The sequence below is a fragment of the Coleofasciculus sp. H7-2 genome (assembly GCF_042747725.1).
Lineage (GTDB): Bacteria > Cyanobacteriota > Cyanobacteriia > Cyanobacteriales > FACHB-T130 > FACHB-T130.
Map to the genome: position 1 here is coordinate 1 of NZ_JBHZGO010000082.1, position 115,343 is coordinate 115,343.

Sequence of the window (115,343 nt, forward strand, 5' to 3'; positions counted from 1 at the left end):
GTCGTGCGTCAGGCAAACTGGAAAAGGCTTCCACAATGGCAAGCGTTCTCATAGCTCGATAAGAAAAATTCGTTGAGCTTTAGCTTACTGGATTTCACCCTCTCTGTCTAGAATGAAATAGCCCTGAAATGTTGAGGATGTCCATCCATCCGCTCTAAAATGGTCTTACGAGGCTGTAAAGTTAGCCAATGCTGGCTAAGCAGGTGTTTTAGTAGTTCGCTGCTGGTTGTTTTTCCTTTGCCAGAATTTATACTAAATATATATGTGTCTCTTGATCCAAATTTACGCTCAGCATAAAACTTCCTGCACTTTTAACTACTACGAGAATAACGTAGCAATGTCTTATAAGTCTTGACAATACAATTGCAATCGCCCAAACATCGCTTTTAACTCAACATCTGCCAAGGCGATCGCGCTCTTCCTTTATCTCTTTTCCAATTATTGTGAGATAGGATGCCAGAAAGAGGAATAAAAAAGAAAAATGTCACAGCAGCAACTTCAATGGCAAATCCAGTCAACGGTTGAACCACCGGCGGCATTTATTGACGAAGTCAGACGCCACGCCCCAGGATTACCCGGACATTATGCCGCACAGCTGTTGTGGCAACGGGGGATTCGCGATATTCAGCAATTATCGGGGTTTTTAAATTCTCAGTTGTATCACCCGGCAAGTCCCTTTGAATTTGGGCAGGAAATGCAATGGGCTGTGGAACGATTAATAAAAGCCCGTAACGCGGGGGAAAAAGTTTCCATTTGGGGAGATTTTGATGCTGATGGGATTACCGCAACATCGGTTCTCTGGGATGGACTAGGACAGTTTTTTACCCAGCAGCAGCTCGTTTATTACATTCCCAATCGTTTAACCGAGTCTCATGGACTCAATGAACGGGGAATTGATGCCCTTGCTAAGGATGGAACGAAGCTAATTGTAACTTGCGACACTGGCAGCACAAATCTGAAGGAAATTGAATATGCCCATCAGCTAGGGATTGATGTAATTGTCACGGATCACCACACCCTGCCAGAGGAACGTCCAGCGTTGACAGCTATCATCAACCCCCGCTATTTATCCAACGATCATCCGATGTTTCACCTTTCGGGTGTGGCAGTTGCCTATAAGTTAGTAGAAGCACTTTATGAAACTTTGCCAGATGTTCCCCAACAGCCATTAGAAGATTTATTGGATTTAGTGGCAATTGGTTTAATTGCCGATTTGGTGCAGTTAAGCGGTGATTGTCGCTACTTGGCACAGCGAGGAATTTCAGTGCTGCAACAGCAAACCAAAAAACGGAATCGTCCTGGGGTAGCTCGTCTATTGGAATTGTGTCAGAAAAGTGGCGATCGCCCAACGGACATTTCTTTCGGTCTTGGCCCTAGAATTAACGCGGTTAGCCGCATTCAAGGCGATGCTTCCTTCTGCGTGGAGTTACTCACCAGCCGCGATGAGAAGCGCTGTCAGCAGTTGGCATTAGAAACAGAATTAGCCAATGCCCGTCGTAAATCATTGCAAAAAGATGTCGCCGCTGAAGTTAATAAAAAACTAAGCCAGTTGGACTTATCAACTACTAGCGTCATTGTTCTTTGCGATACTCAATGGCCTGTCGGTGTTTTGGGTTTAGTGGCGGGGCAAGTGGCGCAGGAAACAGGGCGTCCTACCATTTTGTTGAGTACAGAAGGCGACTTGAGTGAAAACGCTTTAGCACGCGGTTCCGCCCGTTCTGTGAATCAAGTCGATCTTTACCAGTTGGTGAAAGCGCAAGAACACCTATTACATCGATTTGGCGGTCATCCCTTCGCCGCTGGGTTGAGTCTCCAAGTTGATAAGATTCCCCTGTTTACAGAAGCTGTTAACCAGCAGTTGCGAGCTTCTGTCGGCACCCCAGATGGGACACCTTTAGCTCCTATTGTGCAGGCAGATTTGGTGTGTACGGTAAGCGAATTAGGAAGAGATTTGTTTTGGGAATTGAAACTATTAGAACCATGCGGTATGGGCAATCCAGCGCCAAAACTGCTGATTCAAAATTGCTGGTTTGAAAATAGTTGGAATAGCAATACTCAGGACTTAAAAGGCGCAAAAGTTCAATATATCAAAACTACTTTTAAAATTCGGGATGACTCTTGCGAAACCGGGTTTTCAGGAATCTGGTGGGGACATTATAAGGAAGACTTACCCCAAGGTAGATGCGATGCAATTGTCGAGCTTGATTTTAATAGCTACGAAAATCCCAATAAAGGGATCAGACCTCACTATGAAGTGCGGATAATTGCCGTGCGTTCTTTAGCACAGCCGCATCAGTTAGGCACTCCTAACCAGATAGACTGGATTTTAGACTGTCGTGTGGAGTCCTCAGTCCTGAGTCCTCAGTCCGCACTTCTTGCCCCGCTATCAGTCCTGCCAGTTCGAGAGTGCCCCAGTAGTTGGGATGAGCTGCAAGTGTGGTTCAGACGGGCGATTCAGGCAAATCAAAAACTAGCGATCGCTTATCCTCCCCCAGAACCAGTTCCCCCCAGCCAAATCTGGCTGCAACTGTTAGGAATTGCCAAATATCTTAGTCGCACGGGTCAAGAGGCGACTTATACTCAACTGCACCAGAAGCTGGGAATTAGCGATCGCACTCTACAACTCGGACTAGAAGCAATCTCTCATCTCGGCTTCCATGTTAAACAACTCGACTGGATGGTTCAAATCACTTGGCATCCCCAGGAAGATGCCGCTAATTCTGATTTAGGGAATGGACAATTGCCTACATCAGAGGAAGCCATCGCACAATTTATCGCAGCAGTTCAAGAAGAAAAATTTCGCCAGAGGTACTTCTATGAAATTCCCTTATCTACCATTCGAGCGATGGCTTCTCAAACTACCATTTATTAAAAAATGAGTCGGCGATCGCATCTGTTACGACTTGGTAAGAGATGCGATCGCTACTACTGAATATTCCCCTGGTGTTCGCACTTAAAACCCCGCTGACGCCAATCTTTTATATCTACATCCTTCAGGGGAATTAATTTTGAGCATTTAGGCTGATAAACCTGACTCACCAGCGCCCACAACAAGCTACGAGATAAGTCCAATCCTGTCTTGAAAGAAGATTCTCGATTGCCAGGAATGCCTTGTTCCGGAACAATCTCTGGCTCTACCCAAATGCCATGAGCGCCCATGAGAATCTGTGCCAGCCACATTGCTCGCGGTAGATGGGTGCCGGAAGTGATTAGTTTGACTTTTTTTACTCCCCACTGGCGTAGAATCGGCACACCATAGTAGAAGTTGCCAAAGGTGGAGTCTGCACACTTTTCTAACCAAACTCGTTCTATGGGAGCATTTTCCCTTTGAAAAATTAGCAAAATGCACGGTTCGGGAGAACCTTGAGAAATTAATATACGGCTTTGCGGGTATTGTTTTGCTAGCTGAGCTACGTATATTTCCCTACGAATACTGCCTCCTAAAACAAAATAGGCATCCACCGAACCAGACGCTGCCGAGCGCAAAGTTAGCATAATAGTGAATAGCCATGTCCCCAAGATGACGCCAAAGATAGCGATTCCTGGTAGTAGAAGTCGTCGCCATCGTCTGAAACTACCCCGACTAGCTGAGTTGATGCGATCGCGCACAGTTGAGCTACCTCTGCGTTTTCCGGGCATTTTGAGACTTTGAGTAGGGTATTTAACCGATGCTTAAGACTACTTTAGCTAGCCAACCGATTTTGTTGTTCTTTTACTATGGTGGCGATTACACTTAGGTATACAAAAATTTGCAGGAGAGTCTAGTTAAATTAGACTGTTATCCTTGTTACTAAAGACGAAGGAGGACACTGGGCGAACTGGCACAAAATTGATGCAGCCTGGTTAATTAACCTGAGTATCTTAGAAATAGTTCGTTTCAGGCGTCACGCGGTATCTACACATTAAACCCCACCCGTTCGAGCCATCGTTCATGAATCCATCCCCAAAAAACTTTTCTTTGCTCCATGTTGCTCTCTTTGGTGGAGCGATCGCCACGACAGCAGCTTTGTCTTTCTTTGGCTCCTCCGTTCGCGCTGCTCTACAGGAAAGTCCAAAATCAGTTGTCGATGAGGCATGGCAAATTGTCAACCGCGAATATGTTGATGGCACCTTTAATCAGGTGGATTGGCAAGCAAAGCGGCAACAGCTGTTGAACAAAAACTATAATTCCCGTGAAGATGCCTACAAAGCGATCCGGGAAGCATTGGAAACCTTGGGCGATGCCTACACCCGCTTTTTAGACCCCAAACAGTTCCAAGCACTCACAAATCAAACTTCCGGCGAACTCTCTGGTGTCGGTTTGCGCTTGGAACTGAACGAAAAGACTCAGGCTCTTACCGTCGTAGAACCCATTGAGAATTCCCCAGCAGTGAAAGCGGGACTCCAGACTGGGGACAAGATTGTGACAATTGATGGCAAAGCCACAAAAGGGATGAGTGTGGAAGCTGCCGCTAACCTAATCCGGGGTGAGGTGGGGACGAAAGTTACCCTTAAGCTCTCACGAGACGGAAAAGGCGAGTTTGATGTGACATTGACCAGAGCGCAGATTGCAATAGCAGCCGTTCGTCAGTCGGTCAAGCAGGAAGGCAAGTTGCGCGTTGGCTATATCCGGCTGAATGAGTTTAGCGCTCACTCAGCGGAACAGATGCGCCGCGCCATCCAATCTCTGAATAACGACAAAGTAGATGCTTTTGTGTTGGATTTGCGGGGAAATCCGGGTGGGTTATTGCACGCGAGTGTGGAAATTGCCCGGATGTGGATGGACAAAGGTGCTATCGTCCGTACCGTAGATCGCAAGGGAGACAACGAGGAATTTACGACCAATCGCACGGCGCTGACGCAGTTGCCCTTGGCTGTGCTGGTAGATGGCAACTCGGCAAGCGCGAGCGAGATTCTCTCAGGTGCGCTGAAGGATAATGGTCGAGCCACGATTATTGGCTCTCAAACCTTTGGAAAAGCGTTAGTGCAGTCGGTGCATTCTCTCTCGGATGGTTCGGGTTTAGCGGTCACGATTGCCCACTACTACACGCCCAAGGGAACGGATATCAGCCACAAGGGAGTTACTCCTGATATCAAGGTTGACCTGAACGACGATCAGCGAAAGCGTTTGGGGACGAATCCATCGCTGGTGGGAACTCAGCAAGATCCCCAATATGCTCGCGCGATCGCGGCTTTGGAAAACACCCGCCTTGCCCAACCCAAACCTCAACGGAACCGACCGGTTAGTGTCCGGTAAGTGCTAAGGACTGAGGGAAGAGGGCTGAGGGCTGAGGGCTGAGGGCTGAGGGAAGAGGGCTGAGGGAAGAGGGCTGAGGGCTGAGGGCTGAGGAGTGAGGGCTGAGTGAAGAGGACTGAGGGCTGAGGAGTGAGGGCTGAATAAAAGAGAACAAAATAGGGAAGAAATAAGAATAAGAAACCGGAGAAAAATTGCTCGTTCTTAAATATCTCTTTTCTTCTAGCTCAGTCCTCAGTCCTCATTCCTCAGTCCTTTTTTTGTTGGTATTTTTGTTTCTCAACGGCGGCGCGAAGACCGCCGGTAATTCGAGCAACTTCTTGTGCCTGTGTTAAGAGCTGGTTGAATTCAGTCTGCTTGAGATAGCCAATATCAAAGGCGACATAGAGTTGAGAACGAAGTTCGGCACAAGAAGATTTGGCGATAGAAAGAAACTGATGAAACTCTGCCCGACCACTTCGCTCGAAGCCTTCTGCGATATTAGACATTATGGAGACTGCTGCTCGTTGAATTTGCCTAGAAAGCCCAAAGTCTTTTGCAAAGTCACCCTGTCGAGTGACTTGATAAATTGCTTTTGTAAGGATTCTAGCTTTTTGCCAAGCAATCAAATCTTCAAATCGCTCTACTCTATCTTTCACTTACCTAGTCCTCTCTATTTCTCACTGACTCGCCTGTAAGATGCCTTCACTCCTAACTCCTAACTCCTGACTCCTGACTCCTGACTCTTCACTCCTAACTCCTAACTCCTGACTCCTGACTCTTCACTCCTCAGCCCTCAGCCCTCAGCCCTCAGCCCTGACTCCTGACTCTTCACTCCTCAGTCCTCAGCCCTGACTCCTCAGCCCTCAGCCCTCAGTCCTCAGCCCTCAGCCCTCAGCCCTGACTCCTCAGTCCTCACTCCTCACTCCTCACTCTTCTGTAGCTGGCTAACTAAGTGAACGAGTTCTGGCAAAATTAGCTGTTGGATGGCAAGTTTAACGGCATTGGTAGAACCGGGGATGGAAAATACCAGCTTGGTTTGATAGACACCGGCAACGGCGCGAGATGCGATCGCCCGCGAGCCAATTTCTTGATAACTGAGAAACCGGAACAATTCGCCAAATCCAGGCAAGATTTTTGAGAGCAAGCTCTCTAAGGCATCGTAGGTAGTATCTCTCGGCGCGATGCCAGTGCCTCCATTGAAGATCAAAGCATCCAGATCCGGGCGTTGAGCGAGTGCTTGTAGCTGCGCCCGAATCTGCGCCGGTTCATCTTTGAGAATGGCGTACTCTGAGACCGCGTGACCGGCATCGAGGAGTAACTGTTTAATCAGTTGACCGCTTTTGTCGGTTTCGGGCGATCGCGTATCGCTAACGGTAATGACAGCACAACTCACTGTCATCCTCTGCGTGTCAGGGTGAGGCAGATTGGTCATCGGTAAGTTATTCCCTTGAGGGTTTTAAGTTTTTAAAAACGGGCTTTTCTGCGATATCTTACTGCCACACGGATGTCCGATTAACCCGCTCCTAAGAATCTTGGCTCCTGACTTCACTCAGCACTCCGTAGGGGCACTGGCATTCAATACTGTTCGGTTCAGGGCATATTTAGTGGGAATTGCAGGCGTCAGGACTTACGCAAAGCTTATACATATAGCATTTTTTCGGGTTCAATCCCCTGTGGTTGCCCCTATATGTGGTGATGTTGCGTAAGTCCTGAGGTGTGTAGAGACGCATTAGCGAAATGGTGCATTCGCGCAGCGGCACGTTAGCGCGGTGCGGTGCAGTACAGCACCATTTCGCGTCTCTACCGGAGGTTTTTGGTAGGCAAATTAGCTTATCCGAACCGGATTGCATGGGCAAAGCCTTGTGCCCTTAGCACTTAGCGCTTTATTTAAGACTGGCTAAGTTCCAAACCATGCTCTTTGGCATACCGTTGCATGAAGCGCATGAAGCGATCCCACTCTTCAGGAGATTTCATCAGGTAAGTCGCTTGGAGGTCTTTCGCCTGACCGTTGACAAATACGCCCTTTACTTCTCTCGTCAAAATTTCTCCTTCCTCATCAACCATGTACATCCCAGTGATTTCTCCTGAGGTTTCGGTGTTAAAGGCGTTGGGACTTTGAAAAAAAAACGTGGCGGTGCCATGAGCGCCACTCTTAGAGCGGGTTAGCTTTACATCCGGTATGACTTCTTCGTTGATACCTCTGGCAAATTGAATTTGAGCCATAATTCTGCAACCAAGTTTTTATGATAGATAACTTAATATTTTCTCATTATTTAGAGCGGACTGGTTCAGCTTTTACGGGTGCTTTTTGACACGTTAGAACCTCGGATGCCACCAAGGCTCCTGAGTTAGGCGATCGCGCTCAAGTTACAATTAAACATATTTTTCTGAAAATTGGCAAAGATAAGCTTTTTTAGGGCAATTAGAAAGGCTTGATTTTTTAAGCTCGAAAATGCTACCTTAAGCGCTGTTAAAAGGGAAAATTCGCTCAAAATCACGGATGCGATCGCTTTTTTGATGTGAGATGAATCTTGAATCTTTACTCAGACTCAATCGCCTAATTCGCGTCATCGGCTTCGATAATGCGCCGTTCGCGCACCGGACGGGTGGTAGTGCTTCCATCGCTGGGATCGTTTGTGCAGGCACTCATTATGAGCTAGGGCTGCTGCCCTAACTCATAACTCAAAACTTTTTCCCGAATTGCCAAAAAACAACCATTAGGCGGGATGAAAGTAAAAAGCTGCTCCCAAGACGATGTAGGTTGCTAAGAGCAGTACGCCTTCTAACCAATTAGAGCGTCCATCTAGACTGATAAGATTGGCAACAGTGACGGCGATCGCTACCGCAATAACTTCAAAAGGATTGAAGTTGAGATCCATTGGTTGACCAGTCACAACTCCTACCAGAACTAAAATTGGAGCTACCAGCAGGGCAACTAACAAACTAGACCCCATTGCCACAGAAACAGATAAATCCATATTGTTTTTGAGAGCAACGTTAACCGCAGTTACATATTCGGCTGCACCGCCAACGAGAGGCAACAGAACAACACCTGTAAATAAGGGAGTCAAACCCAAACCCTTTGTTGCTTCCTCCACGACTCCCACAAAAATCTCTGACTCAAAGGCAACTGCAACAGTAGATACTACTAACACACCAATCCAGAGCCAAAGATTCGGTTTGTGGGCAGTTGATTCAGCTCCAGAACCTGTTGAATTTTCTGACTCTAAATCGACTAATCCCACTTCGTAAAGATAGCTATGAGTTTTTAAAGAAAACAGTAACGTCAGAGCATAAACTACGATTAAAACAGTGGCGACTGTGAGAGAGAGATTGCGAATTGCATCGGGTGCAACACCATTTGAGGTATTGATGACCGTCGTGGGCAAAATCAGGGCGATCGCTGCCAGCGTCATTGAGGAACCATTCACCCGCGCCACAATCGGTTTGAATTCCTGTTCTTTATAGCGCAGTCCTCCTAAAAGCATGGAAAGTCCCATGACCAGCAATAAGTTACTGATAATTGTTCCAGTAATACTTGCTTTAACAATGTCAACCAAGCCAGCATTTAGAGCCGCTAAGGCAATAATTAGCTCGGTCGCATTTCCAAAAACTGCATTTAACAAGGCACCAATCGAAGGTCCCGTAACGACGGCAACTTCTTCAGTCGCAGTGCTTAACCAAATTGCTAGGGGAACGATAGCGATCGCTGAGGTGATAAAAACTGCAAGCGAACCCCACCCTAAATATTCAGCGGCAATTGAAATGGGTACAAAAATTAGCAGGGCGTAAGAAATAATTTTCTTGATTGACATAGCAAATTGTGGCTAAAATTGCAGAGCATGGTGAATTTTTCCCACCCAATGAGACGTAGGCAAGCAGCAACGAGTTCTCCACTGGATGGTTGAGACGCTGATGCTTTCACTGCTTGATGCCATCGAGAATTGAGCAGCTCTCACCTTTGTAAGAATATCTGGAAACTTGTCAATGTCGCACTCACTGGAGTTGGGAACCTTTGCTCAGATCGCCTCAATGTATAGACACAAAGGTTTATCGCCTCTGGAGAGCATATTGCTGCCACCGTCCCATCAGGTGAGTCATCCGGATGAAGTTTGCACCCTGCCGTTCCTCGTATGCTGATGTAGAAGCAGGAGGACTCCATGCCAAACCACAAACTAGAGGAAGAAAGAACCGCGCCGCACCCTAATCGGGTGGGAGTTGCTCTGATAGCCGTCTCCGCGACGGGTTTTGCGACGCTGGCGATATTGGCTAAGCTTGCCTATGCGGAAGGGTTAGATTTGCCCAGCACGCTGGCTTGGCGGTTTACAGGCGCGGCGGCGGTACTCTGGACTTGGCTGGTGTGGCGAGGCGAGTGGCGCTTAAAACCGCAAGACGCGATCGCTTCCACCCTTTTGGGAGGCGTGGGGTATGCTATCCAAGCAACTCTGTTCTTTGGCGCTCTCGCGTATACCAGTGCTGGCGTTGCTGCTTTGTTGCTTTACACCTATCCTGCCTTTGTCACTGTCTTGACGTGGGTAATAGAAGGCGATCGCCCTGGGTTCTACCGGAAGATTGCCCTCGGTTTAGCCCTCACCGGCTGTTTCCTGACTGCGGATTTGGGTGGAACTACCGTGCAGCCTTTAGGGTTAGGGCTGGGGATCGCATCGGGAGCCTGGTGTGCACTTTACCTGACGTTTGGGGCTAGATTAGTGCGATCGCTCTCTCCGGTGACAACCAGCGCCTATCTGTCCCTGGGAGCCGCCCTATCTTTTATGGGAGCCGCTTGCTTGGGGCGGGGGCTGATTTTCCCCCAAACGAGCATCGCTCTAGCGACAATCGCCGGTTTGGTAGCGATCGCCACGGTGCTGCCCATCGTTACCCTGTTCGCGGGTATCCAGCGGCTGGGAATCTCCAGAGCCGCCATTCTCTCCACCATCGAACCCGTGGTGACGGTGCTGCTGGGAATCGTTTTTTTGGGAGAGCAACTCGTAGGCAGACAAATACTGGGAGGTTTACTGGTAGTCAGTTCTGTGGTGTTAATTCAGGCGTTTCCTCAAGATTAGTAGCTTCAGGAAACGCTCCTAGGGGTCTTGACGCAGTTTGATCCCTCTGCTAAGTTCAGTGATGAATGGACTTATTGCGTAAAAGTTAAATAAAAGAGTGATAAGTTCGATAGCGACCTAGAAAAAACTGGCTTTTGCCAGAATTCTCAGGTACGCAGTAAATTCTCAGAATTAGACCAAATTAGACGCTTCCCCCTATGTTCAGTAGCATATTCAGCAGCAGTTTTTACTTTTATTGGTTTAGGACGGTTCACCGGCAGTGAATCCAGTGCCCGCATTGGAACCGCCCGGTGAACCGCAGAGTAAAATCTGCGGTTTTTTGTTTTAAGGAGCAACTTTTCATCGTGATGACCTATTTCAGTAGCTGGTTTTATGGCTTTTATTTTTGGCCCACAAGTTCCGGGTAAATAGCGTCATGCCAATGAATCGTCTATAGCCCGGAACTACAAAAGGTTCCGGGCTTTTTTGTTGTCAACCTCTAACCTCCCCCTCCTGCAAGCAAGGGGAAAAAGGAAAATCTTTTAACTTCAAGGAGACTCGAACCATGATTAACGCCAAACTTGCTTCTCAATCTCACGCCAATCACCAAACCATTGTCAAACTTTCCGAACAAGTTTCCTTAGGTGGGACGGAACTTGTGATTATCGGTGGTCCTTGTACAGTGGAAAGCTTAGAACAGATGGAGATTGTCGCTAGTCAACTCGCCGCCGCACCCGTTCAGGCGCTGCGGGGCGGTGTCTACAAACCCCGTACCTCTCCCTATGCGTTCCAGGGAATGGGAGTGGAAGGACTCCAGATTTTGGCTTCAGTGCGATCGCGTTACTCGATTCCCGTCGTCACAGAAGTGATGTCAATTGGACAAATAGAAGCTGTTGCGACTCATGCTGATATGCTGCAAATTGGTAGCCGCAATATGCAAAACTTCGACTTGCTGAAAGCTTTGGGACAAGCTGGCAAGCCAATACTACTCAAGCGTGGATTAGCTTCTACTATTGAAGAATTTGTCATGGCGGCAGAATATATTTTAAGCCACGGTAATCCCAATGTGGTGCTGTGCGAACGGGGTATCCGCAGCTTCGATAACTATACGCGCAATGTGCTGGATTTAGGAGCAGTAGCGGCTTTGAAGCAGATAACCCACTTGCCAGTCATTGTCGATCCGTCTCATGCCGTCGGTAAGCGGGAATTGGTGGCACCTTTGGCGAAGGCAGCGATCGCGTGTGGCGCAGATGGCTTAATTATTGAGTGTCATCCAGAACCCGAAAAATCCGTTTCCGATGCTCGTCAGGCGCTTTCCTTAGAAGATATGGTGAATCTCGTTCATAGCTTAAGACCTATAGCCGCAGCGGTTGGACGAAATATATCGGAAGTAGGGGCGGGTTTCACTTTAAAACCTGCCCCTATTCATTTCTCTGCCAAGAAACCATGTGGACTTACGGCTTAATCCCATTGATTAATTCTGTCGCTATTTGCGTTCCTTCTTAGCCCCCTTTTTCAGGGGGTTGGGGGGATCTACTGCAATTTATTCATGTAGAAATATGCAAGTCCACCGCACATTTTCTGGTGCCTTTAATTGACGTAGAGACGCGATAACTCTTGTCTCTACAAGGCGGACGAGAAATAAGCAGTATTACATCACCTCTCGATTTTTTGTTCTCACCCGCTCATACAACTCCTCCATCACTTCAATAAAAGAACTATCTTTCTTCCAAAAAGGCGGAAAGTCTCCCTGTTTCTTAATCAAAATCGCTGGTAAACTTGCCTGCGATGCTACTTCCATTTGAGGCAGTCGCTTAGTCCCCAGCCAAAATTCTCTAGGATTTATCTTCTCAGTAACGGGTACTTTTTCCAGTGGGGTATAGTAAGACGCGGAAGATTCTAAAGGGATTTCTTTTGCTGTAAGTTCAGTCGATAAAACCTCCCCTAAAGGAGATTTTGCCAGTTCCGCTTGCAGTGCCTCTTTAGATAAACCTCTGAGTTCAAACAAGAGAAACGGATTGTGGTCTAGTTGGGACGCTACCAAGTAGTAGACACCCGCGATATGTTTGCAGGGATTGGCGTAATCTGGACAGGAACAACTGGTTTTAAAATCTTTGCGATTGTGGGGTAGAAGATGCAATCCCAATTCAGAAAAAGCATCTTCAATATTATCGGGAACTTCATTCATCAGCAGCTTGGAGACAAAGCTAGCTTTTGATGACAGGTGTTTAATCGCCTTCGACCAATTAGATTTATCAATCGGTGTAATTTCAATATTTATAATATATGTTGGTTCTTTGTAAACTCCAAAATAGGGATTAACTGAACCTTTGACACTAGCACTAATTGCATTCTGGTCAACTTTGTAGTGGAGAACTTTTCCCCCATTCGCATAAGAACGTCCCCGTCCTAATCTCGCAGGATCGGTAAAGGCTTCTAAGGCTTGAATGAAGCGTTTTCCCCACCAGGTACGGCTAAATTGAGCCATGATTACTCCAAGATTGCAGCTTTATTGAGCGAAATCAGTTGTTTAAAGGCTTCGTTATCGAGTTCTGTAAGCCAAGCTTCATCGGTACCGATAACAGCAGAAGACAGCTTTTTCTTATCTTCAATCATTTTGTCGATCCGTTCTTCCAAAGTCCCAATCGCAAGAAATTTGTGAACAAATACATTTTTATTCTGACCAATCCGAAAAGCTCTATCTGTCGCCTGATCTTCAACTGCGGGGTTCCACCAGCGGTCAAAGTGAAAGACATGATTTGCTTTAGTTAGAGTAATGCCAACGCCGCCAGCTTTTAAGGAGAGAATAAACACCGATGGTTCAGTTTCGGGATTTTGAAATTCGGTAATCATTTGTTCTCGCTTGTTGCGGTTGGTGCCTCCATGAATGTAATAAGTGTTGTAGTGGTAAGTATGTTTGAGGTATTTTTCTAGGGAGTCGCAGATTTCCTTAAATTGGCTAAAAATCAATAAGCTTTCGCCTTCAGAAATTGCTTCCTCAACCATTTCTGCAAGACGGCTGAGTTTATGCGATCGCTCGCTTGAAAATTCGCTTCCATCCTGTAAAAATTGTGCTGGATGATTGCAAATTTGTTTCAGCCTCAGCAAGGTTGATAAAATTAAACCTTTGCGCTGAATTCCTTCAGAATCATTAATTTTTTCGCTCACATCTTTAACGACAGCTTCATAAAGAGAAGCTTGTTCTTTCGTCAAATTGCAATATAATTTTTGTTCAACTTTATCCGGCAAATCATTAATAATTGATTGGTCAGTCTTTACTCGACGTAAAATAAAAGGTTCCACCAATTTCTTCAAAGTCGTAGATTTCATCCGATTATTGTCTTTCTGAATCGGAATCTCAAAACCCTTCCGGAATTGAGCCTCTTTACCCAAATAGCCAGGATTCAGAAAGTTAAAAATCGACCATAAATCCAGTAACCTATTTTCTACTGGTGTTCCCGTTAGTGCCAGTCGATGGTTAGCGGTCAACTTTAAAATTGCCTTGGTTTGAGAAGCTTTAGGATTTTTGATATTTTGCGCTTCATCCACCACCACTCGATGCCATTTCAGACTATGCAAAAGTTTTTCATCTTTTCGAGCTAAAGTAAACGACGTAATCACAACATCATGCTTAAGACAGGCTTCTTTAAAATCAGCGACTTGTTGAATGCGGCTACTGCCATGATGCACCATTGCCTGTAGATGAGGAGCAAATTTTTCGATTTCTTTTTGCCAATTTCCGACAACTGATGTTGGTGCAATTAACAAAGTTGGTAAGATTGAATTTGTCGATTCTTTTTCATTCACCAACCGAGCAATTACTTGAACCGACTTACCCAATCCCATATCATCGGCAAGACAACCATTTAGACCGAGGGTTTCCAAATATTGCAACCAGGACACGCCGCGTTTTTGATATTCGCGTAAATTTCCTTGCAACTTCGGCGGATTTTGAACCGGCTCCAGTCTACTTTTATCCTCTAACTTTGCCATCATTTCTGACAATGTCTGGTCATGCTCGACTTCAATATCATCCTCCGCTGCTGCGGCTAATTTCATGAAGTCTAACAGAGTCATTTCTGGGTTTTCTTTAGCATGAGATTGCCAGAATTCCAACATCTGCTGCATCTTTTCTTGGTCTAGTTCTATCCACTGACCGCGAAATTGCACCAGTGGCGTTTTAGCTTTGACGAGTTGCTGCCATTCTTTTTGAGTAACCAGCTGACCGCCAATTGATAGCTCGTATTGATATTCAACAATAGCGTCTAAACTAAAGTATCCTTTGCCAGCAGCTCTGGATTTACCGAGACTTCGAGAAGACGTTTTCAGCCGAACTTTCGCTTTACGACGACCTTCAGGCGTCCACCAGGCGGGAACGATGACTTTGTAACCGGAATCTTCTAATACCCAGGCACTTTCTTTGAGAAATTCAAAGGCTTCTTGCAGATTAATTTGCAACCCAATTGGCTGGTCAGTTTCCAACCCCTGCCACAGTTTAGGATACATCCGCGCTGCATATCCCAAATTTAAAAGCAGATTATTTTCAAAATCTTTGCCAAAATATTTTTGAATATCTTTTTTACTTTTCTGATTCAGTCGCCAATAATCCCCTAAGGAAAGTTTTAAAGATGGATCTTGTTTAGAGTTAGCAAAAAAAACAATTTGCCAGTTATCTGTTTCCGAGTTAGCTTCTTGTAACTGAAAGCAAAGGTCAAAATTTCCTGTGTTTTGGCTGCGGGTTAGTTTGGCTTTCCAAGCATACCATTGTTTGTATTCTTCTAAAGTTTTTTCGGTAGTTTGCGGGTTCTTGCTGTCCGGATAGAAACAAGTATAAAGGATGGTATCTGTAATCTGCTGATCGAATTTAGCAGTCGAGGGAGTATGGGTGACAATTTCATGCAGCAGACATTCCGAAAAGTGACTGAGTAAGCTTTCTTTAGAAAAGAATTCTACTGTTGCACGTGGTACGGCAGAACCGGCAACGCAGACTAGAGGCATATAGTCTACGTATCTTTGAATTAATGTTTCGTATTTTTCAGAAACAATCTCCCATCCTGCATGAATTTCAAAGAGATTGGCTTTTGGCTTGCGTTTTCCTTTGGTTACAGCAGGAAGTTCTCGATATTTGAGACTGGGAATATATTGGTCTTTGAATATAATTTGTTTGAATGCTTGGGTATAGTGATACCAAAATAGGAGGTCTGAACCAATGATAATTTCACCAAAGTTATGTAAAGCCAAAAAGTGAATATCGTTCAGCAGCTTAATAACATTGCTAACCTTGGCATAGCTATAACTGCCGGTTTTCACCCTAGTGTTCACTTCATAAGTATCAATTTCCCAGTCCGTAAATCCTTCATAGTCTTCGTTAACTTCTTCTTCCAGATATTTGATTAATTCAGGAGAAGGGAGAGGCTGGTTGTTAGTTGTGGGAAGGGCAATGTATTGAGTGGAAATATTCTCGCTAATCTTATGATAGGGTGCTGTTGCGATTCCCAATTCATTGGTTAGAAAAGCTTCCAAGTCGTCTTTGGCAAGATGGCTGGGATGGATGTTTTTTTGGGAGTTGCGGCGTTTTTTGAAAATCGGGGTTTCTACCCACAGGTAAAATGCACCTGTTTGCAGGAAATTAGCTTCTGCCTGAGGAATCCAAGTACCGTGGAGGATTTTCATAGGTAGATGCCTCAAAGAGTTTTCTGAAATTGTAGCGGGTTAAGGGTGCGAACCTCTGGAAGAGGTCGTCCCTTTGGGACATCGTTTCTGGTATGTTGCAATTATTTATCTGCTTGCGTCCCTTTTGTCAAGTTTTCTGACTGGTGTCTAGATTAAAAAATGTAACGGTAAAAGACAAAGTCCGAGCCAAAGGGAGGTTCCCACAAAAAACAAAGATTGGTCTTAGAAAGGCAGCCAAAATGCATGACTGTACTTTCAATTGTGGCTGCGACTTTTGGAGGGATTCACCATCTTGTTAATAGGCTTGAGCAGATAGCCGCTGTGGTTGCTGTATACACAGTTACTGGATGTAACTTTCCTACCGGGGATAGATGTTAGGAAAGCTGGGAGTTGCAACCACAGACTGACATCGGTTCTACCGCTAGCACGACAACATTTAAATTGGCGATTGTTATTCTGATTAAGGAAAACAAAACACCGGATGGGCGTTATGCCGCAGTGGCCCAGAATCGGTCATCAAAGAAGAGCGACGCCAGATGACCGAACGGTTTGAATAACAAAAGGCATGGACGGTGTGGAGTTTTTGTCGCTTCCTCCACTTTGTTACTACCGAGGGGAGGCTCAACCCTCCATCAGAGCGGTCTTAGGTAGTGAACGCTTGCGCCATAACAACTCATTATCAATGCAAAAAAGCCTTGGCTTCTTATGGAGTCAAGGTTTTTTTCTGTCTGATTATCGTTATAGCAATCCTAAATGATTCGTGAAGGCGAGATCCTAGGGCAACTCAGGACTTACGCAACATCACCACATATAGGGGCAATCACAGAGGGATTGCCCTTGCCCCTACAAAATGCTATATGTATAAGCTTTGCGTAAGTCCTGAGATGAAGGGGCTGGGGTTATGTCTGGGAGGGCTTTGAGCAAAATAGGTCACTTGTGTGTACAACACGGTAGGCTTTAAAACGGGGCTAAGAAAAAGTTGCACAGGGTGTTACTTATCTGGGAACAGGTTCATAGTTTGTTCCTTGCAACAACAATGAAACCAGTGGTGATGCCATTAGCGTAGTGATAATTGCCATAACTACCATGATGGTAAATAAGGTTGGCGTAATTACACCTTCCTCTAAACCAATGTTGAGGATAATTAACTCCATCAATCCTCGTGCGTTCATTAGTGCCCCAATGGTTGCGGACTCGCGCCAACTTTCACCTGCGAGTTTTGCTGCCAGCATACAAGCTAGCCCTTTACCCGCGATCGCTATCATGATAATCAATAATGCGATCGCCCATAATTGCGGCGTGTTAACTAACCCGATTTGCGTGTTCAGTCCGGAGAAGACGAAGAAAATCGGTAGCAAAAACGAAGTGGTCAAAAACTCAGTGTGGTGGCGCACTTGATCGGCAAATTCGCCCCGTGGCATCACCGTGCCCAGAATAAACGCCCCAAACACCGCATAAATGCCTACCAAATCGGTAAACCACGCGCATAACATCAAAACTATCAATACTAATGTCAGGGTTTGCATCGTCACGCCCTTCTCTTGCTGAGTCCGACGTGAGAAGAAGGTAAATGCCGGTCGCCCCACGAAAATCATCAACAACACGTAGCCAAAACCCCCGCCAATCGCAAAAGCGGCAATACTGGCGCTGCCTTTAATGCTGGCGAGTACAATCGCCAACAAACACCATGCCGTCGCATCATCGATCGAACCTGCTGCCAGTGCCAGCGTCCCGAAGCGGGTTTTGGCGATGCCGCGTTCGTATAGCATCCGGGCTAGCATGGGAAATGCTGTAATCGACATGGATGCGCCCAGATATAACGCTGCTGCCGGACGAGTAATTCCAGGTTTGAAGAGTTCGCCATTGCCGTACAACAACAAAGCAGCGATCGCGCCTAAGATGAAGGGAGCCAAAATTCCTGCCCCGGATACCAAACCTGCACTCTTGACTCGGCGCTTGATCAGATCGGTATTAAACTCTAAGCCGATCAAGAACATATAAATGACCAACCCAATCTGACTGATGGCAAAGAGAATCGACATTGATGGGTTGGGTATTTTCGTTGCCGCATCAATGACAATCGCGGCTTTGGGAAACAGCCATTGCTGCACATCAGGAAGAAGCAGACCAAACAGAGATGGCCCTAACATTACCCCCGCGATCATCTCGCAGACAACATCGGTTTGACCAAAATAGCGCCGCCCAATCATCGACACAATGCGACAAGTAGCGAGAATAACGGTCAGTTGCAGCAATAATTTCAGAACGAGATCAAAATTCGACATCCTATTCCTCTGGGTCGGGAGTGGTGCTATGTATCTATGAGTAAAGTGTTGTAGATTTATATAGAATCAGCGGTTAAATCCCGATTTCCGTACCCAAACTTTCAGGACTTACGCAAAGCTTATACATATAGCGTTTTTTCGGGTTCAATCCCCCTGTGGTTGCCCTCAGATGTGGTGCTATTTGCGTAAGTCCTGACTTTTTTAAGTAAGTTTTTGCAACATAACCCAGAAAGTTGCTCTAGAAATCCAAGGGAATTGTTAATGTTAAAAAATTCCACACACACCCCCTTAAAATCAATCCAGAATCAGTAAGCTCATGTAAAACTTTAACCTGCGGAGCGTGCGACTTTCTATCCAGAAAATACACCTTTTGGCAATAGGATCGGGTTCTGATTTCTTCTTCTTCTGCCGTTAGATGCCTTTTCTAACACGGCTAAATTAAGGAAACTCCTCATGTCAATACCCAAAGATCCCCATCAGCAAATCAGGACTTACGCAACTTGCGCGACATAGTAAGGGCAACCACAGGGGGATTGAACCGACAAGAACACTATATGTATAAGCTTTGCGTAAGTCCTGTAAGCTAAACTGAACCGCATACCTAAAATTGTGCTTTGAAGATGGCTCCCCTTCCCTCTTTAGGGAAGGGGTTGGGGGTTAGGTTACGAGTGTGTATTCCAACAAAGGGAGGGTGCAAGTCTAAACTGAGGCATTCCCCGGCGACGCTGGAAGCCCACACGATAGCGCTATTCTTTGTGTAGGTAGTTCATCTAGCCCATCGCTACTAAATCATGTTAGAGCGGCGCACTGCAATTTCTCTATCTAATATACTGCTAATTGTCGCCACCAGTTTGCTGGGGGTGTTGCTATGGCAGCTGCGGAGTCTGCTAGTCATCCTCATGGTTGCCGTAGTCATTGCAGCAACGATTGCCCCCCTCATCGACAAGGCGGAACGCTTGCAGCTTCCCCGGTGGTTGGCGGTAATTGTTGTTTATGTAACGCTAATTTCTGGCATCGTTGGGGCGGGATTGATCATCGGCCCTACCGTAGCCGAGCAGATTCAACTGCTTGCCGTCAATTTGCCAGTATACATCGAAAATCTTCGGGCACTCGTTCAGAAAATCGTGGTCAGTTACAATGACGAGCGACCCGATTTAGTCAGCCAACTCCTTGATACCCAAGCGCTGACCAGTTGGGTGTTTCGTTCCAGTCAACAAGTCCTGTTGCGCTCTTACGACATCACCAGAGGAATTATAGGCGGCGTTTTTAGCCTAATTTTGGCTTTATTGATTTCCGGTTATATGGTGGCTGGTAGTCAAAACCTGGTTAAAGGTTTGGTGCAGCTGTTCCCGTCGCCTTGGGATGAACGTCTGGAGGCTCAAGTGGCACCGATGAGCCAGCGGATGGGGAATTATATCCAAGGTCGAGTTGCGGTTTCAGGGATTTTAGGGGTAGCGATTACCCTTGGCTTAGGTTTTTTAGGGCTATCGGAGTTTGCACTAGGACTTGGCGTTATCGCTGGTTTCACCAATTTGATCCCCTTTGTGGGACCAGTTTTGGGAGCAGTTCCCGCTCTCATCGTGGCAGTTTCTCAAGGTGGGTGGACGTTCCTGTGGGTGCTGCTGTTGTTCGTGATTATCCAGAATGTGGAAACTTATGTACTCGATCCGCTGCTAGTAGGTTCTTCCGTGAAAGTCCATCCTTTGTATCAACTGCTGGCGGTGCTGGGAGGAACGCAGGTTTTAGGCATTCTTGGCGCGTTGATTGTTCCTCCTTGGGTGGCGGGTGCAGCTGTCTTGTTGGAAAATCTTTACTTAAAACCTAAATTGGTGGCAGAAAATAAAGCGGCTGTTGTCGTCGAAGCCTCACCTGATTCCACCGCTGTACCCATAAAATCTTCAACGGTGAAGTAGTCATTTCTGAGTGGTTATTTTTTCAACACAAAGAATTTATTAGCTGGATCTTGCATCCCTCTTTGGTTCTGTCTTAGCAAACATAAAGTTTTAAGACAGGTAGTTGATTTGATTGGCAAAAATTCTGTAGCATTTGTTACAGAAATGTTTTGAAAATAGCTGCTCGGTGGAGGCTCTTAACTGCGATGGAGAGCAGTCAGCCGATGGGTGCTATGTTGCGATTGAAGGGGAAACAGATATGACATTGAATTATTGCGTGCTTCCGTTGTTGTCTCGGACTGTAAACTGGGCACCTCAACCCAATCGAACCCCGTCTCAGATGGAGTATCAGGATTCGACTTGGGTACAGTTGCTAGAACTTCCCAACCCCTATAGCCATGATGAAGCGTTGCTACTTTGCCAGCAGTCTGAGGACGAATGGGTAGCATGGATTCCGGATCATGGTGAAGCGGTGCTGCATACGAGTCAGTTTTATCGAGTTCGTTAGAGCGATGGGAGTAGAGCGATCGCTAGTCTTCATGCAACCTAACTCGAATATAGCGGTTCTAAAAGGAACTTCACCCCCAACCCCTCTCCGTGGACGGAGAGGGGGGAATATTGAACCTTTTGTTATGGCACGAACCGCCCTAAAATACCTTTAGCAATCTTTCTGTGCCTCGGATTGGCAGAAAGCAAGCGCAACAACAATTGACGAAAAACCCAACGTCTCAGCAACGGCAAAAATAACAGCAGCAGACGCTTAAAGCCTACTTGCAAGAACCACGCCATCGCTACCGATGCTAACAGCGTCCATAAATTCAGGCGCTGTAAGTTAGAGATAACTGTCGCCGCCGTAGTTAGCAAAGAGAGCATCCAAGATAGCCCATTTAACCATAAGGCAATCTTGAGCTGTAGCTGATTGAGCAGTTGATCGATCAGCCAGTGGTGGGCAGTGGCGATCGCTAAACACCAAGTAGAATCTTTAAGACAATCGTGGCGAATTTGGTGAATGATATCTCCATCGAGAGCGATCGCACTCTGCATGACAAAGTTTTCCGATACCGATCTACTCTCAGTTTGATCGTAGTGAGTACAGAAAACCAGCCCAGACTGTAAGCAGCTTCCCGCATCTACTAGCGCATAAGAACGCAACTCTGCTAACAAACGCCGGGAGATGGATAAGTTTTGTCCATTGGTTCTGGCTTGCAAAATCCGATCGAGGAGGTTTTCATCTAAGTTGAATCTGATGAAGTGAGACACTAACTGTCCCTTCGCATCTTTGACTTCCTCGATTTGAATGTACGAATCTAAATGAAGAGGTTGCCTAAAGGAACCTGATAGATAATTTCCCACTCCTTCTCAGCTCATCTTTCCTGTTTTATTGGGTCAGTTTTATGGTGATTAATTTCGGTTGTTGAATAAATTTTTAATAGATAAACCGCCTTGATTGACCAGCGATTCTACTAAATTTACCATAAATTCTAATAACCCATGCCACTGTTTTTCACCCGCAGTAACACCCTGTCTGTGTATCTCTAAAATGATATCTTTATGCTCGTGTTCAAAAAGTCTCTGATGATAGCGGTTGATAATATCTCCATCTAACTGAATAATCGATTGGGCATAAATCATGTCGGTTGTTACTTCTCCAACTGGGTCTTCTGCTTGAGATGCTTCGCTTTTTTGCAAAGATTTATTCCGATTATCAAGGGCAGCTTTCAGTTCATCAACCTTCCGCAAGCTACGTAAAAATCTGCCGTCGTCGAGTAGGTTTTGAATCTTGTTAATCTCAACAGCCGGATTTGCAGAAGGACTGAGCGGGTTAGGCAGTTTTGTTCTTTGAATATCCAGTTCTGTTGTGGGATCGCTGAGAATTCGGACATACTCTCTTAGCTGCGAAGCATCCTGTTCTAAAAGTTGCTCCTCAAGGTAGTACAGGCAATACTCCGTCTCGATTTGTTTACGCAGACTCAGATACCGAGACCATAGAGATGGATGGATTCCCGCCCTTTCTAGATAGGTTGTGGAAATGGGGTAAATATCTCGATACGCTTCCCAGGGAATAAACTTACTCCCGCTAATGTGATCCACGACCATTGTATTTACTTCGAGAGCCGTGATGTCGATTAGCACATCGCTCAGGGACTGCAAAAAGTTGTTAAATTTTTTCCGCAGGTTGGGATTAATCTCGTTGCTGTTGGTATCTGGTGTATTAACCATTGTTGTAAGAGTCGAGTTTTGTTTTAATGATTATTTGGATGGTGGCGGAGGCGATGGATTGCCAAATTCATCTTCATCTTCTTCAGATTCATCAGACGGCTTTGGCGGTGTTTCTGAAAACAAAGCCTCTTCAATGTTGACGGGCGATCGCGTATTCTCTGACATCGGTGGAGAAGACTGGGGCGGTTCCACTGGGGTGTCTCCAAACAAAACTGCTATTGGATCTGAAATGCGATCGCTATTACTGCTGATATCAGGCATCGTTGGCGGTTCCTCATCTTCTTCCCAGCCGTCGTCATTCTCATTCCAGTCCTCATCTTCTTCAACAGGCGCAAACCCCCCTGAGAAGCGGTGTAGCGGTTCCTCCTCCACTTCCACTTCTTCCCACTCCTCCTCAGTTCCCCAGTTCACCGCCGAGCCGAATTCGGGCGTCCACCCTGGCTCAAACGGCGGTTCCTGCATGACGGCTTCTTCCCACTCCTGGGCACTCACGACTGGCTCTACAGGGGTTTCTGGTGTCGCTGGGGGCAAGAAATCGGGTGTGACGGGTGGTGGAATGGGTGCAGTGTCAGAAACCGTGTCAATCTCCACACGGGGGTCAAACGCGATCGCATCTGTTGCTGACTCCTCAACATCTGCACTCACGGCTGGCTCTACAGGGGTTTCTGGTGTCGCTGGGGGCAAGAAATCGGGTGTGATGGGTGGTGGAATGGGTGCAGTGTCAGAAACCGTGTCAATCTCCACACGGGGGTCAAACGCGATCGCATCTGTTGCTGACTCCTCAACAAGCGACACTTCCGGCTCAATCGTCACGCTGGAAGCTGCGGTTTCGTCTGGCGGTAGGCGAGGACTATCAACGCCAGACAATTCTGGAGGAATCGGGGCAGCATTGGGATTCTGGTACCCCACTCTTACCAACATCCCAAATAACTTTTGCAAACTCTTGAGGTTGTCGTTGATAATCTCGCGGCTTTGCTGAACTTGCTCCAGATGAAATTGTCGCAGTTCGCTATAGGGACCATTGTTGAGAAAGCGATCGCCAATCTCGTTGGTGATGTCGCCCTCGACAATATTAATGCGAGTCTGCATCCGCGAACCAGGTTTAGGTTGTTCTTCGCTTGTCCTGTCGTCTACGTCGGCAGAACTAACCCAAGTGGTGATTTCTAACTCAATCGCCTCACTGAGTGCCGTAGAAAGTGCCTCAACAATCTTGCCAGCTTTGAGTTGTTGTTTGAATTTGTCGCTTGCCGCCATAACCTGATTTCCAAGGACTGAGGATTTAGGATTTAGGACTGAGGATTTAGGACTGAGGATTTAGGACTGAGGACTGAGGACTGAGGATTTAGGACTGAGGACTGAGGACTGAGGACTGAGGACTGAGGATTTAGGACTGAGGATTTAGGACTGAGGACTGAGGACTGAGGACTGAGGACTGAGGATTTAGGACTGAGGAATGAGGACTGAGGACTGAGGATTTAGGACTGAGGACTGAGGATTTAGGACTGAGGACTGAGGAATGAGGACTGAGGACTGAGGATTTAGGACTGAGGACTAAGGAATGAGGATTTAGGACTGAGTAAGTAGGGTACAAGCCTTTTCAAACCGGAAATTAGAGACGCAATTTGTTTCAAGTAGATGTAGCCCGAAGGAACTCTCGCGTCCTGATGTCAAGCCCCGATTTTTAAGTCTGGGGTATACTCAGCACTCAGCACTCAGTACTCAGTCCTAAAGTGAAGCGTTGACTTTTGACTTGCATTTATTCTGACTCTCAAGGGTTTTCTGAATTGATGGGAGGTAACACTTGTTGCGGATTTGAACGCAAGCGCGACCCAGGCATCTCAGATAGCGTGTTCGTTAGAACTGTAAACAACTGTTGCAAGTTTGCCAGGTTTTCCTGAATGATTTCCCGACCTTCCTGAACTTGCTGGAGGTGAAATTCTCGCAGTTCGTTGTAGGGGCCACTATTGAGAAATTCGCTGCCTACTTCATTTTCAATATCACCATCCACAATGTTAATGCGGGTTCGCATACAGTGACCGGATAAAGGTTGATCTGTCCTTACTCCAGCCGAGGTGTCTGAGTCAGCGGATGAAACCCAGGTGGTGATTTCTAACTCGATGGCTTCGCTGAGTGCCAAGGTGAGTGCCTCAACAATTTTGCCAGCCTTGAGTTGTGCTTTAAACTCGTTACTTACTCCCATGAAGAAAAGCCCTCCAAAAGCTTTGCCTTAGCCAATATTAGACACGCAGATCCTTTGCCTCGCTCAAAAATCTAGGAACCTTAACAAATTCCGGAGCAATTTAAGAAAAAGGCACAAATCAATTGTCAGTCATTCGTTGTCAGTAGCAACGGATGTCCCGCCGGAAACTGGTAGCCTGGAAAACGGACCTTTTTCATCCTTCATCCTTGCCAAAAATCGGTGACATCGTATCCCAGTTCACCGAACATCTGGCGAAGTAGTGGCAAGCTGAGACCAATGACATTCGTATGGCAACCTTCCAGTTTGTCTACAAATAGTCCGCCTTTCCCTTCGAGGGCAAAGCAGCCAGCACAGTTGAGGGGTTCGCCAGTGGCGACGTAGGCTTCAATCTGGCGATCGCTCGCATCGGCAAAGTAAACTTTTGTGATGCCGCAGCGTACCACCGTTTTGTCTTGCTGCAGGTCAATTAAAGCATGACCCGTATAGAGTTCGCCGATTTGGGAGCGCATTTTTTGCCAACGGGCGATCGCTTGTGCTGCATCTGCTGGTTTCCCATGAATCTCGCCGTTAACTAGCAAAACCGAATCGCATCCCAATATCAAAGCATCTGGAAATTGATTCGCAACCGTTTCAGCTTTACGCAGCGCCAGAGTTTGCACCAATTCGGATGCAACGCTAGCTGGGACTAGAGACTCATCAAAATCACTAGGGCAAACCACCGGCTCGATCCCGGCACTTTGTAACAGGCGGCGGCGGGCAAAAGAAGCGGAGGCTAAGACTAAAGTGGGAAGGTTCATCGTTATGTTATCAGTGGCGAATTGCTAATTGTCAAAAAGTTTTAAGTAGAGACGCGATTAATCGCGTCTGAGTTTTGCTCTTCGTAGCGGCGCGTAGCGCGTTTTGAATTAAATAATTCTCTTTTCGCCTCAATCCTCATAACTCTCATCACTTTTATTAGCCATTAGCCATCAGTCAATAACTATCAATAGACGGAAAATGAACTAACGACTTGCTGCAACAACGGCTGCAACTTTCCCCAGCGTTTTTCTGGGGTAGAAGCGTTAAAGGTGACGAGTTTGCCGCGACTGACAGCGATAGAGGCAAGATTATGGCGTTGCTGATTGGGGAGTTTGACGGTGTATTCCAGTATGTAATAAGTCTTAGAGTTAGATTCCAGCTTTTCAGCGTTCACTAATTCTGCCTCGCGTCCCGATCCTGGGGGTGCGATCGCGCTTTTTGATAATTTGTATCCCACTTCCGTCGGTGTCCCCAACTCAGCGAGGGTTTTCCCTGCCGCAACTGGGTTAATGACGACTGACACATTTTCAGAAGGCTCAATGATATCGTGGAACACGACATCGGCTCCACCTTTCACCTCGACTGGAACCCAGCCGTTGGGATATAGGAACTGATAACCGTCGGTGCTATCTACATAGCTTTTTAAGCCACTGGTGGCACTGGCGACAGTGCAACTTTGCAAGCTTACGCTTAATACCACGAGTAGTAGTGCGGCAATCCGTTTTAGCATTTCCCTCTTTCCTTGCAATTTTGTCACTAAGCGCCATTTGTCTCATTTTCCCACTTCCGGGGAACTTCAGAGGAAACAGCGCTACAGAGCAAATAACCCGGTTTGCCGTCTGAAATAGCACCCGTCACCGAAGGCGCTCGCCTGTTTGGTCTGGTGCAGTATAACTAAAGCATAGACGGTGTTAGACCGCTCTAATTCGATATAAATTGCCACTTTTGAAAAGTTATACTTATTCACTGGGAGTAGGCTTCTTCTACCCATAGTAAATATGAACAGCACTCAAAAATTCGTTTTAGCTGGGAGTGATGTACGCGCTGAGGTTGTTACGGAGGTTTTGTCATGACTTCAAACCAAACTACATCTAAGGTGAGTAGTCAAGAAAATTCTTCCATACATCAGCGCGATCGCCGCCCTCTGATTGCGGCTGGTATTGTGTTAGGAATGGGTCAGGCTGGATTTTTTGATGGGATTGTAATTCATCAATTATTACAATGGCACCATATGTTTTCCAGTGTTAAAACTGATGCTACCGTTGCCGGTTTGGAACTAAACACTCTCGGTGATGGTTTGTTTCATCTGTTTGATTGGTTACTGACCTTAATTGGGATTTTTCTGCTTTGGCGAGCCGCAAAACAAAGTAATTCTTTGTCAGCATCAACCTTCATTGGCTCCCTATTACTAGGGTTTGGATCGTTCAATCTTATTGAAGGAGTCATCGATCATCATCTTTTAGGCATTCATCATGTCAGAACGGGTTCGCATACATTCGTTTACGATGTTGGGTTCTTAGTGATTAGTGCGTTGATTGCTAGCGCTGGTTGGATAATATTGCAATCGGGAAAATCGGATGGAAATGAAGCTGAAACCTAGAAGATGATGCTTGAACCAATCCATTAACGTTTAACTGAGTAACTGCAATCCTTTATGCTGTAAATTCTGCTCGATGTGCTGCATATCTTCGGTCGTCTCTCCAGCAACAATACCGTAAATTTCGGTGTAAATCTTTCCGTATTTAACCTTCTCTAAAGCCGACAAGATCGTAAAGTCCTTGCGCTCCAGTTCTGGTTTCAAGGTGACAAGAATAGAGTCCAATGTCCCATCCATCCGATAATCACTGGAATATTTAGCTACCTCTTTTCCCAGTCCCAGTAAAGTATGACGCTGCAAGCAGAGTGGAGTCGAGCCATTCACTCGAAAATTGGCATCGATTGCATAAAGTTGTCCGTCTTTATCTTCCAATACATCAAAGCCAATCACGCCGAAATAACCCTGTTGATGAGCATACTTACCAACAGCAGCAATCATCTCAAAGAACTTGCTCATGTCGGTTTCGCGGTAGTGAATGAGTCCCCCTAAATAGTTGCCTTCTGGAGTTACAATTTGGGTTGTAGTGCCAATGAGCGTAATCTCTCCCGCCTTGCTAACATAGAACTGCACGCAGGAGTTCTGCACTTCATTCTTGACGAACTCCGAGACAATAATCGTATCCACGAACTTAATATCAAGGTATTTCCTTAATTCCTGCAAGCAGTAGTTCAGTTCGCTGGGGCTTTTGATAATATAAGTGCCTTCTCCTGACAGTCCGTGGGAGGTTTTGATCAAGTATGGGAATTGTGGTAATTGAATGTCTTTCAGGCTAAAGGCGTGCAGATTGTATGTTTCATATTTTGGACATTGTATCCCCAGATCGGCTAGCGTTACTTTGCTAAGCAAGCGGTAGTGGGTGTCCGGATTGACGGCGTGTTTTTCAGGTTTGAGATGATCGAAGGGAAATAGAGTGATAAGTTTATCAAAGCGATCGCTCAGCGACTCTTCCGGAGTATCCCTCTGGCTGAGTTCATCCAGATAAGTTGAGCGGTCTATCCTCTCTATATTGGTGTAGCTGAAGCCAAAATGCTCCCGCCAATAGTCAATCAGCGCGTCTGGTGGCGAACTGACGATCACCCCAGGAATGACATCGCCTAACACCGCCAGATTTTTCCAAGGTTCCTTCTGGCAAATTTTGTCGAAGGAAGTTTTGGTGGCTTCACTACTACCGTCTTGAATAAAGTATTTTTTCTTGTTAGGGTAAGCAGCCCAACTCGCTGTCGCCGGGTAATTTAGGATAAATGCATACCGTGCATCTACGATGTCTTGAGCAAACAGATCGGAAAGAGAACTCCCCTGAAAGTATTGAAAATCGTATGTTGAGTTCATATAAAATTACCCCAAAGAAGCAAAAGCAAAAGTAGGCTGCACAACAAACCATCAGTATTCTCTCAACAAACCAAACGGCTTTGTCAATCAGTTGCACTCATCCCTGCGTTAGCGTAGATAAGCCTAAGGGAAACTCTTGCTCAACGAAAGTCGGGTTTGCCTATCTACTCGATAGCGATCGCTGTGCCTAGCGGTTGCAACAGTTCTCAACAAGTAAATTTTACCTGTTGCTTGTTCCCTGTTTTACATTAATCCTTATAGGATGTCTTACCTGCACTTAAGGAAGAATTCTGTATGAACTAAATTTGTAACTTTGAATACAAAAGCTTTTAAAATAGCTGTTTTTTTCATCAATGTTGCTCGCCGTTCCTCAGTTTATAGCAATCCTATTTTATTTGTAATATATTTTTTTGACGAACCGCCAAGAACGCCAAGAACGCCAAGAAAGAAAAAGAAGAGAATTTTAGAAATCACTTAGGATTGCTATATCGCTGGGAATGAAATAGCGCTGGTTTGCATGGGGTGCTAAATCTTTCAGCTTTCAGGGTGAAAACTTTATCATTGGAAACACTCTTCCGCATTAATCCTTCCCTGGAACGCCACGCTTCAAAGATTTCGCTTCTGCCATCATCAAGAGTTTTTGAGTCAATTTTATAAACTTTTATTGGATTTTTATACCCATCATCTTTTCTTTTAAATGACCTTAGTTTTAATCCTAGTAAATTCAAAACTTTGCTAAGCACTTTTATGCAACTTAGACGCTCTTTCTCTGTTTCCATCGGAATGCTTATTCCGATAGCTCGTTTAATGTGCTTGCTGCACCTGAGTGCAGTAGCTTTGAGTTCAATTAAGTCTAAATCAGTTTCTTGAAATTCACGATCTGGATGGATAAATTGTACTACTCCTAACGCTCTCAACGCCTCAATCTTTAAAGTGTAAGTATTCAAATCTGGCAGAAAAACTTTACCCTCGCCTCTTTCTAACTGCTGATGCCATTCTTGTTGATCTTGTAGTTGTAAATACTCGCTTTCGTGAGTCAAATAGTAGTGAACCAACAACTGTGAATAATATCCCCGATCGTCCCGCAGCTTTAATTGGGGAGTCACTTCTACCCCATAACGCTGTTTCAAGATGTATTTTTGCACTTGATTTCGCTCTTCATCCGTTAAAGAACGTTTGGTTAACAGACGCTCATATTCTCTGCGATCGATATCTGGAGAATTAGCAACTGCACTGGCTGCTTGTAATTCAATTTGATTCCTAATTTTGACAATTTGATGCTTGATAGATTTAGCTTTTTGGCGACGATCTTCAAATTCTTGTTGAATTTTAACAATTTCTCGAACCAGCTTTTTAGACGTTTCCCAATCACAAGGAGCTGCTGCTAAAAGTGCCATCCGTAGCTCTCTGAGGCGCTCATGGGGGGGAGCATCACTCATGACATTCACCTGATGTCCTTCAGCGATTAATCCTTCTAACATAGATTGACGATACAGGGTAATCGAAGCATTTACTCTAGCTGCAAATTTCGCCCAAGTTCTTAGGTGAATGAGGTCATAAACTAAGGGCAAATCCACATCAACTGGATGAAGCGGACTCATCAAAGCTAGGTTTTCTTTCTGATTTTCCTGGTACCAATGAGACAGTACCCGATAGTTCTTACTACCACTGCCAATCATGCCAATGCCTCGTTTAGCACACCAAACAATTCGCGGTACGCTCTGACGGACTCTGGCTAATGCTTGTCGGGCTTCTGAGTCTGGAATTACCCCTTGAAAAATACCATAAACACGGTCGAAATGTTCCACATCAATGCTGACTCCTGTACCCAGGCTAGGAGTCACAAAAACTGCGTCATAGTCTAAGGCTTTTTGATTGATGGTTTCAACAAAATTGACCGCCTCATGACCGGGAGTGTTGGTTGTTTGAGAACTGACTACTAACGTCTTGGGGTATTGTCGAAGGAACTGTTCTAGACGTTGTTTGATATAGCGCTCGATGGTTTCTGAACTGTAACGCCCAGAACGACTATCGGTTGTAACATAACACTTTCGTCCGGCGATCAGATCGAGTTCCAACTGTTGAATTAGCAGGGTTGGATTTGGGGTGTTGTGGAAGGTGACATCCCAGCCAGTTTCAGGCTTCCACTCATTCAATACAACCCACGGCTCAATTTTAATTCCTGCTAGTCCTTTCAGGTAGTCTAGGGAAAGGTCTGATAAGTCAGCATCTTGGGCAATAACCAAACCGCCAGTTTGCAGCACAGTGGAGATTAGCTGCTGGAAGACTCTTAATATCTTGATTCGCTTGTCTTTACAAGTGTCGCTGTTGAGGAGATGCCATAAGGATTGCTCAACTTCATCCAGAATCACGATCGCGCCTTGCCAATGTTCTGGGTTCAGCTTCCAAATGGAATCAATACAAAGTCCTAAAGATGGGGCAATGGGTAATAAGTTATGGGAGTTTTTCTCCCGCTTTTCGAGTGTGCGGTGATTAATCCAATTCACTCCTATTTTTTCGCACAAGAACTGCCCTAGTTGGATTCTATGGGTGAGGAGCAGAACGCGATCGCCTCTATTTTTCGCTTCTTGGATCAGCGATACAAGTGCGGTGGTTTTTCCGGTTCCTTTAGCAGACTTGATTCCGACTAATCCAGAGGTGGGAAAAGGCAATTTTTCCAGGTAGCGACGGTTGAGGGTGAGTGCTGGGGAATAGGTTAACTCGGTGTGGGGTTTGCTTTTGGCAAGGTCAGTTTCTAAGTTGACACTGGCTTCATAGACTGTCTGGAAGGCGGCAGCGCCTTGGGCGACAATAAAATCATCAACGCCTTTTTCTAATCCGGGAAGCCGGATAATTTTGACAGGGCAATTTTGTTCCTCTAACAGTTCGCCCAGTTGAGTTTGCGCGTGATTGACTGCCTTGATAGTCTTGGGTTGAGTTTCGTAGTCAAAGCAGATGAAAAAGGTGCGCTTGAGTCGAGTGAAGGCGAGAAGGTCTGGAATTAATTGTCGGCGTTGGACATTGCCTTGAAAGTCTTTGGTGACGCGGTAGCCGCTAGTAATGCCCGGTAAAGCGATCGCAGCATATCCTTGCGTTAATAAAGCAGCAGCTTTTTTGGCTCCCTCGCAAAGGATCGCCGGAATTTTCATCTCTAGCACCCACTGCCAAAATCCCAGCGCTTCTCCAGTTTGAGCGATCGCAATCTTCTCTGGCATGGGGACGCCGTAGCGCGATGCAGTCTGCTGCCAGATATGAAGGGGCACTCTCAGACAAAAAATCCGTGTCGGCGTGCAGGGAGGATGCTCGTACTTGATGAGTTTACCCTTTTTGTCCGGCTTGGGATGGTTCGGCTTATAACACCCCCACTCCATCAAACGCCAATGGTTGAGCGGGTCTAGTCCCGAACACCACCAGCCTCCTTTCGCCCCATGAGCATAGCGATGCAGCCACCAACTGCTCACCATTCCAGTATTCGTCCGGGGAATGCGATCGGAGATCAACAAATACTCATAAAAGGCGTCTCCTTCCAATGAGATGAAGTTGAGCAAAGCCAGATCGCGGTCAATGCCGCTGTCCAAGGCTAATTCCTGAAAGTGTTTGGGGTTTAGATTGGGTGGATGCATTTGGAGGAGTATAAAACTCTTGAGACATCAACGGATCTAAAACCGTACCACGAACCAGCCGATTAAACAGATGAAGCGTGAAGGCATAATTCACTGACAAAACTCCTGAAACCATTGAAAAAGCGTAACTCCTCAGTCCTCACTCCTCAATCCTCAGTCCTCAGTCCTCAGTCCTTCTTCCTCCCTCCTCCCTCCTCAGTCCTCCTTCCTCCCTCCTCAGTCCTCCTTCCTCCCTCCTCAGTCCTCCCTCCTCAGTCCTCAGTCCTCAGTCCTCAGTCCTCCCTCCTCCCTCCTCCCTCCTGTTTCGGTCAGTGAATTAGGCGTGGATGCCGACTATTCCTTTAGGCAATACACAATAATCGGGTGGGGTTGCCCCTTCACTTGCTGGGGAGGCAATTCTTGGGTCGAAATTGTCGAGGGTGAGGGTAATTGCTTGTGAGTCGCCGCACTCAGCAGCAACGGTTTTCCGAGTTCCTTGGTCAAAGATTCGATCCGCGAGGCGACGTTCACCGGATCTCCGATCGCAGTGTACTCCAAGCGCTGGGGCGAGCCGATACTGCCCAACACCACAGACCCCGTATGAATGCCAATTCCCATTGCTAAAGGAGCTTGCCCCTGTTTTTCTAGGTCGCTATTAATAGATTGCAGGCTGACGAGCATTTGTTGAGCCGCTGCAACAGCCTTGGCAGCATGATTGTGTGGGTCATCTCCCACCCCAAACAGCGCCATAAATCCATCCCCTAAGAATTTGTTTACCATCCCCCCATGCTGCTGCTCAACAATTTTTACCATTTCAGTCAGGAACAAGTTCAGCATAGTCACGACTTGCTGGGGAGAGGAAACAGCGCATCGGGCTGTAAAGTTGCGGATGTCAGCAAATAGAATCGTTAATTCCTGCTCGACTCCGCCTAAGCTGGGATCGCGCTGGAGAATCTGTTGAGCGGCTGTTTGACCGACATGACGACCAAAGGTTTCTTGCAAGCGTTGCTTCTCTCGCAACTCCTCAATCATGTCGTTAAAGTCATCAATTAAGGGACCAAATTCGTCGGCTCGCAGCAAGGTAAGGCGAATGTTGAGGTTCCCCGCTGCCACAGTGCGAGCCGCCTGCTGTAGCATCTCTACTGGTTCAACGACTAATTGACCGACCATCCAAGCACTGGTAAACCCGAAGACCATACCCAGCCCCCCGACGGATAAGGTGAACCAGGGATCTGGCGTTGCGGATGCACTATAGGTCAAGCTTAAAAGTAACAGCGAAGCGATGGGGCATACTCCAGCCGATACTGCCCACATGAGTCCTCGTTGCCGAAGCGAGAGGGGAAAAGCCCCCGGTGTTTCAGCCGGGTGAGCTTCTTGAAACAGCAAGGGGTACAACAGTCGCTGGCTTAACAGCTCAACGGTAAAAAAACCTTGAGGGATGGCAATCAGCGCTGCAACGATCACCGAAATCGGCAGGTGCAAGAATACGCGCGGGTCGAGCGTTCCCGGAGCATAATTCAGGGCGAGTAGAAATACGGGAATGCACAACAGCCAACCGATTCCAGCCACAAGCATTCCCCACCACGGCAGATTAATCGCTCGTTGTCTCGCTTTAATCAGATGTTCGGCTCTCAAGGTTTGGCGGTGCAGTATCTTCTGTAAAGGGCGCTGTAGCGACAGCACGATCTGCACCCATAGGAACAGAGCGATTGGGTAGACTACGACGTTATAAACCAAGAGAGTATTGACAAATACTCTATTCTGAGCAGGAGTCAGCAGCGATTGAATCTGGGTCAGGTTGTACCAGATATTAAATGCACTGCCAATCAACTCGGCAGCGAGTGGCGCACAGGCAATCATCCCTAGACGATAAAGAATGAGCCAGTCCAATTGACTCCTATCAACCAATTCATAACGGGATGCCATGCAATCCTCCTGCTTGATGGGGAAAGCCAATCGTTGTTGGCATGGTTTCACACAGAAGCGATCGCTTCTGTGCTTCTGGTTTTACCGATTCCTAACGGCAATGTGCCTTACTCATCATTGTGCGAAAAAGGTAGGGATTTCGGTGATTTCTTACCACTATGCTTCACGAATTGGGCTGTCTCCGGGGCATTTTGCGATGAACTCACAAAATGAGTCAATTTTTCTAGTCTGGGAGGAATTATTGAACAGCTACTATTTCATACCCATTCACTGTTTTAAGGTTACGCTTAATCTTGTTCTGAACTTCCCTTTTTCTAGCGCAGTGGTGCGTAAGCGCCAGGGTTGGGGGGAGCTGATGTGTAGACTCACAAAAGTGAAATGGTATCCAATAAAGTATTTATCTTGTTGGCGACAGCTTGTTTACGGAATGCTTCGCCTCTATGAGATGCCAAGATGAATCCAGATGCTTTGCCATAGGGACACGGCATTGCCGTGTCCCTACACCCGATGCCAATCGCATTTCACAAAAAAGCCTTCTTTATAGAAGGCATAATCTCACTGATGAGTAAGCAGTTCTTGAGTGGTAGATAGATTTATATATAGCGATTGTTCAAGGCTGGTTTCCAGTCGCTTTTTTGAGTGAAGCTTATTTGAGGTAGCTCAAATGAGTGACACTCAAGCGATCGCTCACTAATAAAAATGCCCTCTCATCTCTTCTGCTGAAAGGGCATCGTCTAACTGATGGGTGTGAGAAGGGTTTTCACCATGCTTCTTAAAAACAAGCATAAGTCGTGAATGTGACAGGGGTATGACAAGTGAATAACAATGCTGCGATCGCTTTTGCTTGTTTTGCCTTCGTTCCCCTAAAACACCCTTCCCGTGCCATTTGGGAACTTAACGATGCACAACCAGAACCGAGCAGGAGGCATGATGGAGGACGTAATTGCTGACACTACCGAGAACTAACTCACCAATCCCAGAACGACCCCGACGCCCCATTACGATGAGATCGGCACCCCAAGTTTGAGCTAAGTCACAGATGTTTTCACCTCGACTGCCAAGGCTTTGGGTGAATTCGGCACTGATTCCTGCCTTCGTTGCTTCATCTACACGCGATCGCAGTAGCGCTAAGTATTGACTTTCAAATGCATCCCACTGCTGTCGATAGTCGCTTGGGACATCATCGCGTCGCCAAGGATAGTAGTCCAGACCGGGCATTCCTGGAATCCCTGGACTGCCCTCTTCATTCGCAGATAGGACGTGCAATAGCATCAGACTGGCATGAAACGCTTTCGCTAAGGATACGGCTTCATCAAAGACTTGCTTGCCGATTTCAGAGCTATCCATTGCCACGAGAATTTTGTAAAACATACACACCAGTCCCTACCTGTTTTTGTTGCCAGAATGCAGCACTTCTTGACCAGTGAAGCCTGGATGTCTAGCTCTCCTTGCGGTTCGGACTATGACTACCAGTTCCTCCATTATCAGGGGTGCAGATGATACTCTTTGATCAAATTAGTCGAGGCTAGCAACTGGTCTAGCGCTTTGGTCGCCTTGTAGCCGAGGACTGGCTTTCCCAATGAAATCAGCGTCCCGCAACGATCGCCTGCATTTCCTTGAGTTCCTCCCGGTTCCACTGGTAGGGTTAAAACATACTTTACTATAATTAGCAACACTAGCAGTAGTGGAGTGAAGGGGCTACACTCAAACTAGCATTGCTCGTGGCAGCACTCTTCGCGCCGAGGTCTGAAAATGGTGAACAATAGCGCGATCGCTTTCAAACCCTACACCTCACCCAAACTGGTTGAGCAGTTTCCGGTTGGGTGTCGAGTCAGGCGCTTGGACTTTTGTACGGAAGGGGTAGTGGTGAAGTACGAGGCAGGCGATCGCATAGGCTATACAACGGATGATGGCTGGTATGACTTTCCTCATCATTCCCAGCTCAAACGGATTGATGAGGATGAGGTGGATTGGTAAACAGCGTGACTCTTTGTGCGCTTTCCTATCGCCTCTACCCAAAAGAGTCGCTATAGGGTTTTTGTCGCCACTTTAATGGCTTAGAAATTGTTGGATGTAGCTAGCCAAACTTTGTTGTAATTCCCAGTCAGTGCTAGGAATCGGAGTTAAATAAAATCGCTGTCCTGATAAAAGCGTCAGACTAAGCCGGTAAAAGCGAATTCCTCCCAAGTTGGATTCTTCTACTTGAACGCCCGTAATCTTGTCAATTGAATAACCCGTTACTTGAGTTCCCAACCAGCCTTTTTGTTTGAGAATTACTCGATTGAGATGTTTGTCAAATCGGCAACTCTTCACCGGACTTCCAAACATCATCAAGTTAGCACAAACAATACAGAACAATCCAAAAAAATCAATAGGCCAATTGGAAGAGATAAAAACAAGAAGCCCTAAAACAGCGGTAAAACTGCTCAGCATCCAAATGCCAACTGGGCGTTCTCGCAGTGTGAGTAATGTAAAAGTTTGCTGAATTACCTTCATCGGTTTAGTCGTGGATGCGATCGCACCTCAAGAGCAGATTTGTTGCTATTGTCCTAGGTGACGTTTGGGTCACGCACTGAAGCTGCTGTGAGATCCTTTCAAATGCGTAGCTAGTAGGTTGGGTTGAGATGAGCGTTACCCAACAAATGCTGATGTTCTGTTGGTTTCGCTGTTGCTCAACCCACCCTACGCTCTTAGGACTTACGCAAAGTTTATGCATATAGCATTTTGTAGGGGCAACCACAGGGGGATTGCCCCCATATGTGGTGATGTTGCGTAAGTCCTGGCTCTTTGAATGCAACTCGCATGACATGGTAACGCCACAAGTTTAATTCCCACCAAGCCTTCCCGCTGGCAAATGTGACGTGCCTCACACCATCAGTGCGAAGCGCATCACGAACGATTTCATTGTTCTGTCACCTGAATCGCTTTAAACAATCACTTTTGCTTGCGGGTTGAATCACGACCCGCCACAGTATTTTCACTGATAGTAAGGGCATCGAGTTCCCGTGCCCTAATGATGCTCCCATCCAGTCAACCCCAATTCTCAGTACCATCCAACGCCGCTGATACTGACATTAAAGAAGTTCCCAGCCAATATAAAGGCTGGTCAATCAGTACAAAAGTGATTGATGGAAAGCTATGGTTGCGTTGGCAACATCCGCAAGAATTCTTCCCCCAGTTCGGGTGTCCCGTAAACGAAGCTGGTCTTGCCTCAACCATCAGCCATGTGCGATTCTTGATCGATCTAGCCATCAAGTTGGAGTCAGAAGTGCCAGCGAGAACGCCTTTGACATCAAATGACTCAAATTTCTCCGACCGGATAGAGCGATCGCTTTTTCGGGTTGACTATATGGATGGAGATTCACCACTTTCATTTATGGGCTGAATTTCACTAACGATTTCATAAAAAGCAGTGGTCGGCGGTTTCTCAAACAAAGGATTCATCTGATTTAATATGGCTTGATAAGCCTCGCTTTGATTAGCTTGCATATCTTCCACACTCTCCCAAAGAATAATCGCGATTCCTCGGTCAGTCCCCGGTTCTTGCAGTAAGTACGACCCCTTAAAGCCTTGCGTATAGGTTGAGACAGCTTTTTCATAGAGTTGCTCAGCCTCATCAAACTTGCCAGGTTTGAATTCTCCAATCGCAACATAGGCAAATTGGTGCTTTAGAAAATCTTGAAACTCTGTCATGGCTTCCTCCTTGAAGCTGGGGTTATCGCGGTTTTCAGATGCGCTACGTGCAGGCGGAACTAATGGGTTGAACGGAGAACCGCTTGCTTATGCGATCGCGCCCTCCATCCTCGATCGTTAATTGGGAATTTGCTTGACGTAGGCTTCGGTATAAAGGGTTAAACTACCCTCTTCCACATACAGCTCCTTAATGCGGATTGCCATTCCTTGCAGGTCAAAATAGGGTAAGTTCGCCAATTCTCCTAACTTCTCCATCAAGGCGATCGTGAGTTCCAGTGAAATCCCTTCTCCAGGATTGCAGCTAAACCCCTCCAACAAGATTGGCGTTGAAGAAGTGCGCGGACGCACTACGGCGGCGAAACCGACTTGCCGAGCCTTATCCACGTCATGCAGTAGCATCTTTCCACTGAATTCCATCTTGCCGTCACCCGGCAGATGCATCTCCAGTTGTTGCGGTTCCAAGGTCACGATTTGACCATCCGCATTCAACTCCATGCTTTGAAATTTGCTGCGGATGTAGTCTGAGCTTAAAGCGCGGTTAATATCTTGTTCGGTGAGTACAACACGGGCAGTTGCATCTAGCGGATGGTTTAGCTTAATCTGACCGAAAATCGCGTCAAAGAGATTGATCGCAACATTATCGGCGTGCAATTCCATTTCCTGCACGCGGATATCTTTCTGAATCGCCAGACCCCGACCTTCAACCGAAACTGAATCTGCCTGTCCTTGCGCCATCTTCAGCAAATCGGTTCGGACATCTACATCTATGTTCTCTGCGTCATCCAGCAGGCTAGATAGCCCCATTTCCACTGCCTGCGAGAGCGCCTGTTCCTCTAGCCGTGGCTCGTCTGTCATCGGTGCTTAATCTCAAAAAGTGTTCTGCTACTGGTTACTCTAGACGCTCATCACTCAGCAGCGTATCTACATCCCGGAATAAACAAAATGTAACAAATCATCTAGTCCAATACTTTTCGGATCGGACACTCCCTTACCCCCAACCCCTTCCCTGGTAGGGAAAGGGAGCCGGAGCCATCTTCAAAGCCCCTCTCCAGCCAAAAAAATTTATTCCTTTTCCCTCCCCTTGTAGGGAAGGGTTAGGGAGAGGTCTGCGACTTGTGTGTACACGGTAGTCTTGTAGGGAAGGGTTACGGAGAGGTCAAAAGCCCCATCAATTCGCCATCATCAGGATTGCCACCTGCTTATCAGTCCAAATGTGTCGTTTCTGGAGGCAAGATAAGCCCTGAATCTGAAGCTGTAGTTCGTTGTTGAGGGATTTTGGCGGACATGAAAAAGCGCTTGGGAGTCTTGCCGTGTTTCGACCCCAAACGCTTTTTCTTTTAAACTCGCTCCTCACACAAATAAAGAATATCGCTTGTTCAATCGAATCAATCCTCTAGTACGTGACACTTTATTAACTGACACGCGCCAGACAAAAATCTTTACATTACGGTTGATAGCTGACTAGATGAGGCAAAATCGATCGGCGACTCAGATATTAAAGCTTGTCTCTAGGCGATCGCTTTCTTGTAACGTGACACACTCAATACATCCCAGCTTACCTAAGCGTCGGTCATCTTTCCAGATTTAGGAATTTCAGGTGTATTCAATTTGAAGGAAAACCGCCAGAACTCCGAGAATTGCCACCCCAACAATGGTTTCCCGTTGCTCATCCCAAAGACGGCGCAAGCTATAAAAAACATAGGCGAATGTTGCACGGCGTTCTCGTCCTAGTTGCGCCATCAGCAATTGAACTTTAGCATCTACCTGTTCAATCGAGACTTCGCCCTTTTGATAGGCAGCTTCTAGCTCATCTAATTTGCGCCAATATTCTTTTGTCGCTTCCCAGAGATTAGGCATCATAACTTAAAGGTGTATTCTTTTATCGTTAACTTATGTAAATTAAGGTAACGCGCCTGCCTGGGTAGTTGTGTCTATAAAGGGGTAGAACCCGATGGTCTATAAATAGGTAGAACCCTGGTTGCGTGAGTCTTCAGGTACCTAAACGCGATCGCGCCACCTGAAGACTCTCGCTTCCCTGACCGGCTGACCAGACGCAGTTTCTGGCGATCTGAGATCGCGGTAAACTCAGATGTTGCACCCGATTCCTTTTTCCTAACCTCCGGAGATAATCACCTTGGGCATAGAACTACGCAGTTACGTATTTCTAGACAGCTTGCAGCCTCAGCACGCAGCTTACATGGGGACGGTAGCGCTAGGGTTCTTGCCATTGCCAGGAGATACGTCGCTGTGGATTGAAATCTCACCGGGCATTGAAATCAACCGGATTACTGATGTCGCCCTCAAAGCTGCCTCTGTACGTCCAGGGGTGCAGGTAGTCGAACGACTGTATGGGCTACTAGAAGTGCATTCCAGCCGCCAAGGAGAGACGCGGGCGGCAGGCATTGCCATTCTGGAGGCGCTGGGAGTTGATCGAGACGAATGTCTCAAGCCGCACGTCGTTTCTAGCCAGATTATCCGCAACATTGATGCTCACCAAACGCAGCTGATCAATCGCACGCGCCGAGGACAGCTACTTCTAGCAGGACAAACGCTTTATGTATTAGAAGTTCAACCTGCCGCTTATGCAGCGCTGGCGGCGAACGCGGCGGAGAAAGCGGCGGCAATTAACATCTTGGAAGTTCAGGCTGTGGGAAGCTTCGGACGCCTCTATTTGGGCGGAGAAGAACAGAATATTCTGGCGGGTTCTGCGGCGGCGTTGGTGGCGCTGGAAAGCTTGCCTGGTCGTGAAAATCCTGCTAGTTGGCGTCAAGAATAGCTGAAGGAGATTGATGACGAGGGAGAGATGGGGAATGCGATCGCTTTCTTTGAAAGAAAGCCACTTCAGATTACAGTCAATGCGTTAGCACTGGTGGATTAAGCAAAGGAAATCCAAATGGCAAATCTAGAGCATCTTGCACTACTTCAGAACGGTGCAGTGAAATGGATTGAGTGGAGAAGGAAAAACCAACAAATAGAACCAGATTTGAGCGAAGCCAACCTCACAGGGGTGAACCTCAGAGGGGCAATCCTCACAGGGGCTAATCTGAGAAGGGCGAATCTGTGCAATAGTTTACTCATCGCCGCTAACCTCAGTCATGCTAACCTCAGCGATGCTAACCTCCACTCCGCTTCCCTGATCGAAGCTAACCTGAGTAACGCCAACCTCAGCATTGCTAACCTGAGCAAAGCCAACCTCAGCGATGCCGATTTGGGCAATGCGAACCTGATCGGGGCTGACCTCAGAGGCGCTAACCTAAAAAGAGCGAATCTAAGTAATGCGAACCTGATCGGAACCGATCTCAGAGGCGCTAACCTTCACAAAGCCGATCTCGGTGCAGCAAAGCTGACGAGAACTAACCTCAGCGAAGCTAACCTGATTGCAGCGAACTTAATTGCCGTCGATCTCAGTAATGCTAATCTTCACGACGCTGAACTAATTGGAGCTTACCTTTACAAAGCTGACCTGCACAAAGCAAACTTGATCGAGGCTCACTTCAATGATGCTTATCTCTTCAGGGCTAACCTCAGCGAAGCTAACATGACTCAGGCTGACTTCCGATGGGCTAACCTCAGCAAAGCGAACCTCACCGGCGCTAATTTGAACAAAGCAAACCTTAGGGGCGCTAATCTCACCGGCGCTAACCTCACCGGCGCTAACCTCACCGGCGCTAACCTCACTGGCATTAACCTGACGCGGACTATACTCCAAAAGGCAATGATGCCTGATGGCACAATTCACCCTTAGCTGGCAATTAAATTTGGGGTAGTAGAAATGCGAATAATTGCGTTTCCACGTCTGACCATTCCAAAATCCCAAATCTAAAATCCAAGATTGGTATAACTTATGAAAAAACTGATCGTAATTACAGGGGTAAGTCGGGGTCTCGGTCTTGCCATGACTGAAAAATTTATTGAGCTGGGGCATACAGTTTGTGGGTGCGCCCGTTCAACGGAAGCAACACAGAACCTTAAGCGCAAATTTGGAACGCCCCATCATTTTGCCAGCGTGGATGTTGCGGACGAACCTCAAGTGAAAGCCTGGGCTGAGCAACTGTTAGCTAACTACTCATCCCCCGATTTATTAATTAATAATGCCGCATTAATTAATCAACCCGCCCCACTTTGGGAAGTCGATAACGAGGAATTTTCTCGACTCATTGATGTAAATATTAAAGGAGTCGCTAATGTAATTCGCTACTTTGTTCCAGCCATGATTAAAAACAATAGTGGCATCATTGTCAACTTGAGTTCAGGTTGGGGTCGTTCCACCTCGCCTGAAGTTGCACCCTACTGTGCTTCCAAGTGGGCAATTGAAGGATTAACTCAGTCGTTGGCTCAAGAATTACCTTCGGGAATGGCGGCGATTCCCCTCAACCCAGGCATTATTCATACCAATATGTTAGAGATTTGTTTTGGAGAAGAGGCGGCTGCTTACACAGCGGTGAAAGACTGGGTTAAAAAAGCGGTTCCGTTTTTACTGCAAATGACACCAAAAGACAATGGTGTGTCGCTGACAGTTCCTTCATAACCTTCTTACGCAGTTAATCTAAGAACGAGAATTAAAGACAGAAATAAACTTAGATACCCGACTTCTTAGAGAAGTCGGGTATCTCGCCTTCACGAACCATTTAGGACTGCTATATTTCGGTTTAAGTAACTTGTACAAGGCGCGAATGCTTCACCCTCAACCTAAGAACCCAAGCATCGTAAGAGAAGGGTTGGGGAAGAGGTTCTATGTAAAGAAACTAAATCCACTCAAGCCGTCTGTAGTTCAAGGCTTGGATAGTCGATATATCCTTTCTCATCGCCACCGTAAAAGGTGGCGCGATCTGGCTTATTTAGGGGAGCATGGAGTGCAAAACGTTCTGGCAAATCTGGATTGGCAATATACAGCCTGCCATAAGCTACCAAATCCGCATTACCAGAAGCCAAAACAGCATTCCCTAAGTCGCGGTCATATCCTCCCGCTGCGATTAAAGTCCCCTTGAAGATAGGACGGAAGTATTCGGTAAACAAGCCTCCTGTAGAGTTGTCGAGGGTAGTATTACCATCGGTTCTCGGCTCAACGATGTGGAGATAAGCGAGGTTAAAACGGTTGAGTGAATCAGCTACATAACTGAACAAAGCAGATGGATTCGAGTCGGACATACTATTATATGTGCCGCTTGGGGAGAGGCGAATTCCTACCCGTTGTCCACCCCAAACACTGACTACCGCTTCAGTCACTTCCATCAAAAGTCGGGCGCGGTTCTCAATTGAACCACCATATTGGTCGGTGCGTTTGTTCGTCCCATCCTCAAGAAACTGGTCAAGTAGATAACCGTTGGCACCATGAATTTCAACCCCGTCAAATCCAGCAGCCAAGGCATTTTCTGCCCCTTTGCGGTATTGTTCGACGATTTCTGGAATTTCTTCTGTTTCTAAGGCGCGAGGTGTGACGAAGGGTTTTGGCCCTTCAAGAGTGATCGCTTCACCTTCGGGTGCGATCGCGCTGGGTGCTACTGGCAGTTCTCCTCCTGGTTGCAGTGATGGGTGAGAAACCCGCCCAACGTGCCACAGCTGTAAGAAAATCCGCCCGCCATGAGCATGAACTGCATCTGTCACCAGTCGCCATCCTGCTACCTGTTCTGCTGAGTGAATGCCTGGAGTATTCGCATATCCCTGTCCTTGAGGCGATACTTGAGTGGCTTCTGCGATAATTAACCCCGCCGACGCCCGTTGTGCATAATAAGTAGCATTCATGGTTCTGGGAACATTTCCCGCTCCCGCACGCATCCGGGTTAACGGAGCCATCACAATTCGATTGGGAAGTTCTAAGGAACCCAGCTGAACAGGTGAGAAAAGATTGACATTCGCGCTCATTGGCTTAATCTCCATTGGAACGACATTACAGTTTTTGATTGCACAACGCAGACATCAGAAACTCTAGCAAGCTAGTGTATGAGTGGCGCGTATGATTACCCGAACCGCAAGCAAACTGGACAGTTACAGGACGGACTTACGCATAAGTTATGGAAAAACGAACCGCGAAGGACGCAAAGTACACGAAGGAATAAGAGTTTCAGAGAGTTCTTGCGTAAGTCCTAAGTTAGTTTATCGCCACTTGCTTTGTGGTTAAGTTGTTCTGTGGAAGTAAAGCTTTAAGTTTGTCAGCAAGCACTTCCAAAGCAGCTACGCCAGTGGCTCGATCTACCACCACACCATCTTTGAAGAACAGAAGCGTGGGAACGGCTTGGATGTTGTATTGTGTAGCGATGTGTCCATAGTCGTCAATATTCAGCTTGCCAACCTTGGCAATTCCTTCAAAATTGGCAGCTAATTCTGCAACCAATGGGTTGAGCATTCGGCAAGGACCACACCAAGCTGCCCAGAAATCTACCACAACTGGAACTTTACTTGCTAGGACTTCGGTTTCAAAGTTGTCTTTGGTCAAGGTGACATATTTAGCGTTGTCTGACATGGTTTCCCGCCTCCTTCAGGCTGTAGATCAACGTGAGGGGAATGCCAGCGGCTGTTGCAGGAAGCGCATTGCATCATTATCATGCGATCGCGTCCACTCAACTCGCTGCTAAAAGTTACCAATCTGGTTTCATTCCCCTAAAGGGTTTAGTAGTTAAACAACCATTTGATTAAATACTAGAACAATCTTTCCCTAATAGTCAAGTAGTTATTTAACTATTTCATTACTGAGCGCCAAGACGTAAAATAGAAGTAAGACGGTAAATTTTAGCCAACGGCATAGATCCAGAGCGTGAGACACGCCTGTACCGTCGTTCAACCTTCTGTTAGCGTTGACATCAGAGTAATCGCAGAGTCCTGCTGGGGCTTGCTCGTGGCTTCTTGTACTAACCCCTACTTCCCATGATCGATAACAACAATAGCGTTCAACCGCCCTCTGCGTCTCAAGCTGCCGTTCGGGACATAGAACTTCGGGCTAAAATCTTTGCAGCTCTCTCCGATCCTACACGCTTGAGGATTGTGGAGATGTTAGCTTCTTGTGAGGAAATGAGCGGAAGCGAGATAGCCAATCACTTAGGGATTAGTTTAGCTCTCTTCTGTCACCACTCCAAGATACTGGCGGAAGCGGGGTTAATCCAGATCCGAAAAGAAGGTCAAACCAAGTACAACTCGCTGAAACGGGAGTTACTGCTTGATTGCTTCGCCAGTTTTACGCCCAAACAGCTAAAAACAACCAGTGAAAATAATCCTAAAGATGCTAACGCGATCCAACTCAAGCCTTGATTCCTCTTCTATTTTCTCTAATTAATGTAGGCTAGGCAAAAGCCCGACACAACGAATTGATGCAAAGTTTTTCAGCATTCACTTAAAATTGGTAACGACGCTCTTGTTCTTGAATTGGGTAGTCATTAGCGCTCATATCGCGCCTTTTCATCAGCCCATCAGCGTCAAATTCCCAGTGTTCGTTTCCATGAGTGCGGAACCATTGACCAGTCTCTGCATCACGCCATTCATACTCAAAGCGTACAGAAATCCGATTATCTGTGTACGCCCACAATTCTTTCATCAGACGATAGTCCAGTTCTTTTTCCCATTTGCGCTTCAAAAACTCTTTGATGGCTTCTCGACCTGTAAAAAATTCGGTACGATTTCGCCATTGAGAATCAACTGTATAGGCATTAGCCACTCGTTCAGGATCGCAAGTATTCCAAGCGTCTTCGGCTGCTTTTACTTTGGCGAGTGCAGTTTCTTTAGTAAATGGGGGACGAATTGGGGATGACATTTTGAGATTCCTCCTGTTAATTGACTTTAAGTGAATAGAATTGGGATGAAGTTTAAGTTTATACAGATGTAGTTTATACAGATGTAGGTTGGGTTTCACTATCGTTCAACCCAACGCCGTACAGGGGTTGCTGGGTTTCGTTCCAAGAGTCCAGCCTAGGGAATTTTGTACACTTGAATTGAGAGATTTTTAGGTAAATTTTTGTAATTGAGACGATGCTAATTTTCTGCCAGTAGAAGATTCGGTTGGCTGTGGGAACCAGGTGATAAGTGGGTAAGCAGCGAGGATGCGATCGCAACATTGTCATCTAATAGAGGTAGAACTGTCACATTCGCTGAGTACGCTGATAGTAAGAACTGCAAAGTTCTACTCCTCACACCATTAGATGCAGCTCTCTTGTTCAACAGGCAAGAGGGCTTTTTCCTTAATTACAGCACTTCCAGATCGTCGTCAAGCAAATTGCGATCGCAATTACTTGAATAAATCTTTGGGTGAAAATTGCGATCGCAAGAATAACTGCGTAATGTAATAAGTGTTTCCTTGCCGCCAAACTCCTATACCCGTCTCGGCGTATTCGGCTTGCAAAATATTTGCACGATGTCCGGGACTATTCATCCATCCCTGGACGGCTAACGGCACGGGTTGGGGAGCATTAACACTTTTAAACAAATTCTCGCCGACTACCCAGTAGGAGATTCCCCCAGCCCGAACCCGTTTAGCCAGAGTGCTGCCGTCTGGACTAACGTGGTCAAAGAAGTTCTCACGAGCCATCTTCTGACTGTAATTGCGAGCAACCCGTGCTAATTTTTCGTTGTTTTGAAGTGGATTTAAGCCATTCTGCTGGCGGACTTCATTGATACGCTGACGGACAGAGGCTTCCATCTGGGCAATGGTGGAGGATTGAGCGGCGCTGTTAGGCAATGCCGGTGCTTCGGGTACATCCTGTCCAGGCAATTGCCGCAATAAATCTGCGGTAGGTTCGCACCCCACCAATCCTAGAGCCATCGGTATCCAGAATATCCAAGCTATCCCTGGTAGTCGCTGACGCCCGATTGCTGTCCTTGAATTTTGAGCGGGTATGCTTCTGCTGGTTGCTGTTTTAGTTTGTTGAATCTGAATCAATCGAAAAATCCTTTTGTGATTAATCGCTGCTGGCATCAGCCATCTTATCTTTACAATTTTTCTGGATAAATATGGTTAATTCCATAGAACTTACGCAGAGATCCCCCTTGCATCCCCCGATAAATTGGGGGACTTTTGCGGTTCCCCCCAATTTATTATCCACGGGTTAACCCCCTTGTTTGTTCTTGAGGATACATTTTGTCAGCACTCAGCGCTGTCCGTTTCACTGGAAAATAGGGCTATAGGAGCGGGGTTTTCTCGCCCATGCTGGTACTTAGTCTTTTGATGCGATCGCGCACCGCTATCCTGGGTTAATTGGAGAGAAGGGGAGAGAAGTGCCGCTGCAAGTGCGCGATCGCCTTTTCCCACCACATCATCCTGAATATTGCGTTTTGTAATACTTTTCTGCCGCTTTTACAGATAAATTTATAAGATGCTATCATCTCAAAGGAGAGTTGATTCGGTTGCAAGGTTTTGTTTTTATTGACTGGCTTTTTCGTCTTGGTCTTAACAGACTTCTCTCCGAAATCTAAATCTCTACATTCCTATGATTTTGGAGACGATCTATGTCTATTTATGTAGGTAATCTGTCCTACGACGTTACCGAAGCCGATCTGACCGGAGTTTTTGCAGAATATGGTTCTGTAAAGCGGGTTCAGCTACCGACTGACCGCGAAACAGGTCGTCCGCGCGGCTTCGGCTTTGTGGAAATGTCTACCGAGGCTGAAGAAACGGCTGTCATTGAAGCCCTGGATGGTGCTGAATGGATGGGTCGTGACATGAAAGTGAATAAAGCCAAGCCCCGCGAAGACAGAAGTCCGTCTGGTGGTGGTGGTGGCGGTCGGAGAAACAACAGTTTCTCTCGTCGCTACTAAAGCATAAAGTGAAAGCCCCCAGAAACGGGGGCTTTTTTATTAGGTCAATGGAGGGCGATCGCACTTTCTTCGCACTCCAGACAGGCGGAGAGTCTAAGGTCTTCGGGGATTATTACACTGCGGATTAGGATTATTTAAACATAACCAAATTCCTGGCGTGAGATTGCTGTTATTCGTAGTACTTGTGGGTGAAGGACTGGCAGGTTCGGGACTGGCTTCGGGACTAGGTTCGGGACTAGGTTCGGGACTGGCTTCGGGACTAGGTTCGGGACTAGCTTCAGGACTAGGTTCGGGACTGGCTGGCGTGTCTTGAGCTAATAACTCTTGGCTACTCGCAGTTAAGTCAGCGCGATCGGAGTCACTAACAGAATTGGAGTGATTATTAGGGCTACTAATTAGTGCAGTAGCTGGAAAACTCAGCACAATTCCAGCAGTCACAATCAACATCATGCCAACTCGCGTTTTAATTTGAGTTTTAATATCTCTATTCATCGGTTTCTACTTGGTTTCTCCTAGAATCGGGATGCACTTGATTAAAACTCATTCCTCTGTAATCGTCTTCCTACTTCCGATAGAAGTATAAGTAGTGTCTACTCAATGTTTGCGTAGTGGGCACTACTTAATAAGATTCGACTAGAGCTAAAACCACCAAAGTTAGCATTTGCAGAACTTACGCAAAGCTTATACATATAGCGTTCTTGTCGGTTCAATTTCCCTGTAGTTGCCCTTACTATGTCGCGCAAGTTGCGTAAGCCCTGATTTGTTGGTTGCTGTTACTCAACTAACCTACAACTATTATTTTTAACAGCAAGCGTATTGGTACTTATGACGACTAGATATTAATCCATTGCCGCTAACACCACCTTGGGTGCTAATTTATCTTTAAACCAAACAATTCTTGCCGGTACATCGTTCAATTTGACACCGGCTTTCTCCAAATTTAGCCTTTCCGAAATCGCTAAGATTAAGTTATCGCATTCAGCGCGACGCACCTGAGAAAACTTCTTTTGTAAGTATTCGGGACGCCAGTAGCCGACAATTTCTAGTAAGAACGTGCGACCATCGGGATGCACTAGGCGAAAGTCAGGAATCATCACACTGCCTGGAATGGGGATAAGGTCAACTTCTCTTTCTAATACCCATTCACTTTTCAGCGAGTCCCAGCGGTCGGCAAAAGACGCCTCTAACATACTGTCATAAGGCTTACCGGGTGGGTAGTGGGACACCAAACCACACTCAGAATTCAGCGTAAAGCGTCCGGTTTTCCAGTTGCCAGTGAAGGCGTCGCGGTTTTGCAGCGTGGCGCTCAAGCTCCATTTAGTCACGTGGAGTAAAGCTGGGAGGAGTTTAGCGATCGCTAACCCATAGCGCGTACTCGGCTTAAATAAACTGGTAGGGCCATCCACAGTTATCGTGAAGCCGTGATCCGCATCGCCCTCAATATATGCCATCAGTTGAAATAATTTGAGATAGCGGAATAACAGCTTATATTCGCCCGGAACGTTGCGGTGAGCATTCAGGGTAATTTGACTAGCACGATAGAAGACACCCTGCACCTGGGATAAATTGTAGCGGTGCAACAAATTTTCAGGCGTGGGAGCGTCAAACTGTGTGAGGATGCGATTCTCGGCTAAATCTGCGTAAAGTCCCAGGCGAATTTGACTTGCCAGCACTTCTCGATCCAGTTCCTGGCTGAGTTTGTCAGCTAATAAGCTTAGTGTCTGCACCGAAGCTTGGGGACTGGGAACAGATTGAGCAGCCAGCGCAAAGACTCGTTCCCGCAATTCCTGCGGTTCCAAGGGACTAACGACATCAAACGTACATAAACTGCTTTTAAGAATGTGGGCAAGTCCCCGCCTCAGACGATAATCAGGACTATCTCCTTCTAATTCCTGCAACTGGCGATCGAGTTCCCCCTGCGTGCAACCCAGCGCCTCCTGAAAACAGGTAATGAGAGCGGATGCAATCCCCAGATTCTTATCATCAATATTCAAGCGCTTCGGGACAATTGTCTCGCCATTTTGACGGTGGATTAAAAGGTCAGTAGGTAACATAAAACGGTATATTTTTTTAAACGCTCTCGATACGCGCTTTCGGTACGCAAAGATAGGCTTATACTCTACGCAACTTTGCGTAATCTTTGGCGCTACGAAAGCGTTTAAAAATGCCCAACCTAAATAATTATCAATCTTCTTTCCATTTTTCTGAAGACTCCGCTGCTTTTTTGGTAACATTAGACTTCCCGCCGTAAATTGTAGGTGGAGACGGCAAAATCTCCAATTGCTTATCTTTCTCCTCCTCTCTTCCTCTGCGTTCTCTGCGCCTTGGCGGTTCGTTTCTCTTATCTCCCCGCCGCCTCTGGGACGTACCTTCTTCGCTAGTATTTTCCGCCACCACTTCATAGAGAATAGCGCGTTTATTTTTATCTTGACTTTTCCGCAAAACCCGTCCCATGCGCTGAATAAACTCACGCTGCGAACCTGTGCCCGATAAGATAATTGCTACGCTAGCGGCGGGGACATCCACACCCTCATTTAGGACGTGGGAAGCGATCAGAGTTTTGTATTCTCCCTCCCGAAAGCGGGTTAGTATCTCGTGGCGTTCCTTCACCGGCGTTTGATGGGTAATTGCTGGGATTAAGAAATCTTGGGAGATGCGATAAACAGTGGCGTTATCAGCAGTAAAAATTAGAATTCGTTCTGCGTGATGTTCGGCGATCAAATTGGTGAGAATTCGCAGTTTGCCGTCTGTACCCAAGGCGATATCTTTCGCTTCCCGGTGGGCTAACATCGCACGGCGTCCCGCTGGCGAACCTGCACTTCTCATCACAAATTGCTGCCAGCCTTGTATGCTGCCTAGAGAAATATTTGATTCTCGCAAAAAGTTGTTGCGGAGTTGAATGAGCTGGTTGTAGCGATCGCGCTCTAGTTGCGATAACTTGACTTTAATCTGCACGATCTCATGCTCAGCGAGTGCCGAACCAGAAAGTTCCTCTGCTGTTTTGCGGTAAACTTCGGAACCAATGAGAAGATTTAGATCGGCGTGTTTGCCATCAGAACGCTCAGGAGTGGCACTGAGTCCCAGTCGGTAGGGAGCGATCGCATATTCGGCAATCACCCGATTAAAATCAGTCGGTAAGTGGTGACACTCATCAAACACGAGCATTGCATATCGATTGCCCAAGCTTTCGGCATGAATTGCCGCACTGTCGTAAGTGGCAACCAGAATCGCTGTTTTATCCCGCGAACCACCTCCCAACAATCCCACCTCTGCATCCGGAAAAGCCGCCGTCAAATGAGCATACCACTGGTGCATCAAATCCAGTGTCGGCACCACAATCAATGTACTGCGCGGTGTCGCCTGCATCGCCAGTTGAGCCAGATAAGTCTTCCCAGCCGCCGTAGGCAGCACCACCACACCCTGACGCCCCGCTTGCTTCCAAGCCATCAGCGCCTCAGTTTGATGCGGGTAGGGTTCCATTTCCATGCTGGCGACGAGTTCCAACGCCTGAAAACCCTTCGCCTCGTCGATAAAATTTGTTTCTTCCGCTTGCAGTGCTTCCACCAGTTGACGATAGTGAATCGCCGGAATGCGGAACTTTTCCACGCGATCGTCCCAAGTAGCATATTCCACCCAAGCTTTGCCCCTAGGAGGCGGATGCAATATTAAAGTGCCGCGATCAAAAGATAAAGTAGGGCTACGAGCCATTATTTTTTTAAATTCTCAATCCCCCCGCTAATTTTAGGAGAGTTAATGCACAATGCGATTGAATCGGGCAGTAATTGGAGCTTTCCCCCATGAAAGGATGAACTCATCGGGGGTAGCAAAGAGAGGCTCCCAACCTCACCAATTGTTACAGTATTGTGCAATCTTGGGCAATAGCGGAATTGGAGCCGATTTCTATGTTTGATGCTGGCATCATCAGTATTTTGAAATATACAGGCGCTAAACCTTGACATCTGGCTATGATACGGATCGAGGAGTCAATACGGTAGATGTGCGAACCAGCGATCGCGTTGGTGCGGGAAATTAGTTTTTCATTTTTCACATCAAGAATCGCTGTTGGCATTTGGGTAGTACGAAGCGCTGTAAAAGCTGAACCCGCCAGGAGAACGAAATATGTTAAAAAAAATAAACCCTCGATTACGGCGCTATTGTGTTGCTGTACTCGCCGTTGCTAGCGCCATGCTACTGACGCTGTGGATATTGCCGCACATTCAGCCGCACATTTCCCCACTTTTTTTTGCTGCCGTGATGTTGAGTGCCTGGTACGGCGGCTGGAAACCGGGGCTGCTAGCTACCGTTTTGTCTACTGTAACGATTACTTACTTTTTTATCCCTCCGTTCCATTCACTATTGTTTGGTTGGGGGGACATCCTGCGATTGGCGGTGTTTGGGTTTGTAGCATTATTCATTAGTTCGCTCAGTGCGGAATTAAAGGCTGCCAAGCAACGAGCCGAGATGAACTTATTAAAAGTACGAGCCAGCGAGGAACGGTATCGTAGCATCGTCGAGACGGCTAACGAGGGCATCTGGTTAGTTGATGCCCAACTGCGGATAGAGTATGTCAATCAGCGGTTAGCTGAGATGTTCGGCTACGGTGTAGAAGAGATGCTCGATCGTCCGATTTTTGACTTCATGGATGAAGAGGCTCGCATTCATATAGAGCGATATTTGGAGCGCGGGAAACGGGGCATCAAAGAGCAGTTTGACTTCCGTTTCCGCCGCAAAGACGGTTCGACGCTTTGGGCAATTGTCTCCACGAATCTTATTTTTAATGAAGACGGTGAATTTAGCGGCGCGAAAGGCGAAACGATGCCAAAAGCGATCGCTATGTTGACTGATGTCACCGAGCGCAAAGCGACTGAGGAAGAATTAAAACGATATCAACTTCTTTCTCAACACAGTCGTGACATTGTTTTATATGTGCATCTTGATGGTCAAATTATTGAAGCAAATCAGGCGGCTATTAAGGCTTATGGCTACGATAAATTAGAGTTGCTTTCCCTAAAAATTAACAATTTACGAGCGCCACAAACTCAGGATTTGATAGCTCAGCAAATCGAGCAGGCAGACACACAAGGTATTTTGTTTGAAACCATTCACTGCCGCAAAGATGGGAGTTTCTTTCCTGTAGAAGTGAGTGCCCAAAGCCTAGGGATTGGCGATAAAAAAATAATTTTGAGTATTATTCGAGACATTACTGAGCGCAAGCAAGCTGAAGCCTTGCTGCGGAACAGCGAAGAACGCTACCGCGCTTTTATTGAGCGTAGTTCAGAGGGAATTTGGCGGTTTGAACTTGAGCAGCCTATTTCTATAGAACTTGCAGAAGATGAGCAGATTCAGCATTTCTACCAATATGGATACTTAGCTGAATGTAATCATGTCATGGCTCAAATGTATGGTTTTGATAGTGCCGAAGAAATTATTGGGGTAAGATTAGAAGATTTTCTGATTCCCTCAGAGCCAAATAATATTGAATATTTGCGTGCGTTTATTCAGTCTGGCTACCAACTCAACGATGCAGAATCCTATGAGGTGGATAAAGAAGGAAATTCTAAATATTTCTTAAATAATCTCGTAGGAATTGTAGAAAATGGTTTTTTAGTACGAGCTTGGGGAACTCAACGGGACATTAGCGATCGCAAACGAGTGGAAGAAAACTCTCGGCACCTCGCAAAAGAGCTTCAAGAACAAGCCAGTACGCTGGATGCGATTCTTTCGGCATCTGTCGATCACATCTACATCTTCGATCGTGAAGGTCGCTACAAATATGTAAGCACTGGCGGTGCCCAAGTCGTGGGCTTCCAGCCAAGGGATTTGGTAGGCAAAACTTGGCGAGATATCGGCTTGCCAGAAGAAATCATCACACAATTCGATGCTCACAGACAAGAGGTAATCTCTAGGGGAGAACCTATCAGAAATGAGAACGACTTCTTAAGTGCTAGCGGCTTGCAGCACTACGAATATATCGTAGCCCCACTGCACAATCAGGATAAAAGCATCAAGGGCATCGCGATCATTTCCCGCGACATCACCCAGCGCAAGCAAGCCGAAGCGGCTCTGCGAGAGAGCGAAGCACGGGCGAGACGCTTGATTGAGTCAAATATCATCGGGGTTATCGTTGCGGACTTTTCTGGCAACATTCTGGAGGCAAACGATGCCTTTTGTGACATCGTCGGCTATACGCAGGAGGAAGTGTTGTCCGGAAAAGTGAGCTGGGCGCAAATAACGCCGCCAGAATATCGGCATCTGGATATGCAGGCGATGGAGGAGATGCAGCAGACAGGCACCCATACTCCCTTCGAGAAAGAATATATCCGCAAAGACGGCACCAGAGTGCCCATCTTGGTTGGGACAAGCTATCTGGGCGACTCTAACCAAATCGGTGTGGGTTTTGCGATTGACTTAAGCGATCGCAAACGCGCTGAGCAAGAGTTGCGAATATCCGAAACTCGCTTCCGGGCTTTGGTGGATCAGTCCCCGTTGAGTACGCAAATTATGGCTCCCGACGGTCGGATTCTTCAGGTAAACCGAGCTTGGGAGCAACTTTGGGGAATCACTCTTGACCAAATTCCAGAATACAACCTGTTGAAGGATGAGCAATTAGTCGCTAAAGGCATCATGCCATACATTCAACGGGCATTTGCTGGCGAAGCGGCAGCCATCCCACCAATCATATATGATGTTGCGGAGCTAGGAGATTACCAAAACCAAGAACGCTGGACGCAGTCTTTCATCTATCCCGTAAAAGATGAAACCGGAAATATTTGCGAAGTGGTTTTGGTACACGAAAATATTACGGAACGCATACGGGCAGAGGAAAGGCTTCGAGAAAGCGAGGAACGATTCCGGAAATTTTTTGAAGAGGCACCCATTGGCATCTCCGTTGTTGACTTAAACGGTCGGTTGGTCAAAATGAATAAAACCTACTGTGAGATGTTGGGATACCCAGAGCAAGAACTCAGTCAATTGACGTTTGCGGATATTACCCACCCCGAAGATGTTGAAAAAGATTGGCGCTATGCAAAGCAAATATTCAAAGGTGAGCTAGCTTGCTATCAAATAGAGAAACGTTACATCCAGAAAAATGGAGAAATTTTATGGATTCATCTTACAGCTACGGCAATTTTTAATGGCGAAGGGAAAGCTTGCTATGGATTGGGCATGGTTGAAGATATCAGCGATCGCAAGCAGTTAGAGCAAGAACGCAACCAACTTTTGCTCAACGAACAACAACGGGCGACCCAACTTCGAGGCTTGGCGGATGCTGCTTTAGCCATCAACTCTACACTCTCGATCGATCGGCGGTTGCAAGCGATCGCCGAGCAAGCGCGTACCATCATCGGTGCCCACCAGTCAGTCACTAACTTGAGCGGAAATCAAGACTGGGCGCAGTCTCTCAACGCCATCTCCCTCTCGGACAAATATGCAGCTTGGCGCGAATCCTTGGAAAAGCTCGATGGTACGGGCATCTACTCGCTTGTCAGCCAGAGGAACCGCCCGATGCGGATGACGCAAGCTGAACTGGAGGCAGATCCCGCTTGGCAAGAATTCAGCACATCTGCGGGTAAATATCCACCGATGCGAGGCTGGCTAGCCGCACCCCTGACGGGACACAACGGGAACAATATTGGTTTGATTCAACTGTCGGATAAATACGAGGGTGACTTCACCGAACAAGATGAAGCCATCTTCGTCCAGCTGGCACAGATGGCTTCCGTAGCTGTTGAGAATGCACGTCTTTACCGGGAAGCCCAAGAAGCAAACCGCATCAAAGATGAGTTTTTAGCTACCCTTTCCCACGAACTGCGAACGCCTCTCAACGCCATGCTGGGATGGACTCAACTCCTTCGTACCCGGAAGTTTGACGCCGCCACTGCCGCCCGCGCCCTAGAAACCATCGACCGGAATACAAGGGCACTGTCTCAACTGATTGAGGATGTCCTAGATGTCTCGCGGATTATTACCGGCAAGCTGCGCCTAAATGTGCGTCCCATCGAACTTGTACCCGTGATTGAGGCGGCTATCGATACGGTGCTACCTGCCGCAGAAGCGAAAAATATTCAAATAGAATCTAGATGCGATCGCTCAGTCGGACTCATTTTGGGCGATGCCGCTCGTTTGCAGCAAGTTGTCTGGAATCTGCTTGCTAACGCCGTCAAGTTTACCCCCAAGGCGGGGCGGATCGAGGTACAACTTTCAGTGGTTATGGGGAATGGGAATGAACACCCCAGAACCAACTATGCCCAAATCAGAGTCACCGACACGGGACAGGGGATTAGTGATGACTTTCTCCCTTATGTATTTGAACGCTTCCGTCAAGCCGATGGTACAACTACGCGATCGCATGGCGGACTCGGACTCGGACTCGCGATCGTGCGCCACCTCGTAGAATTGCAAGGTGGAACCGTCCGCGCCCAAAGCCCCGGACTTGGCTTAGGCGCAACCTTTATTGTGAATCTACCGCTCCGGACGGATGAAGCAGGGAGAAAGGATGAATTAAATTCTCATCTTCATCTCTCATCCGTCAACTTCGCTTCTCCCGTAACTCTGGATGGCTTGCGAGTGCTAATCGTGGATGATGAAGCCGACGCCCGCGAAGTGCTAATTGCCATCTTGGAGCAATATCGCGCCCAAGTCACGGCTGTGACGGGTGCAGGCGAAGCACTGGAAGCGCTCCACCGCTTGCAGCCAGATATCTTGGTGAGCGATATTGGGATGCCGGGAGAAGATGGCTACGCCCTGATTCGTAAAGTGAGGGCGCTGGATACACAAGGCGGAAAAATTCCGGCTGTAGCGCTGACAGCCTACGCCAGAGCTGAAGACCGTACAAAGGCTCTCCTAGCAGGCTTCCAGCTACACATTCCTAAGCCAGTCAACCCAGCGGAGTTAGCGACGGCGATCGCCAACCTCACCGGACGCATGGGAAAATGACACAGGGGCGATCGCTCTTGTCTGTTACAACTGCTCTGGGTCAACTCCCATCTGACGTAGCCGTTCTGCCAGCCGTTCTGCCCGTTGGCGTTCTTGTTCTGCCCGTTGGCGTTCTTGTTCTGCCCGTTCTTCTGACCATAGCACTAACTCACCTTCAGCATTCCACCACCGCAGCCAATAGCCAGTTCTGCCTTCGTGGCTTCCTTCCCAAACTCCCAGAAATAAATCTAATCCGGGAATCCAATAGCGCCCCGCTTCCTCTGGTGTTTGCAGTTGGTAACGTTCCGACTCCAAAGCATAGACTTCAATGCCTCCCGTATCGGGTCGGAAGATGACGTAGCGGGGAACTTGAATCACTTGTTCGTAAAAAAACCACTTGCCCACACCCTCTGTAAACTCAACCGAATATTCTTCCCCATAAGTAGCAGAGAGAAACTCCATCACCACTTGAGGAATGGTGCCTTCAGTATGCGGCGTATAGCTGCGGCGGGAATAAGCATGAGGCCAAGCTTGAACAGGTCGCACATACATCCAGTCTGGTGCTTTGCAGATAATCCGCCCTTCAATGGCTGCACACAAGGCAAAGTTAGACACGATGAGCGCGTCTTGCACTCGGTCGGGTAAGGCAATCAAGAGTTGGCGCAAAGCTGCTGCTAAAAGTGGCTGATCTGTATTCTCCACGGGGTCATCTGGCAGGGGAAAATTCTCTGGCAGATAGGGCCAGGTAATTGATAGTTGCGTCGGCGTCTGAGTGATGGGAGGCACTTTTCAAGGATGAAGGATGAAAGGTCGTGGGCAAAAAATTAGAATGGTGCTGTTCTTATGCAAGCCTGTTAAATGAAACGATCTGGGTTCGGGCTTTGCCCAGCTTCTAATATTTTCCTCATTGTACAGACTCGTTGAATCCCCTATTCTTCCTCTGCCGGAAGAGAGCAGTTCAAATCCAAACAATTATTTGAGCCAGCGGGCGAGTGATATGTTTATTGGCTATCAGGTGATTGGCGATTAGAGCGAAAAGAGAACCCAAAAATGCCCAGCTTTCTCAGGTTTAAGCGTTTTTCTCTAGCACTGGTGACAATTTTTGTCTCTGTCTCCGTGTCTTGGTGCGACAAAGCACCCGCAGCATTTATACAGCCCCTCAGAAGCAAACGGGGTATGGTTGTCTCCGCTCATCGACTGGCGAGTGACGCCGGTTTGACCATGTTACGCAAGGGAGGCAATGCAGTCGATGCAGCCGTGGCAACTGCTTTTGCCATTTCCGTTGTAGAGCCTTTTTCTGCTGGCATCGGCGGCGGGGGTTTTGCGCTGGTACGCTTGGAGAAGACTGGCGAAATCAAAGCGCTTGACTTCCGCGAACACGCCCCCCTGAAGGCAACGCAGGATATGTACCTGGATGCAGGGGGAAAGGTGCGTCCCAATGCCAGTGTGAATGGCTATTTGTCAGTAGCGGTGCCCGGAACCGTGGCGGGACTGTATGAAATCCATCGCCAGTATGGCAAACTTCCCTGGCAAGAAACGATCGCACCCGCCATCCGTTTTGCGAACGAAGGCTTTATGACCAACCCCAGCTTGCGTTTCGCCCAGGTGGCTGGAAACCGCAAGGATGCCATTCTAAATAATCCAGCAGCACGACAAATTTTTGCTCCTAACGGCACTTTGTTTGCACCGGGAGAGAAGCTGGTACAAAAAGATTTAGCCAAAACTTTACAAGCGATCGCTCTCAATCCTCAAAGCTTCTACACCGGCGAGATTGCCCGCGCGATCGCTAGCGATATGGCAAAAAATGGGGGTTTGATTTCCCTTGAAGACCTAAAATCTTACAAAACTACCTGGCGCACCCCCGTTTGCGGCAATTTTCGCGCCTCTCGTATTTGCTCGATGCCGCCGCCTTCGTCGGGAGGCGTTCACCTGCTGGAAATGTTAAATATTATTGGGGAAACTGACTTAAAATCCCAAGGATGGCACCACCCTGACACCCTGCATCTAATGGTAGAAGCAATGCGGATCGCTTATGCAGATCGGGCCGTGCATTTGGGCGATCCGGCTTTTGTGAAAGTTCCCGTTAACGCCCTGATTAGTCCGGCATACGCCGCCAAAAGACGCCAGGAAATTAGTCTGCAACGGGCGCGATCTTCCACTGAGGTGAAGGCAGAGAATCGGGAGACGTTACAGCGCTTTGCCAATCCCAAGGAATCGCAAGATACGTCTCATTTAACGGTAGTCGATGAGGAGCGCAATACCGTCAGCCTCACGTTTACGATTAACTACGGCTTTGGATCGGGTGTGGTGGTGCCGGGAACGGGGATTCTGCTAAACGACGAGATGGACGATTTCGCTGCTGCGCCGGGAGTCCCCAACGTTTTTGGTTTAGTGGGCGGTGAAGCGAATGCGATCGCTCCGGGCAAAATTCCCCTCTCCAGTATGACCCCAACCATCGTTACCGAAAAGGGCAAGCTGCGGATGGCTGCCGGTGCGCCTGGGGGTAGCACGATCATTACTACCGTGCTGCAAATTGTCCTCAACGTCCTAGAATACGGCAGGGATGCCGGTGCCGCCGTTTCTGCCCCCCGCATCCATCATCAATGGCTTCCTGACACGCTCAACGTGGAACCTTACGGCTTAGACGCCGCCACGCTTGCAGAACTCCGCCGTCGAGGGCACAAAATCGAAGAGCGATCGCCTTGGGGAAATGCGAACGCGATCGTCGTGACCCCGGAAGGCTTATTAGAAGGTGCTGCCGATCCTCGCGGCGAAGGTGCCCCAAGCGGTTATTAAGGGGTGGAGGGCTGAGGGAAGAGGACTGAGGACTGAGGGAAGAGGACTGAGGACTGAGGGAAGAGGACTGAGTGAAGAGGACTGAGGAGTGAGGGCTGAGTGAAGAGGACTGAGGGCTGAGTGAAGAGGAGTGAGGGCTGAGGAGTGAGTGAAGAGGACTGAGGGCTGAGGACTGAGTGAAGAGGACTGAGGAGTAAGCAAAAAAGAAGTTGGCATCCTCAGCACACAAGGTTTCAAACCCCTGGCTTTTGCGATCGAGAAGAAAGAAAAAATTAGGTTGAGACACGCAGTCCGAGACATAAACAGGACTTACGCAAAGCTGATACATATAGCGTTTTTTCGGGTTCAATCCCCCTGTGGTTGCCCTCAGATGTGGTGATGTGCGGCGAGTCCTAGTGATGTTGCATAAGTCCTGATAAAACGTCCTTGTTTTAAGCCCTCACATCTTCAGGACTTACGCAAAGCTGATACATATAGCGTTTTTTCGGGTTCAATCCCCAGGGGGATTGCGGTGGCAGATGTGGTGATGTTGTGTAAGCCCTCACATCTTGCTCTCCTGCCCTCAGAATATAATTCTGGGGCGATTGCATTCCCAGTCCCAAAAGTGCGGACTAACAGAAAATCAAGGCTTCTGTAACCTGTCGGGAGCAGGTTTCATTTGTGTAGCTGCGGTTTCAACAGCCTGGTGCAAGATGTGAGAAGTTTTCCTTAAAGATGGGGAAGTGTCAATTGTGATTCCCCAAAAATTGCACTAAAGGTTGAAAAGTTGGGACGAGTTCGGGACGACTCACTACTAAAGTGGGGAAAGAAATACTGCCATAATTTACTCCTTTTTGCAAAGGAAACACGGGTTTTGAAGTCAGCGGTATCCAAACTCCACCCGCTGCGTGCAAAATTGCCCAGACTGCTGCAATATCCCAAACTTTGGGGGTAGATTCAACACCGCCCAAGCTGGTACCGGAAGCAACTGCAAGGAAATTGTAGGTAGTGACGCCCAACATCCGGATTTTGCAGGGGAAAGGTTTCTGCAAGATGGAGGTACTTCTGGCACACACGCAGAAGAAGTGACTATTACTAGGAGAATCTGGGCTAGTGTGAATGGGGCGATTATTTAAAAAAGCACCATTGTTACCGCCGTCACCGTGCCAAAAGCCGTAAAAAGATTGTCTGGTGGGGGGAAAATACACGTACCCGAATACCGGAGTGCCTTGATACAGCAACCCCATTGAAATTCCCCAGATCGGAATTCCCCGCGTAAAATTGGTGGTGCCATCAACTGGATCGATAACCCAGCACCATTCGGAACCAAAAAAAGTATGTTCTGCCTCTTCGCTCAAAACATCGTGACTGGGGAATGTGTGGGCGATCGCTTCTCGAATTTCTCGATCTGCCCACTTATCCGCCTGTGTTACCAAACTCCCATCTGCTTTATGTTCTGCCTGTACTTGCCCAAAATCTTGCAGCAGTTGCTTGCCAAGTCTCACAGTCGTCTCTTGTGCAAAGCTTAAAACCTTCTCCCAAAAATCTGTCATCTGCGTTCGTGGTTCGGGGTTGATGGCTAATGGTAATACAATTAGCCACTCTTCGATTATCTATTCGCAATTTGTTAGTCTAATTCACCTTCTAGGATTGCGATCGCACTCTTGGCATCTGTGCGAAATTCTGTTACATTTACCCGCCTGAGGAACCAAACCGCTAGCACCATTCCCACGGCTTGCAGCGCAAATACTAATCCATAAGATAGTACCGGGTTAGTAAATAGCTTTTTCCCCACATCCAAAACAGCACCCCCTGTCACTGTTGCCAGTGCCCGTGCCATTGCCTGCGCCAATCCCCAAGCACCGATGAACGTACCTGCCGTTTCCGCTGCTGTCAGATCCAGCATTAAGCTAATCGCGCCGGTGGTTGTGACGCCAGAGGCAAGACCAAACAAGAATAACGCACCCTGCAATAACTTTTGATTTTGGCTGAATCCTGACAGGATAATCAAGACAAAACAAGCAGCTACCAACAGACAGCCTAGCTTAGCTGTTTTTTGCTTGCCTAGACGAGGCACAATTAAAAAGCCGGTGCTGCTAATTCCAATTAGGGTTCCCAATCCCCAGTAAGCATTCAGCTTGGTTGTTTCGGAAACTGGCATCCCGAAAACCTCGCCCCCATAAGGTTCTAACACTGCTTCCTGCATAAACAAACTAATCGTCATCACCATCAAAAACGTGAAAAAGATTCCCGTTTGCCGATTAGCCGTTAACACTCGCAATGCCTTACCCAAGGTAATGCTATCTTCTCGCTCTACTAAAGTGGAACGAGAGGTATAGCGGGAATATTTCTTTTCAACGCCCACCGTCGCCAGCAACGCCAGACCAACTACGGTCGCCGGTATAATCACAAACAAGCGGTCGATCGAGGCTTGCAATGCTGCTAGCGGTGCGTCTGTGCCGACTTGCTTGAGCAAACTGCCGCCGATAATTGCCCCGATAACAATTCCCACCATTAGCATAGACCAGACAATCCCGACGAGTTTAGAACGATTATCTTCATCGGAAATATCCACCAACATCGCGGCAAAGGGAGTCGAACTCATACTCAGCGCCACGCCATAAAACGCGAAGATGAGCGCCAGTAAAGCAGTCCAGCCGTAGGTTTGGGTTGTCCATGCCCAACCCCCGGCAGCTTGTACCACATTGCCCAGCTGCCACATGACTTGTACGGCGAGGAAGGATGCGATCGCAAATAGTGTTGCACCTATCCACACATAACCTGTGCGGTGATAACCCAATAACGGCTTCGCATCCGACATTTGCCCAAACCACACTCGCACTGGGGCAACAAACTGGTGCATCGCCAAGGCACCCGCCGCAATTGTGGCAGGAATTGCTAACTCCCCAATCATGACTCTGTTGAGAATGCCCAGCGCCAAAACAGACATCATCCCCAATCCCATCTGAAATAAGCCGAGTCGGAACATGGTGAATAAATTCACCCTGGGAGGAAATGACTCGTGCGGTTGCGATTCCTCTGGTTGCAAATTTGATCTATCACCTGATGCCATCTTTTTTTAAAATTAAATGAAAACATCCTTTGCTGTTTTCATTTCACCATATTAGACCTCTTACAAAAATACTTGGCGATGTTCGTAATTGCGGCTACAAAAACGTAGGCGCGTTCATGCCGTAAGGCTTTAGCCTTCAAGGGAGGGTAGTCCGCCTGCGCGGACTCTTAAAACCCGCTTCCGTCGGGTATAGGTATGTATGCCTCAGACTTCAGTCTGTAGGCATCCATCGACTCTGTGCAAGAGGTCTACTCATCTGCGACTGTCTGCGACGTTAAACTGAAATATATGAAGTTTTTTGACATACCCCCCGCGAGTCAAGCGACGGGGATTCTTGTTCATAGTTCACAGAAGTCCACTTGCTGTTTGTCAGGTTGCCCATCAATAGTAGAGGTGGTCTTCTCCCTATGCTTTCCCTCTTGCGAGGCAGATCCCTTTTGCCCAAAGATACTGTTGTTCCACTCTATGCCCAGAATCCCCATGCCCTTTTTGAGGATGTTGATTGCTGCGTTTGTGTCACGGCAAATCTCTATCCCGCAACTAGGGCATGAATGAGTCCTGGTACTGAGGGACTTTTTCACTCTCTGACCACAGTTAGAACAATCTTGGGAAGTGAAGTTAGGCGATACCGCCACGACTGCCTTATCCCAGATTTCCCCGTAGTAATCCAACCACTGAGTGAACTGATACCAACCAGCATCATTAATCGACTTAGCCAAATGATGATTCTTGACCATATTCGACACCTTTAAATCTTCATAGACGACAACATCGTTAGATGCTACTACGCACCGAGCTTGTTTAATTGCCCAGTCTTTACGCTGTCTTTGGATCTTGAGGTGGAGTTTCCCTAGCCGAATCCGTGCTTTATGGTAATTCTTTGATTGAGGTTTTTTGTTCTTATTAAATTTTCTACTGACCCGCCGTTGTAACTTCTTAAGTCTCTGCTCAGACTTCCGGAGATATTGAAGATAGATTACAGCGTTATTATTTTGATTTTTCGTGAAGAATTTCAACCCTAGATCAAGTCCGACGACATTCCCTGTGTATTCTCCTTGCTCTTTACGTTCTGCATCAAAACAGAACTGTGCATAGTAGCCATCGACTCTTTTAACTACTCGGACACGGTTGATCTTCAGTCGGAACAGGTCTTCTCTTGTCTGGTTGTTACAGTACAGTGACAAAGTACCAATATTGAAGCCATCCATGAAGACAATGCTCATGCAGTCTTTGGCTAGTTTCCACCCGGATACTTTGTACTCTACGGAGCGGCAATGCTTCTTGAACTGGGGATAGCCCTTCTTTTTCTCCTGTTTCTTGCAACGACGATAGAAGTTAGAGATAGCCTGCCATGCTCTTTCCGCACTAGCTTGACGGGCTGCTGAGTTTAGCGACTTTACGAAGTCAAATTCTTTAGCTAAGTCTTTGCATAGTGTGTACAAATTAGCTTTACCCACACCCTGATTGTCTATCCAATGCCGTATCGCCTTGTTGCGAATGAATTGAGCTGTTCTAATGGCATCGTCAAGGGCTAGGTATTGCTCTTTGGTTCCGTTTAGTAGCTTGGCTTCTCTAACTAACATGAATCTACTTTGCCATGTAAAATCGCGGATAAAGTATTAAGATTCAATAAAAGCCGCCCTAAAACGGCGGGGCTTTATACCCAAAATTTTCGGTAAAAAGTAAAGATTTTGAGCGTGCAAACCATTACTTTAGGGCGCGATGGCCCCACTGTCACCCAACTCGGTATCGGCACTTGGGCTTGGGGGGACAAGCTGTTTTGGAATTATGGCAGCGATTACGGGGAAGCCCAACTGCGAGAAGCCTTTGAAGCCACTCTAGATTCCGGCATTACCTTTTTTGACACTGCTGAGATTTATGGCCCAGGAAAATCAGAGGAATTCTTGGGACAGTTTATGCAACAAACTGGACGTTCAGTGCAAATTGCCACCAAATATGGCCCCTACCCTTGGCGATTCACCGCCCAATCTGTCTCAGATGCCTTAACAGACAGTTTAAAACGCTTGCGGGTTGAGCGAGTTGCCCTTTATCAGGTGCATTGGCCTTTTGCCTTCTTGATGAGTCAAGAGACGCTGATGAATGCCCTAGCCGATGAGGTGAAGCGAGGCAGAATTGCTACAGTCGGCGTCAGCAATTACTCAGCCGAACAAATGAAAGAAGCGCACCAACTGCTGGCAGCTAGAGGAGTGCCTTTAGCGGTGAACCAAGTGCGCTACTCTCTGCTAACTCGACAAATCGAAACCAACGGCATTCTAGACACAGCGCGTCAACTGGGAGTCACGATCCTGGCTTACAGCCCTTTAGCACAAGGGTTACTCACTGGCAAGTACACTGTTGAGAAGTACCAGGAACCGACGGGTGCCCGCCGATTTGACTCTCGCTTCAGCCGCAGCGGCTTGGAGAAAATCTCCCCGGTGACATCCTTATTAAGTCAGTTAGGCGAAAAGTATCAAAAAACACCTGCTCAGGTTGCCCTCAATTGGTTAATTGCTCAGAACGATGTGATTCCGATTCCGGGCGCGAAGACAGCCGAACAGGCGCGGCAGAATGCCGGGGCGCTAGGTTGGGAATTGAGCGGCGAGGAAGTTGCCCAATTGGAACAGGTGAGTCGTCCTTGGCGGAATTAAACCGATTTTATATTTTGGTTCGCAATCGAGGCCCAGCCTCGATTGTGTCCACAGTCATTGAAAATAAAGCTAAAAGTCGAGCGATCGCATAACGATGAAAATTTTTACTACCCAACTTCTACAGCCCGCAGCATTTTTTTAGCCACTTGGAAAAGCGACACATAAAATTTAACTTAGTTACCACTTCAGGCTAAAATTACGAGATGGTGTGAGTACGCAGAAATATCTATTTAGCTGATGTCCACTCGTTCATCTACACTGACCCGTCCTCAAGACTCTGTTGGCAATTCTGAGCCGCTGAGCAATGTTTCGACAGCCTCAACGGGTAACAAGCATCTGAAGCCTGTGACCAAAGCTGTCTATCAAGCCGACCAGCAAGTTAAGTTCCTGCATTTGCAGGCGGAAGTTGAAATTCTCTTGCAACAGCTGCAAACAATCAAACAGCAGCGGTTAGCATCGGATTGCGAGACGGCGGCGATTCCCAACACCGCCAACGCGCCCGGTTCGTAGGAAGAGGCTTTTATCCCTAGAAATGCTGTTTGTAACCCCATCGGCAACTCTTCGGTGCTAGCTTCGTTCGCCGAAGTCATAAATCATTAGCCGATCAAAAGTACTGCCTGCCACAAATTCGGATCGGGCAGTATTTTTGTGCCCGTATAAACGCACTGCACTCAACTCCACAGTTGGCGAATTCTGCACAATTACCATCATGCCCACACCAATAAGCTCAATGAAGACAACGCTTGGGAACCCTTTCACCCAGCATTTTATGACAGTTTAGGAAGCTTGGGGAACGGGTGCTTGGAGATGAGCCGCTATTCGCACCGGAATAACCCCAATCGGCAGCACGAGCAGCGCTGAGATTGCTAAACACAAGAAACGGCATTTTTGGCGCTGGGGATGAAAAATTTTCATCAGTTTGCCTTTGCTGCGGGTGAGTGAGGCTACCGTTACCAACTACTGCTCAACCAATTCCAAGAAGTAAAAATTAATCGCTATTGCTCAGTTGCTGCCATGTCACTTGATAGCATTACTCCTATTACTTCGTAGACTTTTGCCGTCCTTCTTACCACATCCTGGTCATCAAACTCACGCAACACCTTCTCTCTCCCGGCGTCCCCCATCGCTTTGCACAGGTCTGGATCTTTCAGGAGTACCTCAATGGCATTAGCCAGCAGCCGAGCATTTTTTACTGGAACTAGAAAGCCATTTTTGCCAGGAATAACCACCTCTCGACAGCCGGGGACATCCGTTGCTACCAGTGGTTTACCCATCGCAGCTGCTTCTAGTAAAATCCGAGGCACACCTTCCCGGTAGGAAGGAAGCACAACAACGGTTGATAAGGCGATCAGGTTTTCCACCTTCTCTGCATACCCTAGAAGGTCAACCGCTCCCTCCCTGCGCCACCGCTCCAAGGTCGTCTCAGAGATTGAAGATGGATTTCCGGGGTCTGGGACACCTGCTATTTGAAACGTCGCGCGGACTCCTTTTGTCTTGAGGATGCGGGCAGCTTCAACGTATTCAATCAGGCCTTTATCAACTAGCAGCCTAGCGGCGAACAGCACAACCGGAGCAGGTGGAGTATCGGGATGACTGGGACGTGGTGAAAAGCGCTTTAAGTCAACACCAGAGCTTCTGATTAGTACCGTCCGGTCTGGAACGATCAGCTTTCGGTCTGCAAAAGCTTGCAGGTCATCCATATTCTGGAACACAACCCGCACCCTACGGGCAGTCAATATCTGCCGATACAGAAACCGGATAATAGGTTGTAAAATCCGAGCCTTCCATTCGGTGCTAATAAAGATGTAGCCCAATCCGGTTACAGCATCCACAACTGCTCTCGTTCCACTTAGCTTCGCACCAATCGTTCCGTACAGAACGCACTTAATTGTGAAGTGATGGACAGCGGATGGCTTCTCGCGAAAGTAAATGTATGTTAAGTGAGCAATGGTCAAGAGTTCTACTAAAGGGTTGACACTCCGCCGACTCAGCCGCAGTTGAATCCAACGAAACCCTTCTGCTTGTAGCCTTTCAACGTAGGCATCCCAAGGGGAAACTAAAACGACTTCGATTCCCTGAAGGCGCAGAAATCTAGCTAGAGGCAGACGGAAGTTATAAAGATACCAGCCCGTATTAGCAACTAGCAAAATTTTCAGGCGATTTTTGTTTTCCACACAACTTATCTCACCCCAGTTTTATCAATTAGTTTATATGCAGGTATGGAAATATATAATCTTGGTAGTAAAGCCGATACTAAAAAAGTTTGTATGAAGTCAACTCATCCAGCTTAGGTGCGCTGTTGGTAGCGGCTCTCTTAAGAGCTAGCAGTCGTAGGAAAAAACAGGGTTCTATCGATTCATTCCTGGTTGAGTGCTTCGCCACTACAAGATAATCAGCGCGTTACAGACATACTCTAAAGACTCCAATAATGGATAGTCGATGGTAATGTAGCAGGGTCAAGAACGGATTTGACATCCATTAATACTCCACCTGAGCGCAGACAAGCGAGTAGTTGAGCGCGGGGTATGTCTAGGTAAACTTGATGACTGACAGCAAGTATAAGTCCCTCCAGATCGGACAAGGCTTGCCAAGGGACAAGCTCAATGTTATATTCTCGCTGCGCTTCATAGGGATCAACCAAGGGGTCATGTACGAGTGGCTCTACACCAAATTGTTGCAGCTCTGCCACAATATCTGGTACTCGGCTATTCCGCAAATCTGGCACATTTTCCTTAAATGTTAGCCCTAAAATGCCAATCCGCGACCCCTTAATGGGCAAATTAGCCTCAACTAAAAGCTTGACTAAACGCTGTGCTAGGTATGTACCCATGCTGTCGTTGATGCGGCGACCAGCTAAGATGACTTGGGGATGATAACCCAGTTCTTCTGCTTTAGTAGTTAGGTAATAAGGATCGACGCCAATACAGTGACCACCGACGAGTCCTGGCGTGAAGGGCAAAAAATTCCATTTCGTCCTAGCTGTTGCCAAAACATCCTCTGTGCGGATGCCCAGGCGATCGCATATTAAGGCTAACTCGTTCATTAAGGCAATGTTCAAGTCTCGCTGGGTGTTCTCAATAACTTTGGCTGCTTCGGCAATTTTAATCGAGGGAGCGCGATAAACCCCGGCGTCAATTATGCTACTGTAGACTCTGGCAATTCGTTCTAGGGTTTCCCCATCTTCCCCAGCTACAACTTTGACGAGCTTTTCTAGGGTGTGAACGCGATCGCCTGGATTAATGCGTTCTGGCGAATAACCCAATTTAAAATCAATTCCCTGCTGTAAACCTGATACTTTAGCTAAGACCGGCCCGCAAATATCTTCTGTTACTCCCGGATATACCGTAGATTCATATACTATTACAGCTCCCGGTTTTAAAACTTTGCCTATCGTTTCAGAAGCTTGGATCAGGCACGTTAAGTCCGGTCGGTGGTTGCGATCGATTGGCGTTGGTACAGCGACTACAAAAAAATTTGCTTCAGCTAGGTTGGCGATCGCAGTGGTGATCTGGAGATTGGAAGCTTTTAAGTTTTCATTCGAGATTTGACGGGAAGGATCGACTCCCTCTTTGAGAGTATTGACTTTATCTACATTGATGTCAAAGCCAATTGTGCCTGGAAACTTTTCAGCAAATGCCAAGGCAACTGGTAGACCAACATAACCAAGACCGATAACTGCAATGCGATTTGTTTGCCTAAACGCTTTGCGATCGCTCATGATACTTGCTTCTCTTTGATGTTTAGAACCGACAGGTCGGTCTGCCTTTAGTCATCCAACCATAGCTGGAACATTAGGACAGCCCATAGATCGTATTGCCAGATGCGATCGCCCGAAAGATGCTTCCTCTCTTTCTGAGCAATGGGTTGAGGATTGAAACAACCCCAATGCTGCGATCGCTATTCACAAAGCAATGCTTCTGCCCAGTGGCACACAGAACTCCGGCAACCAGCATTTAATCGAAATACCAAAGTCCATTTTGGGTCTCTCAACCAAGTTCTGAGGCATATACTTACATAAAACTTGCGGCAAAAGTTATGTACCCTAACTCTTTTTGATTTTCATTGTCAGTGGCAGGCACTAAGCAAATTCCATAATTGTAAAGGTACCAATCCGTATTAGCGATTCAGAAAAATTTGAGGCAATGTTTAATTTTCACACCGTTTATCCCACCCTGATATCACCAACTAATTTCTATTCCACGTCTTGAAATATTTTAATTTGCTAGTCATTCTGATACCAAGCTACAACACATTTGATGCACGCCTCACTTAGCGTATTAAGCTTGATGCCTATAGCCTGCAATCAATCATCCCTTTTAGCTTTCAAGCATTGCTCTTGCTTCATGAGAGGGTATACGCACTTTTCATTTCACCTCAGTAGCTTCAAAGGCAAGTTTAAGTAGTAGAGATTTACACGATGAAGCCTTCATTACTTCTCGTGAGTCCTGTGGTATAATTCCACAACCGAATACCGCCATTATACCTTCTGGTCTATGGTAAGCTGTGCCCGGCTCAACTTGATGCATTGTAATCCCTGCTGATTCCCAACTAAAATTAATACCTTCTCCATTTTTATTTTTATAAATAAATTTCTTTAACTTAATGTCTAAAGCAGGAGGTGTTCCAATAGTAATACTAAGGCTACTACTGATTTCTTCTACCTTAAATAGTGGCTTCCCACTTACAGAGTAACAGTTATTCAACTTTTGAATGAGGCAGCATCTTACTTCTGGGTCAGGAATTTCTACAGCAATCTGCGGCACCATTGCCAGAAGTTGCTTGTAATCTGTTTTTCGTAAGCCAAATACACCCATAAATTTGGGAATATCTGAAATTGCCGATGAAAACCCTTGATATTCATCCCGGTGAATTGCGGCTTGCCCCATACTGGTGGCAAATACTAAAGTTATTTCTGGATTTACCTGGCAAAATTGCATGGCATCAGCCAGTATTTTGTCAAGTATTTCAAGAGCGAAAATCATGGTAGCCGCATGGAGCTTAGGTTGAGTGACGTAGCGATCGCCAAATTCTTCAGGAAAAATATGGTGCCAGTAGCGGTGCATTACACTAGCCACATGATTTGTGAAAAATGTAGAGAAGGCTGGCGGGTTTTTCTGGTTATACAGTGACTTGAATATATCCCACAAAAGCAGAGTCTGAAAAGTTGACCGACGTGCAACACGCGGCGGATCGAGCCATTCCAGCCAAAGCTGCTTGGCGATTTGTATGATGGTACTCCTGGAAATACCAAGTTTAGGTAGAGAGGCTAATAAACCTGATAAATCTTTAGAAATCAGTCTATCTTTTTTGATGACAAGACCGTTTTTGGCAACTTGCCCCAGGTTAAATTTTTGGAAAGGCTCAATATATCTGGGAATACACCTCTCGTCGTGAGCAAAAGTATCGGGAATGTAGAAGCCACCCTCACCTGGATCGCTAGGAGGCCAACTTTGTAAAGAACCACAGATACCAATACTCAGACCAAGTTCGCGAAAGTCCTCCCAGAGTGGCTTACCTTTGAAAGTACGGGGATCTTGCCCTAAATTTTTGATTCCATGCTCTTGATTACTCATACCCCGATAAAACGAAGGCCAAGTAACCCAAGGGGAAAGTTCACCGCTATCAACTGCTAACGTAGTGTAAGTTTTGGCGTTGTCAAAAAACTTTCTGATATGGGGAAAGCGGGGGTCAGTTTTGAATCTATCGATAAGCTGCCACGGAACTTCATTGATTTCCAATAACAGAATTTTGCGGAGTGGTCTAACTAGATTAGACATTTATAACCTCCAATAGTTGATTTTTTGGTAGCACAGTAACTGGATCAATTACTGACTTGCATCTATCAATTTTTGATAATGAATGGAGATAAAGAGTGTCAGGCATCTAACCAGGCTTGGAACATGAGGACATCCCACAGATAGTATTGCCAATTGCGATCGCCCGCAAGATGCTCTTTCCATTTCTGACGAATGGGTTGAGGATTGAAATAACCCTCCTGCTGCAATCGCTCTGAAGAAAGCAATTCCTCTGCCCAATCTCGCAAAGAACCACGCAACCAGCGATCGATCGGAACGCCAAAACCCATTTTAGGACGCTCGATCAAGTTTCGAGGCACATATTTACACAATATTTCTCGTAACAGCCATTTACCCCCACTATTGTTGATTTTCATGGAAAGTGGCAGGCGCAGGGCAAACTCGACAAGGCGATGATCTAATAGTGGCACGCGAGCTTCTAAAGCCACTCCCATACTAGCCCTGTCTACCTTGACAAGAATATCGTCCGGAAGATAGCTGACAGTATCGAGGTACATCATGCGTTGAATAAATGATGGTAGATGCGTCCAGTGTTGACGTAGGACAGAGTCCGAACCGTAGGCATCGCTCAATACTGTCGGTGGTTCGCGGCTACCTATTACCAAAGCTTCTGGGTTTTTCCAGTGGGAAACAAAACTCCTGTACATAGCATCAGGGTTCGGCATTGCCAATATTTCAGCTAGCTTGTGGAGTTTGTCGCCTGGGTTCGGATGCTGTAGTTGCGCGGGTAGCAGACTATCAATATGACAAAAAGCTTGGTTCCACTTATCGGGGGATAACTTAGTCAATGCATCTGCTGCAACCTGCCGCAAGGTGGTGGGTATCCAGCCGATTTGCTGCCAAATCTTACTAGCCCGAAAATAGCGATTGTAGCCAGCAAAGAGTTCATCCCCGCCATCCCCGGAAAGCGCAACACTCACTTGCCCTCTGGCAAGTTGAGAGACGAGGAAGGTAGGAATCTGGGATGAGTCAGAGAATGGTTCATCGTACAAACTTGGTAGCTTGGGGATAACTGCTAGTGCTTCCTCCGGTGTCACATACAGTTCTGTGTGGTCTGTGCCTAGATGTTGGGCAACAGCCTTGGCATAAGCTGCTTCATTGAAAGCGTCTTCATAAAAACCGATGGTAAATGTTTTCACGGGTTGGCTTGAGACTCGCTGCATCATGGCTACGACAGTCGAGGAGTCGATGCCGCCTGAGAGGAAAGCGCCCAAGGGGACATCTGCCACCATTCGTAGCTTGACGGCTTCCTGTAACAACGCCTCTAGCTGTTGTGCTGCTTCCGCCTCTGAACCCGCGAAAGGGCTGGTGACACCTGATTCAGCGACTTGCTTGGCAGACCAATATGGTATTGGAGAAGAGCGAGTTTCAAGACCATTCCAGGTTAGGACTGTAGCGGGGGGTAATTTGTAGATGCCTTGGTAGATAGAATAGGGTGTGGGGATGTAGTTGTGCCGCAGAAATAGCGCTAAGGCATCGCGGTTAATTTCAGCTTGAAAATGGGGATAAGCTTTGAGAGATTTTAATTCGGAACCGAATAAGAAAGTTTTGCCCATCCAGCCGTAATATAGAGGTTTTTCGCCTAGCCTGTCTCGGCACAAGTGCAAAATTCTTTCTTGACAGTCCCACAGGGCAAAGGCAAACATACCATTAAATTGTTGGACGGCTGGCTGCAAACCCCACTCGCTAAAAGCAGCCAGCATCACTTCTGTGTCGGAACCACCTCGAAACCGATGTCCTAGCCGTTCGAGTTCTCGCCGCAAGTCTAAAAAGTTATAAATCTCGCCGTTGAATACAATTACATAGCGCCCATTGGCAGACAGCATCGGCTGATGTCCTTCTGGGGAGAGGTCTACAATTGCCAGCCGCCGATGCCCGAAAGCAATGCCAGATGAGGCATCCACCCACACTCCGGCGTCATCTGGCCCTCGATGGAGTAGGGTATTTGACATTTTTTGAGCGATCGCCTGCATTTCCAATGCGCTTTTTTGTCTGGATATGTCCCAAAAACCTGTAATACCGCACATTCACCCTAATTCCTTCTGTTGAGTTGCCAAGTAAGTAGACTCTCATACAACGCCTCGTACTGTGCCACAACAGAGTCTAAAGAAAAGTGTTCGATGATTCTTGTCCGTGCCAGATGCCCTAGCCTTTCTCTACCCATTGACCCCAGATCGATTAACTCTTTCCAGGCATTGGCGAGTGCTTGCGGATCTCGTGGAGGTATAACCCGCCCTGTATCGCCCACAATCCAGGCTGAGTCTCCCACATCTGTAACCACGCAAGGTACACCGCAGGACATAGCTTCACCAATTACATTTGGAAAAGCTTCGCTGTAAGAAGAAGAGGAAGCAATATCCAAAGCTGCTGTAATCTGTGGCATATCAGGGCGTTCTCCTAACAAGTGGATTCGCTCTGTCAACCCCCATGTTTCGATAAAATCCTGTAGGGCTATATTGTCTCGACTGATTTCCCTACCTGCAAGAACAAAATGTATATCTGAGTATGTTTCTAGTAGAGTTGCAGCTGCTTTCAAAAAAGTTGCGTGATCTTTAACAGCGTGATAGCGCCCCATTAAACCGATGAGAAATATATTCTCTGCAATGCCTAGTTCAGTTCGCAAGCTATTTCTAGCTTCTGTTGAGGGGGTAAATAAATCTGGATCAAAGCCATTAGGAATTATTTTAGTTTTGTCAGCTTTGTAGCCAAGCTCCTCATGGTGGATTGTGCTAGTTTTAGAGTTATACAGAATTTGTGCGGGATAACTAGAAAGTTTAGCTAATAGTTTAATGATGGCTGCTGTACCTGCTTTCTCACTGTCCAATGAGTGCAGGGAGTGGCGAATATTCCAGATTACAGGTACGGGCTGAGGAGCAACAGTACCAGCTAACTGTGCTGCTAAGTTGCCATGATACATCCAGCCTTGGATCAAGTCAGGATTGAGTTCTCGCACAATACTAACCAACCGCCAAATAGAGGCTAAGGTTGGTATTCCTGGTTTCATATTAATCGTGTAAACTGGGATGCCTAACGATTCGATGCAAGCGTTTAAGGTTCCTCGCTTCATTAGAGAAATGACAACAGGCTCAAACTGGTCTCGATTTATGTGAGATAACAGATTGTAGAGCATCATTTCAGCCCCACCAGTTGAAAGCCCAGTGATAATAAACAACAACTTCATCTAGTTTTGTAATATTAGCTATATCAGATGTGTTTTTAACGGATTGCGAACGTGCTGAATTTTTAAAATCACCCACAAGAAGTGAAACTGTGCCCAAGCAATGATAGGAGTTATCTGAAGCCGCTGACGAGGGCCTTGTAGCTCATAAAAAGCTCCATAAAGCAAAAGGGTTAGGGCAAGGTATATCAACAGCAATTTAACTTCCCTTGAACGCCGCCAAAGCATCCATCCACCCGAGATAGCAGGGAGAAATAATACCCAATGAAGGATAGATGGAAAAAATAGGAAAGTATATGCTGGCTCAATTGACCAAGGTTGAGGCGTTAGTGCCATCCTGATTACTCCTAGGAAAATGGTTGTCCAATTCCAATCGAGGCGATTTAAATTATATAGAGTATCTTCTAACCCTAAAAAAAATAATACAAAAATGCTACCAATGGCTGCTAAAGCAAGTAAAATATATCTCCGCCAGCCCTTCTGAAAAAGAGAAATCCAAATTACGATAGCTATCATCATGACGGCAGGAACATAAAATCTAATCCCGAAAAAGATAAAAACTATTCCTCCCAAACCCAATAAATCATAAAATTTAAGCTGTTTTGATAATCTTAAAATTAAGTAAATCGCTATTATAGTAAAAGTCATAATAAGAGGATCTTTTAAATTCAGAAAGGATGACCATGCTACTATTTCCCAGTGAAATAAAGAAAACAGAAGCAGCCCCTTAGCATACTTACGGCTAAAACCACTCAGATCAGCTATACGAAACAGAAAATATCCACTAATAAAAGTAAGAGAAACGTTAAGAAATACTGGAGAGTAGTAATGCTTACCAAATAAATACTGACCGAGTATATTCCACCACCCATAGAGGATGTGTCTCCCTCCCGATAGAGACCTCAGATTCAACAGACCATCTGGATTGACTAATGCTGTAATCGGGTTATATCCCAATTGCAGCATTTTGGTTCCCTGGGATTGATAAGTTATGTCATCCAGAAAGATCCAAGTACCATCAAAGAAAAAAGCAAAATAAACCAGCGGAATTAAAACTTTGACAAGGGCTACATAAAAGGCTGTAAAAATTGAAATATTTCGACTAGCAATCCAGAAGCATAATAATCCAATACAAAAAGTAGCCCAGAGCAAATCGCTGGTTAAACCTTCAGCCACAGCACTTCCTCTGTTTGTTCAACTAGCTGCTTTACACTGAAATTCTCGACAATGCGCGATCGCGCTTTTAACCCCAGGACACTCCTCTCCCTTTCTAAACAAGCTACCCACCCTAGAGCAAGAGCTTCTGGGTTTTGCTTCCCCACTACTACCCCAGTATCACCTACAATCCAGGCTGAATCTCCTACATCTGTCACAACACAGGGGACTCCACACGCCATCGCTTCTCCAATCACATTAGGAAATCCCTCGGTGTAAGAAGAAGAAACAGCAATATCTAGGCTATTATGAACCGCAGGCATATCCGTACGCGCTCCTGCCCAGATAATTTTGTTAGAGATACCTAACTCTTCAGATAACCGATACAACTCATTAGCATAACTCTCCAACCCGCTACCCACGCAGACAAAGCGTACATTTTCCCGCTCTTTACATAGAAGTGCAGCTGCCTTGAGAAAGGTAGGATGGTCTTTCATAGGGTCTATCCGTCCCACTAATCCAATTAATATCGTGTCTTCAGATATATCCCATTCTACCCGCACCCTTGCCCTTGCTTCCTTGTCTGGTTTAAAGCGTTCTGTATCGATACCATTGGGAATTACTACCATCTTATCAGCGGGGAAACCATGCGCTAGATGATAAGCTTGACCAGCATGAGAGTTGACAACAATTAGGTCGGCAAAACGAGACAATAACCACTCTAGTTTGAATATAAGACGGACTAACCAGTCATAGCGGCTTAAATCAACATTGGATGCTCTAACTCCCCAAAGCATCCTAGTTGACGGAAAAAAAATCTTTAGGAAGATAGTCAGTAAATTTGATGTACCCATAAATCCATGCAATACGTTAGGATTTATACGCTTTAGATGAAGGACAAGACGCCACAAAAAACCAACAATATCCCAGCGATCGCGCTTCTCTAAAGAAATCAACTGTATCCCGCTATCTTGCAGGTCTTTTTCTAACGTCCCACCAGAGTAAAAGTATAAAACTGTTATATTAAATTTTTTCTTGTCAAGGGCTTTTAGGAGGGTTATTAATTGTCTTTCAGCACCGCCGTAATTTAGCGAACGAATTAGGAAGGCAATTTCACTCATTGCTTTTTAAAGACAAATTGATTGTTGCCTAAGCCACCTCCACAAGTGATAAGGTTTTCTAGCACAAAATTCTTATCCCGATAAAACTTAAAGATATCTTCTGGTTTGGCGACTTCAAAGGGATAGCCGCCTAACCAATCAAACCAATCATAAACTCTAGACATACCCCTGGATTTTTTGTACTCGGTATATCGAGCTATTGGATTTCGAGCCTTGAGTATATCTACAGCTAACCCACCTAAGATAAAATAGGGAATGAAGAAAGTAGAAACTAGAGTTTTGCCTGCTATTCCTGAGCAGTAAACTTGCTTGATTCTGCGCCACCGATTAGATTTACTACCCTGCTCGTTATAGATAGCAATAAACAACCTACCCCCCTCTGCAACAGGCAAAGTAGCATTTTCTAGGGCTTGCCACATAGCTCCAGTATGGTGAAGCACACCCCATGAATAAACAATATCAAACTGACCTACAGACTTTAAGTAATCTGCGTCTAGAACTGAACCTCGTTCAATAATCCAATTATTATCATCAGGAAAATAGCGGCGTTTGAGTTCTTGCGTACAAGCGACTGAATCAGGATCGTAATCAAAAGAATGCACTTTAGCTCCTAAATGACGAGCCGCAAGAGAAAATAAACCGCTACCAGAGCCAATATCAAGAAAGGTTTTACCTTGTAAATCTTCTACTTGCAGCATCTGTTTGAGCGACTTTTGTGCTTCTGCAATGCGCTCGTCATTGAGAACTGATAAAAAGCGCTGCCAGTTTTTGCCAAATTGAAAGCGATCGCCCTGCTTAACTTCCTGTTCAAAAGTGCTTGTCATGACTTCTCCTTGACAACTTGATTTACCAAGTTTTCCCACATTTCCATTACTTTATCCAAGCTAAATCGCTCTGTCACCTCTTTCGCACGACTAGCTAGGCGTTGGCGCTCTGCTTCATCAGACATGAGACGCTCCATTGCCGCAGCTAAAGCATCTACATCTTCATTTTTTACTAAGATACCATCTATGCCATCACGAATAATCTCTCTTGGTCCACTGGGACAGTCTGTAGAAATGACGGGTAGCCCACAAGCCATTGCTTCGCACAGAGCGTTAGGAAATCCCTCAAACCGGGAAGACATAACGAAAATATCCGCCTGCTTCAGAAATTCATAAATGTTTTTCACCCGTCCAGGTAGATGAACCCGGTTAGACAAACCAAGCTGATCCCGCAAAGCTTCTAATTCCGTGCGTAATGCCCCTTCTCCTAATATTGTCAATGTCCAATCAGGGTAGCAGACTTTTAGCTGTGCAAAAGCTTGTAGCAGTAAGTCAAAACCCTTCTGAGAGTCTAGCCGTCCAACAGCAATTAGGGATGGTTTAGTTATCAATTTTGCTGACTCTGTTTGGTTTGTATTGATAAATATAACTGGGTTAGGGATAACATACGAGCGAGATTGTATCTGGGCAGAAAAATAACTCAACGCTCTCGTAGTTACCGCAACAACTCGATTGGCTTTGGGATAAATACACTGACGCAATAACTCCCATACCCCACCAATAGAGTACATTCCTGGGTGAATGCGCTCAGATACTACTACTGGGATGTCTAACCCGCGCGTCGCCAGTAGGGTGAGTATGTTATTTTTATCTATAAAGCTAATTACAGCATCGGGCTGACTATCAGCAATGGCGGCTCGTAGAACTTGAATGCGTTTCAGGTTATTCCAGATACCAACGAGCAAGCTTGGCGACTCTCTAGCTATACCCAAACGAATATGATGAACATGGCAATCTAGGTCATAAAACGGAGGTACTTTGCCATCATCGAAAGTCAACAAAGTAATTTTCCATCCCTTAGCTGCCCAGTAGTTAGCCATGACTGACATCACCCTTTCAGCACCGCCAGCGAATAGAGAAGAAATTACTAACGTTAACCGCATTTCTTTTTAGCAACTATTAAAGCATTACTATAAAATGCCTGAGTGCGATCGCTATAGTCTATCAACAAACCGCTTAAGTTAACGACCATACAAAAAACTATCCAAAGCGGGAGAATTACGCCTTTTAATATACGGCTGTATTTGTACAAGTTCATTTGCGTTTCGAGCCAATTTAAAACTAGCGTCCCAACCGTGCTACCAATACCACCCTGATGTTTTGCTTCCATAACTTCATAATCTTGCTCGATTAATTTTTTAAGTCCATATACTGAAAACCGCCGATAATCATCTGGTTCCCCATGCTGGTTATAGATAAAAGGTGCAGTTAGTATTAGTACACCGCCCGGTTTTAAAACACGGCTAATCTCCTCAATAGTATTACCTAAGTTGGCGGTGTGTTCTAAAATCTGAGTGCATAAAATGGCATCAAAAGAAGATGTTTCTAAAAGCCATTCTTCATCAGCGTTGATGACAATATCAACCTTAGAACCGGGATAAATATCAATGCCGATATGTTTGACTTTCTCTAAATTTATCCAAGTGCTGTAAGGTTTATCACCGCAGCCAACATCGAGCAAGCGCCCTTCAACAGTCGGTAATATACGCTTGATATCTGAATAAAGGTCTTTTACTGCCAACCATTGAAAATGCCAAAATCGTATATGCGGATGGGTTCCACAAAGCTTTTTATATAGGTTAGAATAAATATCACCGATAACACTCATACAAATTTCTTACTTATAAAAAATATATTTTCGTTGCTTCCATGTAATCCAATTAGTGATAAGCACTTCTTGAACAAGGCATTTATAACACCCTTCCAATTCAATGATGACAAACTAACAAAATAAATTACTTTAAGTTTTTCCACCTTCAGATTACCTGAAAATATAGTCGCTAAACTATGAGTATTAAAAGACTGTTGATGTCCCCATTTGTGAAAAATATGTCCACAATCAGGACATACGACTTGGCTGTTAGAAAGGTTTTCCTTAAATGGAACAGTCCCAATCAATAACCCAGAATTTTTCAATATCCGTTCTATCTCATGCAAGCCTTGCTGTATTTGTTCATCCGATAGATGTTCTATGACCTCAGAACAAAAGACAACATCAAAAAAATTGTCCTCATAGGGAATCTGTTCTATATAACCTACCTTTCCTTCAATACCCCTTTGCTCCAGTTTGGCAATAGTTGTTGCACTTGGGTCTAAAGCATAGGTTTCCCAGCCTTGTTCCATACATTTCTGTTCAAGCCAGCCGTTGCCAACTCCTATATTCAACACTCTTGGCTTGGTGTGACTATAAATTGCCAAAACTTGGCGAAAAAGATAGTTTAACCTTGGAGCTGACTGCAAAAATATGTCAGCGGATTTCACCTGAAAATAATCCCATATTTTGTCCTGTTGCATTTTTTTATTTTACTGAAGCATTGCTGTATCCAGTACAATTATTTTTTGATGACAAAAGCTTGACCACTTGGAACATTAATAATTTTTTCTGTCTTATCTTTCATAAACTCATCAAATGCTTTTTTTGCGCCTGGACAGGTTATAAATCCGTAGTCATCACACAAGATTAGTCCACCAGTTACCATTTTGGGATAGAAAAAACAAAGGGAATCAAAGGTAGGTTGATAAAGGTCAACATCTATATGAACAAAACAAAATTTTTCACTTGAGACATTCTTAAATGTTTCTGGTATCCATCCTTTATAGATTTTTATTTTATCTTTATACTCGGCAAGATTTCTTTTAGCTATATCTTCAGTGGCTTTCAAATCACCTGCCTGCCAATACACTCCATCTATGTCCAAAGGTAAAGATAAGCCTTCAAACGAGTCAAAAGCATGATGTACCTTGTTAGTATTTTTAAATTTATTACAAATTAGCCAAGATGAAGCACCGTTAAAGACACCACACTCAGCCGTGTCACCCGGCAATTCATCAACGAGCGATAACAAAGATGTAATAAAAAATTTTCTATCAGCAGAACGGTAGCTTTTCCCTACATATTTATCGTAAAAATTGAAAAATTCTTTATCTTCAAGCCATATCTTCCCATGCTCACTGACAGTAAATTTTGGATACCATAAAGATGCTAGCTTCTCAGCGAGAACAAAGCTGGCATAGATACTTTCTTGTTTAGAAAAGAACTTCTTATATAAGAGCCGAAAAAGTGTTAGTAACTTCATATAAGTTTGTGCGTAATTTTTTTCACCTTCAATAAACAGTAGGTCGAGTAACAAAAGGAAAAACAGATAACAATGGAAGTAGATAAGGCAATACCTGAGACGCCCATATACTTTGTAAACAAGTAATTCAAGCTAATGTTAATTATTAAATTAAACACAGCCGTCCACATCAGTATCTGATTAAGCTGAATTGATGAAATTAACCGCACAATCAAAATGCCCGCAATATAAAAAGGTATTTGTAAGGCATAAAAAGCTTGTATTTGGGCTACTAAGCGAGTGGCTTCATTTGTAAATGAACCTCTTTGAAACAACACTTGGATGATACTTTCAGAAAACAGGAATAAAAACCCTGTTAAGGGTACTGTTACCAGAAAAATTAAAAAAAGAAAACGCTGAAGTGTATAGCGCACTCCTGCCCAATCTTCACAGGCAACCATTTTTGAACAATAGGGAATCACAGCAGTTCCCAATCCTGTAGCCATTAGCCCAATTGGAAATGCAATTACTTTATTGCCATAGTTCAACGCAGCGACACTTCCGGGTGATAACATCGCCGCCATTGATTGATCTACCAAAGTAGTGCTGCTCATTAAACAAGCTCCAGCAATCATGGGAGCATACTGACCAGCTACCAGACGCAAGTGAGAATCAAATCCGTACCAGCTGGGGCGCAATGAGATGCCTTGCCGCTTCAAGGAGGCTCCCAAAAGCAGCATTTCCAATAATGCACCGCAGACTAACCCAGTTGCTAAGGCAAAGATACCCCAAGAGCGGCACGTCAGTAACAGTATTGCACTACAGGTCGGAGTGATAATCGGCGTGAGAGCGGCTAATGCAAACCGCTCTCCCGCATTCAGTACTGCACCCCAGATAACTTGAATTCCACTCAGCATCAGAACAGGGGCAATTATCCAGAGTAAGCGGTAAGTTAAATCTAACTTTTCTGGGCTGAATCCTCTAGCAATTAATGGTAGATAGAACGGCGCAGTTACTACCATTAAAAAAGTAGCGATCGCCAGCAACCCCAAACTCCAAACCATTACCCCAGAAAACAACCTTTGAGCCGCTTCTTTTCCTTCTTTTTCGCGCACCCTAATATATGTAGGGATCAGAGCTGCATTAAAAGAGCCAGCCACTACACTGATCAGAAAAGAGGGAATTAATAAGGCAATTAAAAAAGCATCAAGGTCGTCCCCAGTTCCAAACCTCCAAGCTACAATAAATTCCTTACCAAAGCTTGCCACTTTCACTACAGCCGTCCACATCGCCACTGTAACCGCTGCACCAAAAATTTGGCGGTTGATTGAGCCACTGGTCAGCTTTTTCCAAGAATTGAGCAGCTTTTGTGCTGACAGAGTTTGTTTCACCTACACTTAGATCGAGTTTTCAGTCCGCTGAGCGATTTCATCCCAAAAAACCCTGTAGGGATTGATAGTAGCAGCGCTCAACCCCACAGAGCCTTATTAACTGACATCAAAACTTGCAGGTACCATTAACCTGCTCCAAAAGCCGCATTTAGCAATGCAGCTAGGACGGATTGAATCGCCAGCAGCTCATCGGGAGGATCGCTTAATAACACACCACTACTGGAGTTGATGAGAGCATTGTAGGCTTCAACTGCTGCCGCCAGCCTAACCGCATCGACTCTACCATTTGCGGTTAGCCCTTGCAAATTGGCAACCACGTTACGAGCCAGGGTCGGATTAATGCCTTCAGTAGCATTCACCAGACCGCTTTCCAGCTGGCTAGCGCTAGCAGCAACATTTCCAGTCCCCGTCAAAACGTTCCCTAAGCTGTTATTTGCAGTCTGGGAGTTGACTGAGGTTGCTGCCTGATTGACAGCAGAGGCGATCGCCTCCGTTCTGAAAGCGAGTCTTCCCCGCCCACCTCTGTCGGGTATAAAGGCTCCGTTGACAAAGTCGCTAGTCGTCATAATCGGACCAGTGACATCTGAATTGAAGCCGGGAGTTTGGGCAAATGCTGTTTCCGAAAACAGTAGAGAAGAACCTAAAGCTAAACCTAGACTGAGATTTAAAGAAAGACGTTTGATGTTCATGGCTTTTGTTTTGCGAGCAAAGAACTTAGAAAGTGATGCCGTAACCGACGCCCAGGATGAAACGCGCACCATCACCGGCATTTCCGGTTACATCAGCAAGCGCTGGAGTGATGATCAGCGGTATATTCTGGAACGGAGCAATAGAAGCACCCACATTCAAATCTTGACCGCTCCATTCGGCAATGACAGATATCGGTTGAGCGACCCGCACGCCAATACTGCCAAACGGATTGACTGAGTCTCTACCCGCCTCAATATCAGGTACTGACCGAAAGCGACCCCCACCCAAACCCACAGAGGCAGTAACTGAGGGGGAGAAGCCTGCGGTTGTCCGAGATCCTAGCGGAAAAACTTTACTGACGACACCATAAACGGTGCTGTACCCCGGATCGGGATTTCCGAACGTCTCAATATTTTCCACCCCAACCGCTACAGCTATGTCATTAGCAAACTGACGGTGAATCTTGAAGCTAATCCCACCATCTTCAAAGCTATCATCGCCGAAGAGGTCATAAATTGAGATAACTCCTTCTACACCCACTGTTTTCCGAGCATCGCCCAGACCAATACCCGCTGCAATTACCCCATCTGCCCTATTGGTGTTACGAGTTCTTTCTTGGAAGCCCCCTCCGATAAATGCCTGACCCCGGTCAGCCCCGAAAGCCGTGGGTGTGGTAATACTGGAATTTCCCCCAATTAACCGCCGCAGCTGTTCTACTATCGGGGGTGCGGGAAGTCGATACTGTTGGCGCAAGGCTGCAACTTGTTCTGCTGTCAGGGGAGGCGGTGTTGTCGCAACTGGTTCGTAGCCAACAACGTAACGAGCGGCAACATCCGTTGGGGGAATCTGCGGCGCTTGCCCCGCATTCACTAAAGCCTGGTAAATAAACGCCGCTACGTCAGCACGGGTGGCTAACTGATTGGGATTTAACAGCGCCACATCTGGATAGTTGACAACCAGTTGATTTTGTGCGGCGGCGGCAATGCTGGTGCGGGCATAGTCAGGAATGCTGCCAGCATCCTGAAATAAACTGTTTAAAATCGAGGCGGTGTCTGCTGTGGGATTCAGGTTAAGTCCACTGACCAAAGATACCAAGACTTGGACGCGGGGGATGTTTTGATTCGGCTGGAAAACCCGGTTGGGGTATCCTTCTAGAAATCCCGTCCGATAAGCTTCCTGAATCGCTGTGTAACCCCAGTAATTTGCAGGTACATCCACAAAATCCACCGCTTGGCGAGTGGCAGGTCTTTGAAAAGCCTTGCGAATCATGGCGGCAAACTGAGCGCGTGTCACCGGCTCGTCAGGACGGAAAGAGCCATCTGGAAAGCCTACGATCACATCTCGCTGTGCGAGTGCTTCAATAAAAGTCTGCGCCCAGCTACCCTGTACATCCGGGAAGGTGCTGGCTTGAGCCAATTGAGACGGCGTCCTGACGGCTCCGGGTTGCTGTAAACTTCTTCTTGGGGCGGCTGGATTGCTAATCGCTGGCAGCGAAGAGTTGGCAGGGGTGGCGGTTGAAGGAGCAGGCGGGTTGTTAGAACGCAGCGCCTCAGCCCCCAGCATCGTTTTTAAGAGTGCGTCACCCATTGAACCGCTACCCTTGGCTGGTACTGAAGCGTTCCCGTTGGTAGAACTTGCCCCGGTGGTAGCCAAACTGGCAGCCGCATAGAGGATCGTACTGCCCAAAAACATGGAACTTAGTAGGATATGTACTCGGTACCGCAATTTCTTGTTGCTAGCACTGACACGGCTCCTACCTGTTGCTGGCGTCATAACCTTTCCTCCTCATACCCAAATATTCCTTGCCACCTCAAAGGTACACGAGTTTGGGAAAATTACGTTGATGATTAAAATTTATACTGCAACTTTTTACGGATTGTATCCGTCAATGGCGTGACTTTGTGTAACGAGGTTTAACAGATTTGGAATGGAGAGTGCTAAGTTGAGCGCCAAAAGGCATCGTGAAACAAGCTGTAATTTTTGGACGATCGGTACTGGTTTTCCGAAACTGGCTACCCGAACCGTTGTGGGCTTCGCGCTCCTATTTGTGGCGGCGATGACGGTTTCACCACCAGCGATCGCGCAACTCCCCGGATTGCCATCTGCTGCCCCAGCGGGAACATCTGCAAGACGTGGACCGGATGCCCCGTATACTTTAGGAGCAGGCGATCGCGTCCGGCTGGATATTTTTGAGGTTCCCGAATACAGCGGTGAGTACCAGGTGCTAATCGATGGCACGCTCAACCTGCCAATCATTGGCAGCGTACCCGTTCAGGGACTGACCCTCCAAAGAGCAACCGATGAAATTTCTAGCAGATACGCTCGTTACATCCGACGACCCCTGCTAACCATTACTCTACTGGCACCCCGTCCGGTCAAAATCGCGGTGGCTGGGGAAGTCAATCGTCCGGGTTCCTACACCGTTAGCCTCACCGAAGGCAGGCAATTTCCCACCGTCACCCAAGCACTGCAATTGGCTGGAGGCATTACCCAAGCCGCCAACATCCGCCAAGTACAACTGCGCCGCCTTCAATCACCCGGTTCCTCGGATATCATCGCCGTCAATCTCTGGGAATTACTCAACAACGGCGATTTGAGTCAAGACCTCACCTTGCGAGATGGAGACTCGCTGTTTATCCCCACCAGCCCCCAAATCAACCCCGATGAATCCCGTACCCTAGCTGATGCCAGCTTTGCACCCCAGAACACCGGGCCGATCAAGATTGTCGTTGTCGGGGAAGTGTCCCGTCCAGGGCCTTATATCGTGTCGCCAGCAACCGTTGCCACTGCCAATATTCCCCCTGAGGTCAATACAACGGCGGCTTCCAGCAGCACTCCTGCCACCGTGACACAAGCCATTCAAGTCGCTGGGGGAATTACCCCCTTAGCGGATATTCGCCAGGTTCAAATCCGCCGTTCCGCCCGTTCTGGACCAGAAAAAGTCCTCGATATCAACCTCTGGCAACTTTTACAGTCCGGGGATGTCACTCAAGATGTCATCTTGCAGGAGGGAGATACCGTGGTGGTGCCTACTGCCAGCAATATCGACCCCTCTGAGGTACCCCAAATCGCCTCGGCTAGCTTCTCTCCCAATACCATTAGGGTCAATGTGGTCGGGGAAGTTGCCAAAGCAGGGACGATTGAAGTGCCACCCAATACGACCTTGAATCAAGCAGTGCTGGCAGCCGGAGGATTTAACAATCGCGCCCGGAGGAGTTCGGTAGAGCTGATTCGTCTCAACGCCAATGGCACCATTTCTAAGCGGAACGTCCAGGTCAATTTTGCTCAGGGCATCAACGATCAAAACAATCCTGTTTTACGAAATAACGACGTGGTGGTGGTAAACCGCTCTAGCCTCGCTAATTTCTCAGACACGCTGGGGACAGTGTTGAGTCCGCTGGGAGGGGTTTTCAGCTTATTCAACTTTTTTAGAATCTTCCAGTAGAAACCTGGCTTGCTAGGTCTGGAAAGCCGCAATCAAGAGCTGAGGAAAAAATTCGGTCGTTTGGATGTAGCTTCCTGCACTTTCATGGTACAAAATGAGGCAAGAACCAGGAATATCCCTGGCGATCGCGTCAACCAAGCCAACAAGGTGCAGGGGTTTAGATGGAAGCGGGCCAATTTTCTCAACCGTCATCGCCGAAAGGGAATGGCAAGCAACTTCAGCCATTGCCGCTAACCGACGAAACTCAGTTTCTGGATAACAACCAGGACGAGTTGAATGTTCGTCAGCTCTTGAATGTGGTGCGTCGCCGTGCCTTGGTGATTGCGGGGGTGGCGATCGTTGTCACGACTGGAATCGGCTTGTGGACATTCAGCCAGACACCCAAGTATGAAGGAAAGTTTCAACTGCTGGTGGAACCCGTTACGGCTGAAAATAAGCTGACCAAACTCACTCAATTGCAGGCTATAGAGCCAGCCCTAAACGAATCTAGTCTGGATTACGAAACCCAAATTAAAGTTTTACTTAGTTCCGAACGGATGGCTGCATTCATCGCTCAGATACAAAAGCGCTATCCCGACATCGACTATGAATCACTAATTCTTGAAAAAAACCTGACAATTACCCAGTTAGATAAAACAAAAATTTTAGAAGTACGCTACCGGGATACCGATCCCGATAAAATAAAGTATGTATTATTTGAGTTGGCTAAAGTTTATCTGAGGTACTCTCTTCAGGAGCGGCAAACTAACCTCAACCAGGGAATTAAGTTTGTAGACGGTCAATTGCCTGCACTTCAGCAACGGGTGGACAAACTCCAGGGACAACTGCAAACATTTCGGCAGCGGTACAACATCCTCGATCCGCAAGAACAAGCCAAACAACTTGCCGAGCTAGTCTCTAATGTTGAGGAACAAAAACTCGATAACCAACTAAAACATAATGAAGTCCGATCGCTGTATGTAACGCTACAAAAACAGTTAGGATTACCCCCCAATCAAGCGATCGCTGCCGCGTCTCTTTCGGAAGCACCGCGCTACCAACAGTTACTCAACAAACTCAAGGAAGTCGAAACAAAGCTTGCCACCGAGTCAGCCCGGTTTCTAGAAGAAAGCCCCACCATTCAGTCACTCAAAGAGCAGCAGCAAAATTTGCTGCCCCTGTTGCAACAAGAAGCGGCGGCGGTACTGGGAAACAACCTGTCTGGTCTCAGCGAACGACAATATTTGTCTTCCCCCAGCACGGTGCGCCTAGAGCTGATTCAGCAATTTGTGGATGCGGCAAACCAAGTGCAGGTTCTGGAAGTTCGCGGCAATGCGATCGCGCAAGCAGAAAATCGCTTAAATCAACAAGTTAGACTACTGCCCCTGATTGCCCGTCAGTACACAGATTTACAGCGGGAACTCAACGTCGCAACCGACAGTTTGAACCGCTTTCTAGCCGTTCGGGAAACCCTGCAAATTGAAGCAGCACAGAAAGCTCTCCCCTGGCAGCTGATCGCCAAACCCCAAAAGCCAGAAGATCCCATCTTTCCCAAGCCAAAGCAAAATCTGATATTAGGAGCGATCGCTGGGGCAATGTTAGGACTGGCATCTGCCTTATTAGCAGAGCGACTCGACAACGTCTTCCACTCCCCTGAAGAACTCAAAGACAGCACCCGACTGCCCATTCTCGGCTTGATCCCCCAGCACAAAGAACTCAAGCTATTCAAACCCATCGCAGAACTCACCAATTTCGCCCAGCCGGATGGGAACAGAGCCTCAGCCAAGAACCAAAACGGAAATACCCCATCCAAAGAGCGTGCCCACACTCGCAAAGCTAGCTGGTACAATGCTTCTCCCTTCTTAGAATCCTTCCGTTCTCTCCATACCAATATCCGTTTTCTCGGTTCTGATACCCCCATCCACTCGCTGGTGGTTAGCTCAGCATCTCCAGCAGATGGCAAATCCACCGTTTCCGTACACCTAGCGCAAGCTGCTGCGGCAATGGGACAACGAGTTTTGCTGGTAGATGCAGATTTGCGGCGTCCTCAGGTTCATAACGTCCTCGGTTTAGAAAATCAGCAGGGACTGAGCAACGTCATTGCCACGGGTGTCACTCCCAGAGAAGCCATCCAGCGCTTGCCCTCCTGGGACAATCTCTACGTGCTAACCGCTGGGCAAATCCCGCCAGATCCAACCAGGCTGCTTTCCTCCAAGCGAATGCAGTATTTGATGGAGCAGTTGAACGCGGTTTTCGATCTAGTGATTTATGACACACCACCTATACTGGGTCTGGCAGATGGCAGACTCCTGGCTGTCCATACCAATGGCGTGATCATGGTGGCACGACTAGGCAAAACAGACCGCTCCATCCTGCTGCAAGCGATAGATGCATTAAAAATCTCTAGCGCCCCCGTCTTGGGTATGGTTGCCAACGGTGTGAGAAGAAGCGCCGGTGGATCGTACTATTACTACGATCGCTACTACGCTTCTAACCAAGAATCAGAAGTAGAAAATGCCAAAAAACTCTTGCAAAAGAAACTTGGATTGCGCTAGTCGTTAGGGATTAGTCATTAGTCCCTGAAAGACTATCCAAATCTCGGATGTGTAGGATGTGTAGGCTCCCTTTGAGTTCACGTTCCCCAGCACTGGTGCAATTTGCCCTAGTTACTCTCCCTTGAAGGCTAAAGCCTTACGGCATGAACGCGCCTACGCTATCGCTCTACCATTCCCTACGATTTTTCAAGCGTTTCAGGAGTTTTGGATAGTCTTTCAGAATGACTAACGGCTACGCCCCATAAAAAGAGCGATACCACTCAACAAAACGCGGAATTCCAACCTCAATGGATGTACTAGGCTTGAAGCCAACATCTCTTTGTAAATCACTAATATCGGCATAAGTTTCAGGAACATCTCCCGGTTGCATTGGCAGCAGATTTTTTACTGCCTTCGTACCGAGACAATCTTCCAAAACCTCGATAAAACGCCCTAATTCAACCGGCGTATTATTGCCAATATTGTAAATTTTATAAGGTGCCGCACTCGCTCCCGGATCGGAGTCAGCTCCTGCTAAATCAGGATTTGGCTGTGGAATTTTATCAGCTACTCGTAAAACTCCTTCTGCAATGTCATCAATGTAGGTAAAATCGCGCCGCATCTTACCATAATTAAAAACATCAATCGGACGCCCTCCTAAAATGGCTTTGGTAAACAAAAACATCGCCATATCGGGACGACCCCACGGCCCATAGACTGTAAAAAAGCGCAAGCCAGTAGTTGGTAAACCATACAAATGACTGTAGGTATGAGCCATCAGTTCATTTGCCTTTTTACTGGCTGCATACAAGCTGACTGGATGGTCTACATTGTCATGCACCGAAAAAGGCATTTTCTTATTTGCCCCGTAAACCGAACTAGAAGAGGCAAACACCAAATGTTTAACTTCCGAATGCCGACAACCCTCCAGGATATTCATAAATCCCACCAAGTTGCTATCGACATAGGCATGGGGATTTTTCAGCGAGTAACGTACACCCGCCTGGGCAGCCATGTGCAGCACTTGTTCAATCTGGGAATTAGCGAATAACTCAGCAATTCCTTGACGGTCAGCCAATTCAAGTTTGTAAAACTGAAAATTATTTTTGTCCTTCAGTTGCTCCAGACGAGCTTGTTTTAAATTGACATCATAATAATCATTGAGATTATCGATGCCAATGACCTCTTTTCCTCTATCCAGCAGCAGTTTACACAAGTAAAAACCAACAAAACCAGCGGCACCAGTAACTAAAATTTTTCCCATATTTTTTGTTTCTACTAGCTGTTAGCAGGTTGGTAATTGATGTGGCGTCATTGACAAGTAATGGCGATGACCGCGACAAATACAAAGGCGTTCAAGTCCAAAGTCTAGCCCAATTACTCAGGCGAATGCCATAGTTCCGTACAAGCTGCACTGGTGACATTAAGGGTTCATATGCCCTTACAACCCCACCAAACTCATGAAAGCTGCCTTGAGCCTATACAGGATACGCTCCGCTCTAGGAACCTAGTCGGGCGCATTTTGTTGATGAGAGCGAAAAGCGCTCCTCGCGTAGCGTATGCGTGTACCTGCACTCCTCGCGTAGCGTATGCTGCTAAATGCGGCTAATCCTTCACCGGCTATATGCCGCCTAGGAGACGCGCCTGCTTTCCCGGAAACAGGGAACTATCCCAGCCGTGTCTAGTCTGATGAAGAGCTTTAAGTTTAATTCTGCTTAGCGTCAGATTACAGGGTTTGTATATTACGTTTCATTTTGCCCATCTAACTGAGTCTGTCACCTTACGTATGGTAATCACGCACCTGCACAAATTTTTAACAACCTCAACTGCCAAAACTTCTAAATCTCAGATGATCTTTTGGTTCACTTTAAGCCTAACTTTCGCCCTCATTTATAGTCTTTTAGGACTCAAGCAGGCTTTCAGTAGCTCCTATGTGGTGCAAGATGATGCACGGGTGTATGTGTTTTGGATGCAACGATTTGTAGACTCAGACTTGTTTCCGAATGATTTTATTGCCGACTATTTTCAATCCATAACCCCATCTGGATATGCTGCTTTCTATCGACTGATAGCATCTGTAGGGATTGAGCCACTTGGCTTGAGTAAATTACTACCAGTCTTTTTGACACTGCTGACAACCGTCTGCTGTTTTGCAGTCTGCATGGAGATTTTCCCGGTACCAACAGCAGGATTTATTAGCACGCTGCTGCTTAATCAAAATCTCTCCATGAGGGATGATTTAGTTTCTAGCACTCCTAGGTCTTTTATTTTTTTGTTTTTCCTAGCATTTCTGTACTATTTGCTGCGGCGCTCTTTATTTTTATGTCTAGGTGCGATCGCTTTGTCTGGATTCTTTTATCCCCCGTTGTTGTTCATTTTAGCCGGAATCTTAATTTTGAGACTGGGGCGCTGGGACGGGCAGCAACTCCGTCTATCTAAGAATCGGCTTGATTATCTGTTCGGCGCTACTGGATTAGGACTTTGCCTGGTAGTCCTATTGCCTTATGCTTTGAAATCCTCTGAATTTGGCTCAGTGATCGCAGGGATGGAGCTAAGATCGTTACCAGCATTTTCTCAAACGGGAAGAATTCCTTTTTTTGATAACAATAATCCTCTATGGTTTTGGTTGTTTGGACAACATAGTGGTCTTCTGCCTAATGTGTTTGAACATCCCCTATCGCTGATGGGATTATTATTGCCAATTTTGATGCGATATCCCGATAAGTTTCCTTTAATTAGGCAAGTTACTAGCAACGTGATAATTTTGCCTCAGATTGCACTAGGATCTTTCGGAATATTTGTGGCTGCCCATGCCATGCTCTACAAGCTTTTTGCTCCCGCCCGTTACACGCGATATAGCCTCAAATTGGTGATGATATTGAGCGCAGGAATCGTGTTATTAGCGCTCCTAGATGCAGCTTTTCAGTGGGCAAGACAGCCGGATAAACTTTTTGTCCAGCGGCAGTTTATAGCCTTTGGTTTGACAACTCTACTAGGAACCATCCTGGTTTTTTATCCATATTTATTGAAAGAATTTCCAACCAGTAATTACGTGGTTGGAAAGGCACCAGCACTATATGAATTCTTTCAAGAACAACCTAAAAACATCCTCATTGCTTCCTTATCAGAAGAGGTAGATAACCTACCTACTTTTTCCGACAGATCCATCTTAGTCGGGTGGGAATATGCAATTCCTTATCACGTGGAATACGAACGTCAAATTCGCCAACGAGCTACCGATTTGATCCACACTCAGTACACTCCAGATTTGGCAGAAATTAAAAATTTCATTCAAGTCTATGGTGTAGATTTTTTCTTACTGGATAGAGCCGCATTCACCCCTAAATATATCACCAGCAATCCTTGGTTTATACAGTGGCAGCCGCTAGCGAAAGAGGTTTTAGGAATGTTGGAGCGGGGAAGTATTCCAGCTATGTCTGGTTTGATGCAGCGCTGTTCGGTTTTGGAGACGGGGGAGCTGGTTGTACTGGAAGCCAAATGTATGATTAAAGCTACCCCTGATTAAATACTACTGAAATCATTTCAACATAAGGTAGTTACAAGTAAAGGGTAGTCAGTGGCGACTAGCACAGACGCGAACTGACAAGTCAGCGCTTCGCTATCGCAGCCAATCTTCTCCAACCCAAAATTGGGAATCAAAAATCTAAAATGGTATGAGTTTTAGGCAATTGACAGATTGGTGAAACATATCAGTGCTGCTCAAGTCTGTTTGATTATGCATTGACTGTAGGATTCTAGTGTCACCTATGCGATCGCAGGCAGACCCTTTCAAAACAACTCTCATTCTGAGTACACGAGTGTGGGAAGATTCCCACATATAAAGACCATTGACACTTACATAGGACAAGCCGATAGTATTCATCGGTAGAAGCCTGCAATCATGTCTAAAGACACCCTCGTTACCGCCGTTGCTAGTTTTCTATGAAGAACTCCCCAAATTCGGGTAATGAAACAGCAGCTACCCGTTCCAATCGGCGTCTATGGGTACTATTAAACCGCACCGGCCTTGGGCTGGGCTTTATCCTGCTGGTGGGAACAATCGGCGGCGTCTGGTGGGCGTGGGTTTTTGTCTATCAGCGGTTAGCACCGATTGTTCAAGAAAATCTCACTCAGACGCTGAAGCGACCCGTGCAACTGGGGAAAGTCGAAAGCTTTTCCATCAACAGTCTGCGCTTCGGTGCCTCCTCGATCCCAGTCACGCCCAGCGATCCCGACCGCGCCTCGGTAGAGGCTGTAGACGTAGCTTTTGACCCGGTAGCACTGCTGTTTAGACGCACCTTAGAGCTAAATATTACCCTGGTTAACCCAGATGTCTACCTTGAAGAGGACAAAGAGGGACGCTGGGTTGCTACTGAACTGAAGTCAGAAGAAGCTGCTGGTCCGCTCAAGACCGATATTCAAAGCATTCGGGTTCAAAATGCGGACGTTGTGCTGGTGCCTGTCTCCAAGACAAGACAGAGGAGAAGAGGGAGCAGTGGAGCCAGGGAGAATGTAGATGCAACGCTGTCCCCGCAAAATCGCCCCCGCAGTAAAACTCAAGACACGCTCCCCAGCCTCGAATCCCAGCTTCCCAGAGCCGAGAAAAAGCCGGTGCCATTAGCTTTCAATCAGGTAAGCGGTACGGCTCGCTTTTTCGATAAAAACCAGCGGATTCGCTTTGATGTCAGCGCTCAATCTCAGGTTGAATCCGTAGGGACACCGAAAAGCCCTCAAAAACAGCAAACCAATGCAAGTGCTGCCATACAGAGCAGCGTCAGAATTTCTGGCGAATACCGCGCCCCAACTGGACAAACAAACCTGCTAATTCAAGGGCAAAACCAGAGCGCAGTCAATGCCGACCGCTTAATCAAACTGCCGCTAGACTTGCAGGCGGGACTACTGGATGGCAACCTGGAAGTCCAATTTCGGAATGGAGAGCAATCAACACTTCAGGGAACGGCTATTCTCAAAGATGTACAAGCGCAGATTCCCGAAGTGCCACAACCGTTTAACAATGTTAACGGAACGTTGCGATTTAAAGGATATGCGATCGCGCTGGAGAATGTCAGCGCTCTTTACGGTCAGGTTCCCGCAGTTGGCAATGGAGTTGTGGATACCCAGGAAAAAAATGGTGGGTACAACATTACAGCTCAAGTGAAATCGGTAGCGATCGCTACCGCCCTCAATACCCTCAAGGTACAATCGCCAGTCCCCGTAACCGGACAAGTCCGAGCCGGGGTGAAACTCACCGGGTCGCTCGAAAAGCCGATTCTATCAGGAACCGTTGCCACCCTTCAGCCAACCGAAAAGGTGCCCCTAATTGTAGATAAGGTAAACTTTCGCGGCATTAGCGGTCAATTTCAGCTGATCGATTCCCTCCTCACCATTACCAACATCCGTGGTTTGCCCAGCGTTGGCGGCAAACTGGCTGGCAATGGTCGCATTCAGATGGGCGACCAAGGCGGGTCGGTATTCGATATCGTCGGTCAAGACATTCCAGGGGATGCCGTTGCCCAAATTTACAACGCCAAGCCGACCAATATCCAAATCGGCACCGTGTCCGGCAAAGCACAACTTTTTGGCACCCCCGGCAACCTCCAGACCGTCGTGCAAGTTCAGGCACCCCAAGCCACCTACCCAGGCAGTGGAGAAGTCATCGTCACTCAGAATAAAACCTACTTCCGCAACACGACTCTGAGTGTTGGGGGAGGCACCGTCAACGTCAAAGGTCAGGTAGCAGAAGGTCGCTGGGAGGCGGCAGGCGTTGCCGATGATGTTCAACTGGCACGTCTGGCAGAACTCCCGCCACAGTTGCAGTCAGCCCTGGCAGATGGGATATTTTATCTAGCGGGAAGTGTCGATTCTTTCAAACCGGAAACCATTCGCGGCACCGCTCAGGCGAATGTCCGTGTTGCGGGTGGCACCGTCAAGGCATCAAAAATTGCGCTGAATGCAGGGCGCTGGCAAGCTTCCGGGCAAGCTTCTGGTGTCCAATTGAGACAGCTAGCACCGCAACTACCGCCGCAATTCCAAAATCAAACCGCAAATGGTTCTTTTAACTTATCCGGAAGTCTAGCTGCATTTAAACCCGAAACCATTAGCGGCACCGCATCGGTTCAACTGAATATTGGCGGTGGCAGCGTCAATGCCTCAAACGTCCGGCTTAACAACGGTCGCTGGCAAGCTTCTGGGCAAGCTTCTGGCGTCCAATTGGCAAAGGTGTTGCCCCAATTCCCAGGTCAGCTGAATAATGGTTCCTTCAACCTGTCAGGAAGTCTGACTGCTTTCACCCCCGAAACAATTAGCGGGACTGCACAAGGAAATTTTCAGGTTGGCGGTGGTAGTGTCAGTGCCACCAACGTGCAACTGGGGAACGGTCGCTGGCAAGCTTCTGGGCAAGCTTCTGGCCTCCAGTTGGCAAAGCTATTTCCCCAACTACCGCCGCAATTCCAAGGTCAGCTGAATAACGGTTCTTTTAAAGTCGCCGGGAGTCTGGAAAATGTTAGCCCCGAAACCATTAGCGGAGAAGCTTCTGGGCGGATTAATCTTGGCGGGGGCACGGTTACCGCCTCGAATGTCCAATTTAACAACGGTCGCTGGCAAGCGTCTGGTAAAGCGTCTGGGGTGCAACTGGCACGGGTGTTTCCCCAACTGCCACCGCAATTTCAAGGTCAGCTGAATAATAGTTCCTTTAATGTGTCGGGAAGTCTGGCGGCTTTTAGCCCGGAAACTCTTAGCGGCACGGCTTCTGGAAATCTGAACTTGGGCGGAGGCAGCGTCAGCGCCGCTAATGTAGAGTTTGGCAACGGTCGCTGGCAAGCTCGCGGACAAGCGTCTGAGGTTCAGTTGGCAAAGCTATTTCCCCAACTGCCACCGCAATTCTCAGGTCAGCTAAATAATGGTTCTTTTAATGTGTCGGGAAGTCTGGCGGCTTTTAGCCCGGAAACTCTTACCGGCACGGCTTCTGGAAATCTGAACTTGGGCGGAGGCAGTGTCAGCGCCACCAACGTGCAGTTTGGCAACGGTCGCTGGCAAGCGTCTGGCGAGGCGTCCAATGTCCAACTAGCTAGGGTGTTTCCGCAACTGCCACCGCAATTCTCAGGTCAGCTAAATAATGGTTCTTTTAATGTGTCGGGAAGTCTGGCGGCTTTTAGCCCGGAAACTCTTAGCGGCACGGCTTCTGGAAATCTGAACTTGGGCGGAGGCAGTGTCAGCGCCGCCAACGTACAGTTCGGCAACGGTCGCTGGCAAGCATCTGGCAAAGCGGATGGTGTCCAGTTGGCAAAAGTATTTCCCCAGCTGCCACCGCAATTCCAAGGTCGGCTGAATAATAGTTCCTTCAACCTGTCCGGCAGTTTGGCTGCCTTCACCCCGGCAACTCTTACCGGCACGATTTCTGGAAGTTTGAATGTGGGGGATGGCACCATCACCGCCTCAAATGTCCAACTCCAAAACGGGCGCTTTGAGGGTTCAATTATTGCCAACAATGTTGACCTGGAGCAGCTTGCAGCAGCGTTGCCAGATTCCGTGCCGGTTCCGGCGCTGCGAGGACGGGTAAGTGGCAGCGTTGATGCTTCTGGGTCGCTGACTGCTGTCAATCCGGCGGCTATCCGAGCAACCGGACAGTTGCGCGTCGAAGATTTTGCCGCCAATGACTTGGTGTTCGACCCCATTCTCACCGGGCAAATCAATTTAGTCCCCGGACAGAATAGTAGTGTTGAGCTGGCAGGCAATCAACAAGACCGGATTTCGCTGGTGTTGTCGCCTAGCTATCAACCCGTCTCTTTTTTAGTGAAGCGTGACGAGGTGATGGCACAAGGCAACCGAGAGGGCGATTTATTGGTGGTAAATGTGCAAAACGTTCCGCTGAAATTGTTGAAAGATTTAGCTCCCCGTAATGCTTTAGCAACCCTACCGCCAGCGATCGCATCCCAACCTATCGAAGGTAAACTTTCTGGAGATTTTATCCTAAATCTCGCCAATTTTAATCTTGCCGGAAATAATGTAGCGATCGCTCAACCCGTCCTTGGCAGCATTAAAGGCGATTCGCTGACAATCGGCAGTTTCCGCTATGCCGATGGTATCGCTACCGTTACTGAAGGAGAGTTCCGCCAAGGCGAAAGTCTATACGCACTCAAAGGTAGCGTCACTCAAACCTCCAGCGGTCCAGAACTGCAAGGTTCGCTGAAAGTGGCTCAAGGAAAAATCCAAAACGTCCTCCCCGTCCTGCAAATCTTTGATTTACAAGACCTCGCTAGAGGCGGACAACCCCAGTCTTATGCCAGCGCCGCCGATGTCCAACCCCAACCCGTCGGTCTACCAGGCGCTACCCTGCAAGCTCAACTGCGCCGCTTGTCGGAAATAGAAGCCATCCTTGCCGCCCAGAAAGCGGAACGGGAAGCTTCCCCCATCCCCGAACTCAAAGACCTCACCGGCAACTTCTCCGGCGAAATCAACGTAGCGGCTTCCCCTAGACAAGGCATCAACCTCAACTTTGACTTCGGCGGAACGAACTGGAAGTGGGGGAGAGACGACCAACCAAATCGCATTTACACCGCTGATAATGTCATTGTCAAGGGCAGCTTCCAAAACGGCGTCCTCACCCTTCTGCCCTTGCGAATTGAATCTGACGAAACCCTGCTCGCCTTCACTGGCACGCTTGGCGGAACAGAACAAAGCGGTCAGCTGCGCCTAAGAAATTTCCCAGTCGCCCCACTCCAACAGTTTGCCAATTTGCCCATCGATATCACCGGGAATCTCAATGGAACGGCAACCCTAGCAGGCAGCATCAACAATCCCCAAGCCATCGGCGAACTGACTCTCACCGATGGCACCCTGAACCAAACCGCCGTCCAAGCAGCGCGAGGCAGTTTCCGATACACCAATGCCCGTCTGACCTTCAGCAGCACCATCGCCACTGCCGAAGCCGGGGAGAATCCGCCCGATACTCAACCTGCAACAACTCCTAGTACCCCATCTCCAATCGCCAGTATCCCCTCGACGACTCAAATCACCGGCAGCATCCCCTTTTACCAGTTGCCCTTTCCCTCCGTCGCACCCGATAACAACCAACTCAGTCTGGATTTGAACGTTCAAAATGAGGGACTCTCCCTACTAAACCTGCTCTCGCGTTCCGCCGTCACCTGGGTGGATGGTACCGGACAGGTGCAACTCAACGTTCAGGGTACGGTGAATCCAAATACGGGTAAATTAAACCAGCTTGTCGCTAACGGTATTGCGACTGTTGACGATGCCACTATCAAAGCGCAGGCTTTGCCCGAACCGCTCACCAATGTCAACGGTAGGGTTTTATTTAACTTTGACCGCATCCAAGTAGAAAACTTCCGGGGTGACTTTAGCGGCGGTGAAGTGGTCGCCTCCGGAGCCATCCCCATCTCAGGCACGGGGCAAGGGACAGGCGAAAAACTCACGGTTAGCCTTGACAAGCTCGCTTTAAATTTGAAAGGGTTATACTCAGGCGGCGTTAACGGCAACGTGGAGATTACTGGCTCGGCTCTCAATCCCCAAATTGGTGGTGAAGTGCGACTTGCCGATGGTCGGGTGCTAATAGGAGAGACGGCAGGGGAAGGCGAAAGCGGGTCTTCTTCACCCGGTGGAGGTACCGCCACCCCATCATCCCCAACGTCTAACGAGCAACCCTTCACTCCTGCATTTAATAACCTGCAACTGACTTTAGGCAAAAGCGTCGAAATCAGCCGCCCACCGCTGCTGAGTTTTCAGGCGACTGGTGGCTTTACTCTCAATGGCACTTTGGATGAGCTTCAGCCAAAGGGCACGATTCGGCTAACCAGGGGTCAGGTGAATCTGTTTACCACTCAGTTCCGCTTGGCACGCGGCTACGAACACACGGCTCAGTTTACCCCCAATCAGGGACTTGACCCCGTTCTGGATATTCGGCTGGTCGCATCCGTTTCTGAAGTGACGCGCAGCCGGATTGCCGACATAAGCGCTACGGGTATTGTGAGTAGCGAAATTAGCGATGTTCCAGCTACCAATTTAGGGGCATTGCGAACGGTTCGCATCCAAGCCAGAGCCACAGGTTCGGCAAGTCAATTGGCAGATAATCTGGAGCTGACAAGTAATCCGCCTCGCAGTGAGAGCGAAATTGTCGCCCTTTTGGGTGGTGGTTTTGTGGAAACGCTGGGTCGGGGAGATACTACGTTAGGGCTGGCAAACTTGGCAGGTTCGGCGCTGTTGACACCTTTCCAAAATGTGGTGGGAGATGCGTTGGGATTGAGTGAATTTCGCTTGTTCCCCACGGTGGTTAGGGATGAAAAATCTCGCACTTCAACGCTAGGCTTGGCGGCAGAGGTTGGGGTTGCCATCACTCCCAAGCTTTCTGCCTCTGTATCGAAGATTTTGACGGCTGATGAGCCTCCTGAGTTTGGTGTCACTTATCGAGTCAATAATGAAATTCTGCTGCGAGGTGGCACCGATTTGTCTGGGGAAACGAGGGGAGTGGTGGAGTATGAAAAGCGCTTCTGAAAAAAAGAGTGAGGGCTGAGGGCTGAGGGCTGAGGGCTGAGGGCTGAGGGCTGAGGAGTGAGGAGTGAGGGCTGAGGGCTGAGGAGTGAGGGCTGAGGAGTGAGGGCTGAGGGCTGAGGGCTGAGGGCTGAGGAGTGAGGAGTGAGGAGTGAGGACTGAGGAGTGAGGAGTGAGGACTGAGGACGGGAGCATCTCGATGACAGCAAATATACGCCCACAGGCTAGAAGCCTGGGGCTAGAAGAACGAAGCCTGCCTTCGCAGGCTAATTATTAGCCTGCGAAGGCAGGCTTTGTTTGTTTAGCCGCGACTTTAGTCGTCGGACTCTCATTGGGATGCTCCCGTGAGGGCTGAGGAGTGAGGAGTGAGAAGTGAAAAGGGAAGTAGGGTCGAAAGTAAGCAGATTTTTATCTAGGGTGGTGTAGCGCACGTGATGACTACCGAGAGAATTGCCAACGACCTAGGTGTACTGCGTTGAGTGTTGCAATATATTCCTCCAAGTTAAAAGAAGACTTTGTTTCTCTTTGGGGGAGGGTTTCTTCAATGACAAGCGGCAAACCCAACATCGCCGCAGACGTATTAACTAGACAGTTGCCCAAATTCGTGGCATCGTAGCCACCTTCTAACAACAGCAGGTAATGCCCACCCACGAAGGCGATCGCTTCTGCGACCAAACGGGTTAGGTTGTAGTAAAGTTGGGCACTCAGGCACAAGCCTGCGCCAGGATCGTACAGGTAAAGATGATTGATATCATCAAAGTGTCCATCAAACCCCGCCGATACAATCACCATGTCGGGTTTAGCCTGGGCAATCAGAGCCGGTACGATAGTTTGGAACAGCGCCCAATACTCATCATCTGCTAGTTTAGCGGGTAGCGGCAGGTTGATAATGTTACCATTTGCGCCAATATCGTCAATGTTGCCGGTTTCCGGATAAAGCTCTGCACCGAATTGGTGGAGCGAGCAAAAAATGATGCGCGGGTCGTCCTGTACGATATCTTGGGTACCGTCTCCGTGATGCAAGTCCCAATCCAAGATTAAAACACGCTCTACGCCATCTTTTTTTAAGCAATATTTGGCTGCGATCGCTGCATTATTAAATAAGCAGAAACCACCCGCTTTTTCGCGTCCGGCGTGGTGTCCAGGCGGACGGTTTAAGCTCAGGGCGCTTTGAATCTGCCCGGACAAAATGCCTTTAATGGCGCTAATTCCTGCCCCAGCGGAAATCAAGGCGGTTTCGTAAGATCCTGGGCTTAAATAGGTAGACTCAGCCAAATACCCGCCAGCCGCACTGATTGCCCGGACTTGAGCAATGTATTCCGATGTGTGTACTGCCTGTAAATCCTCTTCCGTTGCCGGTTCTGGCTCTAGAAGGGTCATCTGCTGGATTAACTCAAAATCTCTTAGCGCTGCCATTGCTGCTGTCAGGCGACTGCTGGACTCCGGGTGTGGTACCGGACTAACGACTGGGTAAGGAAACTGAATTTGGTCTAACGTGTAAACTGGGTCAAGCAAATCTTGCCCCGCTACCCTGTGATATAGGTTATTTCCTTCGACCCTAATTTGACCGGGGTCGTGTATGGCAAATTCAGGAGTATAAATTAGGGCGATTGGCAACATCTTGGTCATTGGTTATTCGTGATTAGTCATTAGTCTTCAGCTAACGAATAATGACTCTTCATCCATTACCCATTTTCTCAAAAATGCACATTGAACCCCTTTCTCATCAGACTGTTAATGAAGCGATTAATCTAGTCCATACAGTTTTTCTCTACCAAATTTTCTCTGAACGAGCCAGTGCCTGTATTTCCCTTAAGCTTAAGGAAAAACAGTATAATTTCTCAAATTGCTTTCTGGCTGGTTGGGATGACCGAAGCCTGCTATTGGGTTGCCGTTGATGATGCTTCCCAAAAAGTAGTTGAAACAACTGGATTATACAGCAGCAAAGATGATAAAAATGAGGGATTATGGCTTGGCTGGACGTGTGTAGATACCGCATTTCGCGGTCAAGGAATTGGGAGGAAATTAGTTGATTTTGCTATTGAAAAGGCAGGCTCGGAAGGCAATAAATTTTTACGATTATACACCTCAAATCATCCCAACCAAGCCATCGCCCAGCTTCTCTACGATAAACGAGGATTTCGGATTATTGGTGAAGAACCGTTTAAGGGAAGTCGTCTCAAAAAAATCTACCGCGAGGTAGAGTTATAAGATTTTCTTACATTTTTAGTGAATAAAACTCTAATTTGTGTCGTAAGCTGCTAATACAAGGAGCAATTTATTGGGACTCAATAATAAGTATGATTAAGTTTATAAGAATTAATGAAGCCTCGCCCGGTTGAATCTTGGCGACTGTAGAGAAGGATTTTAAACCCACCCCTACATTTATATACCGGCAATTTCTAACTATCGAGGTATCTTTTCTTTCGCCATACATGCATCGCACTTCAAACCCATGCATAGGCGGCAACTACACCTGTTTCATACGGTTGTGCCCACTGCGATCGCTATCAGGGTAGAGATACATTGTTAATTAAGCAAGTACATAAAAGTTTATGCATGGGGAAATACCACTTCACCCATCGCCTAAACAGCTCGGTAGAGGAAAGCCGCCATGTTTCAACACTTCACAGACAAAGCCGTTAGGGTAATTATGCTATCTCAGGAAGAAGCACGTCGCCTGGGACACAACCTCGTGGGCACCGAGCAACTCCTTTTAGGATTAATTGCAGAAGGCACGGGTGTGGCGGCTAAAGTTCTGACCGACCAAGGCATCACCCTGCAATCATGCCGGATAGAAACCGAAAAAATTATTGGTCGGGGGTCTCGCTTTGTACCCTCTGAAATTCCCTTTACCCCTAAGGTGAAGCGGGTTTTCGAGCAAGCCTTTCTTGAGGCAAAGGCTTTCGGACATAACTATATTGGTCCGGAACACCTGCTGCTAGGGTTGATTCAAGAGGGGGAAGGAGTTGCCGCCAAAGTGCTGGCAAACCTGAACGCTGACCCGGCGAACATCCGTACCGCCGTGATTCGGAGGTTGGGAGAAGTCGCAGCCGTCTCCACTGGCAGTGGAGAAGATCGTTCGGCATCAGCACGTACTGACCGCAAAACCGCGACGTTAGATGAGTTTGGCACGAATCTGACCGCACTAGCAGCACAAGGCAAGCTCGATCCAGTCGTCGGTCGCACCAAAGAAATTGAACGCGCTATCCAGATTTTAGCTCGCCGCACCAAGAGTAACCCGGTTTTGATTGGAGAGCCAGGGGTTGGTAAAACGGCGATCGCTGAAGGTTTAGCTCAGCGTATTGTGAATAAAGACGTTCCTGGTTTCTTGGAAGATAAGCAGGTGATCGGTCTGGATATGGGTTCGCTGATCGCGGGTACCAAATTCCGGGGCGAATTTGAAGAACGCCTCAAGAAAATTGTGGAAGAAGTTCGGACATCGGGGAATATCATTCTGGTTGTTGACGAAGTGCATACGCTAGTTGGTGCGGGGTCAACTGAAGGTGGCATGGATGCCGCGAATATCCTCAAGCCAGCATTGGCGCGAGGCGAGTTGCAGTGCATGGGAATGACAACTCTGGATGAATACCGCCAGCACATTGAACGAGATGCCGCCTTAGAACGTCGCTTCCAGCCGATTATGGTAGGCGCACCCAGCGTGAGTGAAACCATTGAGATTTTATTTGGTCTGCGCGATCGCTACGAGCAGCACCATAAAGTTAAAATCTCTGATATTGCTCTGGTTGCAGCCGCTCAGCTTAGCGATCGCTACATCTCAGATCGTTTCTTGCCAGATAAGGCAATTGACCTGATTGATGAAGCGGGTTCTCGCGTCCATCTGAGAAACAGCAAGTCTTCTGGTACTGGGCAACTGAAGCGCGAACTGCGTCAAGTGACCAAAGAGAAAGAAGAAGTTGTGAAGGCTCAAGACTTTGATAAAGCGGGACATCTGCGCGATCGCGAGTTGGAACTTGAGGCACAATTGAAAGCGATCGCTGACAACAAAAAGGCAGAAGTTATTAACGCCGAAAACTCCCCAGTTGTTGGCGAAGAAGATATCGCTCAAATCGTTGCTTCCTGGACTGGAGTTCCTGTCAGCAAACTCACCGAATCCGAATCGGAGTTACTGCTGCACTTAGAAGATACCTTGCACCAGCGTCTCATCGGTCAAGAGGAAGCCGTCACCGCCGCCTCTAAGGCCATTCGCCGCGCCCGCGTCGGTCTAAAAGACCCCAACCGTCCCATCGCCAGCTTTATCTTCTCAGGTCCAACCGGAGTGGGCAAGACGGAACTTGCGAAGTCGTTGGCTGCTTACTTCTTCGGTTCCGAAGAAGCCATGATTCGACTGGATATGTCGGAATTCATGGAAAGCCACACGGTTTCCAAGCTGATTGGTTCGCCTCCCGGATACGTGGGATACAACGAAGGCGGTCAGTTGACCGAAGCGGTGCGTCGCAAGCCTTACACGGTGGTACTGTTCGACGAAATCGAAAAAGCTCACCCCGATGTGTTCAATATGCTGCTGCAACTCTTGGATGACGGTCGCCTGACCGATGCTCAAGGTCGCACAGTAGACTTCAAGAACACCTTGATCGTCATGACCTCCAACATCGGTTCTAAAGTCATTGAGAAAGGCGGCGGCGGTCTAGGCTTCGAGGTATCCGACAATCAAGCTGAGGCTCAGTACAACCATGTTCGCGCTTTGGTGAATGAAGAACTCAAGCAATACTTCCGTCCTGAGTTTCTCAATCGTCTCGACGAGATCATTGTCTTCCGTCAGTTGACGAAGGACGAAGTGAAGCAAATTTCTGTTATCATGCTGCGCGAAATCTCCGAACGCTTGACCGAACAGGGAATTATTCTGGAAGTCAGCGATCGCTTCAAAGAGCGTGTCGTAACTGAAGGCTACAGTCCTGCTTACGGTGCAAGACCGTTGCGCCGTGCCATCATGCGACTCTTAGAAGACAACTTGGCTGAAGCCATGCTATCTGGCACTATTCAAGATGGAGACACTGCCATCATTGATGTTGACGATGACGGTCAGATTCGGGTAGTCAAATCCGAACAGCGAGAGTTACTTCCTGTAGCCTAAAGGGCATGAGTTACGCAATTCATTAGCTAAGATTTAGCATTTTCATTCCCTGGCAGAAATGTCAGGGGATTTTTTTCTTCAGTCAGGGGTTTAAACTCCTGGCTAATAGCTCAAGTCCACTTAAGTGGACTAATAACTGCTTTCCAGTCCACTTAAGTGGACTAATAACTGCTTTCCAGTCCACTTAAGTGGACTTTAGCTATTAGACCGGAACTTAAGTTCCGGGCGGTTTTTTGAAAATGGTGCAAGATGTAAAGTTAAATTATTTTTCATCAAAAAAAACGGCTGGCGAAATATGGAAAAAATTAGCCAATTTTTGAATATGTTCTACCGTTAGCTGACGCTTACCGTTCAGCACTGCCGAAACGATGGACTCCGTTTTAAAAATAGGAACCAGGTCTTTCTGTCGGAGATTCAACTCAACCATGAGCGCTTTAATTAGCTCTACGCCCTGAAGAGTAGGTAGAGGATGGTGAAGTTCTTCGTAATCGTGGACTAAACTACCTAACACATTGAGATAGTCCTGCTCGTCTGCTGTCAGAGTACCGCGATCTATCAAAGAATCTATCACCTGTTGCGTAGCAATAAAATCCTCTTCTGTAGCGATGGGACGCGGAGGAAAAGCCTTGAGTAGTGACATATACTCGCTAGTGCTACGTGTACCAGAGGTCGTTTTTCCAGTCTTCTGTGTCGTATTCTGCATAGGTCAGGACATTGCGAATAAAAATTTTTTTGTACTTATAATCTACCAAAGCAATCAGGCGATAGTTATTACCACAGATGTTAAAAACGGTCAGATTTTTAACTTGATCGGCTGAAGGTAATATTACTCTAAGGTCTACAAAATTTTCCCACTGAGCCTCTTTTGTGTGGTCGTACCACAACTGAAGGCTCGTTTGAGAATTGGGGTGTTTTCCCCAAAAATCTTTGAGTCTTTTGTAGGTGATAATGTGCATGAGAGCCTTTTTACAGGCTTACTATAAGCAATTTGCGAAGTTAATGTCAAACAAACTGGTGAGAGCGATCGCATTCCCATTTATGCACAGATGTGAATTCATGCCAAAATTATATTTAGTGTTTCAGGCGATCGCGTTCTGGGAAATCTCAGCAAAAAGGAATTTATATGGTTTCTGATTCAATTTTCTATACCTACATGGATAGCCCTCTGGGACGTATCTTAATCGCGCAAAACTCAGTTGGGCTAGTGGCGATAGACTTTCAAGAAGGGCTGGCTGCAAAGTCTCCAGAAACTGCTTGGCATTTCCAAAAGAAGCTAAACGGTAACGCCGTCGATCAACTTCAGGCATATTTTAATGGCGAATTGCATCAATTCACGCTATCGCTTGCCCCCATAGGTACACTGTTTCAACAGCAAGTTTGGACAGCACTCCAGTCGATTCCTTACGGTCAAACGATATCTTATGGAGAACTGGCGAAAAAAATAGGATTGCCAACAGCAGCGCGTGCTGTTGGAGCAGCCAACGGGAAAAATCCTCTATGTATTATTGTGCCTTGTCACCGTGTTATCGGCAGCAACGGCACACTTACAGGTTTTAGAGGTGGAGTCCGTCTTAAAGAAGGTTTACTGGAACTTGAGCACAGACATAGTGCAAAACCTAGTCTGCAATTGACAATAGCTTTGAGCAACAGTTAAAGGCGCAATCGCCAGAATTGTTCTGTTTCTGGAAGACATTTTTTGATGCTACCTTTAATGATGCGATCGCCAATGCGAACCAGCATAACTACTTATGACAGGTAGGTTGCTTTGAAACTAGATAATATGGCGAACTTATTTGGAATTAGAACTTATTTTGTAGAATTTGCCAAGCTTGCATCAGTAGGTAAAGGGGCTATTGTTTCTAGCCTACAATTAGGTTATGCCTAGATTAGACATCATCCATGACGCTATAAAAAATGCGCTGATAAAGGATGGCTGGACAATTACAGACGATCCCTATGTCATTCAGTATCGAAGAACAACGTTATACGCCGATCTAGGTGCTGAACGTCCGATCGCAGCTGAACGGGATAGGCAAAAGCTTGTCGTTGAAGTGAAAAGCTTTCTTGGTGCATCAAAAATACAAGACTTAAAAGAAACTCTCGGTCAGTACGATATTTACCGTTATCTTCTGGAGGAAACAGCACCAGACCGTAAACTTTATGTTGCTGTCAGTACAGTCGCTCATAACACCTTTTTCAAGCAAGATGTAATTCAACTCATTCTTAGTAGACATCAGCTTCCACTCATTGTCGTAAATATAGAGACAGAGGAAATTACGCAATGGATAAATTAACTGAGTATCCCAAGCTGATTAAACAGATATTGTTTGAGTATGTAGAATTGTGCAACCGCAGTCCCGATAGAGAAATCGAGACATTCTTGATTGTGGATGAACCAAAGGGACATTATATCTGGATGAACCTTGGTTGGCAGAACGGCGATCGCATTGCTGGCATGACCGTCTATGTTCGTATTCGTGATGGTAAGTTTTGGATCGAAGAAGATTGGACTGAAGATGGCATTGCTACTGACCTAGTTCGTGCAGGTGTCCCCAAAGAAGATATTGTGTTAGCATTCCACGAGCCTAAGATGCGACAGTATACAGACTTTGCAGTTGCATCATAGCGGTGCAGGCTAATACATTGATGGAGCCGGAGGAGCGATATTGGTGGGGTTGCAAAGGCGATGCGCTAAGGCGTGTTTATTTGGGAAAAATGCTCAGTTTTGTGTTCATTTGATGCTCAGTAATTGTGGTTTATGTTCATGCTTGCGCTCGAAGCATTCTAGTATAAGCTTTTAGCAAATTACTCCCGCCCAACAAAGTATAAATTTGGTATAACTAAAGTGTGTCAACTACTTGAGGAGTCAGCCCTTGAAAACCGCTATTTCTCTTACTGACCCAATTTTTGAAGAAGCTGAGGCACTTGCTCAACAGTTGGGTATGTCTCGGAGTGAACTCTACACGAAAGCATTGAAAGCATATTTGAAGCGATATAACCGAGAGCGAATGTTATCGCAACTAAACGAGGTTTACTCTCAAGAGTCATCAGAATTAGACCCAGTAATGGTAAAAATGCAGTTTATGTCTCTACCGCATGAGGATTGGTAGTGTATCGCGGAGAGATTTAATGGGCAAATTTACCTGACCCAATGGGTTCAGAACCTGGCTATCGTAGACCAGTCCTAATTATTCAGGATGATACATTCACCCAAAGTCGTCTTAGGACGGTAATAGTTGTTATTATCACTTCCAATATAAAACTTGCGATCGCACCGGGCAATGTTTTATTATCCCGTGATACCACGGGTTTATCCAGAGATTCTGTTGCAAATGTCTCCCAGATATTCACTGTGGACAAAGCATTTTTGACTGAGCGTATTGGTTCATTACCAGTGAGTTTGCAAGAAGAGGTAGATGAAGGTTTACGAGCAGTTCTATACCTTTGATGATTAAGGTTCTTCAACTACGACCTGAATCGCTCAAGTGCGAATCAGGATATCATCGACGACAGGACTAGCGATCGCACAGGGAATTTTTATCCGCAGAAACCAGTTAGATAGCAGTGAGCCTGAAGCAGAAATGAGCGATTCTGCTTCGCCGGGGAGGAAGCGATCGCAATCTTGAATATTCCGCAGACCACGCTAGTTTAAGAATATCGTGTTGGGGAGGAAGCGATCGCTACTTGCACTATCAGAATTTCCCTTGCTTAAAAGTGACCGACGAGCAATTTCTTCAATTGTCATGGCAAATCCTGAATGTCATCTATCCGAAGTTAAGATGTCAGAAGGTAATTTGTAGGACAATACCACAAGGGGTTTTGGCTGGAAGTGGCTTTGAAGCATAATGCTTGTCAAACATCTGTTTCCTCGCTATAGTGTAGATACTCTGTATATACCTAATTATAGGAAAGCTGAGTATAGAGATCGGTTTCGCTAGATGGAGATTCAGACTATGGCTGCAACTGTTGCAAAGTGGGGAAACAGTCTTGCTGTTCGGATTCCACAGAATTTAGCCAAGGAAATCCATTTAGCTGAAGGGGCTGAGATAGATATTAGTGTGGTAGATGGAACTCTAGTAATTAAGCCCAGAAGTCGAAAGCGTTACTCGCTTGATGAGCTTATTAAGGGAATCACACCGGAGAATCTTCACGCTGAAATTGATAGTGGAATAGCTGTAGGAAATGAAGTTTGGTAGTACAAGCAAATTTGTATATTCCCAGCCGAGGACATATCGTTTACTTGGACTACGATCCGACAAAGGGGCACGAACAGAGGGGTCATAGACCAGCTTTTGTAATCTCGCCTCTTGCTTATAACCAGAAAAGCTCCCTGGCTTTGTTCATGCCTATCACAAAACAACAAAAAGGGTATCCTTTTGAAGTTCTCTTGCCATCTGGATTGAAGATTCAGGGGGTTATTCTTGCAGACCAGATCAAGTGTTTAGACTGGAAAGCTCGTGGTGTTCAATTTGTCGAGTCCGTGCCAGAAAGTGTGATTGAGGAAGTACAAGCAAAAATTGAGCCACTGTTGCTGTAACAAGCATTCAATAGAAGGGTTGGAGACAAGTAAAAAGCACCGTGTATGCTCAAAACTCTTGATTCATGCTGCTGACAAAGTTACAACAATGGTTGGTTCACCTCAATTCAGAATTCCTTGTTACCTAGATATTACCAATGAGCAATTTATGCAAATGGTTAAGGAAAATTCCGAATTGAGGATGGAATCAAACTACTCAGGGAGAATCAAGTGTCATGGCACCTACACAGTAGCGATCGCTTAGGCTGGTTAATCGCTCCGAGAACTCGACAAGTTAAAATCTATCGCCCCAGTCAGATTTTAGATTCAATTATTTAATCAAACAAACCTTCTATCTTTTGACGAAAGGCAATTAAGGCATGATTGATCGAGAACTCCTTCAGGTCTTCTAGCAATTGGTCTGATATCTCTTTTGTCACAATGGTTTTGACTTCAATGTTGGTGTTATAGCCAGCGATATCTCCCATGCGTCTACCGTGACTACCAGCGCCCTTGGCTGGAATAATCGTGTAGCCAGAAGCACCCAATGTGCTGAGTAACTTAACTAGGCGATCTTGCAATACCGTTTCGCAAATGATCGTGACGAGATAGCCCTGGCTGTGAGAAGTGGTCATAAAAATTTTAGGAACTGTTGTTTACTCATTATTCCACGGCGCAGTTGCAGGCTGGGGGAAGGCACCTAACAATCTGCTTAAGGATAGAGAAGCACAAAGCTACGATTGAAGTGATTAGAAGATGTTTAAGAAGCTAGTTTTCTAGTAAAAAAGATAGACTCATATCTTGCACCTGGCGGTTTCAACCGCTCAGCGACAGCGGGCACACAAACGAAACCTGACGAGAGCAGGTTACAAAACCCTTAATTTTCGGGTAATCCGCGCTGGCGGACTTAGACAGATCGACCTCTCCCCCAGCCCCTCCCCGATGCGGAGAGGGGAGGAAGACTCTGGTTCCCCCAACCCTTGTAGGGAAGGGGGCTAGGGGGTTAGGTCTAGGCGTACCGCACTCAAGTAAGAACCGCTATAGCTCCAAAATTCTATTCTGAGGGCTTGGTGCAAGATAGATTAAGAGGGATAGAAGGCATTCCAGGCTGACGGATGAGTGGCGCTGCATTCAAGAGGAAGCTGTATGGACGCAGACATTAAAACAGAAGACGCAACTAAAGCAACTAGCGATCGCTCTAGCAATATTCCAGAAATGGGGGGCGGTTTGCCCGTCGTGCAATATTGGGCAGAACATACGCTGTCACCGTCAGGGCCAAAACTGTGGCAAACGTTGTTGCATAAAAGTGCTTGCTTGTCCTGTGCTTGGGGAACGGGGGGACAAAAGGGCGGCTTCGCAAACGAATTGGGCGAAACGATGCAACGCTGCGCCAAAAGCGTAGAGGCAATTTCCGCCGAACTGCAACCACCTGTCTCAAACCATTTCTTCGAGCGCCACAGTATCGCCGAACTCCAGCAGTTGACTTCCTTAGAAGCGGATCGCCTCGGTCGTCTCAGTTTTCCCGTCATTCTGCGCGAGGGCAAATCTCATTACGAGCGGATTTCCTGGGATGAGATTTACGAGATTGGCGAAGCTGGCTTTCGCAAGTCGCCGGAGCGAGTCGCCTCCTATAGTTCCGGGCGCTCGTCGAATGAAGCGGCTTATCTGCTGCAACTGATGATGCGATTGCTGGGGTCGAATAATTTGGCAGATTGCTCGGATTTGTGCCACGTTCCCTCGACGGTGGGACTGAAGAAAATGTTTGGCTCTGGCACCTCAATGGTCAGTCTGGATAGCTTGAAAAAGGCAGACTGCGTGGTGTTGATTGGGTCGAATGCGCCTGCTAACCATCCGCGCTTGATGAATGAACTGATTGAGTTGCGCGATAGCGGTGGCAAAGTTATTGTCGTTAATCCAGTAATTGAAGTGGGGTTGGTCAAGTTTGCTTCCCCAGCGTTTCCCCTCAAGTCGCTATTTTCTGGCTCGGAGATTTCCTCACTTTATCTGCAACCGATTCCCGGTAGCGATGTGGCGCTATTTATCGGCATCCAAAAAGCGCTAATTGAACGCAACTTAATTCAAACAGATTATCTTTGCGCTCACGCTGAGGGTTGGGAAGCAGTTGTCGATTATGCTAACTCTATTTCCTGGAATGCGATCGCCCAAACTTGCGGTGTTTCCCAACAGGAAATCGAAGTCGCCGCAGAAATAATCGCCGCTTCCAAAGGTGTTGTATTCGCCTGGGCGATGGGTGCAACCCAGCACGACAACGGAGTCGATAACATCTATGCGATCGCCAACACGGCTCTGCTGACAGGCAATGCGGGCAAAGAGGGTGGCGGTACGATGCCCATCCGGGGACACTCCAACGTCCAGGGTTTTGGCTCGATGGGTGTGACAGTCCAACTCAAAAAAGAGATTCAAGAAGCGCTAGAGAAATTGCTGGGGCGATCGCTCAACCGCAACCCTGGATATCGCGCCCGCGACTTAATTGATGCGGCTGATGCAGGCAAAGTAGATACGTTGATTTGCCTGGGTGGTAATCTGTATGCGGCGAACCCTGACTTGATGCAGGCAAAGCGTGCTTTAGGCAATATTGAAACGATTATTTACCTTGCTACTAAACCGAATCTAGGACACTTTCACGGATTAGCCAATAAAAATACCATCATCATTCCCGTATTTAATCGCTTTGAAAATCCGCACCAAACTACGACGGAATCGGGCAACAACTTTGTGCGGCTGAATGATGTTGGTAAAACCCATCTTAAGGATGCGGATTTGATTTCGGAGGTGGAATTTCTCACGGAATTAGCGCATCGGATTCTTGGCAGCGATCCGGTGGATTGGCGCAAACTTCAAGATACCAAATATGTCCGCCAACTAATTGGCAAAACGATTCCTGGCTTTGAGCAGATGGCGACAATTGATGAAACCAAGGAAGAGTTTACGATCGCCGGACGCATTTTCAAGTCACCCAAATTTGCTACACCGTCCGGTAAAGCTAATATGTTTGTTACGCCATTACCAGAATTGCATTTACCGGAGGCAAAAGAGTTTGGAGTGCCAGAATCTACCCCTAGCATTATATTAGCATTGATGACGGGACGCAGCTACTCGCAACACAATACGGTAGTTTACAAACCAGGCGACAAATATCGGGGAATGCCGCACCGCAACTGTATTTTAATGAATCCATCCGATGCAAAATAAGTAGGATGGCAAGAGCATCAGCGAGTGACGGTGCAGGGTGATGCAGGTAAGTTAGAGAATGTTGAAATTATCTTTGGTGCTGTGCGTCAGGGAGCAGCGATGATGTTTTATCCCGAAGTTAACGTCATCTTTAAAGCCCGGATAGATAAGCAGTCTGGGATACCTGCGTTTAAGCGAGTTCCGGTTGTAGTTTACGCCTGATAGCAGGAGAGCGATCGCTAATGCGAATCAGCATATCATCGACAGCATTGGATAATAGGAAGATGTAGACGACTTCCAGCGCGATCGCTAAAGGATTTTCAACGGCATGGTGATACTCGCTATCATTATGAATAATTGTTGAGGAAACATCACTTGAATTGGGAAAACAAACGAAATGGGATTAACATACCGCATTAAGGTGGGTTCGTAGGATAAACAGTATCAATATGGAGCCAACTCCAGACCAACTTAGGGAATTATATTTAATTGCACGTGAGTTAACCGCACAATTGAGATGTTATATTCGGTTAGTTGATTTGCTACCCAATGGAGAGTTATGTATTGTAATTCAGCCTAGAGACTTCCCAAGCCAACGGATGATTATTTACATCGAGCCTAATGGAGACAGAAGATATGTCTGAGAGCTTGAAAAAGCAATTGCAGCAGCTAAGTAATGAGGAGTTACTCGATTTTGCCCTAGAACACTTAGGGCAGGAGCATGAGTCTGTGCGGCAGTCAGCTTTGCAAGAACATTTTATCAGAGTCAAAGATGCAGCAAGTACAGTTATAGCGCCACCTGGAGATGTTCGATATTTAAGGTTAAAGCTATCTCAACTAACACAACACACTACCTAACCAATAGAAGCAATCTTCCGCCTAAACATGACCCCTCAAGAACTGAGAGTCTGTATTTTGGGCTATTGAGAGGATGATGATAAAGATGGAAAATAATCTGCGATCGCAATATGACTTAAAAAGCCTAAGAGTCAGAAAGTTAGGTTCCCAAAGAAAGAGTTTTGGGGGGACAATCGTTCGCTTAGAACCTGATGTCGCAGAAATGTTTCCCAATGCCGATGCAGTTAATGAAGCTCTACGATTTCTGATGAGAGTTATGCAGGAAAAACAGCCTCCTGCTGCTATAATAGATCCTAAAAATGCGTTGGAGCAGACTGACAAAAGCCTTTAGTAGGAATGAGCGCGATCGCTTGCGAATCAGCATATTATCATCTGCTGATACTGCATTAGGTTTTTCATGGAGTTTGATGTCTGTTTCTACCGTTCGCAGCTACAGTTTGAGGTCAGTTCCAAAGCGGTAGTTTCTGACGCTTAACTAGCGTGGAGATGCAGAGCAAGAAAGTGTTTTGGTACTAACCTAATGGGTGACATTAAAGCGATCGCATATTGAGAGTTTCTTGATTTGCAAGTTGAACAAACGCGATCCACACTGAAATTATGACTCATCTCGGAGTGAAATCGGATGCCAGATTTGCTTGACAGAATTACAGTTAATCCGAAGCAGTGTGGTGGTCGTCCCTGTATTCGGGGTATGAGAATTCGAGTATCAGATGTGCTGGACTTGTTAGCGGCGGGTTTGAGTGCCGAACAAATCTTGGAGGAAATGCCTGACCTTGAAATGGAGGATCTGAAGGCAGCACTCACCTACGCGGCGCGTAAACTCGATCATCCAGTTCTGGTGGCATGACGATTTGGGTAGATGCACAACTGTCGCCAGCGATCGCACCCTGGATCGCGAATACATTTGGGGTGACAGCAGTCGCCTTGCGCGATATTGGTCTGAGAGATGCTGAAGATTATGAGATTTTCGAGGCAGCGAAAGCGCAAGGAGCGATCGTTATAACAAAGGACAGAGATTTTGTTGATTTAGTCGATCGTTTTGGTTCGCCGCCACAAATTATCTGGTTGACGTGTGGCAATACATCAAATGCGCGGTTGCGAGAGATTTTGAGTGCAACATTGCCGGAAGCTTTAGAGCTTTTGCGAACAGGCGAGATGTTAGTGGAGATTAGCGGGGATTAGTCCATCAACCGAAGGACTGGCGATCGCACCTTTGAAGCTCTTACAACCCCTCTTCGGGTAATGTGACTGGTGCAAGATGTCAGTTCAAAGGCTTACGAGTAAGCTTTAGCTTGACATAGCTTCTCGCTCTCGAAATTTATTTCCTCCTCTCCTTGCGTCAGCGCCATTCATCCTAAGTCCGGCAAGTGGAGGCATTAGGCTGCGTTCGGTTATCGGTAAGGACGGTATATTGAAGTTATTTGTTAATGTTTAGGGTTCAGATTGTCTGCCATCTTCTGTGATGCCGAAATTTGATGACCAACTAGAAACTATTTATGCCAGCGATCGCACATATTGGCGGGAATGGTTGGAAAAAAACCATCGCACCTCGCCCGGTATATGGTTGATTTACTACAAAGTCAAAAGCGGTAAACCGAGCGTTCGATACAACGAAGCCGTCAAAGAAGCCTTATGCTTTGGCTGGATTGACAGTAAAGTCAAATCCTTGGACGAAGAGCGTTATATGCAAATCTTTACGCCTCGAAAACTAAAAAGCGTATGGTCAAAATTGAATAAACAATATATTGAAGAAATCATCGAACAAGGATTGATGACTGAAGTAGGTTTTAAAAAGATTGATGCTGCGAAACAAGACGGCTCGTGGACTGCGTTAGACGAGATCGAAGCATTGACTATTCCGATGGATTTAAAGCAAGCCTTGGAAGCAAACGAAGCAGCAAACCGGAATTTTGAGACGTTTAGTAATTCATTAAAGAAGAATATTTTGTTTTGGATTAATAGTGCAAAACGTCCAGAGACGAGGTTGAAGAGAATTGAGCAAACTATAAGTTCAGCAGCGCAGAACAGAAATCCATTGATACGATAACGAGACTTGTTTTTTGCACAACCGCAGCCTAATCTACTCGCTCCACAGGTGGATGTCAAACTCGCGCTTGGGCATCGACGACAGAAGTGGCGATCGCATTGGGCGGAGAAATCTTCATCCTCATCTCTCCGGCGATCGCAAAGGGATTTTTGAAACTTCTGGGTCACTTTCACCCGCGAAACCAACGGCGATCGCTAAAGTAAGAATTACAGCTCTCGCTATCTATGGCAAAGTTCGGGATGATAGGGTGCTAGGCAACATTGGCAGGAAGTCACTATGAAAACACGCGCAGCGATCGCTCTTGATGCTGGCAAGCCCTTAGAAATTGAAGAAATTGACCTGGAAGGACCAAAAGCCGGAGAGGTTATGGTTCGGATTGTTGCCACAGGCGTTTGCCACACGGATGCATTTACGCTGTCTGGTAAAGATCCGGAGGGCATTTTCCCAACTATTTTGGGGCATGAAGGCGGCGGTATTGTCGAGGAAGTGGGTGCTGGCGTCACCAGCGTGCAACCGGGCGATCACGTAATTCCGCTGTACACGCCAGAGTGCGGGCAATGCAAGTTTTGTCTATCTGGAAAAACCAATCTGTGTCAGGCAATTCGCGTCACGCAAGGCAAAGGATTGATGCCCGATGGAACCAGCCGATTTAGCAAAAACGGTGAAACTATCTATCACTACATGGGCACCAGTACGTTCAGCGAATACACTGTATTGCCCGAAATTGCGATCGCTAAAATCAACAAAAATGCGCCGTTAGAAAAAGTCTGTCTGTTAGGATGTGGCGTTACCACAGGCATTGGTGCTGTATTGAACACGGCAAAAGTGGAACCAGGCTCAACGGTTGCAGTGTTTGGTTTAGGGGGAATTGGGTTAAGCGTCGTTCAGGGAGCCGTAATGGCTCAAGCAGGGCGGATTATTGGCATAGATATCAATCCCAGCAAGTTTGAACTGGCAATGCAGTTAGGCGCAACGGAATGCATCAATCCCAAAGACTACAACCAGCCAATTCAGCAAGTGATTGTCGAACTCACGGATGGCGGTGCTGATTATACATTTGAGTGCATCGGCAATGTCAATTTGATGCGGGCTGCCCTTGAAG

General features: G+C 46.9%; 104 protein-coding genes and 2 pseudogenes (1 of these 106 running past the window's edge). 44 read left to right on the plus strand and 62 right to left on the minus strand.

Going from position 1 to position 115,343, the window contains the following annotated elements; translation table 11 throughout:
* The first annotated feature begins 481 nt into the window (after positions 1 to 481).
* Positions 482 to 2,872 carry a single-stranded-DNA-specific exonuclease RecJ gene (gene recJ / locus ACFW2W_RS15430; RefSeq protein ID WP_378179666.1) on the plus strand — a complete coding sequence of 797 codons (2,391 nt, stop codon included), beginning with the start codon at positions 482 to 484 and terminating at the stop codon, positions 2,870 to 2,872.
* A 53-nt stretch (positions 2,873 to 2,925) separates the two neighbouring features.
* Here recJ and ACFW2W_RS15435 read toward each other — a convergent pair whose 3' ends face one another.
* Positions 2,926 to 3,639 (minus strand): YdcF family protein, encoded by a 714-nt coding sequence (locus ACFW2W_RS15435; protein ID WP_378179669.1) that lies wholly within the window; start codon positions 3,637 to 3,639, stop codon positions 2,926 to 2,928.
* 292 nt (positions 3,640 to 3,931) lie between these two features.
* On the opposite strand from ACFW2W_RS15435, the gene ctpB reads away from it, so the two are divergent.
* Positions 3,932 to 5,236, plus strand: coding sequence for a carboxyl-terminal processing protease CtpB (gene ctpB, locus ACFW2W_RS15440; RefSeq protein WP_378179672.1), 1,305 nt, complete (start codon positions 3,932 to 3,934; stop codon positions 5,234 to 5,236).
* Here the strand turns inward: ctpB and ACFW2W_RS15445 are convergent.
* From ACFW2W_RS15445 to cax, 5 genes are all read right to left on the minus strand, one after another.
* The gene (locus tag ACFW2W_RS15445) at positions 5,223 to 5,390 is read right to left on the minus strand and encodes a hypothetical protein (RefSeq protein WP_378179675.1); all 168 of its coding nucleotides are present in this window, start codon (positions 5,388 to 5,390) and stop codon (positions 5,223 to 5,225) included. The genes ctpB and ACFW2W_RS15445 overlap by 14 nt on opposite strands.
* A 91-nt stretch (positions 5,391 to 5,481) precedes the next feature.
* Positions 5,482 to 5,871, minus strand: coding sequence for a four helix bundle protein (locus ACFW2W_RS15450; protein WP_378179678.1), 390 nt, complete (start codon positions 5,869 to 5,871; stop codon positions 5,482 to 5,484).
* 263 nt (positions 5,872 to 6,134) lie between these two features.
* A complete protein-coding gene (locus ACFW2W_RS15455; RefSeq protein ID WP_378179681.1) occupies positions 6,135 to 6,647 on the minus strand; it encodes a molybdenum cofactor biosynthesis protein B in 513 nt (170 codons plus the stop codon).
* A 455-nt stretch (positions 6,648 to 7,102) separates the two neighbouring features.
* Positions 7,103 to 7,438, minus strand: coding sequence for a photosystem II reaction center protein Psb28 (psb28, locus tag ACFW2W_RS15460; protein ID WP_378179684.1), 336 nt, complete (start codon positions 7,436 to 7,438; stop codon positions 7,103 to 7,105).
* A 494-nt stretch (positions 7,439 to 7,932) separates the two neighbouring features.
* Positions 7,933 to 9,030: a calcium/proton exchanger gene (cax, locus tag ACFW2W_RS15465; RefSeq protein ID WP_378179687.1), complete on the minus strand. Its 1,098-nt coding sequence runs from the start codon at positions 9,028 to 9,030 to the stop codon at positions 7,933 to 7,935.
* A 345-nt stretch (positions 9,031 to 9,375) separates the two neighbouring features.
* Here cax and ACFW2W_RS15470 point away from each other — a divergent pair, with 345 nt between their 5' ends.
* Together ACFW2W_RS15470 and aroF are read left to right on the plus strand one after the other, a co-directional pair.
* A complete protein-coding gene (locus ACFW2W_RS15470; RefSeq protein WP_378179690.1) occupies positions 9,376 to 10,278 on the plus strand; it encodes a DMT family transporter in 903 nt (300 codons plus the stop codon).
* Between the two features lie 544 nt (positions 10,279 to 10,822).
* Positions 10,823 to 11,722 (plus strand): 3-deoxy-7-phosphoheptulonate synthase, encoded by a 900-nt coding sequence (gene aroF, locus ACFW2W_RS15475; protein ID WP_378179693.1) that lies wholly within the window; start codon positions 10,823 to 10,825, stop codon positions 11,720 to 11,722.
* A 186-nt stretch (positions 11,723 to 11,908) separates the two neighbouring features.
* On the opposite strand, the gene ACFW2W_RS15480 is transcribed toward aroF, so the two are convergent.
* Both ACFW2W_RS15480 and ACFW2W_RS15485 read right to left on the minus strand, forming a co-directional pair.
* A complete protein-coding gene (locus ACFW2W_RS15480; protein ID WP_378179696.1) occupies positions 11,909 to 12,745 on the minus strand; it encodes an SWIM zinc finger family protein in 837 nt (278 codons plus the stop codon).
* Between the two features lie 2 nt (positions 12,746 to 12,747).
* On the minus strand, positions 12,748 to 15,930 hold the full coding sequence (locus tag ACFW2W_RS15485; protein WP_378179699.1) for a DEAD/DEAH box helicase: 3,183 nt from the start codon (positions 15,928 to 15,930) through the stop codon (positions 12,748 to 12,750).
* A 390-nt stretch (positions 15,931 to 16,320) separates the two neighbouring features.
* Here ACFW2W_RS15485 and ACFW2W_RS15490 point away from each other — a divergent pair, with 390 nt between their 5' ends.
* On the plus strand, positions 16,321 to 16,470 hold the full coding sequence (locus tag ACFW2W_RS15490; protein WP_378179702.1) for a hypothetical protein: 150 nt from the start codon (positions 16,321 to 16,323) through the stop codon (positions 16,468 to 16,470).
* 455 nt (positions 16,471 to 16,925) lie between these two features.
* On the opposite strand, the gene ACFW2W_RS15495 is transcribed toward ACFW2W_RS15490, so the two are convergent.
* On the minus strand, positions 16,926 to 18,215 hold the full coding sequence (locus tag ACFW2W_RS15495; protein ID WP_378179705.1) for a cation:proton antiporter: 1,290 nt from the start codon (positions 18,213 to 18,215) through the stop codon (positions 16,926 to 16,928).
* A gap of 791 nt (positions 18,216 to 19,006) precedes the next feature.
* On the opposite strand from ACFW2W_RS15495, the gene ACFW2W_RS15500 reads away from it, so the two are divergent.
* Both ACFW2W_RS15500 and ACFW2W_RS15505 read left to right on the plus strand, forming a co-directional pair.
* Entirely contained in the window at positions 19,007 to 20,128 is a 1,122-nt protein-coding gene (locus ACFW2W_RS15500) for an AI-2E family transporter (RefSeq protein ID WP_378179707.1), read from the plus strand.
* 238 nt (positions 20,129 to 20,366) lie between these two features.
* Complete coding sequence (locus ACFW2W_RS15505; RefSeq protein WP_378179710.1) at positions 20,367 to 20,615, plus strand: hypothetical protein; 249 nt, start codon at positions 20,367 to 20,369, stop codon at positions 20,613 to 20,615.
* Between the two features lie 122 nt (positions 20,616 to 20,737).
* On the opposite strand, the gene ACFW2W_RS15510 is transcribed toward ACFW2W_RS15505, so the two are convergent.
* The 7 genes from ACFW2W_RS15510 to psbP all read right to left on the minus strand — a co-directional run bounded on the left by ACFW2W_RS15510 (position 20,738) and on the right by psbP (position 26,055).
* On the minus strand, positions 20,738 to 21,367 hold the full coding sequence (locus tag ACFW2W_RS15510; RefSeq protein WP_378179713.1) for a hypothetical protein: 630 nt from the start codon (positions 21,365 to 21,367) through the stop codon (positions 20,738 to 20,740).
* Between the two features lie 141 nt (positions 21,368 to 21,508).
* Positions 21,509 to 22,327: a hypothetical protein gene (locus ACFW2W_RS15515; RefSeq protein WP_378179715.1), complete on the minus strand. Its 819-nt coding sequence runs from the start codon at positions 22,325 to 22,327 to the stop codon at positions 21,509 to 21,511.
* A gap of 30 nt (positions 22,328 to 22,357) precedes the next feature.
* Positions 22,358 to 23,581, minus strand: a complete 1,224-nt coding sequence (locus ACFW2W_RS15520; protein WP_378179717.1) for a hypothetical protein — start codon at positions 23,579 to 23,581, stop codon at positions 22,358 to 22,360.
* Positions 23,582 to 23,711: 130 nt separating this feature from the next.
* Positions 23,712 to 23,918: a hypothetical protein gene (locus ACFW2W_RS15525; RefSeq protein WP_378179719.1), complete on the minus strand. Its 207-nt coding sequence runs from the start codon at positions 23,916 to 23,918 to the stop codon at positions 23,712 to 23,714.
* 177 nt (positions 23,919 to 24,095) lie between these two features.
* Positions 24,096 to 24,527: a hypothetical protein gene (locus tag ACFW2W_RS15530; protein ID WP_378179721.1), complete on the minus strand. Its 432-nt coding sequence runs from the start codon at positions 24,525 to 24,527 to the stop codon at positions 24,096 to 24,098.
* A gap of 200 nt (positions 24,528 to 24,727) precedes the next feature.
* Positions 24,728 to 25,324 carry a Maf family protein gene (locus ACFW2W_RS15535; protein ID WP_378179722.1) on the minus strand — a complete coding sequence of 199 codons (597 nt, stop codon included), beginning with the start codon at positions 25,322 to 25,324 and terminating at the stop codon, positions 24,728 to 24,730.
* A 185-nt stretch (positions 25,325 to 25,509) separates the two neighbouring features.
* On the minus strand, positions 25,510 to 26,055 hold the full coding sequence (gene psbP, locus ACFW2W_RS15540) for a photosystem II reaction center PsbP (protein WP_378179724.1): 546 nt from the start codon (positions 26,053 to 26,055) through the stop codon (positions 25,510 to 25,512).
* A gap of 339 nt (positions 26,056 to 26,394) precedes the next feature.
* Here psbP and ACFW2W_RS15545 point away from each other — a divergent pair, with 339 nt between their 5' ends.
* A complete protein-coding gene (locus ACFW2W_RS15545; protein ID WP_378179726.1) occupies positions 26,395 to 26,925 on the plus strand; it encodes a DUF2243 domain-containing protein in 531 nt (176 codons plus the stop codon).
* 30 nt (positions 26,926 to 26,955) lie between these two features.
* Here the strand turns inward: ACFW2W_RS15545 and ACFW2W_RS15550 are convergent, their stop codons facing one another.
* Positions 26,956 to 28,251 (minus strand): carbamoylphosphate synthase large subunit, encoded by a 1,296-nt coding sequence (locus tag ACFW2W_RS15550; protein WP_378179728.1) that lies wholly within the window; start codon positions 28,249 to 28,251, stop codon positions 26,956 to 26,958.
* 313 nt (positions 28,252 to 28,564) lie between these two features.
* Here ACFW2W_RS15550 and ACFW2W_RS15555 point away from each other — a divergent pair, with 313 nt between their 5' ends.
* Positions 28,565 to 28,729, plus strand: a complete 165-nt coding sequence (locus ACFW2W_RS15555) for a hypothetical protein (RefSeq protein ID WP_378179730.1) — start codon at positions 28,565 to 28,567, stop codon at positions 28,727 to 28,729.
* Here the strand turns inward: ACFW2W_RS15555 and ACFW2W_RS15560 are convergent.
* Positions 28,722 to 31,874: a plasmid replication protein, CyRepA1 family gene (locus ACFW2W_RS15560; protein ID WP_378179732.1), complete on the minus strand. Its 3,153-nt coding sequence runs from the start codon at positions 31,872 to 31,874 to the stop codon at positions 28,722 to 28,724. The two genes, ACFW2W_RS15555 and ACFW2W_RS15560, sit on opposite strands and share 8 nt — an antisense overlap.
* A complete protein-coding gene (locus tag ACFW2W_RS15565) occupies positions 31,813 to 31,989 on the minus strand; it encodes a hypothetical protein (protein ID WP_378180016.1) in 177 nt (58 codons plus the stop codon). The genes ACFW2W_RS15560 and ACFW2W_RS15565 overlap by 62 nt, the downstream gene beginning before the upstream one ends.
* Here ACFW2W_RS15565 and ACFW2W_RS15570 point away from each other — a divergent pair.
* Entirely contained in the window at positions 31,989 to 32,189 is a 201-nt protein-coding gene (locus tag ACFW2W_RS15570) for a hypothetical protein (protein WP_378179734.1), read from the plus strand. The genes ACFW2W_RS15565 and ACFW2W_RS15570 overlap by 1 nt on opposite strands.
* Positions 32,190 to 32,207: 18 nt before the next feature.
* On the opposite strand, the gene ACFW2W_RS15575 is transcribed toward ACFW2W_RS15570, so the two are convergent.
* From ACFW2W_RS15575 to ACFW2W_RS15585, 3 genes are all read right to left on the minus strand, one after another.
* The gene (locus ACFW2W_RS15575; RefSeq protein ID WP_378179736.1) at positions 32,208 to 33,779 is read right to left on the minus strand and encodes an adenylate/guanylate cyclase domain-containing protein; all 1,572 of its coding nucleotides are present in this window, start codon (positions 33,777 to 33,779) and stop codon (positions 32,208 to 32,210) included.
* A gap of 894 nt (positions 33,780 to 34,673) precedes the next feature.
* Positions 34,674 to 35,150 carry a universal stress protein gene (locus ACFW2W_RS15580; protein ID WP_378179738.1) on the minus strand — a complete coding sequence of 159 codons (477 nt, stop codon included), beginning with the start codon at positions 35,148 to 35,150 and terminating at the stop codon, positions 34,674 to 34,676.
* A 113-nt stretch (positions 35,151 to 35,263) separates the two neighbouring features.
* On the minus strand, positions 35,264 to 35,455 hold the full coding sequence (locus tag ACFW2W_RS15585; protein WP_378179741.1) for a hypothetical protein: 192 nt from the start codon (positions 35,453 to 35,455) through the stop codon (positions 35,264 to 35,266).
* 76 nt (positions 35,456 to 35,531) lie between these two features.
* Here ACFW2W_RS15585 and ACFW2W_RS15590 point away from each other — a divergent pair, with 76 nt between their 5' ends.
* Entirely contained in the window at positions 35,532 to 35,756 is a 225-nt protein-coding gene (locus tag ACFW2W_RS15590; RefSeq protein ID WP_378179744.1) for a hypothetical protein, read from the plus strand.
* Positions 35,757 to 35,828: 72 nt separating this feature from the next.
* On the opposite strand, the gene ACFW2W_RS15595 is transcribed toward ACFW2W_RS15590, so the two are convergent.
* Positions 35,829 to 36,275, minus strand: coding sequence for a hypothetical protein (locus ACFW2W_RS15595; RefSeq protein ID WP_378179747.1), 447 nt, complete (start codon positions 36,273 to 36,275; stop codon positions 35,829 to 35,831).
* 517 nt (positions 36,276 to 36,792) lie between these two features.
* Between ACFW2W_RS15595 and ACFW2W_RS15600 the strand changes: the two genes are divergently transcribed.
* Positions 36,793 to 37,164 carry a hypothetical protein gene (locus tag ACFW2W_RS15600; RefSeq protein ID WP_378179750.1) on the plus strand — a complete coding sequence of 124 codons (372 nt, stop codon included), beginning with the start codon at positions 36,793 to 36,795 and terminating at the stop codon, positions 37,162 to 37,164.
* On the opposite strand, the gene ACFW2W_RS15605 is transcribed toward ACFW2W_RS15600, so the two are convergent.
* On the minus strand, positions 37,125 to 37,472 hold the full coding sequence (locus ACFW2W_RS15605; RefSeq protein WP_378179753.1) for an antibiotic biosynthesis monooxygenase: 348 nt from the start codon (positions 37,470 to 37,472) through the stop codon (positions 37,125 to 37,127). The two genes, ACFW2W_RS15600 and ACFW2W_RS15605, sit on opposite strands and share 40 nt — an antisense overlap.
* Between ACFW2W_RS15605 and ACFW2W_RS15610 the strand changes: the two genes are divergently transcribed.
* Entirely contained in the window at positions 37,471 to 37,593 is a 123-nt protein-coding gene (locus tag ACFW2W_RS15610; RefSeq protein ID WP_378179756.1) for a hypothetical protein, read from the plus strand. The two genes, ACFW2W_RS15605 and ACFW2W_RS15610, sit on opposite strands and share 2 nt — an antisense overlap.
* Here the strand turns inward: ACFW2W_RS15610 and ACFW2W_RS15615 are convergent.
* Together ACFW2W_RS15615 and ACFW2W_RS15620 are read right to left on the minus strand one after the other, a co-directional pair.
* A complete protein-coding gene (locus tag ACFW2W_RS15615) occupies positions 37,590 to 38,327 on the minus strand; it encodes a DUF2993 domain-containing protein (RefSeq protein WP_378179759.1) in 738 nt (245 codons plus the stop codon). The two genes, ACFW2W_RS15610 and ACFW2W_RS15615, sit on opposite strands and share 4 nt — an antisense overlap.
* Before the next feature lie 738 nt (positions 38,328 to 39,065).
* Positions 39,066 to 39,332: a hypothetical protein gene (locus ACFW2W_RS15620; RefSeq protein WP_378179762.1), complete on the minus strand. Its 267-nt coding sequence runs from the start codon at positions 39,330 to 39,332 to the stop codon at positions 39,066 to 39,068.
* Between the two features lie 274 nt (positions 39,333 to 39,606).
* Between ACFW2W_RS15620 and ACFW2W_RS15625 the strand changes: the two genes are divergently transcribed.
* The 3 genes from ACFW2W_RS15625 to ACFW2W_RS15635 all read left to right on the plus strand — a co-directional run bounded on the left by ACFW2W_RS15625 (position 39,607) and on the right by ACFW2W_RS15635 (position 42,000).
* Complete coding sequence (locus tag ACFW2W_RS15625) at positions 39,607 to 40,248, plus strand: hypothetical protein (RefSeq protein WP_378179765.1); 642 nt, start codon at positions 39,607 to 39,609, stop codon at positions 40,246 to 40,248.
* 117 nt (positions 40,249 to 40,365) lie between these two features.
* Positions 40,366 to 41,217 carry a pentapeptide repeat-containing protein gene (locus ACFW2W_RS15630; RefSeq protein ID WP_378179767.1) on the plus strand — a complete coding sequence of 284 codons (852 nt, stop codon included), beginning with the start codon at positions 40,366 to 40,368 and terminating at the stop codon, positions 41,215 to 41,217.
* Positions 41,218 to 41,316: 99 nt separating this feature from the next.
* Positions 41,317 to 42,000 carry an SDR family oxidoreductase gene (locus tag ACFW2W_RS15635; RefSeq protein WP_378179771.1) on the plus strand — a complete coding sequence of 228 codons (684 nt, stop codon included), beginning with the start codon at positions 41,317 to 41,319 and terminating at the stop codon, positions 41,998 to 42,000.
* 227 nt (positions 42,001 to 42,227) lie between these two features.
* Here the strand turns inward: ACFW2W_RS15635 and ACFW2W_RS15640 are convergent, their stop codons facing one another.
* Together ACFW2W_RS15640 and trxA are read right to left on the minus strand one after the other, a co-directional pair.
* Complete coding sequence (locus tag ACFW2W_RS15640; protein WP_378179774.1) at positions 42,228 to 43,334, minus strand: alkene reductase; 1,107 nt, start codon at positions 43,332 to 43,334, stop codon at positions 42,228 to 42,230.
* 226 nt (positions 43,335 to 43,560) lie between these two features.
* The gene (gene trxA / locus ACFW2W_RS15645) at positions 43,561 to 43,932 is read right to left on the minus strand and encodes a thioredoxin (RefSeq protein WP_378179777.1); all 372 of its coding nucleotides are present in this window, start codon (positions 43,930 to 43,932) and stop codon (positions 43,561 to 43,563) included.
* A 401-nt stretch (positions 43,933 to 44,333) separates the two neighbouring features.
* Between trxA and ACFW2W_RS15650 the strand changes: the two genes are divergently transcribed.
* A complete protein-coding gene (locus tag ACFW2W_RS15650) occupies positions 44,334 to 44,714 on the plus strand; it encodes an ArsR/SmtB family transcription factor (RefSeq protein ID WP_378179780.1) in 381 nt (126 codons plus the stop codon).
* A gap of 82 nt (positions 44,715 to 44,796) precedes the next feature.
* Here the strand turns inward: ACFW2W_RS15650 and ACFW2W_RS15655 are convergent, their stop codons facing one another.
* The 3 genes from ACFW2W_RS15655 to ACFW2W_RS15665 form a co-directional block, all read right to left on the minus strand.
* Positions 44,797 to 45,213: a nuclear transport factor 2 family protein gene (locus ACFW2W_RS15655; protein WP_378179783.1), complete on the minus strand. Its 417-nt coding sequence runs from the start codon at positions 45,211 to 45,213 to the stop codon at positions 44,797 to 44,799.
* Positions 45,214 to 45,431: 218 nt separating this feature from the next.
* Complete coding sequence (locus tag ACFW2W_RS15660) at positions 45,432 to 45,575, minus strand: hypothetical protein (RefSeq protein WP_378179786.1); 144 nt, start codon at positions 45,573 to 45,575, stop codon at positions 45,432 to 45,434.
* A 109-nt stretch (positions 45,576 to 45,684) separates the two neighbouring features.
* On the minus strand, positions 45,685 to 46,218 hold the full coding sequence (locus ACFW2W_RS15665; protein ID WP_378180007.1) for a CAP domain-containing protein: 534 nt from the start codon (positions 46,216 to 46,218) through the stop codon (positions 45,685 to 45,687).
* Positions 46,219 to 46,901: 683 nt separating this feature from the next.
* Between ACFW2W_RS15665 and ACFW2W_RS15670 the strand changes: the two genes are divergently transcribed.
* Positions 46,902 to 47,210, plus strand: a complete 309-nt coding sequence (locus tag ACFW2W_RS15670; protein ID WP_378179789.1) for an RNA recognition motif domain-containing protein — start codon at positions 46,902 to 46,904, stop codon at positions 47,208 to 47,210.
* 93 nt (positions 47,211 to 47,303) lie between these two features.
* Here the strand turns inward: ACFW2W_RS15670 and ACFW2W_RS15675 are convergent, their stop codons facing one another.
* The 3 genes from ACFW2W_RS15675 to ACFW2W_RS15685 form a co-directional block, all read right to left on the minus strand.
* Complete coding sequence (locus ACFW2W_RS15675; protein WP_378179792.1) at positions 47,304 to 47,702, minus strand: hypothetical protein; 399 nt, start codon at positions 47,700 to 47,702, stop codon at positions 47,304 to 47,306.
* A 347-nt stretch (positions 47,703 to 48,049) separates the two neighbouring features.
* The gene (locus ACFW2W_RS15680; RefSeq protein ID WP_378179794.1) at positions 48,050 to 49,264 is read right to left on the minus strand and encodes a DUF790 family protein; all 1,215 of its coding nucleotides are present in this window, start codon (positions 49,262 to 49,264) and stop codon (positions 48,050 to 48,052) included.
* 130 nt (positions 49,265 to 49,394) lie between these two features.
* Positions 49,395 to 50,918 carry a DEAD/DEAH box helicase gene (locus ACFW2W_RS15685; protein WP_378179797.1) on the minus strand — a complete coding sequence of 508 codons (1,524 nt, stop codon included), beginning with the start codon at positions 50,916 to 50,918 and terminating at the stop codon, positions 49,395 to 49,397.
* 411 nt (positions 50,919 to 51,329) lie between these two features.
* Here ACFW2W_RS15685 and ACFW2W_RS15690 point away from each other — a divergent pair, with 411 nt between their 5' ends.
* Complete coding sequence (locus ACFW2W_RS15690; RefSeq protein WP_378179800.1) at positions 51,330 to 56,147, plus strand: PAS domain S-box protein; 4,818 nt, start codon at positions 51,330 to 51,332, stop codon at positions 56,145 to 56,147.
* 24 nt (positions 56,148 to 56,171) lie between these two features.
* Here the strand turns inward: ACFW2W_RS15690 and ACFW2W_RS15695 are convergent, their stop codons facing one another.
* On the minus strand, positions 56,172 to 56,912 hold the full coding sequence (locus ACFW2W_RS15695; RefSeq protein WP_378179803.1) for a Uma2 family endonuclease: 741 nt from the start codon (positions 56,910 to 56,912) through the stop codon (positions 56,172 to 56,174).
* Between the two features lie 264 nt (positions 56,913 to 57,176).
* On the opposite strand from ACFW2W_RS15695, the gene ggt reads away from it, so the two are divergent.
* Positions 57,177 to 58,922: a gamma-glutamyltransferase gene (gene ggt, locus ACFW2W_RS15700; RefSeq protein ID WP_378179806.1), complete on the plus strand. Its 1,746-nt coding sequence runs from the start codon at positions 57,177 to 57,179 to the stop codon at positions 58,920 to 58,922.
* Here the strand turns inward: ggt and ACFW2W_RS15705 are convergent.
* From ACFW2W_RS15705 to ACFW2W_RS15720, 4 genes are all read right to left on the minus strand, one after another.
* Positions 58,872 to 59,222 (minus strand): hypothetical protein, encoded by a 351-nt coding sequence (locus tag ACFW2W_RS15705; protein WP_378179809.1) that lies wholly within the window; start codon positions 59,220 to 59,222, stop codon positions 58,872 to 58,874. The two genes, ggt and ACFW2W_RS15705, sit on opposite strands and share 51 nt — an antisense overlap.
* A 425-nt stretch (positions 59,223 to 59,647) precedes the next feature.
* Positions 59,648 to 60,454: an inositol monophosphatase family protein gene (locus ACFW2W_RS15710; RefSeq protein ID WP_378179810.1), complete on the minus strand. Its 807-nt coding sequence runs from the start codon at positions 60,452 to 60,454 to the stop codon at positions 59,648 to 59,650.
* Positions 60,455 to 60,528: 74 nt separating this feature from the next.
* Entirely contained in the window at positions 60,529 to 61,974 is a 1,446-nt protein-coding gene (locus ACFW2W_RS15715) for a BCD family MFS transporter (RefSeq protein ID WP_378179812.1), read from the minus strand.
* 338 nt (positions 61,975 to 62,312) lie between these two features.
* On the minus strand, positions 62,313 to 63,557 hold the full coding sequence (locus tag ACFW2W_RS15720) for an RNA-guided endonuclease InsQ/TnpB family protein (RefSeq protein ID WP_378179815.1): 1,245 nt from the start codon (positions 63,555 to 63,557) through the stop codon (positions 62,313 to 62,315).
* Positions 63,558 to 63,671: 114 nt separating this feature from the next.
* Between ACFW2W_RS15720 and ACFW2W_RS15725 the strand changes: the two genes are divergently transcribed.
* Both ACFW2W_RS15725 and ACFW2W_RS15730 read left to right on the plus strand, forming a co-directional pair.
* The gene (locus tag ACFW2W_RS15725; protein ID WP_378179818.1) at positions 63,672 to 64,622 is read left to right on the plus strand and encodes an aldo/keto reductase; all 951 of its coding nucleotides are present in this window, start codon (positions 63,672 to 63,674) and stop codon (positions 64,620 to 64,622) included.
* Positions 64,623 to 64,859: 237 nt separating this feature from the next.
* Positions 64,860 to 65,132 carry a hypothetical protein gene (locus tag ACFW2W_RS15730; protein WP_378179821.1) on the plus strand — a complete coding sequence of 91 codons (273 nt, stop codon included), beginning with the start codon at positions 64,860 to 64,862 and terminating at the stop codon, positions 65,130 to 65,132.
* Between the two features lie 267 nt (positions 65,133 to 65,399).
* On the opposite strand, the gene ACFW2W_RS15735 is transcribed toward ACFW2W_RS15730, so the two are convergent.
* From ACFW2W_RS15735 to ACFW2W_RS15815, 17 genes are all read right to left on the minus strand, one after another.
* A complete protein-coding gene (locus ACFW2W_RS15735) occupies positions 65,400 to 65,537 on the minus strand; it encodes a hypothetical protein (RefSeq protein WP_378179824.1) in 138 nt (45 codons plus the stop codon).
* A gap of 80 nt (positions 65,538 to 65,617) precedes the next feature.
* Positions 65,618 to 66,796, minus strand: a complete 1,179-nt coding sequence (locus ACFW2W_RS15740; RefSeq protein WP_378179827.1) for a glycosyltransferase family 4 protein — start codon at positions 66,794 to 66,796, stop codon at positions 65,618 to 65,620.
* A 239-nt stretch (positions 66,797 to 67,035) separates the two neighbouring features.
* A complete protein-coding gene (locus tag ACFW2W_RS15745) occupies positions 67,036 to 68,340 on the minus strand; it encodes a nucleotide sugar dehydrogenase (protein ID WP_378179830.1) in 1,305 nt (434 codons plus the stop codon).
* A 73-nt stretch (positions 68,341 to 68,413) separates the two neighbouring features.
* On the minus strand, positions 68,414 to 68,575 hold the full coding sequence (locus ACFW2W_RS15750) for a hypothetical protein (protein ID WP_378179833.1): 162 nt from the start codon (positions 68,573 to 68,575) through the stop codon (positions 68,414 to 68,416).
* A 411-nt stretch (positions 68,576 to 68,986) separates the two neighbouring features.
* Positions 68,987 to 70,399 carry a hypothetical protein gene (locus ACFW2W_RS15755; RefSeq protein ID WP_378179836.1) on the minus strand — a complete coding sequence of 471 codons (1,413 nt, stop codon included), beginning with the start codon at positions 70,397 to 70,399 and terminating at the stop codon, positions 68,987 to 68,989.
* Between the two features lie 98 nt (positions 70,400 to 70,497).
* The gene (asnB, locus tag ACFW2W_RS15760; RefSeq protein WP_378179839.1) at positions 70,498 to 72,465 is read right to left on the minus strand and encodes an asparagine synthase (glutamine-hydrolyzing); all 1,968 of its coding nucleotides are present in this window, start codon (positions 72,463 to 72,465) and stop codon (positions 70,498 to 70,500) included.
* 5 nt (positions 72,466 to 72,470) lie between these two features.
* Complete coding sequence (locus ACFW2W_RS15765) at positions 72,471 to 73,619, minus strand: glycosyltransferase family 4 protein (protein ID WP_378179842.1); 1,149 nt, start codon at positions 73,617 to 73,619, stop codon at positions 72,471 to 72,473.
* Between the two features lie 18 nt (positions 73,620 to 73,637).
* The gene (locus ACFW2W_RS15770; protein ID WP_378179845.1) at positions 73,638 to 74,792 is read right to left on the minus strand and encodes a hypothetical protein; all 1,155 of its coding nucleotides are present in this window, start codon (positions 74,790 to 74,792) and stop codon (positions 73,638 to 73,640) included.
* A complete protein-coding gene (locus tag ACFW2W_RS15775; protein ID WP_378179847.1) occupies positions 74,777 to 75,892 on the minus strand; it encodes a glycosyltransferase in 1,116 nt (371 codons plus the stop codon). The genes ACFW2W_RS15770 and ACFW2W_RS15775 overlap by 16 nt, the downstream gene beginning before the upstream one ends.
* Positions 75,889 to 76,716: a class I SAM-dependent methyltransferase gene (locus tag ACFW2W_RS15780; RefSeq protein WP_378179850.1), complete on the minus strand. Its 828-nt coding sequence runs from the start codon at positions 76,714 to 76,716 to the stop codon at positions 75,889 to 75,891. The genes ACFW2W_RS15775 and ACFW2W_RS15780 overlap by 4 nt, the downstream gene beginning before the upstream one ends.
* A complete protein-coding gene (locus ACFW2W_RS15785) occupies positions 76,713 to 77,819 on the minus strand; it encodes a glycosyltransferase family 4 protein (RefSeq protein ID WP_378179853.1) in 1,107 nt (368 codons plus the stop codon). Before ACFW2W_RS15785 ends, ACFW2W_RS15780 begins: the two co-directional genes overlap by 4 nt.
* Positions 77,810 to 78,544, minus strand: coding sequence for a class I SAM-dependent methyltransferase (locus tag ACFW2W_RS15790; RefSeq protein ID WP_378179856.1), 735 nt, complete (start codon positions 78,542 to 78,544; stop codon positions 77,810 to 77,812). The genes ACFW2W_RS15785 and ACFW2W_RS15790 overlap by 10 nt, the downstream gene beginning before the upstream one ends.
* A complete protein-coding gene (locus ACFW2W_RS15795) occupies positions 78,541 to 79,230 on the minus strand; it encodes a class I SAM-dependent methyltransferase (RefSeq protein WP_378179859.1) in 690 nt (229 codons plus the stop codon). The genes ACFW2W_RS15790 and ACFW2W_RS15795 overlap by 4 nt, the downstream gene beginning before the upstream one ends.
* A gap of 38 nt (positions 79,231 to 79,268) precedes the next feature.
* Positions 79,269 to 80,012 carry a TylF/MycF/NovP-related O-methyltransferase gene (locus ACFW2W_RS15800; RefSeq protein ID WP_378179862.1) on the minus strand — a complete coding sequence of 248 codons (744 nt, stop codon included), beginning with the start codon at positions 80,010 to 80,012 and terminating at the stop codon, positions 79,269 to 79,271.
* On the minus strand, positions 80,009 to 81,382 hold the full coding sequence (gene murJ, locus ACFW2W_RS15805; protein WP_378179865.1) for a murein biosynthesis integral membrane protein MurJ: 1,374 nt from the start codon (positions 81,380 to 81,382) through the stop codon (positions 80,009 to 80,011). The genes ACFW2W_RS15800 and murJ overlap by 4 nt, the downstream gene beginning before the upstream one ends.
* Positions 81,383 to 81,507: 125 nt before the next feature.
* Complete coding sequence (locus ACFW2W_RS15810; RefSeq protein WP_378179868.1) at positions 81,508 to 82,071, minus strand: hypothetical protein; 564 nt, start codon at positions 82,069 to 82,071, stop codon at positions 81,508 to 81,510.
* A gap of 25 nt (positions 82,072 to 82,096) precedes the next feature.
* Positions 82,097 to 83,845, minus strand: coding sequence for an S-layer homology domain-containing protein (locus ACFW2W_RS15815; protein ID WP_378179871.1), 1,749 nt, complete (start codon positions 83,843 to 83,845; stop codon positions 82,097 to 82,099).
* Between the two features lie 154 nt (positions 83,846 to 83,999).
* Here ACFW2W_RS15815 and ACFW2W_RS15820 point away from each other — a divergent pair, with 154 nt between their 5' ends.
* A complete protein-coding gene (locus ACFW2W_RS15820; protein WP_378179874.1) occupies positions 84,000 to 85,517 on the plus strand; it encodes an SLBB domain-containing protein in 1,518 nt (505 codons plus the stop codon).
* Between the two features lie 161 nt (positions 85,518 to 85,678).
* On the plus strand, positions 85,679 to 88,051 hold the full coding sequence (locus ACFW2W_RS15825) for a GumC family protein (protein ID WP_378179877.1): 2,373 nt from the start codon (positions 85,679 to 85,681) through the stop codon (positions 88,049 to 88,051).
* Between the two features lie 232 nt (positions 88,052 to 88,283).
* Here the strand turns inward: ACFW2W_RS15825 and ACFW2W_RS15830 are convergent, their stop codons facing one another.
* On the minus strand, positions 88,284 to 89,294 hold the full coding sequence (locus ACFW2W_RS15830) for an NAD-dependent epimerase (protein WP_378179880.1): 1,011 nt from the start codon (positions 89,292 to 89,294) through the stop codon (positions 88,284 to 88,286).
* Between the two features lie 585 nt (positions 89,295 to 89,879).
* On the opposite strand from ACFW2W_RS15830, the gene ACFW2W_RS15835 reads away from it, so the two are divergent.
* A complete protein-coding gene (locus ACFW2W_RS15835) occupies positions 89,880 to 91,556 on the plus strand; it encodes a hypothetical protein (RefSeq protein ID WP_378179883.1) in 1,677 nt (558 codons plus the stop codon).
* A gap of 416 nt (positions 91,557 to 91,972) precedes the next feature.
* Positions 91,973 to 98,536 (plus strand): translocation/assembly module TamB domain-containing protein, encoded by a 6,564-nt coding sequence (locus ACFW2W_RS15840; RefSeq protein WP_378179886.1) that lies wholly within the window; start codon positions 91,973 to 91,975, stop codon positions 98,534 to 98,536.
* On the opposite strand, the gene ACFW2W_RS15845 is transcribed toward ACFW2W_RS15840, so the two are convergent.
* A complete protein-coding gene (locus tag ACFW2W_RS15845) occupies positions 98,446 to 98,754 on the minus strand; it encodes a hypothetical protein (protein ID WP_378179889.1) in 309 nt (102 codons plus the stop codon). The two genes, ACFW2W_RS15840 and ACFW2W_RS15845, sit on opposite strands and share 91 nt — an antisense overlap.
* A 217-nt stretch (positions 98,755 to 98,971) precedes the next feature.
* On the minus strand, positions 98,972 to 100,162 hold the full coding sequence (locus ACFW2W_RS15850; RefSeq protein WP_378179892.1) for a histone deacetylase: 1,191 nt from the start codon (positions 100,160 to 100,162) through the stop codon (positions 98,972 to 98,974).
* A gap of 237 nt (positions 100,163 to 100,399) precedes the next feature.
* On the opposite strand from ACFW2W_RS15850, the gene ACFW2W_RS15855 reads away from it, so the two are divergent.
* Positions 100,400 to 100,744, plus strand: coding sequence for a GNAT family N-acetyltransferase (locus tag ACFW2W_RS15855; protein WP_378179895.1), 345 nt, complete (start codon positions 100,400 to 100,402; stop codon positions 100,742 to 100,744).
* Between the two features lie 403 nt (positions 100,745 to 101,147).
* Positions 101,148 to 103,628: an ATP-dependent Clp protease ATP-binding subunit gene (locus ACFW2W_RS15860; RefSeq protein ID WP_378179898.1), complete on the plus strand. Its 2,481-nt coding sequence runs from the start codon at positions 101,148 to 101,150 to the stop codon at positions 103,626 to 103,628.
* 262 nt (positions 103,629 to 103,890) lie between these two features.
* Here ACFW2W_RS15860 and ACFW2W_RS15865 read toward each other — a convergent pair whose 3' ends face one another.
* The gene (locus ACFW2W_RS15865; RefSeq protein WP_378179901.1) at positions 103,891 to 104,268 is read right to left on the minus strand and encodes a type II toxin-antitoxin system HigA family antitoxin; all 378 of its coding nucleotides are present in this window, start codon (positions 104,266 to 104,268) and stop codon (positions 103,891 to 103,893) included.
* Between the two features lie 13 nt (positions 104,269 to 104,281).
* Complete coding sequence (locus ACFW2W_RS15870; protein ID WP_378179904.1) at positions 104,282 to 104,584, minus strand: type II toxin-antitoxin system HigB family toxin; 303 nt, start codon at positions 104,582 to 104,584, stop codon at positions 104,282 to 104,284.
* A 167-nt stretch (positions 104,585 to 104,751) separates the two neighbouring features.
* On the opposite strand from ACFW2W_RS15870, the gene ACFW2W_RS15875 reads away from it, so the two are divergent.
* The 8 genes and pseudogenes from ACFW2W_RS15875 to mazF all read left to right on the plus strand — a co-directional run bounded on the left by ACFW2W_RS15875 (position 104,752) and on the right by mazF (position 108,165).
* Positions 104,752 to 105,282, plus strand: a complete 531-nt coding sequence (locus tag ACFW2W_RS15875; RefSeq protein WP_378179907.1) for a methylated-DNA--[protein]-cysteine S-methyltransferase — start codon at positions 104,752 to 104,754, stop codon at positions 105,280 to 105,282.
* A gap of 223 nt (positions 105,283 to 105,505) precedes the next feature.
* On the plus strand, positions 105,506 to 105,922 hold the full coding sequence (locus ACFW2W_RS15880; protein WP_378179910.1) for an element excision factor XisH family protein: 417 nt from the start codon (positions 105,506 to 105,508) through the stop codon (positions 105,920 to 105,922).
* A complete protein-coding gene (locus ACFW2W_RS15885; protein WP_378179913.1) occupies positions 105,910 to 106,254 on the plus strand; it encodes a XisI protein in 345 nt (114 codons plus the stop codon). Before ACFW2W_RS15880 ends, ACFW2W_RS15885 begins: the two co-directional genes overlap by 13 nt.
* A 247-nt stretch (positions 106,255 to 106,501) precedes the next feature.
* Positions 106,502 to 106,738 carry a hypothetical protein gene (locus tag ACFW2W_RS15890; RefSeq protein WP_378179916.1) on the plus strand — a complete coding sequence of 79 codons (237 nt, stop codon included), beginning with the start codon at positions 106,502 to 106,504 and terminating at the stop codon, positions 106,736 to 106,738.
* Positions 106,738 to 107,076 (plus strand): annotated as a pseudogene (locus tag ACFW2W_RS15895) (type II toxin-antitoxin system PemK/MazF family toxin). Before ACFW2W_RS15890 ends, ACFW2W_RS15895 begins: the two are co-directional and overlap by 1 nt.
* A 37-nt stretch (positions 107,077 to 107,113) precedes the next feature.
* A complete protein-coding gene (locus tag ACFW2W_RS15900; protein WP_378179919.1) occupies positions 107,114 to 107,254 on the plus strand; it encodes a hypothetical protein in 141 nt (46 codons plus the stop codon).
* A 327-nt stretch (positions 107,255 to 107,581) separates the two neighbouring features.
* Positions 107,582 to 107,824 (plus strand): AbrB/MazE/SpoVT family DNA-binding domain-containing protein, encoded by a 243-nt coding sequence (locus tag ACFW2W_RS15905; protein WP_378179922.1) that lies wholly within the window; start codon positions 107,582 to 107,584, stop codon positions 107,822 to 107,824.
* Positions 107,818 to 108,165: an endoribonuclease MazF gene (gene mazF, locus ACFW2W_RS15910; RefSeq protein ID WP_378179925.1), complete on the plus strand. Its 348-nt coding sequence runs from the start codon at positions 107,818 to 107,820 to the stop codon at positions 108,163 to 108,165. The genes ACFW2W_RS15905 and mazF overlap by 7 nt, the downstream gene beginning before the upstream one ends.
* A 314-nt stretch (positions 108,166 to 108,479) precedes the next feature.
* Here the strand turns inward: mazF and ACFW2W_RS15915 are convergent, their stop codons facing one another.
* Complete coding sequence (locus ACFW2W_RS15915; RefSeq protein ID WP_378179928.1) at positions 108,480 to 108,779, minus strand: P-II family nitrogen regulator; 300 nt, start codon at positions 108,777 to 108,779, stop codon at positions 108,480 to 108,482.
* Between the two features lie 580 nt (positions 108,780 to 109,359).
* On the opposite strand from ACFW2W_RS15915, the pseudogene ACFW2W_RS15920 reads away from it, so the two are divergent.
* The 8 genes and pseudogenes from ACFW2W_RS15920 to ACFW2W_RS15955 all read left to right on the plus strand — a co-directional run.
* Positions 109,360 to 111,558: pseudogene (locus ACFW2W_RS15920) on the plus strand (FdhF/YdeP family oxidoreductase).
* 414 nt (positions 111,559 to 111,972) lie between these two features.
* The gene (locus tag ACFW2W_RS15925; RefSeq protein WP_378179931.1) at positions 111,973 to 112,194 is read left to right on the plus strand and encodes a hypothetical protein; all 222 of its coding nucleotides are present in this window, start codon (positions 111,973 to 111,975) and stop codon (positions 112,192 to 112,194) included.
* Between the two features lie 85 nt (positions 112,195 to 112,279).
* Positions 112,280 to 112,525 (plus strand): hypothetical protein, encoded by a 246-nt coding sequence (locus tag ACFW2W_RS15930; protein ID WP_378180010.1) that lies wholly within the window; start codon positions 112,280 to 112,282, stop codon positions 112,523 to 112,525.
* Between the two features lie 291 nt (positions 112,526 to 112,816).
* A complete protein-coding gene (locus ACFW2W_RS15935; RefSeq protein ID WP_378179934.1) occupies positions 112,817 to 113,041 on the plus strand; it encodes a DUF433 domain-containing protein in 225 nt (74 codons plus the stop codon).
* Positions 113,038 to 113,376 (plus strand): DUF5615 family PIN-like protein, encoded by a 339-nt coding sequence (locus ACFW2W_RS15940; protein WP_378179937.1) that lies wholly within the window; start codon positions 113,038 to 113,040, stop codon positions 113,374 to 113,376. Before ACFW2W_RS15935 ends, ACFW2W_RS15940 begins: the two co-directional genes overlap by 4 nt.
* 280 nt (positions 113,377 to 113,656) lie before the next feature.
* A complete protein-coding gene (locus ACFW2W_RS15945) occupies positions 113,657 to 114,241 on the plus strand; it encodes a YdeI family protein (RefSeq protein WP_378179940.1) in 585 nt (194 codons plus the stop codon).
* Positions 114,242 to 114,293: 52 nt separating this feature from the next.
* Positions 114,294 to 114,521, plus strand: a complete 228-nt coding sequence (locus ACFW2W_RS15950) for a hypothetical protein (RefSeq protein WP_378179943.1) — start codon at positions 114,294 to 114,296, stop codon at positions 114,519 to 114,521.
* Positions 114,518 to 115,343, plus strand: partial view of an S-(hydroxymethyl)glutathione dehydrogenase/class III alcohol dehydrogenase gene (locus tag ACFW2W_RS15955; RefSeq protein ID WP_378179946.1) — the 5' portion only. The gene runs 284 nt beyond the window's last position; the window shows 826 of its 1,110 coding nt (coding positions 1-826); the start codon lies at positions 114,518 to 114,520; its stop codon lies beyond the right edge, outside the window. The genes ACFW2W_RS15950 and ACFW2W_RS15955 overlap by 4 nt, the downstream gene beginning before the upstream one ends.

Coding starts and splice junctions, on each gene's coding strand:
- recJ (WP_378179666.1), top strand. CDS start 482: ATGTCACAGCAGCAACTTCAATGGCAAATCCAGTCAACGGTTGAACCA.
- ACFW2W_RS15435 (WP_378179669.1), bottom strand. CDS start 3,639: ATGCCCGGAAAACGCAGAGGTAGCTCAACTGTGCGCGATCGCATCAAC.
- ctpB (WP_378179672.1), top strand. CDS start 3,932: ATGAATCCATCCCCAAAAAACTTTTCTTTGCTCCATGTTGCTCTCTTT.
- ACFW2W_RS15455 (WP_378179681.1), bottom strand. CDS start 6,647: ATGACCAATCTGCCTCACCCTGACACGCAGAGGATGACAGTGAGTTGT.
- psb28 (WP_378179684.1), bottom strand. CDS start 7,438: ATGGCTCAAATTCAATTTGCCAGAGGTATCAACGAAGAAGTCATACCG.
- cax (WP_378179687.1), bottom strand. CDS start 9,030: ATGTCAATCAAGAAAATTATTTCTTACGCCCTGCTAATTTTTGTACCC.
- ACFW2W_RS15470 (WP_378179690.1), top strand. CDS start 9,376: ATGCCAAACCACAAACTAGAGGAAGAAAGAACCGCGCCGCACCCTAAT.
- aroF (WP_378179693.1), top strand. CDS start 10,823: ATGATTAACGCCAAACTTGCTTCTCAATCTCACGCCAATCACCAAACC.
- ACFW2W_RS15480 (WP_378179696.1), bottom strand. CDS start 12,745: ATGGCTCAATTTAGCCGTACCTGGTGGGGAAAACGCTTCATTCAAGCC.
- ACFW2W_RS15485 (WP_378179699.1), bottom strand. CDS start 15,930: ATGAAAATCCTCCACGGTACTTGGATTCCTCAGGCAGAAGCTAATTTC.
- ACFW2W_RS15495 (WP_378179705.1), bottom strand. CDS start 18,215: ATGTCGAATTTTGATCTCGTTCTGAAATTATTGCTGCAACTGACCGTT.
- ACFW2W_RS15500 (WP_378179707.1), top strand. CDS start 19,007: ATGTTAGAGCGGCGCACTGCAATTTCTCTATCTAATATACTGCTAATT.
- ACFW2W_RS15505 (WP_378179710.1), top strand. CDS start 20,367: ATGACATTGAATTATTGCGTGCTTCCGTTGTTGTCTCGGACTGTAAAC.
- ACFW2W_RS15515 (WP_378179715.1), bottom strand. CDS start 22,327: ATGGTTAATACACCAGATACCAACAGCAACGAGATTAATCCCAACCTG.
- ACFW2W_RS15520 (WP_378179717.1), bottom strand. CDS start 23,581: ATGGCGGCAAGCGACAAATTCAAACAACAACTCAAAGCTGGCAAGATT.
- ACFW2W_RS15530 (WP_378179721.1), bottom strand. CDS start 24,527: ATGGGAGTAAGTAACGAGTTTAAAGCACAACTCAAGGCTGGCAAAATT.
- ACFW2W_RS15535 (WP_378179722.1), bottom strand. CDS start 25,324: ATGAACCTTCCCACTTTAGTCTTAGCCTCCGCTTCTTTTGCCCGCCGC.
- psbP (WP_378179724.1), bottom strand. CDS start 26,055: ATGCTAAAACGGATTGCCGCACTACTACTCGTGGTATTAAGCGTAAGC.
- ACFW2W_RS15545 (WP_378179726.1), top strand. CDS start 26,395: ATGACTTCAAACCAAACTACATCTAAGGTGAGTAGTCAAGAAAATTCT.
- ACFW2W_RS15550 (WP_378179728.1), bottom strand. CDS start 28,251: ATGAACTCAACATACGATTTTCAATACTTTCAGGGGAGTTCTCTTTCC.
- ACFW2W_RS15560 (WP_378179732.1), bottom strand. CDS start 31,874: ATGCATCCACCCAATCTAAACCCCAAACACTTTCAGGAATTAGCCTTG.
- ACFW2W_RS15565 (WP_378180016.1), bottom strand. CDS start 31,989: ATGGTTTCAGGAGTTTTGTCAGTGAATTATGCCTTCACGCTTCATCTG.
- ACFW2W_RS15575 (WP_378179736.1), bottom strand. CDS start 33,779: ATGGCATCCCGTTATGAATTGGTTGATAGGAGTCAATTGGACTGGCTC.
- ACFW2W_RS15580 (WP_378179738.1), bottom strand. CDS start 35,150: ATGTTTTACAAAATTCTCGTGGCAATGGATAGCTCTGAAATCGGCAAG.
- ACFW2W_RS15590 (WP_378179744.1), top strand. CDS start 35,532: ATGGTGAACAATAGCGCGATCGCTTTCAAACCCTACACCTCACCCAAA.
- ACFW2W_RS15595 (WP_378179747.1), bottom strand. CDS start 36,275: ATGAAGGTAATTCAGCAAACTTTTACATTACTCACACTGCGAGAACGC.
- ACFW2W_RS15600 (WP_378179750.1), top strand. CDS start 36,793: ATGATGCTCCCATCCAGTCAACCCCAATTCTCAGTACCATCCAACGCC.
- ACFW2W_RS15610 (WP_378179756.1), top strand. CDS start 37,471: ATGGCTTCCTCCTTGAAGCTGGGGTTATCGCGGTTTTCAGATGCGCTA.
- ACFW2W_RS15605 (WP_378179753.1), bottom strand. CDS start 37,472: ATGACAGAGTTTCAAGATTTTCTAAAGCACCAATTTGCCTATGTTGCG.
- ACFW2W_RS15615 (WP_378179759.1), bottom strand. CDS start 38,327: ATGACAGACGAGCCACGGCTAGAGGAACAGGCGCTCTCGCAGGCAGTG.
- ACFW2W_RS15620 (WP_378179762.1), bottom strand. CDS start 39,332: ATGATGCCTAATCTCTGGGAAGCGACAAAAGAATATTGGCGCAAATTA.
- ACFW2W_RS15630 (WP_378179767.1), top strand. CDS start 40,366: ATGGCAAATCTAGAGCATCTTGCACTACTTCAGAACGGTGCAGTGAAA.
- ACFW2W_RS15635 (WP_378179771.1), top strand. CDS start 41,317: ATGAAAAAACTGATCGTAATTACAGGGGTAAGTCGGGGTCTCGGTCTT.
- ACFW2W_RS15640 (WP_378179774.1), bottom strand. CDS start 43,334: ATGAGCGCGAATGTCAATCTTTTCTCACCTGTTCAGCTGGGTTCCTTA.
- trxA (WP_378179777.1), bottom strand. CDS start 43,932: ATGTCAGACAACGCTAAATATGTCACCTTGACCAAAGACAACTTTGAA.
- ACFW2W_RS15650 (WP_378179780.1), top strand. CDS start 44,334: ATGATCGATAACAACAATAGCGTTCAACCGCCCTCTGCGTCTCAAGCT.
- ACFW2W_RS15655 (WP_378179783.1), bottom strand. CDS start 45,213: ATGTCATCCCCAATTCGTCCCCCATTTACTAAAGAAACTGCACTCGCC.
- ACFW2W_RS15665 (WP_378180007.1), bottom strand. CDS start 46,218: ATGGCTCTAGGATTGGTGGGGTGCGAACCTACCGCAGATTTATTGCGG.
- ACFW2W_RS15670 (WP_378179789.1), top strand. CDS start 46,902: ATGTCTATTTATGTAGGTAATCTGTCCTACGACGTTACCGAAGCCGAT.
- ACFW2W_RS15675 (WP_378179792.1), bottom strand. CDS start 47,702: ATGAATAGAGATATTAAAACTCAAATTAAAACGCGAGTTGGCATGATG.
- ACFW2W_RS15680 (WP_378179794.1), bottom strand. CDS start 49,264: ATGTTACCTACTGACCTTTTAATCCACCGTCAAAATGGCGAGACAATT.
- ACFW2W_RS15685 (WP_378179797.1), bottom strand. CDS start 50,918: ATGGCTCGTAGCCCTACTTTATCTTTTGATCGCGGCACTTTAATATTG.
- ACFW2W_RS15690 (WP_378179800.1), top strand. CDS start 51,330: ATGTTAAAAAAAATAAACCCTCGATTACGGCGCTATTGTGTTGCTGTA.
- ggt (WP_378179806.1), top strand. CDS start 57,177: ATGCCCAGCTTTCTCAGGTTTAAGCGTTTTTCTCTAGCACTGGTGACA.
- ACFW2W_RS15705 (WP_378179809.1), bottom strand. CDS start 59,222: ATGTCTCGGACTGCGTGTCTCAACCTAATTTTTTCTTTCTTCTCGATC.
- ACFW2W_RS15710 (WP_378179810.1), bottom strand. CDS start 60,454: ATGACAGATTTTTGGGAGAAGGTTTTAAGCTTTGCACAAGAGACGACT.
- ACFW2W_RS15715 (WP_378179812.1), bottom strand. CDS start 61,974: ATGGCATCAGGTGATAGATCAAATTTGCAACCAGAGGAATCGCAACCG.
- ACFW2W_RS15720 (WP_378179815.1), bottom strand. CDS start 63,557: ATGTTAGTTAGAGAAGCCAAGCTACTAAACGGAACCAAAGAGCAATAC.
- ACFW2W_RS15730 (WP_378179821.1), top strand. CDS start 64,860: ATGTCCACTCGTTCATCTACACTGACCCGTCCTCAAGACTCTGTTGGC.
- ACFW2W_RS15735 (WP_378179824.1), bottom strand. CDS start 65,537: ATGAAAATTTTTCATCCCCAGCGCCAAAAATGCCGTTTCTTGTGTTTA.
- ACFW2W_RS15745 (WP_378179830.1), bottom strand. CDS start 68,340: ATGAGCGATCGCAAAGCGTTTAGGCAAACAAATCGCATTGCAGTTATC.
- ACFW2W_RS15750 (WP_378179833.1), bottom strand. CDS start 68,575: ATGCTGGTTGCCGGAGTTCTGTGTGCCACTGGGCAGAAGCATTGCTTT.
- ACFW2W_RS15755 (WP_378179836.1), bottom strand. CDS start 70,399: ATGTCTAATCTAGTTAGACCACTCCGCAAAATTCTGTTATTGGAAATC.
- asnB (WP_378179839.1), bottom strand. CDS start 72,465: ATGTGCGGTATTACAGGTTTTTGGGACATATCCAGACAAAAAAGCGCA.
- ACFW2W_RS15765 (WP_378179842.1), bottom strand. CDS start 73,619: ATGAAGTTGTTGTTTATTATCACTGGGCTTTCAACTGGTGGGGCTGAA.
- ACFW2W_RS15775 (WP_378179847.1), bottom strand. CDS start 75,892: ATGAGTGAAATTGCCTTCCTAATTCGTTCGCTAAATTACGGCGGTGCT.
- ACFW2W_RS15780 (WP_378179850.1), bottom strand. CDS start 76,716: ATGACAAGCACTTTTGAACAGGAAGTTAAGCAGGGCGATCGCTTTCAA.
- ACFW2W_RS15785 (WP_378179853.1), bottom strand. CDS start 77,819: ATGCGGTTAACGTTAGTAATTTCTTCTCTATTCGCTGGCGGTGCTGAA.
- ACFW2W_RS15790 (WP_378179856.1), bottom strand. CDS start 78,544: ATGAGTGTTATCGGTGATATTTATTCTAACCTATATAAAAAGCTTTGT.
- ACFW2W_RS15795 (WP_378179859.1), bottom strand. CDS start 79,230: ATGCAACAGGACAAAATATGGGATTATTTTCAGGTGAAATCCGCTGAC.
- ACFW2W_RS15800 (WP_378179862.1), bottom strand. CDS start 80,012: ATGAAGTTACTAACACTTTTTCGGCTCTTATATAAGAAGTTCTTTTCT.
- ACFW2W_RS15810 (WP_378179868.1), bottom strand. CDS start 82,071: ATGAACATCAAACGTCTTTCTTTAAATCTCAGTCTAGGTTTAGCTTTA.
- ACFW2W_RS15815 (WP_378179871.1), bottom strand. CDS start 83,845: ATGACGCCAGCAACAGGTAGGAGCCGTGTCAGTGCTAGCAACAAGAAA.
- ACFW2W_RS15820 (WP_378179874.1), top strand. CDS start 84,000: ATGGAGAGTGCTAAGTTGAGCGCCAAAAGGCATCGTGAAACAAGCTGT.
- ACFW2W_RS15825 (WP_378179877.1), top strand. CDS start 85,679: ATGGAAGCGGGCCAATTTTCTCAACCGTCATCGCCGAAAGGGAATGGC.
- ACFW2W_RS15830 (WP_378179880.1), bottom strand. CDS start 89,294: ATGGGAAAAATTTTAGTTACTGGTGCCGCTGGTTTTGTTGGTTTTTAC.
- ACFW2W_RS15835 (WP_378179883.1), top strand. CDS start 89,880: ATGATCTTTTGGTTCACTTTAAGCCTAACTTTCGCCCTCATTTATAGT.
- ACFW2W_RS15840 (WP_378179886.1), top strand. CDS start 91,973: ATGAAGAACTCCCCAAATTCGGGTAATGAAACAGCAGCTACCCGTTCC.
- ACFW2W_RS15850 (WP_378179892.1), bottom strand. CDS start 100,162: ATGACCAAGATGTTGCCAATCGCCCTAATTTATACTCCTGAATTTGCC.
- ACFW2W_RS15855 (WP_378179895.1), top strand. CDS start 100,400: ATGACCGAAGCCTGCTATTGGGTTGCCGTTGATGATGCTTCCCAAAAA.
- ACFW2W_RS15860 (WP_378179898.1), top strand. CDS start 101,148: ATGTTTCAACACTTCACAGACAAAGCCGTTAGGGTAATTATGCTATCT.
- ACFW2W_RS15865 (WP_378179901.1), bottom strand. CDS start 104,268: ATGTCACTACTCAAGGCTTTTCCTCCGCGTCCCATCGCTACAGAAGAG.
- ACFW2W_RS15870 (WP_378179904.1), bottom strand. CDS start 104,584: ATGCACATTATCACCTACAAAAGACTCAAAGATTTTTGGGGAAAACAC.
- ACFW2W_RS15875 (WP_378179907.1), top strand. CDS start 104,752: ATGGTTTCTGATTCAATTTTCTATACCTACATGGATAGCCCTCTGGGA.
- ACFW2W_RS15880 (WP_378179910.1), top strand. CDS start 105,506: ATGCCTAGATTAGACATCATCCATGACGCTATAAAAAATGCGCTGATA.
- ACFW2W_RS15885 (WP_378179913.1), top strand. CDS start 105,910: ATGGATAAATTAACTGAGTATCCCAAGCTGATTAAACAGATATTGTTT.
- ACFW2W_RS15905 (WP_378179922.1), top strand. CDS start 107,582: ATGGCTGCAACTGTTGCAAAGTGGGGAAACAGTCTTGCTGTTCGGATT.
- ACFW2W_RS15915 (WP_378179928.1), bottom strand. CDS start 108,779: ATGACCACTTCTCACAGCCAGGGCTATCTCGTCACGATCATTTGCGAA.
- ACFW2W_RS15925 (WP_378179931.1), top strand. CDS start 111,973: ATGTCTGAGAGCTTGAAAAAGCAATTGCAGCAGCTAAGTAATGAGGAG.
- ACFW2W_RS15930 (WP_378180010.1), top strand. CDS start 112,280: ATGGAAAATAATCTGCGATCGCAATATGACTTAAAAAGCCTAAGAGTC.
- ACFW2W_RS15935 (WP_378179934.1), top strand. CDS start 112,817: ATGCCAGATTTGCTTGACAGAATTACAGTTAATCCGAAGCAGTGTGGT.
- ACFW2W_RS15940 (WP_378179937.1), top strand. CDS start 113,038: ATGACGATTTGGGTAGATGCACAACTGTCGCCAGCGATCGCACCCTGG.
- ACFW2W_RS15945 (WP_378179940.1), top strand. CDS start 113,657: ATGCCGAAATTTGATGACCAACTAGAAACTATTTATGCCAGCGATCGC.
- ACFW2W_RS15950 (WP_378179943.1), top strand. CDS start 114,294: ATGTCAAACTCGCGCTTGGGCATCGACGACAGAAGTGGCGATCGCATT.